Origin of the sequence: Myxococcus sp. CA039A, from assembly GCF_013336645.1 — a bacterium.
GTDB lineage: Bacteria > Myxococcota > Myxococcia > Myxococcales > Myxococcaceae > Myxococcus > Myxococcus llanfairpwllgwyngyllgogerychwyrndrobwllllantysiliogogogochensis.
In genome coordinates this window covers 1-115,343 of sequence record NZ_JABUMQ010000001.1, presented here as the reverse complement: position 1 = coordinate 115,343, position 115,343 = coordinate 1, and the positions used below count along the sequence as shown (strand labels likewise).

Here is a 115,343-nt window from a genome sequence, read left to right as displayed (position 1 = left end):
GGTGGAGCCATTCACGGGGCCGGTGATGACGGGCGCGGCGGGCGGCCCGCTGTTGATGATGATGTCCACCGGCGGAGCCGTCTCCGTGGCGCCCACCTCGGTGGAGGTGAGGACCACCGAGTGCGGACCCTCGGGGATGTTGCCCAAATCACACGTCCAGTGGCCGTTGTTGTCGACGACGGCGGTGCACGCCGGGGTGGGGCTGCCGTCGACGTAGACGTTGATGGTGGAGCCCGGCGAGCCGGTGCCACCGATGACAGGGTTCGACACGCCGCCCGGAGTCGGGTCCGTCAGCACGGGGATGAGCTGGCAGATGGACAGCGAGTCCACGCGGTAGGCCACCGCGGTCTCCGAGTTGTTGTTCAAGGCGCAGTCGGTGTCGACGAGCGCCAGGCGCACGTCACCCGAGGCCGCGTCGAAGTCGCGGCGCAGCGGGAAGCCCAGCTCCATCGCGGCGTCACGGGTGGTGGACGGGGGGCCCCCCGCCGGGACGAAGCCGAGCGAGAAGCGCTGCTCGCCCGTGCCCGACGTGTGGTTGAAGCCGAAGATGCCCGGGTACCAGTTGGTGCCACCGGAGTAGCTCACTGCTCCGGAGACGTAGCCGACGCGGTAGCGGCCCGGCACGGTGAGCGGTGCCTGGATGGCGCCCGCGGCCAGCTCCGGTTCGTCGATGCTGGACACCTGGGTGCACTGGCTGCTGCCCTGCCGGGTGAAGAACACCCGCACCTCGGTGTTCTTGCAGCCGTGGGCCGCCTCGATGGTGCAGGTGGCCGAGCAGCCGTCGTTGGCCTCCGTGTTGCCGTCGTCACAGGCCTCCGAGCCGGCCTTGATGCCGTCGCCGCACGTCACGGCGCAGACGGAGGGGTTGCCGGTGCAACCGTGGCCCGCCTCGATGGCGCAGGTGGCCGAGCAACCGTCGTTGTTGGCGGTGTTGCCGTCGTCGCACAGCTCCCCGTTGTCGAGCATCGCGTTGCCGCACACGTTGGCGGTGACGCAGACGTCCGTGTGGGGATTGCAGGTGCCGCTCTCGCAGACGCCGGAGGCGGCGCAGGGCTGGCCGTTCTCCCAGAGGCAGCGCGGCGAGCAGGTGTCACCGCTGTTCAGGTTTCCGTCGTCACACACCTCGGAGCCGGCCACGACGCCGTCGCCGCAGGTGGTGGCGCAGCTGGAGGGCAAGCCGCTGCAGTTGTAGCCCGGCTCCTGGGCGCAGATGCCGGAGCAGCCGTCGCCGCTCAGCTTGTTGCCGTCGTCGCACGTCTCGCCCGAGTTGATGGTGCCATTGCCGCAGGTGTTGAAGCAGGCGTTGCCGGGGGGCGGGCAGCTGTAGCCGGAATCCACGGCGCACGCGGTGCAGCCGTCGCCGTCCGTCATGTTGCCGTCGTCACACGCCTCGCTGCCGGCGGTGATGCCGTCGCCGCAGAGCGTGACGCAGTCGGAGGGCGTGTTGGAGCAGGAGTAGCCTGGCTCCACGCCGCAGCCCTGCGAGCAGCCATCACCGGCGGTGGTGTTGTTGTCGTCGCACGTCTCGTTGGCGTCCACCGTGCCGTTGCCGCACGTCGGGGCACACACCGAAGGCCCGTTGGAGGGCCTGCTGCACGAGTAGCCCGACTCCACGCGGCACTCGGTGGCGCAGCCGTCGCCCGGGTTCAGGTTTCCGTCGTCGCACTGCTCACCCGGATTCACCGTGCCGTTGCCACACGTCTTCGCGCAGGGCTGGCCCACGGTCGGACAGGAGTAGCCCAGCTCCAGGGTGCAGGCGTTGGAGCAGCCGTCGCCCAGGTTCGTGTTGCCGTCGTCGCACAGCTCGCCGGAGTCCAGTCGCGAGTTGCCGCACAGCGGAGCGCAGCTGGACGGCTGGCCCACGCACTCGTAGCCGCTCTCGATGCGGCAGGAGTTGGAGCAGCCGTCGCCGGACAGGCCATTGCCGTCATCGCACAGCTCGCCCGGGTTGATGGTGCCATTGCCGCAGGTGGCGACACACGCCTGTCCCGGAGTGGGGCATGCGTGGCCGGCTTCGATACGGCAGGACGCGTTGCAGCCGTCGCCGACGGTAGTGTTGCCGTCGTCGCACTGCTCGCCCGAGTTGAGCAGGCCGTTGCCACACGTCGCCGCGCAGGAGCTGGGCGCGCCGGCGCAGCCGTAGCCAGGCTCGATGCCGCAGCTGGCGCTGCAGCCGTCGTTGTTGACGGTGTTGGCGTCGTCGCACTCCTCACGCAGGGACACCGCGCCGTCGCCGCAGCGGTCGTCGTAGGCGTCCACGAAGAGGTAGCGGAACGCGTTGGGCGTCGACTGCGCGTTCTCGTTGCACAGCTCGATGCGGTTGAGGCCGATGCGCCAGGCCGCCGTCGTGCCGAACTCCCGGATGATGTTCTTCTGCCAGGAGTTGCCCGCGGGCTCGCTCACGGTGGTGGGCGTGAAGGGCGAGCCGTTGACGGCCGCGCTGTCGAACTCGTTGTCGTTGAACGTGGCCAGCCGCATGCGGAACTGGGCGATGTTCGTCGTCGAGGGGATGATGAAGTCCTGGTAGACGCACACGGGCGCGCCCAGGGGGGCCGCCATGAAGCGGGCCGTGGTGATTTCCTGCGGCCAGTCCTGGGCGTTGCGCACGCCCGTGGCGGCACCCGTCGTGCCACCCCGGTAGAACCAGTGCGGGTCCGCGCCGGACTCCAGGCGGCGGTTGTTCTGGTCCACGCCGGTGTTGAAGAAGGCGAGGCCCGCCCTCACACAACGGCTGGGTGTTCCCGCGCAGGCGAAGCCGGGCTCCACTTCGCACATGCGGCTGCAGCCGTCGCCCTCGGTGCGATTGCCGTCGTCGCAGATCTCCTGGTCGAAGTTGGGCCACTGGCGGTTGTTGAAGACGCCGTTGCCGCACAGCGACAGGTCGCACGTGGCGGTGCAGCCGTTGGCGCCAGCGGCGGTGTCGCCGTCGTCGCAGGCCTCGCCCGGGTTGACGACGGTGTTGCCGCACAGGCTCGCCAGCGAGCAGGCGCGTCCGGGGACATGACAGAGATAGCCGGCCTCGACGGTGCCGGTGGCGGAACAGCCGTCACCGCTCATTGTGTTGCCGTCGTCACACTCCTCGCCGGGCTGGATGCGTCCGTCGCCGACGACCTCGGCGGCCTGGCTGACCAGGACGGACTCCTCGACGGGAGGGGGTGGGGTGTTCTGCTCGCAGCCGGTGAGGGCGGTGAAGAGCGCGAGCGCGAGCGCGGTGGAGAGCCCCGAGCGCGAGGACTTCACGGGCTCGGAACAAAGGGGGTCAGGGACACGTGTGTTCATGGAATGTCTGCCTCACTTCTCGATGGTGTCGGTGGGAGCGCCCTGCTTCGTCTCGACGCCCTCGGCGTCACCGACGATGCGGAACTCCACGCGGCGGTTCTTGGCGCGGCCGGGCTTGGTGGTGTTCTCGGCGATGGGCTTCGCGGGGCCGAAGCCCTGCGACTCCAGCCGCTCGCGGCTGAGGCCCTTGCCCACCAGATACTTCACCACCGCCTCGGCGCGGCGCTGGGACAGGTCCAGGTTGTAGTCGGCCTTGCCCGTGTTGTCGGTGTGGCCCTCGACGCGCAGCTTCTCGATTTCAGGGTGCGACGAGAGGATGGACGCGACGCCGTCGAGCAGCTTGTGGCTGCGCGCGCTGATGACGTCCTGGTTGTTCTCGAAGAAGACGGCCTCGAGGATGCGAATCTGGCCCTCTCCAATCTGCGCCAGCTGCTTCTGCTTGCAGCCGTGGTTCTTCTCCGTGCCCGGCTCGTCGGGGCAGTTGTCCAGGCGGTCCACGAGGCCATCGCCGTCGCGGTCCTTGTCCGGGCAGCCGCGGTTCTCCTTCGGGCCCACCTCGTTCATGCAGGCGTCGCGCGCGTCGGCCACGCCGTCCTTGTCGTTGTCCGGGTCCGGGCAGCCGTTGGTGTCCTCGAAGCCGTCCAGGTCCTCCGCCTCGCGCGGGCAGGTATCCTTGGAGTCGGCCAGGCCGTCGCCGTCCGTGTCCGGGTCATCCGGGCAGCCGTCGGAGTCCGCGAAGCCGTTGACGTTCTCCGCCTTCGCCGGGCAGCGGTCCGCCAGGTTGAGCAGGCCGTCCTTGTCGTCGTCCTCGTCCGCGCAGCCGTTGAGCTGGGCGAGGCCCGGCGCCGTCGGGCAGCGGTCCGCGAGGTTCTTCACGCCATCGCCATCCGCGTCCAGGTCGGGACAGCGGGCCGCGTCGTGGGGCTGGCCCGCGACACATGACGCCACCGGCGTGTTGCCAGGGCCGAAGTTGACGCCCGCCAGCACGCGGAACTCCGGCGTGCCGGGCGTCTGGCCGAAGCCCGGGCCGCCCATGACGTAGAACTCGGTGCCGTTGCTCGTCGGCGCGCGCAGACCCAGCAGCACCTCCAGGGACTCCGGCGCGTCCGCGAAGGGCAGCGTGCCACGCACGACGAGCTCCTCGCGCAGGCCAAACAGGTGGGCGGTGAGGTTCACACCGCCGTTCATCTCCACGCCCATCTCGTCGCGAAGCGGGTCCGCGCCGGGGGAGAGGGCGTACGTCTTGGTCCGCACCAGCGCGCCCACGTCGGCGCCCACGCGCCAGGTGTCGCCCAGCTTCTTGCCCAGGCCCAGGCGCGGGGTGAAGACGAAGCCGTCGTCCTTCGTGAGCACTTCCTCACTGCCCAGGGGCAGCGCCGCGCCCAGGTGCAGGCCCACGTCCAGCGGTCCACCGCGCGACTCGGACAACAGGCCCGCGCGCACCTGCAGCCAGGGCGTGCCCAACGAGCTGGTGTCCGGCGTGTCGAAGCCGAGCGTGCTCGTGTCCGGCCCCCACTGCGCGACGATGGGCACCTGCGCGCCCACTTCCAACCAGTCCGTCACAGCATAGGCGCCACTGAAGTGCACCGTCATGCGGTCCGAGATGATGGTGCCCTGCCGCTGGTCGTTGCGCAGCAGCACCAACGGCTCGTTCTCGTAATGCGCCGTGAGGGCGATGCGGAACGTGCCGTCCGGCAACAGGTCGCCGGTGGACAGCACGAGGCTGTCCTTCGCGCCCGGGTTGAGCTGCAATCGCTCCAGCTCGATGCTTGGGATTCGCTGGGCCTGTGCTTGAGCGGAAAACGCCCAGAGAACGGCCAGTCCTCCGAGCAGGGGATGACGACTTCTTGAATTCAAGGGTTCCTCCACGTCCGCGCTGCTCACCGGGAGCGCGCGCGGCCTTCAGCCACCAAATGTGTGTGAGTGCACATTTGCACGCCCCGGGCCAGGGCGTCGTGGGCGGTAGGCAGGAGGACGAGAGCCCCTGCTGACGTGTCAGGGCACGTCCGGACGCCAATGCGCGTGCCGTTGACGTGTCAGGTCAGCCAGAGGCGGGTGGAAGCAGACCCTCCCGAACTCCTCGAAAAGAGTCCGGGAGGGAGGGGCGCATTTCTAGCGCAGTGGCAGGTCCAGCCAGGACGGGCCACTGAACGCCAGCGAGGCGCCGGTGGTGTTGGCGTCGAAGTAGAGCGGGTCCTCGGTGTCGACGACGAGCGCGAGCCGGTGCCAGGCCGGGACGTCGTACGCCGTGGCGGGGAACACCAGGTTCAAGTCGAGCGGCGCGCCGGGCGTGGCGCCCGTCCAGCTCAGGGGGACGTGGGTGATGAGGCCTCCGAAGTCGCCGGCCAGGTCATAGAGGTAGGCGACCACGGTGCCCGACGCCGTCGTCGGGGTGATGCGCAGCCGCAGCGTGGCCGTGCCGCGAATGGCGACAGCGTTCGTGGAGAGCCCGGAGGTCCAGACGCCCGCGTTGAGGCGGTTGACGCCCGGCAGCCAGACCACGGGAGGAATCCCCGTCAGCGCCTGGAGCCCGTTGGTGAGCAGCGCGACGCCCGCGTCGGCGTGGGTGTCGAAGCCGCCAAAAATGGTCCGGGATGGGTTCGTGGACGAGCCGCCCAGCGTGCCGGTGCCATCGAGCAGGCGGATGGCGCCGAGCGCGTGACGTTGGGTGCCCGAGGACACGTCGGCCCAGGACGTGTAGCCCTCCACGTCGCCGTCATAGGTGCGCAGCACCACGGGGGCCTCGTTGCCGATGCCGGTGTTGATGCCGGCCACGTACTGGTCCATCCAGCGCGTCACGCTGGTCCACACATGGTTCTCCAGGCCGAGCAGGCCCGTGGCCTCGACGACGGCGTGGTCCCCGGGGGCGAGCTCCAGGCGCTTGGGGCCGGTGAGCTGGCCGAAGAACGCGGAGAGCTGGTTGGGCGGAAACAGGCTGTCGCCATACGCGTTGGCGATGAGGATGGCGGGCGCGTTCGCGTTGATGCGGTCCACGTAGGTGGCGGCCGAGCGCACGCGGCCCCAGCTCTTGATGCCCTCGATGTCGCGGTTGGCGAAGTAGTTGTCGATGGTGGTGCGCAGCTCGGGGCTGGGACGGCCCAACAGGCGCGAGGCGATATCCAGCAGGGCCACCGCCTGGGGCCTGCGCGTGTCCCCGCCGTACAGCGAGGCCACCAGGTCCGTCCAACCAGAGAGCGCGGCGACGGCCTTCACGCGCGGGTCGAAGCCGGAGGCGATGAGCGAGATGCCGGCGCCGTACGACACGCCCGCAAGGCCGATGCGCGCGCTGTTCGTGGGCGTATTCGCCACCAGCCAGTCGATGACGCGCGAGGTGTCCGCGATGTCCGCGGGTCCGCCCGTGTCGATGCCACCACCAGAGGCCCAGAAGCCCCGGGGCGTGTACGAGAGGGCCACGTAGCCCTTCTGCGCCAGCGCCTTGGCCTGGGCCAGGTACTCCAAATCATTGAGGCCCCAGCTCGCGATGAAGACGACGGCGGGATGGGGGCCGGGCGTCGTCGGCGCGATGAAGTTGGCCTTCAGCACCACGCCATTGCCGACCGGGATGTCGACGAACTGGAAGCCCGTGGTCGGCACCGCCGCGAGCACCACGCGCGCGACAGGGGAGGGATTGGGAACGGATGCGGCCCCGGCGAAGGGGACGAGCAACGCCAGGAGGAGGGACGGCAGTCGGAGCAACCGGGGGGCAAGACGCTGCGCCATGGAGCACCTCACGGGACTGCTGGCTAGAGGGGGAGCGTCCACCGTAACGGTAGATTGATTCGTCAATCAAGGTATGTCTAGGAAGACTTGTTAAGCAGATTTCATCGTCCCGGGAGGGAGTAGCGGCCTTCCTTGTGGAGTTCGCGGGTGATGCCGTGGAGGAGGTCCTGTGCGCGAATCTGTTGGGGCGTGCGGACGACGGCCTTGAGGCAGGCGTGGCGGAGCACGTTGATGATGGCGCCACCGGACAGCTCGTGCTCGCGCGCGAGTCGGGGCAGGTCCACGTCGGGCGCGAGGGGGAAGGGCTTGTCGCGGAAGCACGCCTCCCAGAGCCGCAGGCGCTGCGCGGGGCCGGGCATGGGGAAGTGAATCATGGACTGGAAGCGGCGCGCGAAGGCCTCGTCGAAGTGCGAGCGCTGGTTGCTGGCGAGCAGGGCGATGCCTGGGAAGTCCTCGATGCGCTGGAGCAGATAGGAGATCTGCTGGTTTGCGGCCTGGTCATTGGCGTTGCGCGACTCGGTGCGCTTGCCGAAGAGGGAGTCGGCCTCGTCGAAGAAGAGAATCCAGCGCTGGAGCTGGGCGTGGTCGAAGAGGCTGGCGAGGTTCTTCTCCGTCTCTCCGATGTACTTGGACACGACCTTGGAGAGGTCGACTCGGAAGACGGGCAGGCCCGTGGCCTTGCCCAGGAGCGTGGCGGTGAGCGTCTTGCCGGTGCCGGGTGGGCCGTGGAAGAGGCTGCGGTAGCCGGGCTTGAGCTGTTTGCGCAGGCCCCAGGTGTCCATCAGCGTCCGCTGGTGGCGCGCCCAGGTGATGATGTCCTCCAGCTCCTCTCGCAGGGGGCCATCGAGCACGAGGTCGTCCCAGGTCTGGAGCGTGGTGAGGCGCTGGGCGGGGAACTCGGGGCCGAAGGGAGGTTGGTAGGTACCTCCGGTGGTGAGGCGCTCCAGGTACTCCGGCGTGAGCTGGAGGGCGGCGGACAGGGGCGGCTCGTCCGGGTGACGGCGCTCCAGGCGCAGCACGCGTCGCGCGAGGAGTGGGTGCTCGGGATGGAAGAGGCGGTGATGGGAGAGCCGCGCCGAGAGGTCTTCTCCCGCGAGGAGGAACAACGCGGTCTCACCCGTGGGGAGGAAGCCGCCGTGGGAGCTGCCCACCAGTCCGCCGAACTCGGTGAAGCGGCGGTCCAGCGCCTGGTTGCGGATGAAGAGCGGGTCCAGGACCGCGGGCTGGATGTGAGGCAGGTACGCGAGGATGAGGAGCAGTCGCTCCGGAGGAGGGAGCTCCAACTCGCGGACGACGTCCGCATAGGGTGCGGAGAGCTCCGGCAGGCGCGGGGGGGAGAGGGCGTCCTGAAGGGACTCGTGTGGAGCGTCTCCGGCGTGCTGCTTGAGGCGGAGGTCCAGCAGTTGGCTGAACCAGGCGACCTCGGCGCGGATGCACGCGGCGTTCGCATCGAGAGAGGGGGCGTCCATGTCGCTACCAGGAGACATAGAGGGGCTGAGGCATCCACGGATGGGTGAGGATGGAGATGCTCCAGGGGACCTGGTCGACGAGCACGTCGAGCGTCTTGCGTTGGACCTGGAGCTTCCAGCGGTCGTCGAGCTGCTCCAGTCGTCCCTCGCGTTGGAGGAAGGTCTCTCGCAGGCCGGCGACGGAGGTGTTGGCGATGGTGGTCCAGTTGGCGATGAGCGCCTTGAGGAGTCGGTCACAGAGGGACTGCTCGCGCTCGGTCAGGTCGATTCCGCTGGGGACGGGGGTGGGGACGGAGAGGCCGCAGAAAATCTTGTTGAGGACGAGGAGCGGCTCGGGCGCGGAGGTGCGGCCGTCGACGAGGTACTGGAGCAGGTGTACCGCGCGCGTGGCGGGCTCCGGGTCCAGGTGGGTCTTTCCCGCGTCGTCGACGCGTGACAGGCCCAGCTCCCGGAAGAGGTGAGGGATGAAGGGACTGACGAGGACGAGTCCGGCGTTGTCGATGTAGATGGGTGTGCCGCCGTGTTTCTCCTCGCTGAGTCGGAAGGCTGTCCGACGAGAGTCCTTCGAGGGATTCGCGGGCCGCGAGCGAGAGGTGTTGGAGAGTCGCGAGTCGGGGCGGGTGGTGGTGGTCCACGTGGTGACGAGGGCGTCTCGTCGCTGACGGAGCAAGGCGGCGAGGCGCGGGACGGCTTCGTTTTGAGCCAGCTCGATGGCGCGCTCCAGCAGTCGCTCGGCGGTGTTGCGTGGGTCGCGATGGCCGGGCTGGGCGGTGTGGAGGCGCGCGGAGAAGTGCTCGAAGAAGGCGGAGACGAGTTGTTCCAGGGTGAGGCTTCCGCCGGGCCGTTCGCCGAGCAACTCCAGGACGAAGCGCCAGAAGGCGGACCGCTCCGTCAGCGCGGGAGTGCCGGGTGGGGCGACTTCCTGCCAGGCGGCGACGAGTACCTCGGTGGCGGAGAGGAGCGCCGCGTGGACGTGCGGTGCGAGTATGGCGCTGAAGCGTGAGAGGACGGAGTCCGGCAGGTTGCGGGCCCAGTGTTCCTGAAGCCGCTTCCGGTGGGCGTGTCGTCGGACGAAGCCGTGAAGCACTTCCGGCGATTCATCGAGGAGGGACTGGAGCAGGCGCAGCAGGGCATCGTCCGAGAGCCCCGCGTAACGGTCCGCGCTCTCCGCGAGCAGGAACGAGAAGAGGGCCTCGCGTGCGTCGTGACCCTGGAGGTTCGTGGGCCGCGAGGGACGAGGATGTGCTTTGGCGTCGAGCGGCGCCACTTCGTCGGGGTTCGGGCTGTCGCGGCGGTCAAGTGGTTCGGGCGCTGAGTTGCCGTCCTGTGTGCGCGAGGTGTCGTGCGGGGCGGTGAGGGATTCGCGGCCCGGCGCGGAGGAGGACTCCGATGGTGGCTCACGCGTAAGAGGCGAGGGAGAACGTTGAGGTACGCCGGCTTCGTGTGATGCAGCGGAGGACCGCGATATCGGGAGGGGGGTGTCTGATGTGAGGCTGGAGTCTTCGCGCGGTGCGCTGGCGCCGGTCGCATCCAGTCTGCGGCTGGAGCTTTCGCGCGGAGCGCTGGCGGTGGTCGCATCGGGTATGCGGCTGGAGGCTTCGCGCGGAGCGCTGGCGGTAGTCGCATCCGATATGAGCCCGGAACCTTCACGCGGTGCACTGGAGCCGGCCGCGTCCAGTCTGCGGCTGGAGCTGTCACGCGGTGCACTGGTGTTGGTCGCATCCGGTATGAGGCTGGAGGTTTCGCGCGGTGAGTTGGTGTTGGTCGCGCCCAGTCTGCGGCTGGCACCGTCACGCGGTGAGCTGGTGTTGGTCGCGTCCAGTCTGCCGCTGGAGTCGTCACGCGGTGAGCTGGTGTTGGTCGCGTCCAGTCTGCCGCTGGAGTCGTCACGCGGTGCGCTGGTGTTGGTCGAGTCCAGTCTGCGGCTGGAGCCGTCACGCGGTGCGCTGGTCTCATCCGGTATGAGGCCGGAGTCTTCACGCGGTGCGCTGGCGTTGGTCGCGCCCAGTCTGAGGCTGGAGCCGTCACGCGGTGCGCTGGTCTCATCCGGTATGAGGCCGGAGTCTTCACGCGGTGCGCTGGTGTTGGTTGCATCCGGTATGAGGCCGGAGCCTTCACGCGGTGCGCTGGCGTTCGCCGCGTCCGCTATGCGGCTGGAGGGCGGGGCGAAACGTTGAGATGCACCGGCTTCGGGTGAGGCAGTGGGGGTCAGCGAACTCGGGATGGGTGCATCGGATATAGAGCTGGAGCCTTCACGCAGTATTCTGGCGTTGGCTGCATCTGGTGTCGCCGGTCGCTGACTGCGCGCATCCTCAACGGAGTGACGGTGCTCCGCGCCTTGGGATGGAGCCGGGATGAAGCCATCGGTGCGAGTATCCGGCTGTGTGCTCGTGCGGCTCGGGACAGCTTCGCGCGATGGATGGAGACTCGTAGGTGGCGGCTGGGCCATTCCTGCGTCAGCTGCCTTCGGAATGGTGGACGCTGAAGCGACCTCAGAGTCACGTGGACGTCCGAGACTCGCGGATGGTGGCTGGGCAGTGCCTGTGTCTGATTCCGTTGGGAGCGGGGCGACTGAGTCGGCCTCGGTTGTGCGTGGGTGCCCGAGAGTCGTGGCGGGTAGCTCGTAAGGAAATGCGCCCGCTATTGGGGACAGGAGCGTGGAGGTTGCCTCGGGCGCTGGTGAACCCTCGAGTCTCGTAGGTGGGAACTCGGTTCGGGTTGCACCCTCCGACAGAGGAACGAGCACCGAATCTGCTGCGAGCACTCGCGGATGCCCGAGGTGCGCGAGCAACGGATCGACAGGAGCCGCCTTCGCCTGCTCCGGTGGAGTGACCGTTGCTGTTGATTCGTTCGTTGGTGGAGGCTCTCGACTCGCAGGTTCCGACTCGACAAGTACAGCGGAAGTCGTCGGCGAAGCCGTAGTTGCCTCATGTGCGCGCGGAGGCTTGAGGCCCTTGGTCGGTGGCTCAGCCACCTCATACGTGTGCCGTGGAGCAATCTGCTCCGCCTCCGCTTCATGCGTGGACGGCGGCTTGAGGTCCACGGTCGACGGCGCAGCCACCGCGTCCACATGCCGTGGAGACCCAAGGCTCGCGGTTGAAAACGGAGCCGGGGTTTTACCCGCCCTCACTGGAGGCGCGGACTCACCTCTCTCTTCGACGCGTTGGGCAGTTCCCAGGGTCGCGGGCGATGAATCAGCTTGGACCTCATCTCCTGTCTCGGAGATGAGCCTGCCTGGCGATGGCCTGTCGATTCCCTCCGCCTCGGGGGCTGACGCTGCCAACCCAGATGTGCGCCCACGAAGAGCGCCCTCGAGAGACCTCTCTGCTTGAGCGACGTTCCCCTCCTCAATCGGCAGAAGTGGCTCATCGACATCAGTCGCTCGCGCATGCCGGGCGCCTCCAGCGGAGAACGCCAGCGGCTCATCCTCGTCGAACGTGGGTGGTGGCGCCGAGCGACCCTCGCTGCCCACGGTCATCGACCGCGTGGAGTCAGTCTCTCTTCCCGGTCCTCGTGAGCTCCGTTGGACCTCGGGCGAAGTCACCTCATCGGCCGAGTCATCACCCGTCGTCTCCTGACGAGCGCGAACCACGCCCGTGTCTGGCCGCTGCTCATCCCTGGCGGTCTCGGACAGCGCCTCGGTGGAAACACGCTCACGTGACACGGATGCAGTGCGTTCAACCACTCGACGCACGTCCCCGGCACGAGCCGCGTCCACGTCATCGGGTTGCGACGCCTTCACAGCACCCGGCGTTCGTGGACCGAGCTCTTCAATCGCCCGGCGGAACGCCTGAACCTGTTTCGCGGGAAGTTGCCCCGCTGCCTCCCAGGCAACAGCGGTCCGGAGCAGGAAGCCATGAACCTCGTCAGGCAGCACCGACCCGAACAGCCTCGTCAGCAACCGACTGAATGACCCCTGTGACAGCGGAGCGGTCTCACCCAACAGCAACAGTTCGTGAAACACCTCCTGTCGCACCCCCTCCCTGCCGCGTGGAAGGACTCTCTCCGGCAATGCATTCAGCGCGTGCAGGAGCGCACTCATCGTTCCCGACTCGCGGGGCCGCAACAGGTCCATCGCCCGTTCGAGCAGCTCTGGCTCGCTCTGCTCGACCAGCTCCGTCCGCAGCGCCTCCACATCGCGCAACGCGAGCAGGAAGTGTCGAGTGTCCTCCGGAAACGACGCCAGGAGCGCTGCCAGCAACTCCGCCACCGTCGGTCCCGTCCGAGTCCCGAAGCGCAGTCGACTCACCAGCGCCGACTTGAGCGCATGTGCCTCCCAGCGAGAGAGGTCCGACTCGGGGGCGCTCCGTGTCTCCGCGAACGCCCCCGCACGAGGCGCCGCCAGCTCCTCCAGGTCCACCGGCCTCCCATCGAGGAGCGCCGATATCAACCGCGCGAAGAACAGCGGCTTGTCCTCCGCCCGAGCCACGAACACCGGCAACGCCGAACGCAGGGGACTCCCTTCATCCCCCGAGCGCGGCATCAGTCGCACGAGCAGCTTCGCCAGTATCTCCTCCGGAATCCTCCGCACCGCGCGCACCAGCCGCGTCAGAGAACCTCCCGGCTGTTCCCACGCAAGCGCCCGTCGCTGAAGCGAGCGAGGCAGCTCCGGAAGCGTCGCCACGACCCGCTCCGCGGTCAGCTCCGGCATGCGCACGAGCGTTCCCCACGGCAACACCCCATGCTGAAGGTAGTAGCGAAGCGCCTCCGTCAGCTCGTAGCGAGCCGACGCCGTCTCCGGCACCGTCAGCTCCTCCACCACGTCGTGCTCCGCCACCTCCACGACGTCCTTCACGGGCGGAGGCAGCTCACGCACCAGCTCCCCGATGACGAAGGACAGCGAGGCCAGCACCGGGTGCCGCTTGCGCACCTGGTCCAGTCCGATGCCCAGCGTGGTGAGCAGCTCCGGATACTCCAGGCCCTGGCTCTCGGCGACACCCTCCAGGAGCTGCTTCAGCGCGCTCTTGCGGTTGAACTGCGACCCCGCTTCCTTCACCAGATACGTCAGCGTCAGCGACCACAGCAGCCGCGACAAGCCACGCTCACTCAAGGGCAACACGGGCTCGACACGATGGAGCGCCTGGAGGCTGATGATGTAGTCGATGAGGAGCGCCGCGTGCTTCGGCTCCAGGAGCGTGATGAGTCGCTCCAGGGAGCGCTGGTCCAACTGGAGCACCAGTCTGTCAATCACCCGCCCCATCGAGGCGTGCCTGCCCACCAGGACCACCAGGGCCTCGGGGTCGCTCCGCGCCACCTCCGCGAAGAGCGCACCGAACGAGAACCCCGCGCCCCGGGGCGCCCAGTACGGCAGCGTGCCGTGCAACAGGTAATGCTCCAGCAGCTCCAGCCGCACCTCCGCCTCGGTCCGAGGCTGCTCTCCCTCGGCCGGAGCCACGCGCCGAGCATGCACGGCCTGCTCCACGACCTCGCGAAGTCGCGCGGTGAGCCGCTCCTCCACCACCTGCTCGAAGTTGTCGAGCGGCACCGTCCCCAGGTCCACATCCAACCGGTCGATGCGCAGGTGCAGGCCCGGGACATCCACCGAGTCGAAAACCTGCTCGATGATGGCCAGCAGGCGCTTGCGATTGAAGTCGCTCAGCCGAGGCTGAAGCACGAGCGCCTGGGCCTCCGACTCCAGCTCCACGCGCAACGTCTGCTTCCGGATGTGGTGCCGCGAGCCCGTCATGCGGGAGCCGCCTCGGACTCACGGGTCGCCGCTTCCAGGAAGTCCCTCAGCCGCGCCGACGCCGTGGCCAGCCCCGCCGAGTCCTCCTGGCGGAGCGCGTTCCTCCACGCCCAATAGAGCCGCTCGAAGCCGGCCATGCGCGCCGGGCCGAGGAACAGACAGTCCGCCACCACCAACGCGGGCGCGTTGCTCCGGATGACCTCGCGTGCGAAGGCCTGGAACTCCGTGTTGCGCCACTGTTGGGTCGCCGTGGAGATGACGGCCGTCACCGTGAAGCCGTAGGCGAACGCGTCCTCCCCGTCACGGCGAGCGGACCGCAGCAGCACATGCTCCACGATGTAGAGCTGCGAGCGTTGGCGATTGAGCGAGCCCACCTGTTCGGCCAGCGCATGGGCACGGGCCACCGCGCTCCCGGTATCCGGGAACTTCCCCGCCAGGTGCCACGCGGCCTCGGAGGGCGCCTTGCAGACCAGCGCCACGGAGGACTCCCCGGGCAACGTCCCCACGCGGAAGTTCTCCAGCGAGCTCGCCGCTCCCAGGAACGGGCCGCTCACCGCCTGGGCACGCAGCGGTGAGGCCACCGGGCTCTCGGGAGCGGGCAGGGACAGGACGGGAGCGAAGCGCTCCTCGATGGTGTCCGCATACCGTGCGAGCGCGCGACCCTCGGGCGCGGGCCCTCCCGAATCGGAGAGGTCGAGTCCGTGCTCGTCCAGCGTGTCGATGAGCGGCCGTGCATCCGCCTCATTCATTCCAAGCTGGATGCGGCTCTTGATGGCCATGCCCGCGACATTCCCGGGGCCCGGCCTCTCCAGGGAGTCGATGCCACGTCCGCGTCCATGCGTGCTCTGGACCAGGCGCTGGAGCAGCGCGAGCTTCGCTTCCATCAAACGCTCCGCCTGCACCGCCGCCGGGCGTCCTTCCCAGGCCACGTTCGCCACCGAGTCGTCGTCGAGCTCCTCCCCGCAGAGCGCGAGCAGCACGTCGAGGAACCGATTGCGTCGCTCGATGACGGGGTCCTGGCTTGCGACCAGCTCCTCGAGGCCGAGCGCATAGCCCGGCGTGCCTTCGCCAGGGACTTCCCGCTTGAGCAGCGGCTCCACGTCGGGAACCGAGTCCGCGAGTGACTGGGAGAAGTACGTCTGTCTCAGCTCCGTGTCGCTCGAGAACAAGTCCCGGACGTGAGCGAGCTGCGCGAAGAAGTCGGTGAGGAGCTGCTCGAAGACGAGCAGGTAGCCCTTGAACTGCCGCGCCTGTCCCTGTCGCGCCAGGGGAGCGCCCTCGGAGAGTCCCGCCGGGCCGATGCCGTAGACCATCGGGTACTGCGTCTGGATGGAGGTGTAGCCGCGGAAGTCCTGGCGCTGACCTTTCGGCATGGCGAGGTACTCCTCGTACTGGGGCGCCAGGGGGTAGGTTCGGCGCTGCTCGGCCCACAGGCGGTCCAGCTCGCGGCGCACGCGCGCGGGTTGGGGCTTCACCTCGACGCCGTTGCGGAACAGGCGGATGGAGAAGCCGCCCCGCTTCGCGTCAACACCCGCGTCCACGATGAGCACCTGGTTCGGTGCCACGGGAAGCGAGCCGTCCGGGCCCACCGTCACCTTCTCGTCCGCGCGCAGGCTCACGTTGCGGACGCTGGTGACGCCTGGCGTCTGGACCATCGCCCGGGTCAGGTCCTGGATGGCGATGGACGTCGCCTGGGGCTGGAGCTCCGGGTCGGCGATGAAGCCGTAGCGGAGCAGCGGCCCCTCGAAGATTTCGTCAGGCGTGCGGCCCGCGTCGAGCAGCGACTTCAACGATTCGCGACGAGGCTCCGGCGCGAGGAAGTTCCCGATGCGGAAGAACAGGCCGGCGAGGATGACCTCGGGCGTGCGGCTCTCGTCGATGCTCGCCTCGGCGGAGACGGTGGCCTCCACGTGCTCCAGCAGGGTGACTGTCCGGAGGTCCTCGCACAGTCCCCGGTGTCGGTTGTAGACGCGACGAACGGCGCTGATGATGGAATCGGGTGAGCGCTCATCGGTGGCGCAGTCGTCCCGGCCCGGCGCGTAGATGGCGACGTCATAGAGTCCCTGCACCGCGTCGGACGTGGCGGGCGTGAGCCAGACGTTGCCGACGGCGGGCACCCGGTCGATGAGGAGCTTGCGATAGTCGCGCTCCGTCAGCGGGTTGCACGGAAGGATGTCGAGCGCGGGGAAGAGCCCCTGTCGCTCCGGCTCGATGAGGCCCGTCACCGGGTCCAGCAGCATGTCCGCGAGGGGGAACGAAGCCCGATAGGACAGCTCCGTGAGCGCGTAGCAGAGCTGCTCCAGCGTGGTGACGCCCGGGTCGTGCTCGTTGTAGTCCGTCCAGATTTTCCCGGAGAGCTCCTGGACGAGCGTGGTGCCTTCTTCCTTGAGGGCCACGTAGTTCATGCCCACGTTCGCGGGCGGCTCGGCGCTGACGGTGACGGGCTCTGTCATGAAGGACTCCAGGAGGCTCAGTAGCCCTCGGCCAACGGCTCGGCGGTGGGCGCACCGGCGGCTTGCAGCTCGTGCCGCGTGGCGGAGGTGAGGAAGTACCAGTCGGACTCCAGCGTCTCGGGCGGAGGCGTGTGCCCGAGCTCCAGCGACAGCAGCGCCGCGACATAGGGCCGCGTCTGGATGAACTCCGAGATGTCCGCCTCGGAGCCGTACCGTCCCTGCCGCGTGGCGCGGGACGCGTCGTAGAACCACGGCGACAGATACTCCACGAGCTCGCGGTCCAACCGGTCGATGCTCGCACCGACGTCCTCACCCACGCGGAAGTCCAACAGGGCCTTCACGGTGACGTGTACGTAGATGGGGTTGACGACGCGAACCTGGGCGAAGGGGCTTGTGCGCTCCTGGAGATAGCCCTCGATGCGCTCCAGCATGTCCGAGGTGACCTGGGGCACGGTGGGGTCCGCCGACGTCGTCCCATCGCGTCCGGGCACCACGACGACGAGCACCGCGCCGGGCACACCGGACTGGCGCGGCGTATGGGCGGGCAGGGCCTTCACCTTCCAGATGGACGGGAATCGCTCCAGCACCAGGCGCTCGTAATCCCACGCGAGCACGGCGCGCTCCTTGTGGCGCAGCCGCTCGGAGGCGCGGGCCTCGAAGGTGCGAGGCGTCTCGGGCGGACGGCCGCCGAAGGACGGCATCGGCTGGGAGATGCTCCCGATGTCAGGCAGCTCCTGCACCGAGAGGGTGATGCTCCCGGCCGGCACGGGCGTGTCCACGTCCACGCCGGGCTCCTGCCGCGTGGACAGCAGGGCGTGCGGCGTGATGTCGAGCGTGCGAGGAAACAACTCCGCGTCGTCCGCCACGGAGGCCCGCATCCACTGAATCGCCGCCTCCTCCCCCGCCGGCATCAGGTGGCTGCCCTGCGAGCTGAAAGCCGGAAGGCTCAGCGCGAGGATGCCCGTGCCCTGGAAACCTCCGGTCGAATCGAAGAGGACCTGCGACGGCGCGAGCGCCTTCCAGCCCCCCGCCGTGAGCAAGTCCCACCGCACGACGGGCGGCTCACCTGTGCCGGTGAAGGTGCCGCTCAACTGGAACAGCAGCGTGAGCGTCTGCGCCGTGTCCAGCCCCGTGAAGCCCAGGTACAGGTTGGCGGGCGCCTTGAAACGCGGCAGCAGCGAGATGGGACGCCGCGCGTCGGACGACACCTGCTGGAATCCCACGAATGGCAGCAGGTGGAAGAAGCGCGCGTCGTCCAACGTGCAGCGGGCCGAGTAGTGGACGCTCAGCTTCTGGAGCTGGGGCTGCCAGGGAGGATTGGGGTACTTCAGGTCCTTCGGAGGCTGCATGCACTCGGTGAGGCACTTCTCGATGCACTCCAGATACTCCTTGCCCGTCTTGCCCGCACACTTCCCCCGGCACTTCGCGCGACAGCCGAGCGGGTCCGGAATCTCGCCCAGCACCGCGCTGAGCACGTTGACGGTGTAGAGCGAATCACCGAAGGCATAGGACGGCGCGGCCAGCCGCAGCTCCAACGCGCTGGTGGCGGGGTCGTAGTAGTCGGGCGGCGCGCTGGGGCTGATGTCGAACTGCTCCAGTTGCGTGTCCTGGCACAGCTCGCCCAGCGCGGCGGGCGTGGGATTGGCGCAGTCCTCCTTCGTCCGGAAGAGGTAGCCGCGCACCGCGTCCCACGGCTCCACGCCTCCCTGCGGGGACACGGGCGAGAGCGGCGATGCGAGCGGTTGCAGCGTCCAGGAGCCTGGCTGGAGCACGCGCAGGTCCGCGAGGAAGCTCTGGTTGTCGAAGAGGTCGGTCGAGGTCTTGCCGTCCGGTCCCACCACATAGTCACGGTAGTAGCCGTGAAACCCATCCGAGTTGGAGGGCAGGTTGAACCAGTCCAGGGAGAGGCGCAGGGTGTCGGGCCGCTTGACGAAGAGTTCGGTGTGCCGGATTCGCACGTAGGACCCGACGACGGGTGACGCGCCGAACAGCGGCCAGGGCGTGCTCGGGTCCACTTCCCCCTGCGTGTTCTCCACGCTCACGCCCGACAAGTCGGAGACCCGGACGTGCAGCTCCAGCGTGGAGAAGTCCACCGCGTCCAGCAGCGACACGGGGTGCACTTCGACGCCGGACCTCAACGTGACGGGCTCGGACTTCAGGAGCGCCCGGAGCATGGGCAGGTCCGCGGCGGGGGCGGCGCCATTGGGCACCACGGCGGGCGCGGAGGGCGTCAGCTCGAACCAGAGGCCAAAGCCGCGCACCAACGGCTGCGTCCCGTCCACCGGGTGAGGTGGCGGGAGGATGGCCTCGTAGCGCTCCACCGTGAGCCAGCCCTCGGCGGTGGAGACCTGGAGCGTGAAGGACTCGCGCAGCACCTGGAGGAGCACGCTCTGCGCGTCCAGGCCCGTCACCGAGGCGAGCGCCGTCAGCAGCGTGCTCAGTCGCTTCGCGGAGGCCGGACCGAGGGGGACCTCCAGCGTCACCACGCGACTGCCGCCCGTCAGCAACAGGTAGCGAGAGGCGAGCGCGAAGCCGAGCGTCGCGGGCACGGTGACGGTGGTGGACGTCACGCCCGTGCTCACCGCGCCGAAGGTGGCCCAGCCAGGGAGCCGCTCGTCGGAGGTCGACTCCGCGTCGGTCTGCTCCGGCTCCAGCGGCATCCGCGACGTGAGCACCTGCTGGACGACGGTGAGCGCGTCCTCCTCGCTGGCGAGTGGCGACGTCGGCAGCAGGGGCCCGCGCAGCACGCGCAGCGCCAGTCGCTGGGCGACAGTGGCGGGCGTGACGCCCACCGAGGTGTCCGAGGCGAAGAGGATGTCCTGCCCATCCGGACGCTTGCCCGCGGGAAAGAGGGTGCCCCGAGGGACGAGTGCTTCGCGCACCTCCTCGTCCTCGGCCAGGGTGAAGGTGAGGTACGCGCTGTCGGGGAGCGCGGCGCGGTGGCTCAGGCGCAGGACGTCGCGGTGATAGAAGCCGGCGTACCGGCCCGACACCGTGTTGACGGTGTCCTGCGCGGTGCGGAAGAGCTGCACGAAGGACAGATAGAGCGCCAGGTGCGGCGGATGGTTTCCCGTCGCGAGCGCCGCGGGCAGCAGGGTGGCCGTGAGGCCCTGGAGTCGGGACAGCGCATCGAGGAACGGGTCGAGCAACGGCTCCAGCTTCGCCGCCGCCGCGCGAGCCCGCGCTTCCTTCGTGGCGCCCTTGTAGCTGGCGCCGTCCGAGGCGAGCTCCTCCAGCCCCCAGATGGGCAGCATGCCGGCCGTGTCCAGCCGCACCTGCCGCCCGAGCGCCTGGGGCAGCCCCGCGCCCTTCGCCGCGCTCACCAGCGCGCGCAGCGCCGCGGACAGCGGGCCCTCCACGGCGCTGACCAGGCCCTGTCCAAGCAGCCGGGACAGCTCGCCCTGCGCGCCCAGGCCCGTGCCTCGCAACCAGAGGTCGAAGCGCCGGGCCAGTCCGAGGATGAGCTGGAAGGCGTCCGACAGCGTGGTGAAGGCCCGCTCGAAGCTGCGCGCCGAGTCCACCTCCCGCGCGGTGATGAGGAAGCGGTCCTCCACCGCGCTCGCATCCAGCGCGTCGATGGAGGCGAGCACCATCACCGGGTCCGCGAGGAAGAACTCCGACCAGTCTCCGTCTCGCGTGTTCTTCAGGTCATAGAAGTAGATGAGCGCGCCGAAGCGGGGCGCGAAGTCGAGCAGCTCCGAGCGCGTGCGCCCGTCCACCGGCGCATACCCCGCTTCCAGGGCCCGCAGCCAGCGGCCCATCTGGCTGGGCGCGTCGTTGATGGCGACCTTCGTGTCGGGCGGGGCCATGGGCTAGGGCCCCTGCACCGGGATGCTGCCCTCCTGGAGATAGAAGGGGTAGACGAGGTTGCTGCGCGTGTTCGTCTGCGTGACGATGTACGAGACGGTGATGGTCAACAATCCATCCGCCGTCGCATCCCGCTGCACCGTCACCGCGTCCACCGCGATGCGCGACTCCCAGTAGAGGATGGCCTGCTGGACGTAGTCCTGAATCTGCCGCGTCAGCGTGGTGTTGATGCTGCGGAAGACCATCTGCCGCAGCTCGCAGCCGTAGTTCGGGAGCATGACGCGCTCCCCCAGCGAGGTGGACAGGAGCACCCAGAGGCTCTCGCGGATGTCCTGGTCATCGCTGACCATGAGCACGCCGCCGGAGCGCCGGGAGAAGGTGGGCGGGAAGCTCCACCCGGTACCGAGGAACGAGGGGGCCTTGGTCTCCATGGCGCCTCAGCCTCCAATCATCACCGTGGGAAACCCCACGAGGATGGTGCCGCCGTGGGCCGTCTTGTCCCCGAGCCGCGCGGCGGGCAGGCCCATCACCTTCACCGTCGTGGAACCCTTCATGACGGCGTCCGGTGGCCCCACGCAGATGGCGATGTCGCCGACCTTCGCGGCGGGCAGCCCGCCAATCAGCACCGTGGGTGCGCCGGGGCCGGCGATGGGGCCTCCGACGTGAGGCACCTGCACGGGGCCCACGGGGGTTGTCATCGGGCACTGATGGAAGTCCGTGACGCGGGCGGCGGGAGGCATGGGGCGCACCTTTCGGGGACAGCGCTCAGTTGATTTTCACCAGCGAGCCGCGGACGGTGAGGATTCCACCGGACTTCACCTCGGTCTGGGTATTGCCGCTGGCGGAGAAGCTCACGGACGCCTTGTTCGCCACCTGCTTGCCGCTCACGGAGACGTTGCCCGTGGCTTCCAGCGTCAGGTTGGCGCCCGCCTTCACCGCGACGTTTCCCTTCGCGGTGATTTTCACGTCCTTGCCGCTGTCCAAGGCGATACCGCCCTTGGACAGGGACACGGTGTTGCCGTTGCTGTCTTGAATGGAGATGGCGCCGGACGAGTCGTCCAGCTTCACGATGTGATTGCCGGGCGTCTTGATGACGATGACCTTCTTCTCGTCATCGAACGACAGCTCCAGTTTGGAGCGCGTGACGACCGCCTTGCGCGTGTTCTTCTCGTCGGGCGCGGACGCCGGCGCGTGCTGCTTGCTGTACACGGAGCCGAGGATGACGGCGTGGCGCGGGTCCTCGTTCATGAAGCCCACCACCACCTCGTCGCCGACCTCCGGGTAGAACAGCGCCCCCACGCCGCTGGACGCATAGAATGTCGCCAGCCGCGCCCACACGCCCTTGCTCGGCTCCTGGAGCAGCGGCAGGCCCACCTGCACGCGCAGCTCGCCGCCGGGGTCCTTGGCCACCTGCTGCACCACGCCCGTCTGCAGCCCTTTTATCGGCGGGAGCTGTCCGGCCGCGTCCGGCGCCGCGATGTCGGGGTTCTCCACGGTGAACCAGCGCGGCGACAGGCCGAAGTCCGCCGCCGTCATCCAACGCCCGTCCTCGATGTGGTGGTGCACGGCGCTGATGAAGGCGACGCCGTTGAAGCGCGGCCCCACGCCCCCCAGCTCCAGCATCTTCCCCACCTGCGCCAGCGCGCTGCCGTGGAAGCGCACCGAGCCGCGAATCTTCGCCAGCTTCGACAGGAGCAGCTCCGCGGAGGCCCAGTCCTGGAGGTCCGCGGACTGCAGCTCCGCGCCCGTCTGGAGCGCGAACTTCTTCGCGCCGAACACCTTCGCCAGGTCCGCGGAGGTGACGTTGCCCTGCTCCTTCACGGAGACACTGCGCGGTCCGGACTCGATGAGCTTCTGCGCGCCCGCGTCCCAGGTGTAGCCCTTGATGGAGGACGCGTCGAGCTGGGTGGTGGCGTCCATCTCCACCTGGAGGTCCAGGATGGAGCGGCCATAGGTGAGGTTCAGCACGGGCGCCTGGGAGGTGTTGGGCGGCGCCACCGTCACCTCTCCGCCGTCCGCCATGACGACCAGGCCGTTGAGCTGCGCCCGCGTCACCATCAAATCCCAGTCGGTGGCGTAGTACTGGACGATTTCCTCGTGCACGCCCGCCGTGGCCGTCACGTCGCTGGCCAGCCCGTTGCGCGACAGCAGCGTCTGGATGAGCGCGCTGTCCTTCACCTTCTCGAAGAAGCCGCTCTTGCGCTCCAGCGTCATCTTCATCGCCTCGTCGGTCAGCTCCACCACGAGCTTGGAGCCGGAGGACTGGTCAATCTCCAGGCCCTGGCTGGACACGATGCCCTTGAAGATGCGCGTGTTCACGCCGTCGTAGCCGGCGGAGATGACCACCTTGGCCCCGGGAATGAAGATGTCCTGGCTGCTGATGGGGAACAGGCCCGTGGACGCGCTGCCGTCGAACAGCACCAGCTTCGCGCGCGGCAGCTTGTTGACGCCCAGCCACGTGTCCACGCTGAGGACCTGGTACGTCTTGGGGATGACCTCACCGTTCGACTCGATGGTGAACGTCGCCAGCGCCCCTTCGTTCTTCTCCGGATAGGGCGTGGTCATGCCTGGCTCCCCTGCAGCGGCGGGAACATCAGCTGCGAGCCCACGGTGAGCCGCCGGAAGTCCGACAGCCCGTTGACCTTCGCCACCTCCAGATACAGCGTGCTGGAGCCGTAGATGCGGAAGCACATCAACGGCAGCGTGTCTCCCGCCTGCACCGTGCGCACGTGCGTCAGGTCCGGCGAGTTCATCCGCGCCTTGAGCGCCAGCTCCACCTCGTCGTTGTAGCCAAGGAAGGTCCCCTTGGCCCGCGCGCGCAGCGGCGTGCCGTCCGGCTTGAACAGCGTGTACGTCATGCTCAGCTTGGACAACCGGCACTTGAACAGGAACGTGCCCCAGGACAGCTTCAGGTAGTTGGGGCTGTGGATGTTCCCGTTGTAGGTGAAGACCAGGTTCTTGAACTTGGACACCTGCTCGGCGATGCCGTCGTCGGTGAAGGGCATCAGTCCTGGCAGCGGACTGGGGACGACTCCGGTGCCGTCGAACACCAGCTCCAGCTCCACCGTGTCCGCGGGAATCCGGTTGAAGTCCGGCGAGCCACCGGGGCTGCCCTGGGTCTGGTTGTCGTTGTACTTGACGCAGTAGGTCTGCGAGTACGACGCCGGATTGATGTAAACGGTGTAGCTGCCGACCTCCGACGTGAAGTCGGACTTCTGGTAGGCGATGACGTTCATCTTCTCGAGGCTGCCGGAGAACCCCATCGCTACCGCTCCTGTCGCGCCTTCAAGACCTGGAGGACGCGGCGCACGCAGTCCTCCACCAGCTTCTGGTGCGCCTGCTTCTCGTCGTCGCAGCCGCAGTCGCCCACGGGCGTGCTGGGCGTCTCCGGAATCGCCTCGCCGGAGCCGCCCCGCACGCTCATCTGGATGCCGACCTCGTTGACTTCCAGGGCCATGGCGCGCCTCACATCAGCCGGGACGTGAGCTGGGCCAGCTTGACGGCGACAGAGGCCGGGCTGCCCAGATTCACGCGCTCGAAGTAGTTGTAGGACAGCTCCAGCGACTCCGTGAGGATGCGGTTCTCCTGGGAACTCATCGGGGACACCTCCCAGCGCAGCGGCCAGGCGTTGATGAAGCCCCACGCCACCAGCGGCAGGCCATCCTCGTTGAGCAGCAACACGAGGATGTTCTGCGGCAGGAGCGGCAATGACAGCCCCGAGCCCACGCTCTGTCCGAACCACTCCGCCAGGAACGAGTCCCGCGTCACCACGCCCCGCTTGAGCACCAGGTTTGAGTACCTGGCGGCCTTGGGCAGCTTGTGCGTGAAGCGATTCTCGCCCCCCTCGGTGACGTCCTCCGTGTCCCAGCGGGCCTCGATGCCGGAAATCTCCTGGAAGGAGGCGTCCAAATCGCTCGCCGCCGCGAGCAGGGTCGCGGAGCCGAGGACGGAGACGCTGAAGTAGAACGCGCCTGGCGGATAGTAGGGTTCGGACATGGCGATGGCTGTGATTACGGCGCGGCGACGACGAGCGTTTCGAAGGCGACCTCGAGCGACTCCACGGCGACCTCGTTGCCTTCCGACTTGAGGTCCGTGCCGGAGAGCTTCGTGGGCCACGCGTTGTTCAGCGTCCACGTCATCTTCGGTGCGCCCTGCTCATCCAGCAGACTGATGATGACCGTCCGCCGGGCAATCGTGTTCATCTTGATTTCGTTGTACCAATCCCAGAAGCGGGCATCGTTGATGAAGATGCCCTTGCGCATCTTCACGTTGCCGACCTTGCCCAGTCCCGGCATCTTGATGGGAAAGAAGCTGGGGTTGTTGCCGTGCCGGTACTCGATGACCTGCGTCTCCGTCTCCAGGCCATCCACTTCCTGGAAGCTGACGGACGTGTCGTCCCCCAACTGGACGGAGAAATAGAATTTCGGCAACGGCCAGATATCGTTTTGGACTTCTCCTGCCATGGCGGCTCCTCGGTGAATTCGTGAAGGGTGGAATCAGTCGTCGAAGTCCGGCGGGCGCTACGCGCTGGCGCCTTCCATCTTCTGCTTGAAGGTCAGCTCGATGAACTCCGCGGGGCGGATCATCTGCAGGGTGACCTGGACGACCATGTAGCCCTCCAACACGTCCTGGGCCGTCATGGTGCTGCCGAGGCCGCACTCCACGCTGAACGCATCCGACGCGGTGGCGCCCAACAGGCCTCCCTGGGACCACAGCCCCTGGAGGAAGCTGGACACCATGGACGTGACGGAGGCCCAGGTGTTGCCGTCGTTGGCGGCGAAGACGAAGCGGTCCAACGCGGCCTTGATGGACTGCTCGGCGTACGTGAGGGTGCGGCGCACCTGGATGTAGCGCCAGTCATTGCTGTTGCCGTCCAGCGTGCGCGCGCCCCAGACGACGGAGCCCCGGCCCACGAACTCGCGCACGGCGTTGACGGCCTTGCCATCCACCGGGACGTTGAGGTCCGCCTGCTGCTCGTTGTTGAGCTTGAACGTGGTGCTGGTGACACCGGTGAGGCTGACGTTGGCCGGCGCGTTCCACACGCCCCGGTTGGCGTCGTTCCAGGTGTAGATGCCCGCCATGGCGCCGCTGGACGGAAGCACGTCGTCCTTGCGGGAGATGATGCGCAGCATGTCCGTCAGGAGCGGCAGCGCGGCGGTGAGGTTCTGGTTCAGGACCTGGATGTCTTCGGGCGCCGTCACCGTGCCAATCTTGGCGATGTCCGCGTCCACCGCCGTCTTGCGCGAGGGCGCGTTGGTGTAGAGGTTGGCGCTCTCCGCCAGCAGGATGGTCTTGAGCGTCGCGTCCGTCTGGATGTTGGTGTAGTCGAAGTCGCTCAGCTCCTGCACCGTGGTGTGCAGGAAGGGGAAGTACGTCATCCCGTAGTTGAGGAACTTGCTGCCCAGCACGCCCCGGTAGTCGGAGATGACGGTGGGCAGGGTCGTCTGCGTGACGGTGGCGGAGCCATACACGTCCAGCACGGCCACGCGGTCCTGCAGCGCGCCGCACTGGGCGAGCATGGCGGTGGCCACCGTCCCGTAGTCCGCCAGCGCCGTCAGATTCACCGCGTCCGGCACCACGAGCATGGTGGGGCCCACCTGCTCGGCGATGATGTCCAGGCCGCCGACGAGCGTGGGCGCATCCAGCGTGCTCGTGTAGTCGCCGACGGAGACGATGTACGCGGTGCCACCGCCGTTGGCGTAGAACAGACGCAGGCTGTTGAAGAGGACGTACTTGGTGCCCGCCTTGGGGACCAGGTCGTAGTACTTCCAGCCAGGCGTGGCGCCGGCGCTGTCATACACCTTGAAGTCGTAGTCACCCGACTTCTGCTTGGTGGTGTCGGTGACCTCGGTGAGGTCGAACGTCGGATCCGGCGCCCCGCCGAAAATCTGCTGGTAGTCGGCCAGCGAGTTGATGAGGACGGGCTTGTTGGGAATGGGCTTGCCGCTGAGCGTCGCCGTCTTGGTGTAGCCGATGAACGCGGGCACCGCCGTCTGGATGCCGACGACGGAGGGCGGGAAGGCGTCCAACTCGGTGACATAGACGCCGGGGGTTTTACGGGCTGTCCTGATGGGCATCGGGTCCTCTCTTCGCTTCGTGGGTGGGGCTTCGGGGTTCAGAGGTTCAGGTAGATGTCCGAGTAATCCCGCCGATCGAGGGGGGAGGGCCGTGGCCCCTGGGGCATGCCGGAAGGTCTGGTGCCGCGCGGGACACCGGGGAGCGGGCCCACCCGGGGCAGCACCAGCGCGGGCGAGGCCACGGGCACGTTGGACATCAGCGTGCTTTCGAAGAGGCCCTGTTCGCGCGTCCCCTGGAGTTCGAAGACGTAGTCGGGGACCTCCTGCAGCGGCAGGTCCTGGTCCGCGATGAAGCGGTAGGTCACTCCCGCGCCGGGGACCTGGACGGGCACCGGGCCGGAGAAGGTGACGGGCTGGGACGAGCCGACGTCGAGCAGTCGCAGCGCGTCGTAGCGGACGCCCTGGGGCGGCACGACGAAGTAGCACCAGCGGGTCTTCCGCCGCTCGAAGCGCAGCTCGGCGCGCAGCGGGACGACGCGGGTCTGCTCCGCGCCCAGGTGCAAATCACACAGGGGATACAGGCCCGTGTCGTCGGGGTTCGGCTTGGCCAGCACCAGGTCGAGGAAGGCCAGCGGCGTCGGGTACGCCTGGGTGTAGAGGACCTTGCTCTCGATGAGTATCCCGCCGTCGAGGTCGAGCTGGCGGACGGTGTAGAGGCCCTCGGGCAGGGCCGCGAGGTCCAGGTAGGCGAAGTCGCCCACGCGTTGCTCGGGAATGCCGGGCCCGCGCGCCACGCGCACCTGCTGACAGGAGATGGCGGAGGGCGCCTGCTTCCCCAAGAGCAGCGTGACCGGGATGCTGCACGGCTTGCAGAGGACCTCCTCCCCCGAGATGTCGAGCAGGACGATTTCGGCGGTCTCCGGGAGCAGCGGCACCTGCATCTGCACCTGGGCCACGCGCTGTCGGCTGGCGGCGGTGACCTGCTCGCCCGGGTTGAGCAGGATGGGCAAGGTCCTGGTGGCCGTGCAGTGGAGTTCCTGGTCCGTGGGCTCCGGCGGCTGTCCGGCGAAGTGGGCCTGGCGGTTGCTGAAGTAGAGGTTGTCCGAGGCGGGCTGGAAGTCGCTGGGCAGGTCGGTGAAGTTGACGAAGAAGGGCGTGTCGGGAATCAGCACGAAGGACAGCCACGTCCACTGGCCCGCCTTCTCGCGTCGCTCCATCGCCTTGAGCAACTGCGCGCGGCGGTTGAAGTCGTAGAGGACGGAGAAGGCCGTGCCCTCGTCGCGGAAGAGCAGGCCCAGGTCCCTGAGCGTCGCCGCCGTCGCCGCCGTGGGCCGGCAGACCAGGGCCGGACAGCGCCCCTCGGAGCGGTTGAAGTAGGTGTGCCGCAGGTCCACCGACAGCAGTCGCTCGAAGGTGTAGCGGCGCGGCGGCACGTCGTAGTCGTCGAGCGACGCGTTCGTGGCCAGGGCCCTGGCGAGGCGGGGCAGGTCGCCCTGCCGCAGCCGCAGGGGGCCATCCAGGGAGCGCTCGTTGGCGCGTCGGAAGCGCCTCATGGCTGCATCCCCTGGGGCCGGCCGGGCGCTTCGACACCCTTGGCCGCGGACACCTGGCCCTGCATGGCCTCGCCCCGGTAGGGAATCATCCGGACCTTGTAGAAGACGGAGGGGAGGTACTTCACACCCGCCAGCCCCATCAGGTGGTTGAGGCCCAGGAGGTCCAGGTCGACGAACTCGAACGTGAGCTTGTCGATGTCCGGGTCCAGCCCCGGCAGGCTCTGCTGGGTGAACCAGGGTGTCTGCTGGAAGAAGCTGATGACGTGGGAGATGGCCTCCAGCCCCACGGGGTACGCCTGGTCCTCGAAGTTGGCGTACAGCAGGACGAAGAGGTCGATGAAAAGCGGTGGCGCGATGAGGCCGTACGCGTCCGGCGACACGGGCACGTTGCGGTTGTAGGTGCTGACGATGGTCTCGTGCCGGATGTTCGCCAGGAACATCACCACCGCGTCTCGCGCGGGCGCCGCGGGACGCCCTTCGCTGTCCGTCAGGTTGGAGAGGACGACCCACGGCTCCTGCCGGGGCGCCGCCTCCGCGTTCCGGATGAACTCATCCAGACGCCTGCGGACCAGCTCCAAGGTGCCTCCCAACTTGCCCAAGACGAGACTCCTCCAGCACGCCCGCCGGGCGTGTCTGTGATTGATGAGAGTGGTGAGACCCGGAGGGCCGCCGGGGTTTTCGCGAGCGAAGATCCAACCGCCGACCGTTCGCCACAGCCGCTGAATGGTTCACGCGAAGATTGATTCGCGAGATGGTCAAACAGTAACAGGGAAAGCCAGTGTGTCAATGGGGGTGGGTTTGTCTGACTTGGTGAGGAGGATGTCTGTTGAAACCCCGTGCGTCTGTATTTGATGTCACGCGAAGGGGCGGATTCCGGCGGTGCGCTTCGCGGGCGTCAGCGCACGTAGGACGTCCTGCCCCCGAGGCGCGCGGAGCATGGACGTGGAATCAGGGGACTGACCTGGAGGGTTCGCGGGAGGGGCCGTCCCGGACAGCGGGCCTCGGGTGGGGAGGCCGCGCGTCGACGGGAAAGGGCCCACGGCGCCGCGCGGGCCGGATTTTCGGCCTCGCGCGCATTTCCGGAGGAGGAGGTCGGGTGGACCCCCGGCGAGCAGGCCAGGGACGTAGGGCCTGGAAACGAATGAGTCCGCCCTTCTTTCGAAAGGCGGACTCGATGTGAGTCAGCGACCCCGTGAGGGCGTCGGTGCGGGTCAGGCGAGGGCGGCGGCGTCCAGGCCCGCGTCGGCCATCAGGAGGGCCAGCTCCGCCTTGAGCTTGTCCTTGGCGCGAATCTCGAGCTGACGGGCGCGCTCGCGGGAGAAGCCGAAGTGCTCGCCCAGCTCGCTGAGCGTCATCTCCGCGTCACCCATCACCCGGTTCTCGATGATGAAGCGCTCGCGCGGGTCCAGGCGGCGCAGGGCGCGCTGCACGAGGTCGCGGGTGAGGCCCGCCTGCTGGCGGTCGGCCACCTCGTCCTCGTGGGACGCGGCGGAGGACTCGACGAAGTCCAGGTGGGTGGCGTCGCCGTCCTCGCCCACGGGCGCGTCGAGCGACAAGTCCCGGCCGCCCATGCGCTGCTCCATCTCGCGCACCTCGGAGGCCTTCACGTTCAGCCTGCGGGCAATCTCCTCCGCGTTGACGACGCTCGCGTCGCCGGCGCCCATGCGCTCCAGCTCGCGGCGGGTGCGCGCCAGGCTGAAGAACAGCCGGCGCTGCGCCTGCGTCGTGCCCAGCTTCACCAGGCTCCAGTTGCGCAGGATGCAGTTCTGGATGTACGCGCGAATCCACCACACCGCGTAGGAGATGAGGCGGATGCCCTTGTCCGGGTCGAACTTCTGCACGGCCTTCATCAGGCCGATGTTCGCCTCCTGGATGAGGTCCGACATCTTCAGGCCGTAGGAGCGGTACTCGTAGGCCACCTTCACCACGAAGCGCAGGTTGGCCGTGACGAGCTGGTGGCCGGCCATCAGGTCTCCCCCGCGAAAGCGGCGCGACAGCTCCTGCTCCTTCGGCTGCGTCAGCAGCGGGTACTGGTTGATCTCCGAGAGGTACGTGGAGAGGGAATCCGGGGAGGAGAAGTGGGAGGTTTCCTGCATGGCGTCTCTCGGGGAAGGGGGCCGGTGGGAGCCGCGCGTCGGCGGCACGGGACGGGTCCTTCGCAATGCATGTGCCACGGCCCTTCCCAAGCGTTCCCAAGTGAATGCGCGGGTTTGCATCAAGGGGGGAGGGTGCTTAAGGGCGGCACCCTTTCGTTTTTACAGGGGGGTATTTCGAAGACTCTTCCGACTGTCTTCCGGCCGACAGTGGGAGCGGGTGGGGCACGTGGCGGCATCCAGGCGAGCGAGGTGGCGGTTGTGCGACGTGCGTCCCTGTCTCGCCCCGTCATCGCCACCTTGGGGGGATGGAGAACCTGTTCCAGCTCTTCGCGGTGTCTGCGGTGGTGATGGGGGTGTCGCAGACCATCGCCCGCGAGCGCATCTTCGCGCCGCTGCGCGAGCGGCTGGGTGGCAAGGACACGTGGTGGGGATATCTGGCGTCGTGTCCCTACTGCCTGTCGCACTACGTGGCCTTCGTGCTGGTGCCGCTCACGGGGACGTACGCCATCGACGTGGTGGTGGGTGGTTGGCCTGGGTGGGCGTTGGAGTGGTTGCTGTCCTCGCTGCTCGTCACCGTCATCGCCGCCTTCTTCCGGGTCATCTTCTGGTTCGTGGATGAGAGCCAGGGGCTGGTGCGGCGGCGGCAGCGGACGGAAGAGGAGGAGACCGCGACGAAGCGGCTGGTGAGGAAGCAGGTGGAGCAGCAGGTCTCCGAGGAGCCCCACGAGCCGCTTCCTCCGTCACGGCACTGAGGGGCGGCGCGGGACTACCCGTGCCCCTGGCATCATGAGAAGAACGCTCCCCTCCGAGATTCCTCGAACGTGCCGGTATCCGCGAATTTCGATACGTCGTCCCGATGATTGTCGGACGTGAAGACGCCCATTCAGGGTCCCATGCCAGCACCATCGTGCTCGTCACTTGGGTGAGCACAGCCGCTGAAAGGAGGCGCTCAGTGGCATCTCCTTTTGCTGGAGGGGTCAACACAGCGGTCCACGGTCTCAGGCGATGGAGAACCACAGGAGATGTTGACCACGCTGCTCGCGTTCGACTCCCCATTCCCCGCCGCGAAGAAGATCTCGCCATCCGCTAACTGATACTTCTTCTTTGTCGACGAGCCGGAGAGCGGAGACAGCCCTCATGGAGTCAGGACGATGCGCTCGTTCGTGTGCGTTGCTTCGGTCCACGCTCGCTCCACGTCGGAGAGAGGCATCGCCTTCACATCGAGGTGAAACGTACCGCGCGCAATCTCTTTCACGAGCGCCGGCAGTTCCTTGACGATATCGCGACCTGGCACCGACCCAAGCCCACTGCCGATCAGCTGGAGACGCGAAGCACGCAAAAGGGCTGCCGGAATGGCGGCGGTCTGCCCTGCAACCGAGCCAATTTCAACCCATGCAAGCGGTCGCTCTCGGTCCGCACGTGCTCTGACAACCATGTCCATGGCCTGTGGCGTACTTTCCCCCCAGATGAAGTCGAGCACGACATCGACCTCGCGTGCGAGGGACCCCAGTCGAGCATCCCCCAGCGCCACAACCTCCGTCGCACCGAGTCCGGGCAGCTTCGCGAGCTTCTTCTCATCACGACCTGTCGCGATGATCTGCCGCGCCCCCAGGTGCCGGGCTATCTGCACGGCCATGCTTCCAGCATTCCCCGTGGCTCCCAGGATGAGGACCTTCTGCCCCTTCTTGAAGGGCACTCGACATCGCAGCGCGAGCCATGCCCCCATGGCGGGGTTCATCGCCGCCGCGACGGTCATCGCATCGATATCGCGCGGGAGCACGATGCTGTGGTCGACCTCTATCACCACCTTCTCGGCCATCGAGCCTGTCTGCGTGCCGTCGACCACGAAGTAGCGCAGCTTGCCGTCAGCACCGCGCCCAACGCCGTCGACACCCGGGATGAGCGGGAGGACGCTGGTACTCGTGTAGTGCGAGCCCTCGGCCCTCGCGCGGGTGAGATGATGCAGACCGACAGCGAGCACGTCGACGAGCAACTCGTCACGGCCCTTGGGAACGGGGTCAGCGAAGTCTTCGTAGCGCGGTGGGTGCTCGAACGAGGTGATGACGGCGGCTTTCATGAATTCCCCTCCACTGGAGTAGATTCGTAGTGCGAACTAAATTTGATTCGTAATACGAACTACGTCAAGATGAATCCCCAATGAAGAAGCCAACACAATCCTCCGTGCCCAACGAGGGGCTGGTGGACGCCCTCGTACGCGCCGCCTTCGTCACGACCTCCGTGCTCAACAGGCTCGGCGCCGAAAACGACCTGTCCCTCACCCTGCTTCGAGTCTGCGGAATACTCCGGGACCGGCGCCTCCGCATGGTCGCGCTCGCCGACTATCTGGGCCTTGAGAAGTCGACGATGACGGGACTCATCGACCGGGCTGAGAAGAGAGGGCTCGTAGCGCGCTCGCCAAGCGCGGAAGACGGCAGGGCCATCGACGTCTTTCTAACGAACCAGGGCGCGGAGCTCGTCGAGCGCCTGTATTCACAAGTCCAACAGGCGCTCGCACCACTCACGGAGCGGCTCAACACCGCGGACCAGCAGCGCCTCCAAGCTCTGCTTCTGCGGATGCTCGACGCTCCGGACAGCTGAGGCGTAGCCCTTGAGGTCGGAGGCGACCAGGGAGTCGTTCAGGCAATTCAGGTGCTCGCATGCAAGGAGTTCGTCGGAGCTCTTCGACAGACAGAACTTCTCGTTGCAGGCAATGCGGTGCGCGGTCCTCCTTCCCTCGTTGTCGATGGGGCCCTCCACCTGCGGGGGATTCGCTTCCGGGGCGGCGGCCCCGGGGACCTTGGGACCTGGCCGTGAGGACGGCCTCCATGCGCTCAGGGGGCTTCGAGAATGTGCAACCCAGAATTCAGGGATTGCCCTGCCCAGGCACGCAAGTGCAGACTCCCGTCGCTCTCGATTCACAAGGTGATGCGGATGCGGCCCGGTGTCGTTGTGGGTGGTATCTCGCATTCCCATGTGGATTCGGGCGCCGGGGCTTGCGCGTCGTGGCGATGCCTCGCGAATCCATGGGCCGTGTGATGGCTGTGTGACATTGACGCATTGAATGACGACGACGGGGGTATTGGCATGCGAATGCAATTCGATGTGCGCCTGGTTTGTGCCGCATTCCTGGTGGCGACGACGCTGTCGGCCTGTGGCGCTGAGTCGCCGGGCGGCGACGGCCTCACTTTGGAGAGCCGCGAAGCGGAGCTGTCGTGTCAGGTGACGCAGCAGTGCACGAACACCACGGTGTCCTGCGGCTCCGCGAGCGGTGTCTGTACCTCCGGGGTGGACAACGGAGGATGGGTGGAGTGCGATGGCACGCGGACCTACTGTCCCTCGGTCACCGCTTGCACGTGTCAGCCCGAGCGACGCGTGGTCGCAGGGTACGGAGTCCACCCGCGGTGCGCTGGGGCCTATCTCTCGGCGAGCCGGGATGCCCGCGAGAACGCGGCGGCTCAGTGCCCCCGGGGCGTCTGCAACGCCGTGGAGGAAAGGGGCGAGTGCTTCGCGACGCCGGAGGAGGCCAACGCGGACGTGACGCTGACCTTCTCCTGCATGGGACCTCCGAACTGCCAGTGAGAGGCGCCGCTTGAGGGAGGGTGATGCCCGAACGCCTGAGGGCCTCGGGCGTCACCCTCCGCTGGCTTCTGGGCACGCGGGCAGTGCCACCAGCGGATGGGGTTTCATCGAAGGCCTGAGGGAAAACGCGCGGCAGCGTCGTCTCCTCCGGAATGGCACCCATGCCCCTTCATGGTGGCCTTCCAGGAGGTTCCACATGGCGATGTCCCTTCGGGTCCTGCTGTCCACCGGGTTGCTGTTGATGTCCGTGTGTCTCTCTGGCTGTGAGGACTCACCCGACCCGGACTCCTCCGACTCCGGGTCGCCTGATGCGGGGCTCCCCGACGCGGGACCCGTGGTCTGGGATGGCACCTATACCGAGCTCGAAGAGCGCGGAGACATCCTGGACACGGGACCCTTCGCGCCGTGCACCTTCGATACCCGGGACGCGGGTGCCACGACGTGCGAGGAGCTGTCCCGCTTCGACCTCTCCCAGTGCAATCTCGGCTCGCTGTCCGAGGTGGAGGCCGGGTCCATCTACTTGTACCCGCTCCGGGACGCACGGCCCGTTCCGGACGGGGGCAACGCCGTCATCGAGGTGGGGGGCGTCCACTTCACGGAGGATGGCGGCAACATGTTCTATGTGCCCTTGCCACTGAGGGACACGGGACCTGGGCGCTTCTTCGTGCGTGGCTTCGCTCCTGCTTCGACGGCCGCCATCACCCTGGCGGGCTGCGAGCAGAAGGAGACCGACATCATCACCGGGTGCTTCGCCTACTGCTACCGGGCGCGGCTCATCCGGTCGGGAACCTTCGAGGCGCATCGGGTCTCCAGGTGGGGAGGAGAGCCCGAGTCCTCCGGTGGCCTGGAGTTGCTCTCCGAGGGTTACACTCCCCTGGGCCACCCCCTGGACCTCTACGTCACCAAGGGGCACGCCTACGTCGTCTCGATTCCCAAGCAGGTCCGCACGGGCGGCCTTTCCATCTTCGACGTCAGCAACCCGCGCGCGCCCGTCCTCAAGAAGACCCTCTCCCTCCCCGGGGACAACACCTGGAACGGGGTCTGGGCCAAGGGTGATGCCCTGTATATCGCCAGCAACACCTCGGGGACGCTCGTCTACGACATCTCCCAGCCCGCCGAGCCCCTGTTCATCCGTGGCCTCACCACGGGAGGCACGGGGACACATACGGTGCTTGTTGATGGAGACCGGCTCTACTCGATGGCGCCTGGCACCGGCACCTTCGTGCATGACATCTCGGAGCCGCTGTCGCCGCGTCTGCTGACGGTCATCGCGCTGCCCGACGCGGCCCTCCTGGGCGGTCCCCACGACACCTTCGTGTACGAGAACCGCCTGTATGTCAGTGATGCCTTCCGCGGCTACTTCGTCGTGGACGTCACCGACCTGGACCATGTCCGCGAGCTGGGTGGGTACGTCCGTCCGGACTTCACCTTCGCGCACCACAGCGCGGTGGGTACCTTCGCCGGGCGGACCATCGCCTTCGAGGGCGGAGAGTTCCAGTACGCCCATCTGCGCGTGCTCGACGTCACCCGTCCGGAGCGCATCGTGAAGATTGGCGAGTTCCGCACCCACCGGCCCTTCACCTCCATCCACAACCTCCTCCTGCGCGACAATCTCCTCTACATCGCCTGGTACCAGGACGGCGTGCGTGTGCTGGATGTGTCCAATCCCACGCGCCCCCGGCAGGTGGCCCACTACAACACCTTCCGCGAGGCGGACCCCTACCGCACCGAGAGCCCCTTCGAGGGGCTGCTCGGCATTCGCGTGCCCGGCGACGGGTATGTGTACGCGGCGGACTCCTCGCGCGGCCTGCTCATCTTCAACGAACTCGCCCAGCCGTAGCCCTCGTCCACGCGGACTCCGGGAGCTGGGCGTAAGGGGGACGCCCGCTTCTGGAGTTCGTATTCTCAGGCCCTAGCCATCGGCCCGGGAGAAATCCATGACCCAGTTCGTCTCCCACGTGTTCCCGCCGTCCGAGGAGAACGCCTGCTCCCAGCGCGGCTTCGCCGTGGTGACGCGCGACCAGGTGTAGCGGACGCGGATGGGCTGACCCTCGAAGGTGTCCACGCCCTCGAAGATGCCAACGTCGTCCGTGAACGAGCCGACCACGGGCGGCTCAAGGGCGCCGCGGCGGTTGTCCACCCAGTAGATGGACCACTGCTTCGTTTCCGGATTGAAGAACTGGAACGCGGAGCCGATGAAGCCGCTCCAGTAGTCGGTGCGGTACTCGTCCTCGATTCCCATTCCGCCCAGAAGCGGGCGGGCCACGCTCGTGGCCTTGAACTCGACCCACTCGGTGGAGCCCTTGAGCCGCTCGCGCAGGCGTCGATTGTGGATGTCCCACCGGCCGACCCAGAAATCGAAGGCACGTGCTCCGTCCCGGGCCGGCACGACGTCCTTCTGCACCACTGCTTGCTCCTTGTTCACGTTCACTCCTGTGTCATTCCCCGAAGGGGGAGGGCGAGGCGCACGGTAGGAGGCATATAGGGTGGAATCGGCCCTCATTCGGACAAGGCGGGTCCGAATGGCGGTGGGGCGGCGCTCCAGAGTCACCGCAACAGGTCCTCGAGCGACAACGCTCCCTGGGTGACCTCCACCTGGGCCCCAGCCAGGGACCGATAGAGAGGGGGCAGCACTCGCCGCGGCATCAATCGCGGTCTGACCGTGCGCAGTCGTTCCAGCACCCAGGGCCATCCAGGTGACTCGCGCTCCGCATCCGCCTTCCGTGCGAGCACTCGGAGTTCCTCGAGGTCGAGGGGCGTCAATGGCGCGCGATGACAGAAGTCATCCAGGCGCCGCGCCAGCTCCAGCACCGCCGCGCCCGCGGGCGGAGGTCCGTCTCCCAGCACCCAGCGTGCGATGGGAAGCACCTCCGCTGACGTGATGGGAACAGGCGCATGGAGCCGGGAGAGCTCGCTCGCGAGCTTCGTGCGCGCCCCCGCCATGGCGCTCTCCAACGCCAGCCGGGTCGCGGTGGCTGGCGTCTGCTGGAGCAGCAGCTCCGCCCGTGACAGCGCGCCAACGCACTCCCCGGTGAGCCCCACCTTCAGCGCACGCAGCTCCGAGAGGGCTCCGCGAAGTCCCGGCAGCATGGCGACGAGGACCTTCGCATCACTTCCGGTCGCGACCGCCGCCGCCTCCGCGACGGTGACCGGCGTATCCTCCCCCATCACCGGGCCCAGGACCCGGATGAGCTCGTCCGCGATGCGCGGGTCGACCTCCGCCTCCACCTCGACCGCGGCTTCGAGGAGCGTGGCGAGGCCGCGCAACGCGGCGGGCCCGGCGCCTTGAGGGAGCGCCCGGAGCGCCCGCAGCAGTTCTTGTCTCTCCGCTTCGGCCAATAGACCTCCCACGCTCGACACCCTCCGCGCACCCGCGTCCTTCCGTGGGTGCGCGGCCTTCGCCATCAGGACTTCACGCCTCCTTGGGGCCGTGCACCATGCCGTTGGCCTGCGGCGGCTTCGAAGGCCGCTGCGGCACCTGCGGCGTGGCCCCGCTCTGGAGCACCCGCGCCATCAGCGCACCCAGCAGCCCCTGCCCTCCCGCTCCCTCCTGACCCAACGCGATTTCCGGGACGAGCTTGACCCCGTGCTGCGCAAGCACCGTGGCCAACTGCACCGCGGTGAACGCCTGGGCACCGAGCGCCGTCACGCCGGTCCGATACGCCTCCGCCTTCGCCTCGCCCACGAGCCGCGTCGCCTCGGCCTCCGCGCCGCCGTGCAGTCGCTTCGCCGTCGCCTCCGCCTCCGCTCGCTGCCTCATGCCGTGGGCCTCCGCCTCCGCGCGCTGCCTCATGCCGTGGGCCTCCGCCTCCGCTTGCAGCCGCGTGCGGGCGGCCTCGCCCTTGGCCGTCTCCTCCACGGCGAGCGCACCCTTCTCGCTGATGGCGACCATCTGCTCGCTGCGCACCACCTCGCCCTGCATGTTCGCCACCGACGTCGCGCGCTCCAACTCGCGGCGCCGGACCTGCGCCTCGCGCTGCACCTCGTAGGTGCGCTGGAGCTCCTCGGCGATCTTCCGGTCCGTCTGCGTCTTCATCAGCTCCGCGGGCGGCTGGATGTCGCCGATGAGCGTATCGATGCACTCGACGTCATACGCGCCCAACGCGCCGCGGATGGCCTCATACGCTTCTCGCTGGCGGTCCGTGCGCGCGGACAGGAACTCCAGCACCGACACCTGCTGCGCGGAGTTGCGGAAGTAGTTGGCCACCGTGGGCTGAAGTACATGGTCGACCAGATTCTGCATGGAGCCCACGCGGGAAATCACGCGCGGCGCCTGCTTCATGCTGATGTGGATGATCTGCGACACATCGAGCGTGAAGCTGAACCCATCCATCGAGCGCACGGTGATGGGGCTGAGCTTCTCGTCGTACTTGTGCTGCTCGGTCCGCTGGGCCCAGTTGAGGACGATGTTCGTCGTGGGCACCAACTCCACCTTCATCACCCGCGTGTTGAGCGGGTGCTTGCCGGGCAGCAGCGGCTCAATCCACACACCCTTGCGCCCGCGCTCGACGAGGTCTCCATGGGTGAATTCGTCTCCCGACACGTCCAGGTGCTCGCGTCCCACGTAGCTGACCACGACGCCCACGTAGCCGATGGGGACCTCCGTCATCGGCGTCTGCTCCACCCGCACGAACCACGGGTTGAGGTTCCACGAGCCCGACAGCAGCACCTGCTCTTGCAGGCCTCGGCAGCCCCCCTCGTCCAGGAAGCGCTGCGCGCTCTGGAACGAGTCATGTCCGTCCACCGGCGCGCCCGCCAGGTCCCCTGCCGGAATGGGGCGGCCGTCCAACGTCGTCACGATGCCCACCTTGTCCAGGCCCATGTTGAAGACCTCCAGGTCCTCGGCGGACATGTCGAACTCCTCCGCGTTCTCCGGGGTGATGACGGTGAACAGCGCGGGGTTGATGCGATAGGTGCCCGCGGTGAGGAAGGCGAGCTGGCGGCCCTTCTGCCCGCCATCGTCGAGGAACGCACGCGCGTCCTGGAAGTCGTCGCAGCCCACCTCGCGACCGAGGATGTTTCCGGCCGGAATCGGCGCGCCGCCGTTCGCGACGACGAGCGCGATGTGTCCCTGCCGCACCACGACCACCGGGACGTGCGTCACCTTGAAGCGCCAGAACGGGTAGCCGAAGTGCCACCCCGGTGGGAGCAGTTGCGCCTGGTAGCCGGCCTCGCCCTCCAGCGCGACCAGCCTTCCGGGCGGCAGCGGCGCGCCGTATTTCTTGATGACCAACCCCGACTCGTTCTCGCCGATCACCTGCAAGCCGCTGAGCACGAGCACCAGCCCGATACCCAGCAGCAGCGCGACCCCGACCAGAACCACGTTGTATTCCATGAGGCCCTTCTCCCACGGCCCGCGGGAATGCGGGTGCCCCCCTCAGTGCATGCGCCCTGCCAGGGCCAAGTGGCTGGAACTCCTGGAGTCGCGTGACCGACACCTGATTCAAATCATGCCCCTTCCATGTTTGAATCGTGGAATGCGAAAACTCCTCTGGAAAGGTCCTGCTCCAGGACGAGCCCTGCTCCAGCATTTGAATGATGCGGGCTGGCGACTCGGAGGAGCCGAGCCCCGGGTGACGGTGGTGTGCTCCGCGCAGCCTCGGCTCGCGAGCGCGCCGAAGACGGGGCGGTGGTTGTGGCTGTGTGAAAGGGCCGTCCCCGTCGACGCGCTCCGGCTCGCGGTGGAGCAGGGGGCCATGGACGTGTTCTGGAAGGGAACGAGCGGCTGGGAGGCGCGGCTGCTGCGGCGGCTGGAGGAGAGCCTCATCGAGGCTCCGGCGCCGAAGGTGCCCGGGACGCTCATCGCGCACAGCGCGGCGGCGAAGGCGCTGCTCGCCCAGCTCGCCCAGGCCGCTCGCACCTCGATGCCGGTGTTGCTCACCGGAGAGACGGGGACGGGCAAGGAGGTCGCCGCACGGCTCATCCACGAGTGGTCCGAGCGGCGCTCGCACACGTTCGTGCCCATCAACTGCGCGGCCATCCCCAATGAACTCATGGAGGGCGAGCTCTTCGGTTACGCGAAGGGCGCCTTCTCCGGCGCGGTCCATGGGTATGACGGACTGGTGTCCGCGGCCGAGGGCGGCACGGTGCTGCTGGACGAGATTGACGACACGCCGCATGCGCTCCAGTCGAAGCTGTTGCGCGTGTTGGAGGACCGGGTCATCTCGCGACTGGGAGAGAACGCGTGGCGCAAGGTGGACTTCCGCATCCTCGCGGCGACCAACCGGGACCTGCGACAACTCATCGAGCGCGGCCTGTTCGGCGAGGACCTCTACGAGCGCCTCGCCACGGTGCAGATTCACCTGCCCCCCTTGCGCGAGCGGCAGGAGGACGTGGCGCCACTCGTGCTGCACTGGATGGAGCGCTACTACGCCGTCGAGGAGCCGGCGCCGGACAGTCCGCGCGTCCGGAGCGCGACACCCGAGACGCTCGACGTGCTGCGCGCCTATCCGTGGCCCGGCAACGTCCGCGAACTGCGCAACGTCATCTACGGCGCGCTGGTGGCCAAGCGCGCCGGGGACGAACTGCTCGTGTCGGATCTGCCGCGGCGGTTGTGGCAGCGCGAGCGCGCGAGCAGCTCCGCGCTGGTGTCCGAGCACGAGGTCGAGCGCCGGGTGACGCTGGGGACGATGAACCTGCGCGCCGAAATCGAGCGACTGGAGCGCATGGCCCTCAAAGCCGCGTTGCGGCGCGCCAGCGGCAATGCCTCGGAGGCCGCGCGCCTGTTGGGTGAAGTCGGCCGTGGCACGGCGAAGGACCCCGGGGGCACGGTGCGCACGATGATGAAACGGCTCGGCGTGACGGTTCGCGGCGGCAAGTGAGCCTCGAGGTCGGATGCCCCGCCCCGACAGCCAGACCGCGCCGAACTGGCCGAACGGCGACCCTCACTCGAATCGAGGTGTTCGCCGTGGCTGGTGGGCCCTGTGCGTCGGGGACCTGTCCGCTCGACATGAGGCTATAGCTTCTTGCCCTCTTGGATCTCCTTGTCGATCTTCTCAATCGTCGTTCTGAGGTCCTTGATGGATTCATGGGCCAGGGGTTGGATGTATTGAAGGTAGAAGTTGCTGTCGTGCTTGAATGGAGCGGGTACGCGCGTGTTCTGCATGGTGCCGTGGTCGCGCTTCAGTTCATCGGCGACAAGCACCAGATTCTCCTTCTTCTGCTCCGGGTACTCTCCCTGTTTCCAGTTGAAGTAACCCGGCTTCTGGTAGACGCGAAACGGACCTGAGTTCTTGTTGCTGCCAATCTCGAAGAACTCCCATTTGGTGCTGTCCGTTGTCTTCACGTCCGTACCCTTCCGCTTGCGTTTCAAATTATTGAACGCGAGTTGGTGCTTGCTCGTGATGGAGCCGAAAACCGCCTCTGCATTGGTTTGCTGGTCGAAGGTGGCGTTTTCCAGGCCGCTCGCGCTCAGGTCGAAGATTTGGCCGTACTCGTTTGAAACTTCAAGGTTGAGGCTGCCCAGGCACTGGTTCTCCACATCAAAAGCACCCGTTCGGGAGAAGCTGATGAAGGTTTCGGTGAATGGCTTTGACGGATAATCATGGACCCATTGGCTGGGGCCGATTTTCAGGTCGAGCACGATGCCCACGCGAGTGCCTGCGATAAATGACTTGGTCAGGTCTCCGATGGCGTAGCTGGTGTAGCCGACGCCGATGTCACCAATCCACCGACGCAGGAGTGCCCGGGTGGTTGGCATGACCGTGGTCGCGGCTTCGAGAGCGTCCGTGAGGGAAACCACGGAGAGGGTCTCCTCGGTGACCTTGGGGGACTCGAGCGCGGAACGGGCATCCTCGTGGAAGATCGCGCTCACGGCGGCATTCCCCTGCGGGGCAGGGTGCTTGTAGATGGTGACCGTCCAGCCACACGATATCCAACTGAGGATGTTGAACGCCGACTGGCAGCTGATCAGTCCGTTCCCAATCCAGACACAGTTGATCTTCTTTTGATCCGTGGGAAGCGCTGCCAGGCTCGTCATGATGAACTCCATCGCGGGGAAAATCTGCTGGGAGCATCTCGTGACGAGGTAGCCGAATCAAGGTTGCGCGCGTGTCGAAGCCAGCTCAGGCGCCGCCGGGCTGGCGAAACATGTGAATGGTCAGGTCGACGTTCGGGAACCGCCACTCGGTCATGACTCCCGCTGTGAAGACGGAGGCAGGGGCTTCAGGTCACCCCTCGGCCTGTATGACATCGCCACGTCACATCTCGCGTAGCGCGCCCCGAACAGCCGCATGATCTCCGCGTCGTGCACGAAGCCAAGCTTCTCGTAGAGGTGGATGGCTGGAGCGCACTTCTTGTTGGTCAACAGGTAGACCTTGTCGAACCCCAGGCTGGAGGCCCGCTGCAGGGTCTTCGCGAGCAGGAACTCGCCGACCTTCAGGCCCCGGGCGCTCTTCAAGACACCCATCTTGGTCAACTCGACCCAACCGTCCTTGGACACCATCAGGGCACACGTCCCGACCACGCCCAGCCGTGGTGTCTCGGCGAACAGCACCACGCCCCCCTTGTCGAGGATCAGCTCCCGCGGCTTCGACAGGAGGGCGATGTCGTTCGCCTCGAGGGTGAACATGTCCTGAATCCATTCGGCGTTGATTCGATGGAAGGCCTCGGCTAGGTCGTCGGAGAAGTCGCGCGCCCACATCGCGGGCGGACCGGCGGCTTCGCTCCGGCTCAGCAACGAGGACTCCGCCAGCCGTGCCTCCACCCTGGTCAGGCCCTGCATGAAGTCGCCCGACAACCCCTCGACCAGTGAAGCCGCGGCGGGCTCGATGCGCGGCAACAACTGCGTCTGGACGCGGACCATCAGGGCCTCGCCCTTTTCTGTCAGCGCCAGTCGCTTCGCGCGCTGGTCGTCCGGCGAGCGCCGCACTTCAACGAAGTCTTCCAGGGTTCCGAGCGCGCGAGTCACCGTGGGTTGGGCTACCCGCAACCGTTCGGCCAGTTCTCCCACCGTCATCGGGCCGTGCAGGCGGAGCGTCATCAACATCGACATCTGGGCTGGCTGGACTGGCAGGTCCAACGAGCGGGCCACTTCAGCCGCGTCGGCCTGCATCCGCTCGGCGAGTCGCTTGAGACGGCTGCCCAGAAAGCCCACGCCAAGTCCCGCAAGAAGATCCACTTCCATGTCGCACCTCCATATTCATAGCGCGCTATATATCTAGCTATGAATCGGGTGGAGCGCAATGGACTTTCCGGCGGGGCGACGTGCACCTCGTCGTCCAGCGGCACCGAATGTCCGTGTCGAGGCCCCGTCGCGTGGACCGCCAACGCCCCGCGGAAAACGTCCACCGCGCGCCCAGCCTGATGCGGATGCACCTCAGGCCCTGTGCGTCACCCGTCCATCGCTCACGGTGACGGAGGGCCGCCTTCCGCGCGCAGCTGCGAGAGGACCCGCTCGAGGACCTGTCGCTGCAGGTGGTTCTTGGGAACGGACGCTTGTTCCAGCTCGCTCAACGCCTGCGTCAGCAGCGCTTCCGCCTGGGCACGCTTGCCGCTCGCGCTGAGGATTCGCGCCTGTCCCGCGAGGACCGTCCCTCGCGAGGCCCCCTTGGCGAGTGACAACGCGCGCTCACTGGCGGCGAGGGCCCGCTCATGCTGTCCCGCCATCAGATGCAGCGTGGCGAGCCGCGCGGGCGGGTTGTAGTCCTCCGGCAGCTCCCGCTCACTGCGCTCCAATCGCGAGAGGGCTGCCTCCGGGCGAGCCAGCAGCGCGACCGCCATCACCCGATGCGAGTCGAGCGCGGCCCGCTCCTCGGCGCTGCGCGCGCGTGTGGCCTGCTCCTCCAGGAAACGCCACCACGTCTCCGCCAGCTCGCGCATGCTCGCCTCGTCTCCCGACGCCTCGTGGGCCTCGCAGCCCACCTCGTAGAGCGAGGAGCGCAGCGCTGGCGTCAGCGTGCCTTCGGGCGCCTCACGGGCCCGAGCCGCCTCCTGGGCGAGTTGTTCGCGCAGCGCTCGAGCCTCATCCGTCTTCGCATCCAGCGCGCAGCCCATGCCCACGTACAGCACCCGGGTGCGGTCATCCACGCGGGGCAGGTGCCCAAGCTCCTGGGCCGCCACGCGCATGCAGGAGACCGCGTCGCCCATGGCGGTGAGCGACTTGAGCCACGAAACCACGGCGCTGGCCCGGCGCGAGTCCTCGGGCGTCCAGTGCGCCACGGCCTGCTGGTAGGCCGCCGCTGCCTCCGCGTGGTGGCCGGTGAGCGCGAGCCCGTCCGCCCTGGACAGCTCCTCCCCGCCCGCGCGCCCCCGCTGGAAGGCCTGCTCTCCCTGCGCGAGCAACCCGAGCAACTGGGGCACGGACACTCCGCCCAGCGAGCGCACGAGGACCGCGCCCTGTTCCGGCTCCAGGATGAGCACGGTGGGCCACGTATCCACCGGATAGCGCTGGAGGAAGGCCTCATTGGCCGGGGCATCCGTGTCGATGGCGAGCCAGACGAAGCGGCCCTCCTGTTCCCCCAGGGCGGGTGAGGTCAGCACCGTCGAGCGCATCGAACGACACGACTGGCACCAGGGCGCCCAGGTCTCCACGAAGAGGGGCCGCTGCTTCTCCCGCGCCTCCCGAAGCGCCCTTTCCCAATCATTCTCGATGAATGCGGGCCCTGATTTGGAATTGGCGCGCTGCGTCGAAGGACTGCTGGAGGCGCAGCCCCAGAGCAGGAGCAGGACACCGAGGACAGGTCTCATCGTCATGGTTTCTCCAGGGATGTCGCAGGGATGTCGCCCCAGACATTCCCGAAACCGGCCGGGTTCCCACCTGCGACGCAACTTCGTGCGGGCTCTGTGAGAAAATGATGGAAACGCCCAGCACCCCCATGGGCGGGAGCCCTTCATGAGCCCCATCGACCGCAACCGTCCCGCTGCCACGCCTGTCGCCTCGACGCAGACCTCGCGCGCGTCCCTGAAGAACCCGCTGGGCGGACTGGTGGAGGCCGCGAAGAACGGGCTGAAGGAAGTCCCGCGCTTCCTGGAGCAGGGCAAGGATGTCTTCGAGGCCACGCACCTGAGCGAGGTCAAGAAGCTGTTCGGCGGGGACTCGAAGCCGGACCGGACGCAGGACGGCAAGCTCATGGGCGCCAAGGGGCAGACCTTCGCGCCGGGCACGCCGCTCAAGGACATCCCCGGCGTCACCCCGCGGGACAACCCGAACCCTTCGAAGACCATCCTCTACGTCAACGGCATCATGACGCCGGCGGCCAACCAGCTCGGCGAGATGAAGGCCATCGCGGAGAAGGCGGATGCGCGCGTCATCGGCATCCACAACGCGACGCAGGGAATCGTCGCGGACCTGGCCCAGTGCGTGGGTGACAAGCTGGACAAGGGCAAGAACCCCGCCGTGGACACGCTGGCGGACACCCTCTACGGCGAGCTGAAGGCGGGACGCGACGTCCACCTGATGGGCTACAGCCAGGGCGGCCTCATCACCGCTCGCGCGCTGTTCGACGTCGAGCGCCGGCTGCGCATCGAGGACGGCATGTCCCCCGCGCAGGTCGAGAAGGCGATGGGCAAGCTGAGCGTGGAGACCTTCGGCGCCGCGTCCACCAAGTACCCGGACGGACCGAAGTACGTGCACTACGTCAACAACGCGGACGCGGTGCCCACGCTCACCGGCCTGGGCGGCAGCTTCGACCCCGTCGCGTTCGCGAAGGACGCCGGCAAGGGCGCCGTGGTGCACCGCTTCACCGATGGCAACCTCAACCTCATCGGCAACCACATGCTGGACACGATGTACATGAAGCACCGCGTGCCCTTCGAAGAGGCCCGCGCCGGCAACTTCTAGTGTCCTGACGTCCTGACGGCAGGAAGAGGGTCAGCGCCACGCCGGGCACGGCCCTGCTCCGGTGGAATCCCAGTAGGGACCCGGCGCTAACCCTCTGTTTCAAGGTTTTGAACGACGCGCTGCAGGAGCTCACGCAGGAGTGCCTTCTCCTTCTGCGTGAAGCCCGCGGTCGCCTCGTCCTCTCCGCGCATCAGCGCCGCTTTCGCTTCGGGAAGCCGGGCGCGGGCCTGGGGAGTCAGCGAGGTGAGGCTTGCTCGCTTGTCCTCCGGGTTGGGCTCGCGCAGGACCACGCCGTCGCGCTCCATGCGCGCGAGCATCTCCGCCATCGTCGGCTGCTCGACGCGCGCCCGCTCCGCGAGCGTCTTCTGCGACAGCGTCCCTCCATCCTCGAGCGCCGTCAGGACCGGGAGCTGGCTCATGCCGAGGCCCAGCGGACGCAAGCGTGACTCATGCAGCCGCATGAGCAGCCGTGATGCGCGGTTGATCCAATAAGCCGACGTGGATTCCGGGTTCCAGGCGCGAGCCTTGCGTTCGTGTTGCATAGGGCCCTTTGTAATATTAATTAGGGGCCTATGCAAACTGGAAAGCGCATTGGAATCGTGGGCGGAGGACCGGGCGGGCTGACGCTCGCGCGGATTCTGGCGACTCGGGGCATTGGCTCCACGGTGTTCGAGCTGGATGAGCACCGGCTGTCACGTCCGCAGGGTGGCTCGCTGGACTTGCACGAGGACTCGGCCCTGGTCGCTCTGCGCCATGCAGGGCTCGAGGCGGGGTTCAAGGCGCTCGCGCGCTATGACGACCAGGGCGACGCGCTCTATGACCATCTGGGGACGCTGCGCTTCCAGTTGGGGGGAGACCCAAGTGGTGGCCGGCCCGAGATTGACCGCGAGCAACTGCGCACGCTCCTGCTCGACAGCCTTCCTCCCGAGACGATTCGGTGGGGAAGCAAGGTGCGCGCGGTGGAACCCCTGTCGGATGGGCGCTATCGCGTTGCGAATGAGCACGGCTCGCTCGGTGAGTTCGACCTCGTGGTGGGCGCGGATGGCGCGTGGTCCAAGGTGCGGCCGCTCGTGTCGAGCGAGGAGCCTCGCTACACCGGTGTGATGTTCGTCGAGCTGAGTATCGACGACGTGGACGCGCGGCATCCGGACGTCGCGGCGCTCATTCCTCGCGGCAAGGTTTCCGTGGTCGGCGACTGCCTGGGTCTCATCGCGCAGCGCAGCAGCAACGCGCATGTCCGCGTCTACTTGATGTTCCGCGTGGCCGAGGACTGGCTCCGACACGGCGAGGTGGATCTGTCCTCTCCCGAGCGTGCCCGCGCGGCGCTCAAGGCGCGGTTCACCGGGTGGGCACCTTTACTGCTCCGGTTCATCGATGTGAGCAATGAGACCATCGTCCCGCGTCCCATCATCGCGCTCCCGGTGGGGCATCGGTGGACGCACCGGCCGGGCGTGACGCTGCTGGGGGACGCGGCGCATGTCATGCCGCCATTCTCCGGGGAGGGCGTGAACATGGCCATGCTGGATGCGGCGGAGCTGGCACTGGGGCTCACCGAGGACTCCGACTGGAGTCGCACGGTGGCGGCCTATGAAGCGCGCATGTTCACGCGGGCCGCGGAGGCGGCGGCGGGCGCGATGGAAGGACTCGACTTCGTGTCGGAGCACGCGCTGGCGCACACGCTCGAGCACTTCGAGGCGATTCAGCGGATGGCGGGTGCGCCGCATCCCTGAGCGTGAACACGACAGGGCCGTGAGCTTCAGCGTGCGAGCTGGAGGCGGACCACTGCCTTGTCCTCGACGGAGCCCGACAGGGTGAGCCGCAGCTCCCAGGCGCCGGGCATGAAGAGGTCCAGCTCCGATACCTCGAAGTCGCTCGTGCCCTGAAGCGTGATTCGCGCGGGGCTGTCGAGCCCGTGCCCCATGGTGGGCATCCACGGTTGGAGGGCCAGCACCATGCTTGGGATGGACTTGCCCGTGGCGACTTCGGTGACTCGGATGCGCAGGCGTTGAGGGCCTCGGCGAAGGGGGACTGCGTCGGCGAGTACTTCGATTCGCAGGCGCCCCGAGGTGCTCGTCACGGACGTCACGGGTGTCGCCAGGACGACGGGCTTCTCCGTGGCTGGGGATATCGACGTCGGGGTCGGTGTGGCGCTCAACAGCAGGCACAGCAACATCGCGCTCTTCATTCACCCTCCAGGGCGGGACCTGATGCGCGGGAGCTTGTAGCGACGTGTGCTTCGCCATGGCGCGCGGCAAGTTGCCACAGCGTGTTCGCGGTCCGTTTGCGCGAGGGTGTGGACATGAGTCCTTCCTCTTCGCGTCCGTCGCGAGGTGCCACCCGGCTGCGTTCGTGGGCCTGGTGGTGCCTGGGCGTCTCGAGTCTCGCCGTGTTGCTCTCGCTCTGTGTCGCCATGCTGTCGGTGGCGAGGCTGGTGCTGTCGGAGGAGTCCTGGCTCCCCGCCGACACAGAGTGGGTTCCCAACCCCGTGCCCCTCCATGGACAGCTTCCCCGGTTCGAGCTTCGGGACATGGACGGAGCGCTGTTTGGAACACGCCAGCTTCGGGGACGGGCTTATGTCCTTCAATTCCTCCCAGAGGAGCGCGCGTCCAGCCACCAGCACCTCGTGACGCGGCTGTCCCGGGTGGAGCGCGGACTGGAGGCCGAGCGCATTCCCTTCCGGTTCGTCGTGGTGGCACGCCCTTCTTTCGCTCGGGTCGAAGGACTGGCGCGCGTCGAAGGCGCAGCGGGCGGGAGCGACCGGACGTCCTGGCATGTGCTGGCGGCGGACACTTCGTGGGAGGCGGAGGTGCTGGCGATGCTGAGCGCGGGCGCGCTCGTGAAGGGTGACTCGTCGCAGAGGTGGTCCACGTTGCTGGTGGACCAGGCAGGTGGGCTTCGGGGCGTCTACGACCTGACCGAATCCCCGCGTGTGGTGGAGGCGCTGGTGGCGGACGCGCGACAGGTCTCCGAGAGCGGCCCGGTGCCGGCCCTCGCGGGGCTGCCCATGGACCACCCTCATGTGCTTGGCGTGGGCTGCGTGGGCGAGCGGGGGAGGAACTGACATGGCCGCGCCTGTCTTGGAACACCGCCGTCGTCGCTGGGTGGGGTTGCTCGTCGTGGGAGTGCTGGCGCTCGTCGCGGCGCTCGCGCTCCCGTTGCTGCGCGAGTCACGCGCTCGACTGCGGGCGCGGGGGCTGCCCGGGTTCGGGGCCCTGCCGACCTTTCGCCTGACGGACCAGACGGGACGCCCGTTCTCCGACGCGGACCTGCGCGGTGCGGTCGTCGTCGCGGACTTCATCTTCACGCGCTGCCCCACGGTGTGTCCGCTGCTCACGGCGAAGATGGCCCGCCTCCAGCGTCAGGCGCGCGAGGCGGGGCTGTCGTCGGTGCGCTTCGTCTCGTTCAGCGTGGACCCGCGCTACGACACACCGGAGCGGCTCGCCGCGTACGCGAACACACGTCATCTGGACACGAGCAACTGGTCCCTGCTGACGGGGCCGCTGGAGGACGTGGAGGCCACGGTGCTGGAGGGCTTCCGCGTGATGATGGGGCGGGACGCGGACGCGGGTGACGACGACTTCCTCAGCATCTTCCACGGCGAGCACTTCGTCCTCGTGGACGCGGACGGGCGCATTCGTGGGTACTACCGCGTGGTGGATGACTCCGACGGACTGGAGTCGCTTCAGCGCGACCTGGAGGCGCTGGTTCACGCGGCGGATTGATGAAGACCCGCCGCGGGGAGATGGGTCACCTGTCCGGGCTCGGCCCCGCGTTTCGGAGCGAGCCCGGCGAGGGTGTCCGTGCTCAGCGGCCCGGGGGCTTGAGGTCCGCGGGCAGTCCCGGGCCCGTGGGAGGCCGCTCCAGGCCCGTGGGTTGCGTCAGGCCCTGCGTGGGCAGCACTCCTGAATCCGGCGTGATGGCCGAGGGCGTCTTCGAGCCGCTGTCCGAGCACGCGCAGAGCGCGCACGCGGCAGCCAATGCAAGCAGATGGCGAGTCATGGTGTGTCCTCCCGCCTCAGTACTTGACCCAGATTTCCGTGCCCGGATGAATCTCCGTCAGTTCGTCCGTGTCCGTGTCGGACTCGATGAGGCCCTTCGTCACGGGGTTGGGACTGAACGCGCGATTGCCTGCCCAGACAATCTGCGCGTCGCTGAACACCGCGAAGTCGTGAACGTGCTCCTCCACGGTGTACTTGTTCCAGCCCGGCGTGCGCTTGGGGTAGACGAACAGCGCGGGCGCGGGCTCCGCCTGCGGCGTGGTGCCGGCGTCACCCCCGTGGTCATGCCCCCCCGACGTGCCCACCCACTCCACAATCGTCTCGGCGCCCTGGGCATCCCGGCACGTCTGCGTGGTGGGGAAGTACACGGTGGTGAAGGGTGCATCCGGCAGGCGGGCACGCAGCACCAGCCGGTGCGCATGTGTATCGGCGGGCAACACCTCCGTGGTGGAGCCCCGCGTCCACGTGACGGACGTCACGTTGTTGTTCGCGTCCTTCTCCACCACGGCCTTGCCGAAGGTGGAGTCCAGCGGCCGCACGGAGGTGACGCCCGCGGGGATGGCGACCTTGATGCGGTAGGTGTCCGCGCCGCTGCACCCGTGCCCCACGGTGAACTGCGCCTCGTAGGACGTGCCAGCGATTGCGGGGCCGGGGCCGGAGACGGCGATGTGGGCGTGGGCGGCGGTGCCGACCAGCAGGCTCGAGAATGCGAGCAACGTCTTGAGAGTGGGCTTCAAGCGGGGCCTCCAGGAGGGAATGACTGCGCCAGCACCTCGGCGTAGCAGACCGCTTGGAGCGCACCGATGCGGCCATTTGCCGCAGCACGGCAGGGCAGGCCCGTCCATTGCGCCAGACAATCATCCGGAAGCCGGAGGGTGGGCCGCGACAATTCGCCGCACCCCAGCGTTCACCACACGGCGTGTTCCCTCAGCAGGGCCCCCAGGGGCCGCGCGCCGCTGCGGTGGGCGTCGAAGAGCTTCGCGGCGAGCTGCCGCGTCGGGTGTGCCCAGCCCATGCGCTCGTGTCCCTCATGCAGCACCGGTGCGCAGTGGATGAGCGCCGCGCGCAGCTCCTCCTCGGAGGCGAACACGGGATGCTCCAGCGGCAGCGGGCTCTGCGTGGCGAGGAAGACCTGCCGTCCGCCCAGCTCGCGCAGGCCCGCCTCCACCCAGCGCGGGTGCAAGCCATTGGCGGGCTCGTCCAGGATGGCGAAGTCCTCGTTGACGTCCAGGTAGTACAAGAGCGACAGCAGCCGCTTCTGGCCGAAGCCCAGCTCCGCCTGCGGCAGCTCGCGCCCGTCGCGTCGGACGAAGTGGAACGCGAAGCCGCCGAACCCCACGCGCCCTCCGTTGTCGAACGAGCGCTTCTCCAGCACCTCCACGCGCAGCCGTCCCGACTCCAGGCCCGCCAGGCTCACGAAGCGCGAGAGGAAGGAGCGCTCCAGCGCGTCGTGGCGAAGCTCCAGGGCGTCGAGGAGCGGCTCCTGCTCCACGCGCTCCTTCAGCCACCCGGGCATCCAGCCGGGCAGGGCCATCAAGCCCAGCGGAAACACCTCTCCGTCGCGCGCCTCCATGGCGTAGCGGATGGTGCCCAGGCGCTCGAACATCCCGAGCGCTTCATCGAAGCGCTGCGGCGCCAGCAGGAAGGTCCGCCTCAAGAGCTCCTTGAGACGCTCCTTCATGCCCGCGTCGATGTACTGCGCCGTCATGAACAGCAGCGTCCACACCGAGCGGTCCAGGAGCGACCAGTGCATGGTGCGCGTCCACGCGGCCACGCCGTCCACCTTGCAGTCGATGCCCTCCGCGTCCGCGCGCATCACCAGCCGCGCCGAGGGCGAGGACAAGTGCAACTCCACCTCGATGAGTGGCTGGAGCCCGGAGTCGGTGGTGGGCGTGCGCAGGGGCAACAGCCCCGCGCCCTGCCGCGCGGTGGGCTCCGTGCGCTCGGGCACGCGCGTGTCGTTGCGCGCGTAGACGTGCAGCTTCATGCCGGGGAAGGCGAGCTCGTACTCCAACGCGAAGCGCTCATGGATGAGGCTGGCGAAGTCGGAGGCGAGGACGATGGAGACCAGCTCCAGCAGCGTCGTCCGCCCGGTCCCATTCTCGCCGAGCACCAGGTTGAGTGCCGGGCCGGGCGTCAGCTCGGTGCCGGGAGCCACGCTCCGGAAGTGGTGGACGGTGAGCCGGGTCAGCTTCATGCGGAATCCTCGCCCGGCAGCTTCGTCTTCCCGGGGTACGACGGGAATACCTCGGTCACTGGAGTGTCTGGTGGCTCGCCCGAATCGTTTGGTGAGCGGGGGGCTCGTCTATACACTCCGCCCGCCTTCGCACCCCTCAGGTTCTGTTCAGAAAGGATGATGTGAGGACGATGAAGAACGTTGCCCTCGGATGTCTGCTCTCCGCGCTCGTGGTGTTGGTCGCCGCGCCCGCCTCCGCCCAACTCGAGCTGCCCGCTCCCAGCCCCTCCGCCAAGGTGGCGCAGGACGTGGGTGTCACCTCGGTTTCCATCGACTATTCCAGCCCGGGTGTGAAGGGCCGGAAGGTCTGGGGTGACCTCGTTCCCTGGGACAAGCCCTGGCGCTCGGGCGCCAACTCGGCCACGAAAATCACCTTCAGCCACGACGTGACGTTCGGCGGCAAGGCCGTCCCCGCCGGCACCTACTCCATCGTCACCCTGCCCTCGCAGAAGGGCTGGAAGGTGATGCTGAACAAGGAGCTGGGGCTGTTCTCCTCGGCGGCGCAGTACTCGCCCGCCAACGACGTGGCCACCGTCGCCGCGACGACCGCGGCCATTCCCAGCCGTGAGCGGCTGACGTACGTCTTCAGCAACACCACCGAGGACAGCACCTCGCTGGACCTCGAGTGGGAGAAGCTGCGCGTCTCCGTCCCCATCAAGGTGGACACGGCCACGCTGGCCAAGGCCAACATCGAGAAGGCGGGGCAGACGAGCGCGAGCGAGCAGGCCCAGGCGGCGCGCTACGTGGCGGACTCCACCAAGGACTACGTCGCGGCGCTGAAGCTCGCGGACGCGTCCGTGGCCCTCGACTCCAACTGGTACAACCAGTGGATTCGCGCGGACATCCTCGCGCGCAGCGGCAAGTTCGCCGAGGCCCGCAAGGCCGCCCAGATTTCGTGGGACCTGGGCGAGAAGGACCCGAATTTCTTCTACAAGAACCAGGTCTCCAAGGCCCTGGCGGACTGGAAGAACAAGTAGTCGTCCCGGCGCGAGTGGGGCCCCTTCAGCGTCGGGGGGCTCCGCTCACGAGCCGGCGGTAGAGCGCCTCATACCGGTCGATGGCCGGCTTCATCCTGAAGCGCTCGACGACGTCGGCACGCGCTCGGACGGAGAACTCCTTCCAGCGCGCCGCGTCACGCAGCAGGCCGAGCACGTGGCCCGCCATGGCGCGCACATCGCCCAGCGGAGCCAGGAGCCCCGTGTCGCCGTGGCGGACGACTTCTGGAATTCCTCCAACGTCGCTCGCGACCACGGGGACGCCGCAGCTGAGCGCCTCCAGCGCGGCGAGGCCGAAGCTCTCCTGTTCGCTGGGGAGCAGGAAGACGTCGGACGCGGCGAGCACTTCCATGAAGCGGTCCTGCTTGCCCGGGAAGGCCACGCGATGGGCGAGGCCCAACTCGCGCAGCATCCGCTCCGCCGGGGCGCGCTCCGGTCCGTCACCCACCATCACCAACCGACAGGGCAACTGGCGGTGGACCTCCGCGAAGACGGCCACCACGTCGGTGATGCGCTTGACGGGACGGAAGTTGGAGACGTGGATGAGGACGGGCTCGTGCTCGCCCAGGTCCGGGAAGAGGGCTCGCAGGTGCGCGCGCTCCCGCGAGGGGGCATAGCGCTCCGTGTCCACGAAGTTGGCGATGACCTCGATGGGGAAGCTCTCCGGCAGCCCGAAGCCGCTCCACGTCGCGTCGCGGAGGAAGGCGGACGGCGTCGTCACCGCGTCGCTGCGCAGGATGGAGAAGCGCGTCATCGGCAGGTAGCTGGGATGCACGCCCACCAGCGTGGTGTCCGTCCCGTGCAGGGTGGTGACGATGCGCGGCGCCCGCTCTCCCAGCACCTCGCGCGCCATCCACGCCGCCGTGGCATGCGGCACCGCGTAGTGGACGTGCAGCACGTCCAGCCGCTCCGTGTTGGCCACCTCAATCATCTTGGAGGCCAGCGCGATGGGGTACGTGCCGGAGCGCTGGAGCGCGGGGTAGTCGCTCTCCGTCACCTCGTGGAACGTCACGCCCCGGGGCAGGCTGTCCAGCCGCGCGGGCGGCTCCCGGGCGATGAAGTGGACGCGGTGACCTCGCTCGGCCATGCCCAGGCCGATGCCGGTGGCGACCATGCCGCTGCCGCCGAAGGTCGAAAAGCAGGTGATGGCGATGGAGAGGGGAGGACTCATCGGCGGTGAGGGAAGAACAGGGGCTTCTCGAAGCTATTCCGGCGGAAGTGTTCCACCGGGTCGATGAGCCCCAACGTCTCCCGGACGACATACGGCTCGCCGTGGGCGACACCCACCTGGGCGCCATAGAACCTGTCCCGCGCCTCCAGTGAGGAGAGCGACAGCGGCGAGCCCACCAGCGTGGCGGGCGCGTCAGGGCGGGGTTCCACCTGACTCGCGTAGCAGCGCACGGCCGCCGTCTTGCTCGCGTAGACGGCGGACACGTCCACGACGAAGCTCGGCTCCGCCAGGTGGCGCAGGGGGTAGTAGAGCACCTGCCGAGGGGTGAACGGGGCGCCGGGCGGCTCGGTCTCGAACTTGCGCACGCCGGCGAAGAACAGCGCGCGAGTCACCAGCGCGCTGGCGGCCTCATGGTCCGGGTGGCGCTCCTCCTCCCACGGGACGATGACCAGCTCCGGCCGCAAGCGACGCAGCGCTTCCACCACGCGGGCCACGGCGGACTCGCGGATGCGCTCGGACTCAGGGGCCTCGAAGCCAGCCCACGGGCTGAGCCAGCCATCGGGAAGGCCCAGGTTCTCCCGCACGGACAGGCCCAGCACGCGCGAGGCGGCCTCCGTCTCCGCGGCCCGGCTCTCCAGCGTCCCGCGCGAGCTCTTCTCGCCGCGAGACAAATCGATGATGCCGGTGCGGTGGCCCAGGCTCGAAAGCTTCGCCATCAGCCCGCCGCAGAACAGCTCCACGTCGTCGGGATGTGGACCGAAGGCGAGGGCCTCCAGCCCATACGTCGCGCCGCTCGTGCTCATGGCGTCAGGTCCCGCAGGTCACCGGAGAAGGGGACACACGCGTCGAGCACCTGGCGGGTGAAGGCCCGGGAGCCGAAGCGACAGGCGTAGTAGGCCATGCCGTGGATGCGCTCCTGAGGTGCCCCGTCCGGGACGAGCATGGCGCGCAGCCGGTCCACGCGCTCGGTGGTGACCTCGTCGCGCAGCGCGAGCGCCCGGCCATAGCGGGCCGCGAGGCGGGACACGGCGGCACGCACGGTGCCCCGCGTGCGCTTGAGCGCGTCGAGCAGCTGAGGGTCCAGCTTGAGCATCGACTCGCCCAGACGGTCCAGCTCCGAGGCGAAGGCACCGAAGAGCCGCGCCTCCAGCGTGCCCGCGGGCTCGTAGGGCTCCGCCGCGTCGCGTGTGGCGAGCCTCGTCAGCAGCGCGTCGCGGGGCTCGCCCACCTCGTCCGGCGTGAGGCCCAACTTGTGGAGAAGTCTGCGGGCTCGGTCGTCCAGCACGCGGAAGCGGGCGCGCGGCACCACGAGTGGCATGGGCAGTCCCGCGTGCTCGTAGAGAGGTGAGAGCTGCGCGAAGTAGGAGACCTCACCGGGGCCACCGACATAGGCCGCCGTGGGCAGCCACGTGTCCTGGAGGAGCGGCCGCAAGAGCGCGGAGGTGGTGAAGCGCAGCGGCTCGCGCTCCAGCCAGTGCAGCAACTCCCCCGTCGTCACGGTGGCGCCACGGGGATGGCCCACCAGGCTCCAGGTGTCAGCGCCCGCGGGGTCCAGCCGGTAGCGCGCGCCCTCGATGCCGTCAGGTGAATAGAAGCCGAGCGGCGAGCCGGGCCGGATGTGGACCTGCTCGGAGAAGCCCGCCTGCGTCAGCGCTTCCACGCGACGCGAGAGCGCGGTGGAGATGGCGGAGGCGTCCTGAATCGCGAGCCGGTGGATGGGCGCGGCGAAGGGCGCGAGGCGCGCGTCCCTCGGGTCGATGAAGACCAGGCCCTCATCGGCGAAGAGTGCGGCGAGCACCTGGGTGAACGCCTCCGCGAGTGTCGCGTCGGGCTGGTAGGCGCGCGCGAGCAGCTCCAGGTGCTCGGAGGCCTGGGGCTCTGCTCCCAGCTCTCCGCGCAGCGCCTCGAGGGCCTGGGTGACACCCGCGCCGAGCTTGCGGTGGGCGACGGGCGCACGCGAGGCGGCGGCCTCGGGCACGTCCAACGCCACGCGCTTCGCGGAGCCCCGGGGGCTCGCGATGAAGCAGTGGTCCACTTCCGGCAGGTCGTGGTCCTCGGTTTGAAGCCAGAAGACGGGAACACAGGGCCGCCCGGTTTCTTCCCGAAGCGCGCGCGCGGCCGTGATTGCGGCGGCGGCCTTGTAGAGCGTGAAGAGCGGGCCGAGGAACAACCCCATCTGCTGGCCCGTCACCACGGCGATGGTGCCAGGGCGGGCAAGCTCCTCCAGATGACGCTCTCTCGCGGGGCTCGGCGAGAGGCGTGCGTTCTGGGCGACCACGACGTCGAGCAGGGCCGACGACATGGGGCGCAAGGCGGATGCGGCCGCGGCCTCCGCGCGCGCGGCGCGATGGCGGAAGCGGTCGGGCAGGAAGGCGAGCGCGCGTGGGTCTCCCTTGAGCCACGCGGTGGGAAAGGAAGGCGTCACGGTGCGCGGTGATAACAGGTCATTCCCTTGCCGGCACGGAGAAGGACCGTGACGCGCACGCGATGTGAGGCCGTGGCTGGACGCGTCATGGTGATGAAGGTCAGGCGCGCGTGGGTGGAGACCTTGTTGTAGGGTCCGCCGCGGATGCGAACCCTGCTCTTCTTTGGCATGACGCTGGCCATGAGTCTTGGAATTGGGACTTCGGCCTTCGCCCAGGCACCTCGGCAACCCCACGCGGGGGAAATCGCTGCGGGACTCCGACGGCTCGGTGTGACGGGCAGCGTGCTCTACGTCGCGGCCCACCCTGACGACGAGAACACGCGCTTTCTCGCCTGGCTGGTCGGTGAACGCGGACTGCGCGCGGGCTACCTGTCGCTCACGCGTGGCGACGGCGGACAGAACCTCATCGGCACCGAGCAGGACGAGCTGCTCGGACTCATCCGCACGTACGAGCTGCTGGCCGCGCGCCGCGTGGACGGCGCCGAGCAGTACTTCACCCGCGCGAGGGACTTCGGCTACACGAAGTCCGCCGACGAGGCGCTGCGCATCTGGGGACACGACGCGGTGCTGGCCGACGTGGTGCTCGCCATCCGTCGCTTCCAGCCGGACCTCATCGTCACGCGCTTCAACACGAAGCCGCCCAACCACGGACACCACACCGCGTCCGCGCTGCTCGCCGCCGAGGCCTTCACCGCCGCCGCCGACCCCAAGCGCTTCCCCGAGCAACTGGACCTGGTGAAGCCGTGGAAGGCGGACCGGCTGCTGAACAACGTCTCGACGTGGAGCCTCAAGCCAGACGCGGACATGTCCGGCTACCTCAAGGTGGACGTGGGCGGGTACGACGCGCTGCTCGGTCGCTCCTGGGGAGAAATCTCCGCGGAGAGCCGCAGCCAGCACAAGAGCCAGGGCTTCGGTGTCCCAGCTGAGCGCGGTCCGCTGCTGGAGTACTTCACGCCGCTCGACGGCACGCGTCCGAAGGCGGACGTGTTCGAGGGCCTGGACCTGTCCTGGCGCCGATGGAAGGGCACGGAGGCCGTGGCCCGCGCGGTGGATGACGCGGTGAAGGGCTTCGATGCGCGTGCTCCTTCCCGCACCGTGCCCGCGCTCTTGCGCGTGCATGAGGCATTGTCCGCGCTGCCTGATGACCATCCGTGGAAGGCGCTCAAGCTGCGCGAGACGGAGGCTCTCATCGCCGCGTGCGCGGGGTTGTTCCTGGAGGCACGCGCTCCGGAGGCCGCCGGTGTGCCGGGCGCTCCGGTGACGCTGAGCCTGTTCGCGCTGAACCGCTCGCCCGCCGCGCTTCGACTCGTGAGCGTAACGCTGCCGGGCGGAGAGAGCGTGCCCGTGAATGCGGCGCTCGCGGAGCACACGCCCTTCAAGCTGGAGAAGAAGGTGACGCTGCCGGAGGACGCGGCCGTCACCACGCCGTACTGGCTGCGCAAGCCCATCTCTGGAGGACTCTTCACGCTCGAGGACTCGGACCGCGCGCTGACGGGGTTGCCCGAGGGCGGCCCCTCGCTGGCGGTGACGTTTGTGTACGAGGTCGGCGGCCGGCGCATCACCGTGACGCGGCCGGTGGTGCATGTGTGGACGGACCCGGTGCGCGGCGAGCTGTACCGCGCGTTCGAGGTGGTGCCCGCCGTCACCGCGACGCTGGAGCGCGACCGGGTGATGTTCCCCAACGGCGCGGCGCAGGCCATCTCCGTGGTGCTGGGCGCGGGGCGCGCGGAGGCCTCGGGCAAGGTGCGCCTGGAGCTGCCCCAGGGCTGGCGCTCGGAGCCGGTGGAGCATGCGTTCCAGCTCACCTCGCGCGGTGACGAGCGCACGGTCCAGTTCCGGGTGACGCCGCCCAAGGGCGCCACCGAGAAGGCGCGCCTGCGCGTCGTCGTGGACAGCGGAGGCCGCGCGGAGTCATGGCGCGTGCGCAACGTGGCCCACGAGCACCTGCCGCCCCTGGCGGTCCGCCAGCCCTCCGAGGCGACGCTGATTCCCTTCGCGCTCGCGACGAAGGTGAAGCGCCTGGGCTACATCCCCGGGCCTGGTGACCGCGTGGCGGAGAGTCTGGCGGCGGTGGGGTACGAGGTGACGGTGCTCCCCGAGGAGCGGCTGGCTTCCGAGAAGCTGGAGCGCTTCGACGCCATCCTCGTCGGTGTGCGCGCGTTCAACGCGAACCCCCGCCTCGCCGTGCACCGTGAGCGGCTGCTCGACTACGTGAAGCAGGGCGGACGACTGGTGGTGCAGTACAACACCAACAGCCGCGTGGGCCCGCTGGCCGCCTTCGTCGGGCCGTACCCGCTGGAGATTGGCCGCGAGCGCGTGACGGACGAGACGGCGGTGATGATGCCCGTGTCCAAGGACGAGCCGCTGTTGCGCGCACCCAACCGGCTCACGGCCGCGGACTTCGACGGCTGGGTCCAGGAGCGCGGCCTCTACTTCGCGTCGAAGTGGGATGACCACTACCGCCCCGTGTTCGAACTGAACGACGCGGGCGAAGCGCCCCTGCGCGGCTCGCTGCTCATCACCCGTCATGGCAAGGGCGTGTTCGTCTACACGGGCCTGGCCTTCTTCCGTCAGCTTCCCGCCGGAGTCCCCGGCGCCTACCGCCTCCTGGCGAACGTCCTCGCGCAATGAGCTCCCCCGTGAATCCGTCTCCCTCCCAGACACCGCCCGAAAAGAGGCCGGAGCTGGATGACGCGCCGCCGCTCCTGGGCTCGTGGCGCAACGTCTATCTGCTGGTGTTCGGCGCCTTCGTCCTGTTCCTCGCGCTGTCGTCGCTGCTCACCTGGGTGTACTCGTGACCTTGCTTGATTGGGTGGTGCTCGTCGGAACGACGGCGTTCATCGTCATCTGGGGGATGTGGAAGTCCCGGGGCGCGAAGAACACCGAGGACTACCTGCGCGGCGCGCGCGAGCTGAAGTGGCCCACGATTGGTCTCGCGGTGATGGCCACGCAGGCCAGCGCCATCACCTTCCTCTCCGTTCCGGGCCAAGCGTACGAAGACGGCATGCGCTTCGTGCAGTTCTACTTCGGACTGCCGTTCGCGATGATTCTCATCAGCGCGGTCTTCGTTCCCATCTACTACCGGCTGAACGTCATCACCGCGTACCAGTATCTGGAATCTCGCTTCGACTTGAAGACGCGCCTGTTGGGTGCCTTCCTGTTCCTGGTGCAGCGGGGCCTCGCCGCGGGCATCACCATCTATGCCCCGGCCATCATCCTCTCCACCATCCTCGGCTGGCCGCTGGAGCCCACCGTCGTCGCGATGGGCGCGCTGGTCATCCTCTACACGGTGACGGGCGGCTCCAGCGCCGTCAGCCAGACGCAGAAGCAGCAGATGGTGGTGATGATGGGCGGCATGGTGGTGGCCGCGCTGGTCATCCTCTGGCGGCTGCCCAAGCACGTGTCGTTCGGCGACGCCGTGGACGTCGCGGGCGCGTTCGGCCGGATGAACGTGGTGAGCTTCGACTTCAACGTCCAGGACCGCTACAACTTCTGGTCCGGCATCACCGGTGGCTTCTTCCTGGCGCTGTCGTACTTCGGCACGGACCAGTCGCAGGTGGGCCGCTACCTGACGGGGCGCTCCATCTCCGAGAGCCGGCTGGGACTGCTGTTCAACGGCGTCCTCAAGCTGCCGATGCAGTTCCTCATCCTCTTCGTCGGCATCCTCGTCTTCGTCTTCTACCAGTTCAGCACGCCGCCCCTGCTCTTCAACGACACGCTGGGCGAGCGCATGCGCGCGACGACGCAGGCGGGGGAGTACGCGGCGCTGGAGGCGAAGTGGGAGCAGGTGCAGTCCAGCAAGCGCGCGGAGGTGGAGCGCTACCTCGCGGCGGGTGACGCGGGTGATGCCGCCACGCAGGCGGGAGTCCGGGAGGCCCTGCGCGCTTCCTCGGGCGAGGCCAGCGCGGTTCGCAAGGAGGCCAAGGCCCTGGTGTCGCGCGCGCTGCCCGGCGCGGAGACCAAGGACTCCGACTACATCTTCATCAGCTTCGTGAAGCGCTGGCTGCCCAGCGGGCTGTTCGGGCTGCTCATCGCCGTCATCCTGTCAGCGGCCATGAGCTCCATCGCCAGTGAGCTGAACGCGCTGGGGGCCACCACGACGGTGGACTTCTACCGGCGCGTGTTCCGCCCGGAGGCGTCGGACCGGCACGTCCTCATCGCCTCCAAGCTGTTCACCGTGTTCTGGGGCCTGGTGGCCGTGGGCTTCGCGAGCTTCGCGTCGCTGCTCGACAACCTCATCCAGGCGGTGAACATCCTGGGCTCCATCTTCTACGGCACGGTGCTGGGCATCTTCCTGGTCGCCTTCTTCCTCAAGCACGTGCGAGGACACGCGGTCTTCACCGCGGCCGTCATCTCCCAGGCCACGGTGATTGGCCTCTTCATGCTCAGCGACATCGGCTACCTCTGGTTCAACGTCATCGGCTGCGCGCTCGTCGTCGCGCTGAGCCTGGCGCTCCAGGTCGTCATGCCTCGCGAGCCGCAGGTCGCGCCGGCCGCCGAGGTGTAGGTCGCGGGCTTGGGCCCCCATGAGGGGCCCGCCCTGGAGCGATGACCTCTCCGGCGTCGTCGACGAGGCCCGGAGTGGGGTCCAACTGGTGGAGGCGCCTCGCGCGGGATGTCCGAGCGAGGCCCCTGCGCGCCGACGCCCGGGCTAGCGAGGACCCACGAGGTACATGCAGGTTCCCGACGAGGGGGGCGGGGTGACCTGTGAGAACCACGGCGGGCAGCCCGAGCCCATGCTGCCCACGGTCATGGACGTGCCCAGGCTCATCCCCGCCATCCGCCAGATGACGACCTGCCCCGAGCTCGGGTTGTGCCAGGCGATGTCTGGGATTCCATCGCGCGTGTAGTCCGCGGTGGCGCCGACATAGAAGGCCAGGGACATGACGGGCAGGGGAAAGGAGCCGATGATGGCGGTGTTGTTCATTCGCCAGATGTCATTCTGGCCCGAGGTGCGGTGGCGCCAGAGCAGGTCCGTCCTCCCATCTCCGTCGAAGTCCGCCGCGCCCACGATGTACCAGGGGAGCGCGCGAGGAAGCGGCGTGGAGATGCCGATGGGCGTGGGCCCGGACATGTACTGGTAGAAGAACTGCCCCGTGGAGCGGTTGTGCAGCACCAGGTCCGTCTGCCCGTCCATGTTGAAGTCTCCGGACGCGGCGACGTACCAGCTCGACGACGGGAGGACGCCCGAGATGGGCGCCATGCCGAGCACGCTGAAGGAGCTGTTGAGGAAGCGGATGGCCGTGCCGGCCGACGCGGGCGTGTGGAAGACGAGGTCCGGGTCCGACGTCGGTCCGCCGAAATCGGAGGCGGCCTGAACCACGAGCGACGGCGACACGGCGGGCATCACCGCCGTGGCGGCCAGGGAGGGGCCGGCCATGATCCAGGTGAGCATGTTGCCCGTGGACTGGTTCCTCCACAGCAGGTCGGAGTTCGGGTCGCCATTGAAGCTCACGACATCGCCGAGGATGGCCTGGGACTGGGTGCCCTCCGGCGCGACGCCTTCGTCGAGCGTTCCCTCCGGCTCGCCACAGCCCAGGACACCTCCAGCAAGACACAACGTCAGCACGGTCTTCTTCATGTTCAGCTCCCCCACGGGTGACTGCTCTTCGGAAACGGCGTGACTACACGGCCACGGCCTCGGTAATGCTGAGCGCCGCCGGCGGGGTCGGCGATGCGCTGCGCGGAATGCACGGTGGGTGAAGTCATGGCGCGCATCTTGTCCCATGCTCCTGACGCGAAGCCAATACATGCACATACCCTCCGTTTTAGTTTGGAGTGTCTCAATGCGTCAGTCGCCATCGCCGGGAGAACTCCTCGCGGTTGCGCTACCGCCGTGAAATGTGTCGGCACTGCGTACTCCCTTGCACACCTTGCATGGCGCCGACGTCACAGCTGGATGTCGCCGCGACGATTCCGGCCGCGAACAGGGTCAGCCTGTTGATGGGTCTGGGCGATGGCTCGCTCGCGGAGAGGCAAGACGTCGTCCTGGAGGCGATGCCCAGGGGGCTCGTCGCGGGGAAATTCAACGCCGATGACAGACTCGAGTTGATGGTGAGCCAGGACGGAAGTGCTCCCCTCAAGCTCCTGACGATGACCTGTCTTCCCTGACGCAGCGGCCGTCCACGACTCTTGAACGCCGCCCGCGAGTGGCCCCGTTTGGGGGAACGAACGACGCGTAACGTCTTCGTTTCGAATCTGCTTGCCGCGATTTCGCGTGCGCTGATATGTAACGAGTCGTTGACATATGAGTCCTCGCTCCGCCCACGCCCACCTGCCCACGTCTTCGGGGCCGTCCACGACGCTCGACGCGGTGTTCTTCGCGCTCGCCGACAGCACCCGGCGGGCGCTGCTGGCCCGCCTGCGGGGCTCCGAAGCGACCGCGGGGAGCCTCGCCACGGGCTTCGCGATGACCCGGCCCGCGGTGTCGCGCCACCTGCGCGTGCTGCGCCAGGCGGAGATGGTCCGCGAGGAGCGCCGGGGACGCGAGCGCGTCTACACGCTGGAGCCGCTGCGCCTGCGGCTCATCAGCGATTGGCTCGATGACTACCGCGTGTTCTGGCCCGCGCGGCTCCATGACCTGAAGCAATTCATCGAGTCGATGCCCGACGACGACGCTCCAGGCCCACCCCAGGTCCCGGTGCGTCGCGCCCCACGTTCCCCGAAGAGGAGGCCCCGATGAGCCCGTCGTTCGAGCACGAGTTCACCTTCAAGCTGCCGGCTCCACCCGAGCGGGTCTACCGCGCACTGACCGACCCGGCCGAGCTGCGTCACTGGTTCGCCGAGCACGCCGAGGTCGAGCCGCGCGTCGGTGGGGCCTACCGCTTCTGGGGCAAGGCCACCCTCGGCGCGCCCCGCGAGCCTGGCCGCGACCAGGTCCTGACGGCGCTCGAGCCCGGCCGCGAGCTCAGGTTCAGCTGGACGATTCAAGGCGTCCCGACCGAGGTGAACTACACGCTCCAGTCAGGGGAGGGCCCGGACGCGTGTTCACTGGTGATTCGCCACGCCGTGCGAGGGCAGCTGCCGTTTCGCCAGCCGCGTCACGTGATTGACGACTTGTGGCGCATCCACACCGGGAACCTCAAGGACCACCTTCGCGAGGGCATCCAGCTCACGCTGCCCGACTTCAGCAGCAATACCCCCGAGGTGCGCGCGTCGATTGAAATCGCCGCGCCGCCCGCGAAGGTGTACCGCGCCCTGCTCGTCCCCGAGCTGATGAACCGCTGGCTCTTTGGCGCCGCCCGCGTCGACGCGGAGCGCGGTGAGATTTCCTACGGATGGAACTACACCTGCGAGGGCAGGTCCGTGGCGGGCGGCCCCACCCGCATCCTCGAGAAGGTCGAGAACGAGCGCCTGGTCACCGATTGGACCGACTGGCGGGGTGAGCCGGACAAGCCGATGACGCGCGTGACGTGGCTGCTGGAGCCCCTCGCGGAAGGGCGCCACACGCGCGTCACCGTCATCCACGACCGCTTCGAGCTGCCGGTCGACCGCAGCGACTACCAGCAGGGCTGGGCCGGGTTCCTGCGCCACCTCGGCAAGGTGGCCACCGACGCGAGCTGAGTCCGTCGGCGAACCTCGAACGCCGCCCGCGCGCGGGCACCTCCCACGGGCGGGCGGCGGATGGATGGAAGACAGCGGGCCTCAGAGCTCCGTGCAGTTGAGCGCTATCTTCCGATGCTCCAGCGCCTGCCGGATGCCGCTGTAGACGACCCCGTTCGACGCGAGCCCCACGTGTTCGACGAGGTTGTCCTTGCAGAAGTCCTGCACCGTCACGTTGCACTGCAGCGCCTCGCCCGAAGGGCTCGTCCGGTCACAGTTGTCCATCTTCCCGTTCGAGTTCGCCTTGGTGAACACGTCATGCAGGGTGTTGATGTTGGTGTAGTAGACGGGGTCGTTCGGCGGGCGCGTGTTGATCTCCGCGATGAACGCCGAGCCCGCCTTCATCTGCTTGCAGGGCAGCGGGTCCGCCGCGGTGCCGGTGCAGTTGAACAACAGGCGCGCCACCAGGGCGAGCAGCGGGTCGTCGTCGGTGCCCTTGTGGGGCGTGCCCAGGCTGATGATGCTCTCCACCGACGCATTGCCGAAGTCACGCACGTACGCGCGGGCCACCGCGCCACCCTGGCTGTGGCCAATCAGATGGACCTTGCTCGCGCCCGTCTGGAGTAGCACGTCCGCCACCTTGAACTTGAGCTGTCGCGCGCTCTCGTGAAGGTCAATCAAGCCGCCGCTGGGCAGTTCGAAGAAGAAGCGCTGGTAGCCATCCCTGTCCAACCGGCTCTCCAGCGTCCAGTACAGGATTTCGCTCGCCAGGGTGCCGCCGACGATGACGACCGGATTCTTGCGCGCCGTCGGAGTGGGCGAGGGAGTCGGCGTCGGCGCGGGAAGCGGTGTGGTGGCGGGGACGGTGGTGATGCCGCAGCTCAGCACGCTGGCCTGTGCGCTGCCCGGGTTGCTGATGAGCGGCGGGTCCGCGCCCCAGCAGGACCAGGCGCCGTCCGCCTGGGGACCGTGCTGCACCATGAACTGCGCATGCGCGGAGCCATTGCCGGCATAGGAGAGGTCGCAGCCACCACTGATGACCTTGCCCGTGGCGGCGGCGAGGGCGCGGGGATAGGCCACGCCCGTGGTCTTCACGCCCTGGCTCACCGCGCAGCGCAGCGCGGGCTTCGGTGTGAGGAGGGCCGCCTGCGCGGGGTCCACCGCGAGCTGACACGCGACGAGTGACGCGGTGACGGTGGCATCCTGTGGATGGTTCGGCGGGTCCGCGGCCTGGCAGCGCCAGCCCTTGCCATTCGCCGTGGGCTTGGAGACGACGACGTTCTCCGCGTGGATGGAGCCATTCATCGCGTGGGAGGAGTCACAGCCGCCGGAGACGACGACATAGCCCTCGGTGGCGAGCTGTGGGGTAAGGGACACCTCCGCGAGCGGGTTGCGCGAGGGGCCCGTCTTCGAGCTGAGCGTCTTGCACTGCAAGCGCAGGCTGCTGACGTTGGGCGCGCTGGCCTTGCAGAAGGTGACGGAGGCCTTGGCCCACGCGGGATTGATGACGAGCGCGGGGTCGGCGCCCTTGCACCGCCAGCCGAAGTCCCCGTCGGGAGCGTTCTGCACCATGACCTCGGCGTGCGCGGAGTCGTAGCCGAAGCGCGACACCTCGCACCCGCCGCCCACGCGAACGTAGCCCTGTTGCTGTCTGGCGAGCGGCACGGAGGCCACGGCCTTCGGATTGGCGCCGAGGCCGGTGGCGGGAGCGCGCTCTTGAATCGTCTGACAGTCGAAGGTCACCTGCGCCGAGGCCGTCGTGCCCACGAGCAGGAGCGCGGCGAGGAGGACTCCACGTGGGCCATGTGCGGGGCTCATCGCGTCGCCTCCGGGGTGGAGGTGCGAAGGTCCTCGGAATAATGGCGACGGCAAAGCCGCCTCACAGAGCGCGCCAGCGCGTGCGTGGCGGTGTGAAGCGGAATGAAGTGGGGCTGCGTCATGGAGTCACTCTCCCTGCGGCGGCGAGCCAGGGCCACGCCGCACGCGGGGCGGTGATCTGCAAGCGCTGGACCCGTGACAGGGATGGACTTGTCCAAGAGCAGGGCGGAGCGATGTTCCTCACGCCAACAATCGAAGACAGTCAAAACGGACGCGTCACGGACACGTCAGCGAAGCCGCGTGACACGTCAGCCCGGAATGGACAGCCATGACTCGGGACAGGCCGGCTCCTGGTCTGCCTGGACCCATCCCGGGACACTCCGGACACGCCCCGTGTTGCCGAGAGCGGGCTCCACCTGCGAGCCCGCTCCCGTGGCGAAACCTCAGCCGCCCAGCTCGACGTTCTCGAGCACTCCGAGCGCATCCGGAATCAGGAGCGCCGCGGAGAAGTAGGTGCTGACGAGATAGGACGAAATGGCCTTCTCGCTGATGTCCATGCGGCGCACGGACAGGCCCGGCTCGACTTCGTCCTGGAGCCCCGTGCGGTGCAGGCCGATGACGCCCTGGTCCGACTCACCGGTGCGCATCACGATGATGGAGCTGGTGCGCTGCTCGGTGATGGGAATCTTGTCGCACGGCAGGATGGGAACGCCGCGCCACGCCATCGCCTTGGTGCCCTGCACGTCCACCACCGTCGGGTACAGCCCGCGACGGGTGCACTCCCGGCCAAACGCGGCGATGGTGCGCGGGTGGGCCAGGAAGAAGCGTGACTTGCGGCGCCGGCTGAGCAGCTCGTCCATGTCGTCCGGCGTCGGAGGGCCGGAGCGCGTGTGGATGCGCTGCTTCAGGTCGGCGTTGTGCAGAAGGCCGAAGTCACGGTTGTTGATGAGCTCGTGCTCCTGCCGCTCCTTCAGCGCCTCAATCGTCAGCCGGAGCTGCTGCTCCGTCTGGTTCATCGGCCCGTTGAACAGGTCCGCGACACGGGTGTGCACGCGGAGCACCGTCTGCGCCACGCTCAGCTCGTACTCGCGCGGAGCCAGCTCGTAGTCCACGTAGCCGCCGTGCAGTGACGGCTCACCGGAGTGACCCGCGGCCATCGGAATCGCCGCCTGCCCCATCTTGTCCTGGGGCTTCTTCAGGCGCTCCTTGTACCGCGCGACGTGCGCCTGCAGGGCAGGGGACTGCTTGATGAGGTCCTCGAACACCTGCTGGGGCAGCGCCAGCACCGTGCAGGCCGTGGTCGCCTTGACGCTGAAGCTCCACTGGTCGTTCGACTCCACCACCGCCTGGTCACCGAAGTGGTCGCCGTCCGCGAGCACGTCCAGCACCAGCTCGTCCCCGTACTTGCCCTTGCCCAGCTTCTTCGCCTTGCCGTGGGCCAACAGGAACACGTGCTCGGCGGGAGTCCCCGCCTCGACGATGGACTCGCCGGCCTTGTACTCCTTCTGGACGAAGCGGCTCGCCAGGGCCTGGAACACCGCGCTGTCACCCTCGAAGCCGCGCAGCAGCGGCAGCTTGTGCAGCTCCTGGGCGGGCACTTCCACCCGGGCGCCCACGTTGCCGAAGTTGAGCCGGTCGTCTCCCACCGAGTAGCTCAGGCGACGGTTGACGCGGTACGTGCCGCCCGTCACCTCCACCCACGGCAGCATGCGCAACAGCCACCGGGGGGTGATGCCCTGCATCTGCGGTACGGTCTTGGTCGTCGTCGCGAGCTGCCGAGCACCCGCCGTGCTCAAGCTCGTCAACTGCGAGTCCATTCCGCCGCCTGGATTGTTTGGGTTCGTCATGGCGTCGGGCTTTCGTTACTCCGAGCGGCCAATCTCGACGCTCTCCAAGATGCCCAGCGCGTCCGGGATGAGGACGGCGGCGGAGAAGTACGCGCTGACCAGGTAGTTGATGATGGCCTTCTCGTTGATGCCCATGAAGCGGACAGAGAGGCTGGGCTCGATTTCGTCCGGGATGCCGGCCTGGTGCAGACCGACGACGCCCTGGTTCTTCTCACCCGCGCGCATCAGCAGGATGGAGCTGGTGCGGGAGTCGGAGACGGGAATCTTGTTGCACGGGAAGATGGGGATGCCGCGCCAGGCGGGCACCATGTTGCCGTTGAGCTCCACGCTCGTGGGGTAGATGCCCCGGCGGTTGCACTCCTGGCCGAAGGCGGCGATGGCGCGCGGGTGCGCCAGGAAGAACGACGGGTCCTTCCACACGGTGGAGAGCAGCTCGTCCATGTCGTCCGGCGTCGGAGGGCCGGAGCGGGTGTGGATGCGCTGCTTCAGGTCGGCGTTGTGCAGCAGGCCGAAGTCGCGGTTGTTGATGAGCTCGTGCTCCTTGCGCTCCTTCAGGGCCTCCACCGTCAGACGCAGCTGCTGCTCCGTCTGGTTCATCGGCTCGTTGAAGAGGTCCGCGACGCGGCTGTGAATCTGGAGCACCGTCTGCGCGACGCTCAGCTCGTACTCGCGCGGGGACGTCTCGTAGTCCACGTACGTGCCCGGCAGCACCGGCTCGCCCGTGTGGCCCGCGGCCAGCTCGATGGCGGCCTGGCCCGACGTGTCCTGCTTCTTCTTCGAGCGCGCCTTGAACTGCTCGATGTGCTTCTGGAGCGAGGGCGCCTGGGCGACCACCGCCTCGAACGCGGACTGCTGGAGCATCAGCACGGTGCACGCCGTGACGGCCTTCGCCGTGAAGGTCCAGAAGTCCTGCGACTCCAGCAGCGCCTGGAAGCTGTAGTGGTCGCCGTCGGCGAGCACGCCAATCACCGTCTCGTCGCCGTACTTGCCGGCGCCAATCTGGTTCACCTTGCCGTGGGCGATGAGGCAGATGGAGTCCGCCTCCTGGCCCTTGGCGGTGATGACCTCGCCCGCCTTGAACTCCTTCTGCTCGAAGCGGTTGGCCAGGGCCTGCAGCACTTCCACGTCGTCGAACCCGCGCAGCAGGGGCAGCTCACACAGCTCCTGGGGGATGACCTGGACCTTGGCGCCGGCCGTGGTGAACGTCACGCGGCCATCGCCCACCGCGTACGTCATGCGGCGATTGACGCGGTACACGCCACCGGACACCTGCACCCACGGCAGCAGCTTGAGCAGCCACCGGGAGGAGATGCCCTGCATCTGCGGAACGGACTTGGTCGTCGTCGCGAGCTGCCGCGCCGCCGCCGTCCCGAGGCTCAACAGCTGGTTCTCTGCTTCGTTGCCGGGCTTCATCGAGTTCGCCATGAGGGCACCTTGTCTTTCAGAGGTGGGGAGACTGGGAAAAGGTTGGGATTACGAATGAGTCAGGACTGGCGGAGGGCGCTGAACATCGAGGCGATTCGGGCCGCGGAGGTGCCCAGCCCCGTGGGACCGTGCACGTGAGGCATGGGCTTGCGGCTGCCCTTCAGCTCGAACTCCTTGTACCGGTCCACCGTCTGGTGCCAGATGAGCACGCCGGCCATCCAGTTCTGGAGCTTCACGACGTACAGGTTGAGCTTCTCCTGAGCCCGCGCGTCCAGGTTGAAGTTGCGGATGAGTGACGGCAGCTCGGTGGCGACGGTGTGCTGGAACTGCTCCATCCGCGCGGTCATCAAGTCATTGACGACCTCCACTGCCTGGGTGGGCGCCAGGTCCAGGAAGCGCTGGACGACGAGGACGCCGTTGTTCAGCTCGCCCTCGTACTCAATCTCCTTCTGATAGGAGAAGACGTCGTTGGTGAGGCAGGCGTAGTCGGCCGCCGAGTTCTCCAGCGAGCGGATGGGCCGGGTGTGGAAGATCTCCGCCGGAATCGCGTCGCCGTGGGCCAGCCGCGACAGGCTCATGGTCAGGTCCGAGCCGAACGTCTTGCGGCGCATCTCCACATAGTCGACCGGGTCCGGGACGCGGTTCTGTATCTGATTGGCCAGCTCCCACAGCCAGCTCTCCGTCATGTCCTGGATGGCCTTGCGGAACAGGTTACGCGCGTTCGGCGTCAGGTTGGCCGCGGTGCGCGCCCACAGGTCGGCGAGGCCCCGCTCCACCGGGTTCGTCGCGACCGCCGTGCTGGTGGCCGGGTCATCCGGCATGAACGCCGTCAGCCGGGCGTTGAAGAGCTTCGCCCCGGCCATGTCCTTGGTGTAGCCGTAGAAGGCCGGGAAGTAGTCGTCCGCGTAGGTGCCCCAGACGAGCCAGCCCGCGGTCAGGTTCAGCTCGGCGACGGAGGCGTCCGGATGGATGAGCGCGCCGCACAGCGCCACGTCCGCGACGTCGAACTTGTGGTCATCCCAGATGTACACGCCGGGCAGACCGGGCAGCGCGTCCAGCATGCCCATGCGCCGCGCCCACGCCTTGGAGTCCTTGCGCGAGCCGTCCAGGTGGGGGCTGAGCCCCGTGGTGTACGGCATGTAGAACTTCGGTGGCACCAGGTGGCCCACCGGCTGGTAGGGCACATGGGCAAAGCTCTTGAATCGCTTGAGGCCCAGCGCGCCGGGCGACAGGGGGATGCGCAGCGCGGACGTGCGCAGGCCCGGGAAGGGGAGGTTCAGCTCGGCGCCGGGGCCCGAGACGGGCTTCATGTAGCGGCTGGAGCGCAGGTGCCACTCGTGGCCGCCGGACTGCCAGTCCTGGAGCCCTCGGATGTAGACGAGGACATTGGCCTGCTCCACCGGGTTGAGGCCTTGCTCCGCGAAGAGCGAGGGCAGCTCCGTCACCGCCGTGTTCTCGAACTGCTGGAGCCGCGACGTGAGCACGTCGTTGACCAGGTTGGCCGCCGCCTGCGGGTCGATGTCCAGGAAGCGCTCCATGACGAGCACGCCGTTGGACAGCTCGCCTTCCTCCAGAATCTCCCGCTCGTAGGAGAACAAGTCGTTGCGCAGGTGGACCGCGTCCGCGAACGAGTGCTTCAGCACGAGCATCGCCCGGCTGGCGGCGATGCGGTCCGGGACTTCCGCGAACACGGCGTGCTCCACCAGGTCCGCGGACCAGGGCGCCCCGCCCACCTTGCGGCGCATCTCGATGTACTCAATCGGGTTGGAGACCCGGTGCTCACTGATGTTGTCCAGCTCCCACGTGGACTCGTCCAGGAGCGCCTTGGTGCTCTCGAAGAAGCGCTTGCGCCACTCCACCGACTTGGTGGGCACCGTGCGCATCCACAAGTCGGCCAGGCCCGCCTCCACCGGGTTGGTGGGCTTGGGCATGGGCGTGGACAGGTCCACCGGCATGAACTGGGGAAGCCGGTCCAGGTACGCCTTGGAGCCCTCGCGGTCCTGCGGACGCTTGTAGATTTCGAGGAAGTGGTCGTCGAAGTAGAAGACCCAGACGTACCAGTCCGTGATGAGGTCCAGCTCCGGGCTCGGCGCCTCCGGATGGGTGTAGGCGCACAAGAGCGCGTAGTCCATCGCGTCGAACTTCTTCTCGCTCCAGATTTCCGGAGCGCTGCCGTCCTTGGGCGCGCCGATGATTCCCAATTCGCGCGCCCACGCCTTGGAGTGCACCCGGGCTGCTTCGAGGTTTGGATTCAGGCGCGCGGGCCAGGGGACATAGAACTCTGGCAATACAAAAGGATGTTTGTCTCGCGCCTTGGCCATGGGTGCCCCTCGTTGTGACCGGCGCCTTGTAGAGTGTTCAAAAAGATGAATCCACGGATTACTCAACCAAAAGATAAAATCGATGGAACACTGTTAATTCTGAGTCTTCAGGCAGGGTGGGTCCGCACCCGGTGGGGTGATAATGATTGGCTCGTTTTCTCAAGGAGGGAGAGAAATTGAACGACAGTCGTTGATGGGGGAATGAAGTGTTCGTGGAATTGTTGCTTGTGATTGCGCTCGCGCCGGCTTGGCTCGGGCGAAGGGGCCGGGCTAGCGTCACGGCCATGCTCCTCGTCACGCAGGGCCGTGAGCCGCGCAGGCAGTTGCTCCTCAAGCCCGCACCCGGGTCGAAGCAGGTCGTCTCCGCCATCCACGCCTCGTCCGTCACGGTGGAGACGGGCGGCACGACGCGGCGCGCGCCGCCAGCGCCCTCCACGCGGATGACCTTCATCATCCACGTCCAGTCGGTCTCCCCGGAGGGGGACACGCGCTATGACTTCACGCTCGACGCGGTGGACCTGCTCGTCCACCCCGGCACGTCCGAGCAGCACGTGGACGAAGTCCGCAAGAGCCTGGCGTTCCTCCCGGGCCTCACCGGTGCCGGCCTGTCCGGACGGCGGGGCAACACCCTGGACCTGAAGCTGCCCGCCCACCTGGAGCCCCAGCGCCGCAGGGAGCTGCAAGACCTGGCCAAGGCGCTCCAGTTCGTGGGCAACCCCTTCCCCCAGGAAGCCATTGGCCTGGGCGCGCGGTGGGATCAGCCGCTGTATGGCAGCGGCCCCGTGGGGACGCAGGGCACCGGCAGCTTCGAACTCTTTTCATTGGAGGGAAGCCGGGCGGGGACGCGCTTCCTCATCCAGCAGACGTCGAAGAACCAGCCCGTGCCGGCCGAATACCAGACGCGCTCGGACAGCTCCGAGCGGATGATGATCCGCTCACAGACCAGGGGGGAGACCGTCTTCCGCTTGGACAGACTCTGGCCCGCGAGCAGTGAGATGGAAATGCGCGTCCAGGCAGACCTGTCCTCGGAGAAGGAAGACCCGCCCCGCCGACTCAAGGTCATCACCGACGTGAAGGTGCGCCTGGAGGAGAAGGACCGCTGAAGGGGACGTGGGACGTCTTGCTTTGGCGACCCGCCTTCCTGCCTCACACAACTCCTCGCATCGAATCTCGGATAATCTCTTTCGAGTGACGAGTGGACCCGCATTGCGGGCTGGACTCGTGTAGGTCCATGTCCGCCGTGGCGGACTTTCGCGGAGTCGGGGGCATGCGAGTCAACGAGGGCGGTTCCACTCGAGCCACGGGTACAGGGGATTCAGGCGCTTCGAGCGCGGCGGCGGAAGCCGAGCGTGCCGCTCGCGCGGCGCAGCTCGCGGCGGAAGCAGCGGCCCGTGCGGCGGCGGAAGCGGCCCGGGCCCAAGCCGCGCAGGCAGCCCAGGCGCAGGCCCGCGCGGAAGCCGCGGCCAAACAGGCGCAGGAAGCGCTGAGGCAGGCGCAGGCGGCGCTCGCGGAGGCGAAGAAGAAGAACGCGCCCAAGGCCGAGCTGACCCGCGCGGAGCAGGCCGTGAAGCAGGCCACCACGTTCGCCCAGCAGGCCGCGACGTCGGCCCGCAATGCGGGCAACCGGGCCACCAACGCCAGCTCCTTCGTTCCGGCCAATACCACCCAGGTTCCGGCGCAACGGCAGACGCCCGCGGGCCCTCCGGGCGTCACGCCGGGCTACACCCGCGAGCAGGCGGCCAAGGACGCCACGGAGCTGTACCGCGCGACGAAGGGCGGCCTCACCGGCTGGGGCACGGACGAGGCCGCCATCTTCAAGACGTTGGACAAGCGCACGCCGGGGGACATCGCGCTCATCCGCCAGTCCTTCCGGGAGCACTACAAGGAACACCTGGACCTGGTCCTGCGCGACGAGCTGAGCGGTGACGAGCTCACCCGCGTCAACAACATCCTGTCCGGCAACAAGGGCAACGCGGGCGCGGCGGCCATCCAGGAGCAGACGGGCTTCTTCGGGGACAAGGACGCCATCGTCAACACGCTGCGCGACGCCACGCCCGCGGAGCGTCAGTCCATTGCCCGCTCCTTCCAGCAGATGTACGGCAAGGACCATCCGAACATCCGGGCCTCCACGCCCGAGGAGTTCATGAAGCAGGCGCTGAGCCCGCGCCTGGATGACGCCCAGCGCACGCAGCTCAACAGCCTGCTGGACACCACCCGCGCCACCACGCCGGAGCAGGTGACGCAACTGGAGGCGGGCGCGGCGCGCTCCAAGGTGCATGACGCGCTCCAGGGCTTCTTCGGCGCGGACAGCGACAAGGTCTTCGACACGCTGAAGAACCTGCCCCCGGAGCAGAAGAAGGTCCTGCTCGCGGACGCGGCGCTCCAGGCGGAGCTTCAGAAGAAGCTGTCGAAGGAGGAGTACACCCGCGCCCGAGGGCTGATGGAGGACAACCCGGCCGCCGCCAGCGCCGCGCAAATCAACAGCGCGACGCAGGGCTGGTTCGGCGCGGACGAGAGCGCCATCCTCGACGTGCTGAAGAACACCAAGCCGGAGGACATGTCCGCCCTCAAGGCGGAGTTCCAGAAGCAGACGGGCCGCTCGCTGGAGTCCGAGGTCCGGGGCTGGGGCGGCGCGGACACGCAGGTGGGCCTGCGATACCTCAACCCTCCCGCGGCCGATGACAAGCTCGGCCAGGCGCAGGCGGCGGCCGAGCAGCTCCACCGGGCCATGGACGGCGTGGGCACGGACGAGGCGGCGCTGCGCGAGGTGCTGGGCAACAAGTCCAAGGCGCAAATCAATGACATCACCGCCGCGTACCGCGACCTCTACAAGCGGGACCTGCGCTCGGACCTGACGTCGGAGCTGGGCGGGCGCGACAAGTTCGAGATTGTCGACCAGATGTATGACCTGGGGGCCATCGACCCCAAGGCGCCGGATGCGGCGAAGCAGCAAGTGGACCGCCTGCGGGCGCAGCAGCAGTTCGAGCAGAGCGGCGGTCTGGGCATCATCGACACCATCCAGAACGTCACCAAGGGCGAGTCGGACTCGGAGCGCCTGGAGCGCAACCTGACGGCGGCGGAGACGGCCATCGCCACGGGCGACACGTCCGCGGCGCAGCGGCGCACCACGTACGCCACGGACGACGTGAAGGACCTGCAGGAGACGAAGGACAGCACCGCGGACATGGCGGCCACGGCGGCCGTCGCGGTGGTGACGACGGCGGCGGTGGTGGCCACCGGTGGCGCGGCGACGCCGCTGGCCATCGCGGGCTACGCGGCGCTGGGCGCCACGACGCGCGTGGCGACGCAGGCGTACTTCAAGGGCGACTCGCTGGGCATGGACGGGGTCGCCCAGCAGGCGGTGGTGGGCGCCGTGGAGGGCGGCACCGCCGTCATCCCCCTGCCCAAGGGCCTGGGCGGCGCGGGCGCCACGGCGGCCACGGAGACCGTCGAACAGGTCGCGAAGCAGACGGTGGGCCAGCGGCTGCGCAGCACGGCCATCCAGGGCGCGTGGGAGGGCGGCGTCGGCGGTGCGCTGGGCGGCGCGACAGACCAGTCCCTCCAGAGCGAGACGTGGAAGAACGGCCTGCTGCCGGGCCTCCAGCAGGTGGGCCAGCGCGCGGTGGTGGACGGCACGGTGGGCACCGTGTTCGGCGCCGGCGGCGGCGTGGCCATGGACGGCGTGATGCAGGGCGCCGCCCGCCTGACGGCTCCGCGCGAGGTGCCGGTGCTGACGAACCCGGCGCTGGACGGCGGCACCGTGCACGTGCGCTACGGCGACGGGCGGGTGCGAATCGAGGCGGGGCCGGACGCCACGCCCGCGCAAATCCAGGCGCACATGGAGACGGCCCGCACACTCCAGAAGTACGAGGGGCCGCTGGGTCAGGTCCGTCAGCTCAAGGACCGGGTGAATCAGGCGCTCACGGGGCAGCCGGGCTACGGCACCCAGGGCTTCGAGTCCCAGCTCGAGGTGAAGAAGCTCAACGCCATCATCAAGGACCTGGAGGGAGTGCAGCAGCGCATCGACACGCGGCTGCAGAAGCTCAACGGCGGCGGCGAGGTGCCCACGGCGGCGCAGCGCGAGGTGATGGAGCGCGAAATCGCGGACCTGCGCGCGCAGCTCGACACCCACGCCGCGCAGGTGGGCTCACTGGCCCCGGCGCGCGGCTACGTCGCGGCGGAGCAGCTCAGCAAGGGGAAGACGGAGGCGCTCAATCGCGGCTATCCCACGACGGAGGCCGAGGGGCTGCCGAAGGACCACTTCTGGGTGGAGAACGAGAACGGCCAGCTCTACCTGCAGCGCAACTCGGTGGAGAGCGGGCCCCGGAAGCTGTACGAGCCGTCCGGCAAGGAGGCCGAGGGCATCTTCGGGGAGTTCACCGATGCGCCCACCGGCTACATCGAGCCCAAGTTCCCCGCCAACGTCACGCGCCAGGAGGCGTTCGACGCCCTGGGCGGCAACAACCCGAAGTCGCCGTTCGGCGCCTGGGTGAAGTCGCTGGAGGCCGAGGGGCTCATCAAGGACAAGCAGGAGCTGGTCAATCTGCTGCGCGAGTCGCCCGGGGGCCTGTCGTTCGGCACCGTGCGCCACGAGCTGAAGGACAAGTACACCGACCAGCTCCTCACGCGGATGACGGACCCGGCCCGCCTGCGCGCCACGCCCGCCTACGCGGAGGCGCTCAAGGTCACCCAGAGTCCCGAGCAGGCGCTGGTGGCCGCAAGCCACACGGAGATGCTGCGCATCACCCGGGAGCTGGGGCCCGCGGACAAGGGCGCGCTCGCCCAGCGCTGGTACCAGTCCACCTTCGAGAGCACCCGCCACGGCGCCACGGAGGTCACCGTCAGCAAGCAGGCCGCGGCCGACCTCGGCGTCAGCTTCACGGCCAACCGCCGCATCGACGTGCTGGAGCCGGGCACGGTGCGCGAGCTGAAGAACGTCTCCACGAAGTTCGGTGAGCGCGAGCAGGAGCAGTTGATGGACCTGGTCAAGCTCTACGGCAAGACGCTCGACGGGACGGACACGCCCATCGAGCAGGTGGTGGAGACCTTCGTGGACCCCCGGGGCGTGGTGGCCAACTCCAAGTTCCTGCACGACATGTTCGACGGCTCCGGCGGCCAGTACCTCAAGGTGGAGGTCTTCAAGGCCGACGGGACGTCGCTGATGATTGATGCCAACAACCGGGGTATCCTCAACCAGAGTCAGGCGGAGCTCGAGAAGACCCTCGGCATCACGAGGTAGCGGGGGCCAGGAGGTCGCGGGGTGACGGAGACGGAGATGAAGCTGGGGCTGTCGGGTCCTGACCTGCCAGTCCTGGTGCGGGCCATGGTCAGCCGACTCCTTCCGAAGACGTCCCCGAGCGCGCTCTCGGTGGACTTCACGGACCAGTCGCCCGGCGCGGACTGGCTGGAGACGCGCATGCTGAATGCCCGGCGGCGCGCGAAGGCCGTCTGGGCGGGCGACTCCTGGAACTTCCTCCTCGTCGAGTCCCCCGTGGCCCTCGTCGCGGGGTCGCATGAGAGGGACGCGCGGCAGGTGCTCGCGGAGCTGGCGCCGCTGCCCTTCTTCCTGGCGTCGTTCGCCAGCCTGTTTTCGGACTGGAAGGTCGACGGCAAGGCGTACGCCGCGCCCATCCTGGATGACCTGCACTACCCGCACGGCTGGGGCTGTGCGTTCCGCGGCCAGGGCCACGCGCGGCTGGTGTCGCGCCGGTGGCTGGAGTTCGGACCGTGGCGCCTGTTGAAGGGGCCGGACGACGTCTCCCTGGTCCAGTTCCATGACCTGGAGGCGGACTCCGCCACGGCGCTCGCGGAGGCGAAGCCGGGCCATGCGCGCATGGGAGCCAACGCGGAGGGCGGCATCATCCGGTCCGGGTACAAGCGCAAACACACGTTCGACGGCTTCTATGAGCCGAAGGACAAGCTACTGCGCATGGTCATCCACGGCCGCGACGTGTCCGCCAGCGAGATGCTGGACGCGTGCTCGCTGCGTCTGGACGGCGCGGTGGGGCCCGGGCAGCCGCTGACGCGCGTGGCGTATGTCTTCATGGAGCCGGAGCGGGCGCGCGCGCACCTGCACGAGCTGTGGCTGCGTGAGCTGGAGTGCTGGACGATTGAAATGGGCAAGGAGGTCCGGCTGGACAAGGACTACCGCCCGACACCGGTGAAGCCCGACTGGGTGAAGGTCGTGGAGGCCCGGGAAGCGGGCGCGACGAAGCGCTGAGCCCGGCGTTCCGCATTCCGGGCTTGCGTGGCGGCTTCGGGCTGGGAAACATGTTTCGCATGACCCAGCAAGCGGTGTCTCCCGCCGTGTCCGGTGTGTATGTGGTTCATCGCCAGGACGGTTTCGTCATCTCCGACGACTCCGCCCGCCTCGACGTGGACGTGGTGCATGGCTACCTGACGCGCTCGTACTGGAGCCCGGGTATTTCGCGCGCGCTGGTGGAGAAGGGGATTCGTCACTCGATGGTCTTCGGCCTGTATGGCGCGGACGGCGCGCAGGTGGGCTACGCGCGCGTCGTCACGGACCGGATGTCGTTCGCCTATCTCTGTGACGTGTTCATCCTGGAGACGCAGCAGGGCAATGGCCTGGGCAAGTGGCTGATGGAGGTCGTCTTCGCCCATCCGGACCTCCAGGGGCTGCGGCGCTTCCTGCTGGCCACTCGGGACGCCCACGGACTGTATGCCCAGTATGGCTTCACGCCCCTGAAGAGCCCGGACCGGTTCATGGAGCGGCATGACCCGGACGTGTACAGCCGGACGTAGCGGGATTCGGTTGGCCCATGGTTCGCATTCGCCCCGGAGGGCTCCGTAGACTGGGGCCCTTGCGGGAGGTGCGGCGTGGAGCGTGTCCGGTCTCAGTCAGGGCTTCGTGAAGAGGACGCGGGCGCGGCGTGTGTGGTGTGTGACGCCATGCTGGAAGGTGCTCGTTGCGCCCATTGCGGCGCGGCCGTGGCGCCGGGCGGATATCGCGTCCTGCGGCTCGTCTCGCAGTCTCCGCATGGTCGCGTGTACCTGGCGGTGGATGGGCAGGGGGCGCGTGTCGCTCTGAAGGAGCTGCTGTTCGCGTTGGTGCCCGGGGTGGAGCAACTCGACGCCTTCGAGCGGGAGGCCACGGTGCTGCGCTCGCTGGAGCACCCGGACATCCCGCGCTTCGTCGCGAGCTTCAAGGAGGGCAGCGGGGTGGGGACGCGCCTCTATCTCGCGCAGGAGCTGCTCGAAGGGGAGACGCTGCTCGAGCGCATCTCTCGCCGCCGGCTGGACGAGGCGGAGGCGTGGACGCTGGCGGAGCAGGTGCTTCATACGCTCTCGGCGCTGCATCGGCGCACGCCCGCGCTGGTGCACCGTGACGTGAAGCCGGCGAATCTCATCCTCCGGCCGGATGGACGCGCGGCGCTGGTGGACTTCGGCGCGGCCCGTCACCTGTCGCGCGATGTGACACATGGGTCCACGCTGGTGGGGACGTTCGGGTACATGCCGCCCGAGCAGCTCGGTGGCACGGTGGAGCCCTCCTGCGACCTCTACGCGCTGGGCGCGACGCTGGTCCATGGGCTCAGTGGACGCGAGCCCGCGGACCTCGTCGACGAGGGACTGGTGCTGTCGTTCGAGCAGCACCTCCAGGTCTCCGAGCCGCTCCGCGTCTTCTTGAGCAGGCTGCTCGCGCCGAAGCGCTCGGCGCGGTTCTCCTCGGCGGTGGAGGCGCTCTCCGCGCTGCGGGCGTCGGTCGAGGCACTGACGGTCGAGCCCTCCACGCCAGTCGTTTCGGCCTCCTCGGACGAGGGAGCGAAGGCGTCAGGTGAAGGGCGGGAGCGGAGCGGTGCGCATCCGCCCGTGGAGTCCACCGTCGAAGCCTCGGCGGCCGTGGCCGTACCCGTCACTGTCGAGAAGGCCGAGGAGCGTGCTCAGCCCCCACTCGAGGTGGTCACCGCTCATGAGGAGACAGAGGTCACTCGCGGGTCCTCGCAATGGAGCAACCCGCGTTGGGTCTTCGCCATACTGGCCTTGACGGCCTTGCTGGTGGGCCTGATTCGGCTCATGCCGCACCGAGGAGGCAGTGAGGTGATGGTCGTCGACTTTCCGGACTGGGGCAGCCCGTCCTACAACCCACCGCAATCCCAGCCGGCAAGCCCCGCAGGCCATGAGAAGCGCCGCTGGTTCGAGCTGCCCTGGTCAAGTGGCTCGCCGTCAAGTGGCTCGCCTTCGTACTGACGCCGCGGGCCCGGCGCACCTCACCCCGACGCCCTCCCTCCTGAGTCATTTTCGTCTCGGGTGAGCGGTCAGCCAGCCGCGCGTGGGTGGTGACTCGCGGCTCCTCGCGCACGGGACGCGCGGTCCTCGGTACACAGCCCCCCTGTTTCAGTTTCACCCGGCCGCCGTGCTTACATCGCGCCGCGCTGGCCCCGTGCTTGCTCTCTCGCTGAGCTGGCTCCCGCCGCCGCACGACACCCCATGTCCTCAAACGAATCCGAACCCACCCCGCCGAGACCTCGGCTCGCTCGCCGCATCTTCGGTGAGCTTCGCTGGACGCCTCCCACCTGGGCCGCCGTGCTGGGCCACGCCCTCGCCCGTTTCGCGCGCGCCGTGTTCGGCTGGGTCCGCCGCAATCCCAAGCGCATCGCGCTGTCGGTCGTCGCCCTGGGGCTGCTCGTCGTCGCGGCGGATGCCGGCTATCGCTGGTATCAGAGCCGGCCTCAGCCGGTGCGCTACTCGCTCAGCGCCACGTCTCCCTCGTTGACGCCTCTCGACGACGGCACGCCTCGGTGGGACTCGGTGCACGTGCGGTTCACCGGCTCGGTGGCCCCGCTGGAAGCCATCGGCAAGCCGGTGACGGCGGGCATCACCCTCAAGCCCGAGCATCCTGGAACGTGGCGCTGGTCGAATGACCGGACGCTCTCCTTCGTTCCGGGTGCCGACTGGGGCGTGGGGCAGGAGTATCGCGTCACGCTGGACCGCTCGCTCTTCCCCGAGCACATCCTGCTCGAGTCCTACGAGACGCTGTTCCGCTCGGAGCCCTTCACCGCGTCCATCAACAGCATGGAGTTCTACGAGGACCCGCGCAATCCGAAGGAGAAGCGCGTGGTGGCCACGGTGGCCTTCTCGCATCCGGTGGACCCGGCTTCGCTCGTGCGCAACCTCTCGCTGCGCTTCGACGTGCCCAAGGAAGGGCTGCTGGGCTCACGTCCCCAAGAGCACAAGTTCAACGTCACCTACGACAAGCTGAAGGGACAGGCCTACCTCCAGTCGGACCTCATCCCCATCCCCGACAAGGAGGCCACCATGGTGTTGCGGATGGCGTCCGGCGTCCAGGCCGCGCGAGGCGGCAAGGGGACCGAAGGGATACAGGAGCGGCAGGTCACCATCCCCGGCATGTTCAGCTACTTCCGCGTGTCGGGCACCAACGTGTCGCTCGTGCGCAATGACCGCTACGAGCCCGAGCAGGTGCTCATCGTCAATCTGACGACGGGCGTCACCGAGGAGGAGCTGCGAAAGAACCTCCAGGTCTGGGTGCTGCCCAAGGACAGGCCGGCCACCGCGGACGAGGCCGCGCGCACCAACCATTCCTGGAGCGATGCGCGGCTCATCGGCGACGAGCTGCTCGCGAAGGCGGAGAAGCTGGCGCTGGACCCGGTGCCCGCGGACAAGGAGCACGCCACGCTGCACAGCTTCCGCATCCGCGCGGACGTAGGCCGCTACCTCTACATCCGGCTCAAGAAGGGCACCCGCTCCGCCGGCGGCTACGTGCTGGCCGAGGAGTTCAACAGCACCGAGTCCGTGCCGCGCTTCCCCGAGGAGGTGAGCATCCTCCACGAGGGCGCGCTGCTCAGCCTCGCGGGTGAGAAGAAGGTCACCGTCCTCTCACGCGACGTCCAGGCGTTGCGCTTCCAGTTGGGCCGCGTGCTGCCGGACCAGCTCAACCACCTGGTGAGTCAGACAGAGGGCCGCTTCGCGCACCCCAGCTTCAGCAACTACCGCTTCGACGAGCAGAACATCACCGAGAGCTTCTCCGTGGTGCGCCCGCTGGAAGGCGTGGGCCGGGGCAAGGCGCAGTACGCCGCGTTCGATTTGACGGAGTACCTCACCCCCGCGAACAACCCTTCGGCCCGGCGGGGCCTGTTCTTCTTCAAGGTGCAGAGCTGGGACGCCGCGCACAATCGGACGACGGGCAAGGAGGACTCACGGCTCCTGCTGGTGACGGACCTGGGTCTGGTGGTGAAGGACAGCGCGGATGGCTCGCATGACCTCTTCGTGCAGTCGCTCGGCGCGGGGCTCCCCGCCGAAGGCGTCACGGTGAGCGTGCTGGGCAAGAACGGCCTGCCGGTGCTCAGCGCGACCACCGATGCGGACGGCCACGTGGCCTTCCCCAAGCTGACCGACTTCACGCGCGAGCAGACGCCCATCGCCTATCTGGCGCGCAAGGGCGAGGACTTCGCCTTCCTGCCCTTCAATCGCTCGGACCGGCAGCTCAACTTCAGCCGCTTCGACGTGGGCGGCATGACGAGCGGCACCACGCCGGAGCGCCTGACGGCCTTCCTCTTCTCGGACCGGGGCCTGTACCGACCCGGCGACACCTTCCACGTCGCCATGGTGGTGAAGCCCTCCGATTGGAGCCAGCCGCCCACGGGCGTGCCGCTGGAGGCCTCCGTCACGGACCCTCGCGGCCTGGAGGTGCACAAGCAGAAGCTCTCCCTCTCCGCCACCGGACTGGAGTCGCTCCAGTACACGACGGAGGAGACGTCTCCCACGGGCCACTACGCGGTGAACCTGTACGTGGTGAAGGACGGGCTGCGAGGCAGCCTGCTCGGCTCGACGCAGGTGCGCGTGGAGGAGTTCCTCCCGGACCGGATGCGCATCACCACGCGCTTCGAAACCGACCGGCTCGAAGGCTGGGTGCCGCCCCAGGGGCTCAAGGGCCGGGTGACACTGAAGAACCTCTTCGGCATCGCCGCGGCGGACCGGCGCGTGTCCGCGGAGCTGTCCTTCAGCCCTGCGTATCCCGGCTTCCGTCAGTACCCGGGCTACACCTTCCATGACCCGATGATGGCGACGCGCAGCTTCAGCGAGCGCCTGGAGGACTCCACGACCAACGATGAGGGCGAGGTGGAGCTGGAGCTGGGCCTGGAGAAGTTCGAGAAGGCGACGTGGCGCGTGTCGCTGCTCGCGGAGGGCTATGAGGCCGAGGGCGGGCGAGGCGTGTCCTCGGAGGCCTCCGTGCTGGTGTCGCCCCTGCCGTACCTCATCGGCTTCAAGCCGGATGGCGGGTTGACGTATCTGAGCCAGGGTTCGGCGCGCTCGGTGGACTTCATCGCGGTGGACCCGACGCTGAAGAAGAAGGCCGTGCAGGGGCTCAAGGCGGAGCTCGTCGAGCGGCGCTGGGTGTCCGTCCTCACGCAGCAGCCCAATGGCACGTACGCCTACCAGTCCGCGCGGCGCGACACCGTGCTGCGCACGCGGGAGCTGACCATCGGCGAGGCCGGCTTCAAGTACGCGCTGTCCACGGAGCAGCCGGGTGACTTCGTGGTGGTGGTGAAGGACGGGGAGGGCACGGAGCTCAGCCGCGTGGACTACACGGTGGCGGGGCACGCCAACCTCACGCGCACGCTGGAGAAGAACGCGGAGCTGGAGGTGAAGCTCTCCCGTCAGGACTACGCGCCGGGGGATGAAATCGAGCTGAACATCAAGGCGCCGTACACCGGCGCGGGCCTCATCACCCTGGAGCGCGAGCGCGTCCACGCCTGGGTCTGGTTCAAGGCGGACGCCACCAGCACCGTGCAGAAGATTCGCCTCCCGCCGGGCCTGGAGGGCAACGGGTACGTCAACGTCACCTTCGTGCGCGCCATGGACTCGCAGGAAATCTTCATGAGTCCGCTGAGCTACGGCGTGGTGCCGTTCTCCGTGAGCAAGGACAGCCGCGTCCTGCAGGTGACGCTGACCAGCGCGGAGAAGGGGCGTCCGGGAGAGCCCTACCGCATCCGCTACAAGGGCAACCGGCCGGGCCGCGCCGTCGTGTACGCGGTGGACGAGGGCATCCTCCAGGTGGCGAGCTATTCGACGCCGGACCCGCTGGCGCACTTCTTCAAGAAGCGCGCGCTGGAGGTGCGCACGGGTCAGATTCTGGACCTGCTCTTGCCAGAGTTCTCCGTGTCGAAGGCCGTGTCCTCCATGGGTGGCGACGACGAGGGCATGGCGGCCATCGGCAAGAACCTCAACCCCTTCAAGCGCAAGCGGGACAAGCCGGTGGCGTACTGGTCCGGCGTCGTCGACATCGACGAGACGGAGCGCGAGCTCGTCTACCCCGTGCCGGACAGCTTCAACGGGGAGCTGCGGGTGATGGCGGTCGCCGTGGGCCAGGAGTCCGTGGGCGCTTCCACGCGCCGCGCCGTCATCCGGGGCCCCTTCGTCATCACCCCCAGCGTGCCCACCTTCGTCGCCCCCGGGGACGAGTTCAACGTGGGCGTGGCGGTGGCCAACAGCGTGGAGGGCGCCGGCAAGGGGAGCGAGGTGACGCTGGAGCTGAAGACCTCCGAGCACCTGGAGGTGCTGGACGAGGCCCGGCGCACGCTGAAAATCGATGAGGGCCGCGAAGGGAGCACCACGTTCCGGGTGCGCGCGAAGTCCGTCCTCGGCTCGGGGACGCTGACCTTCACCTCGTCGCTGGGCAAGGAGAAGGGGCGGCAGTCCGTGGACCTGAGCGTCCGTCCGGCCGTGCCCTACCTGACGTCCGTGAAGGGCGGCTACATGAAGGACGGCGAGGCGGACCTCGCGGTGCCCCGGAAGATGCACGGCGCCTTCCGCACGCTGGAGGTGAGCGCGTCCCCCATGCCGCTGGGCCTGGCGCGCGGCCTGTCCGCGTACCTGGAGAAGTATCCCTACGGTTGCACCGAGCAGCTCGTCAGCCGCGCCTTCCCGGCGGTGACGTTGAAGGGACGCCGCGAGCTCTTGGGCCAGGGGCCGCAGGTGGCCGATGCCAGCTTCGCCGCCGCGCTCCACACGCTGCGCACCCGGCAGAACGACGAGGGCGCCTTCGGCTTGTGGGCCGCCAACTCGTATGCGCCCGTGCTGCCGAGCATCTACGCGCTGCACTTCCTCACCGAGGCGAAGGAGCGCGGCTTCGCGGTACCCGCCGACATGATGAACCGGGGCCTCACGTGGCTGGGCACGCTGGCGGAGCGCGAGCCGCAGGACCTCACCCAGGCGCGCAACGTGGCCTATGCGCAGTACGTGCTCACCCGCAACGGCAAGGTGCAGGGCTCGGCGGTGAATGTCCTGCGCGAGTGGCTGGATGCGAACGCCGCGGAGGCGTGGCCGGTGGACTTGACGGCGGCGTATGTCGGCGCGACGTACAAGCTGCTCAAGCAGGAGAAGGAAGCCACACGCGCGATGAAGAAGGTGCTCATCGGCGCGCCCCAGGAGAACGACTACGCGGCGCTCTACGACGGGCTCGTCTACGACGCGCAGGTGCTCTACCTGATATCGCGCCACTTCCCCGAGCGGCTCCCCAGCATCACCGGGGCGATGCTGGTGTCGCTGGCGAAGCCGCTCGGAGAGGAGCGCTTCAACACGCTGTCCTCCGCGTACGCCATCCTCGGCCTGGAGGCCTACGCGAAGGCGCTGGGTGAGCAGGGCACTCCGTCGCGCGCGGGCGTGGCCCTGCTGGAGAAGGTGGCGGACACCTTGCGTCCGCTGACGGTGCCAGAGGGACTCTTCCCCAAGGTCGCCTTCTCCGAGCAGGCCACCTCCGTCCGGGTGAAGAGCGGGGCGAGCGCGCCGCTGTTCTTCCAGGTGACGCAGGCGGGCTACGACGCGCAGGTGCCCACGGCGCCCATCATCGAGAAGCTGGAGGTGCAGCGCGAGCTGAGGAGCCTGGACGGCAAGGTGGTGACGGACGTCCCGCTGGGCGGCGAGGTGGAGGTGCACCTCAAGCTTCGCGGGCTGCAGGGCAACACGTCGCACATCGCCATCACCGACCTGCTGCCAGGAGGCTTCGAGGTGGTGCTGGAGCGGCCCGCGCCTCCCGAGCCCGAACCCGAGGCCGAGCCCGAGTCGGAGTCGGAGGGCGACTCCGAATATGGCGAGGGTGACAGCTCCTCCGAAGGGGACGAGTCCTACGAGGGTGGCGGGTCCGAGGACGAGTCGCAGGACAACTCCTACCGGGAGCCGGAGCCCGCGCCCGTGGCCGGTGGGTGGCTGCCGCCGGTGGGCAGCGATCGCTCCAGCTTCAGCCCCGAGTATGTGGACGTGCGCGAGGACCGAGTGGTGCTCTACGGCACGGCGGGCACCACCGTCACGGAGTTCATCTACCGCATCAAGGCAACCAACGCGGGCCGCTTCGTGATGCCTCCGGCCTTCGCCGAGGGCATGTATGACCGGAGCGTCAAAGCTCGCTCGGTGGCGTCGCAGGTGACGGTGACGGCGCCGTGATTCGACGGGGGTGGCGCAAGCTGCTGGGGGTGGTGCTGGGGCTCGCGGCGCTGTACGTCGCGGTGCCCCGGCCGCCGCTGCGCGAGGGGCTGGGCTTCTCGCAGGCGGTGTTCGACCACGAAGGCCGGCTCTTGCGCCTCACCCTGTCGCCCGACGAGAAGTACCGGCTGTGGGTGCCGCTGGAGCGCATCCCCGCGACGCTCGTGGAGGCCACGCTGCTCCACGAGGACCAGCACTTCCGCTCGCACCCGGGCATCAACCCCGTGGCCCTGGGGCGCGCGGTGTGGAGCACGTACCTGACGGGCGGGCGGCGCATGGGCGGCTCCACGCTCACCATGCAGCTGGCGCGCATCCGCTATGGCATCGAGTCGCGCACGCCCGGCGGCAAGGTCATGCAGATGCTGCGGGCACTTCAGTTGGAATGCACCTGGTCCAAGGACGAACTGCTGGAGGCGTACCTCAACCTGGCGCCCTATGGCCGCAACGTGGAGGGCGTGGGCGCGGCCAGCCTCGTGTACTTCGGCCGGGACGTGGCCCGGCTGACCCTGGGCGAGTCGCTCACCCTGGCTGTCATTCCGCAGAGCCCCGCGCGCAGGGACCCGGGTCGGGACTCGGGAGCGCTGACGGCCGCGCGGCTGCGCCTCTTCGAGCGCTGGCGGGTGGAGCACCCCGAGGACACGGAGCGCCGGCCGCTGTTGGCCCAGCCGCTCCCGGTGCACCAGCCGGAGGACCTGCCCTTCCTCGCTCCGCACTTCGTGGGCAGCGTGCTGCGGCGGGCCCCCGTGGGCACGAGCCTGACGAGCACGTTGGATTTGCCCCTGCAACGGTTGCTGGAGCGCCACGTCCGGCAGTACGTGGAGCGCCGGCGCGACATGGGCATCCGCAACGCGGTGGCGATGCTGGTGGACTGGCGGTCGATGGAGGTGCGCGCGGCGGTGGGCTCGGCGGACTTCTTCGACGCGCGCATCGAGGGGCAGGTGGATGGCACGCACGCGAAGCGCTCGCCGGGCTCCGCGCTCAAGCCGTTCATCTACGGGCTGGCCTTCGACGAGGGCCTGCTGCACCCACGCACCATGTTGAAGGACTCGCCGCTGGGCTTCCGGGGGTATGACCCGGAGAACTTCGACGGGGAGTTCGCGGGACCGCTCCCGGCGGTGGAGGCGCTGGTGCGCAGCCGCAACGTTCCGGCGGTGGCGCTGACGAAGCAGCTGCGCGCCCCGGGCCTGCATGGCTTCTTGCGCAAGGCGGGCGTGACGGGCCTGCGCGACGAGCAGCACTACGGCCTCTCCCTGGCGCTGGGCTCCGCCGAAGTCACCATGGCGGAGCTGGTGGAGCTGTACGCGATGCTGGGCCACGGCGGCCACCTGCGCCCGCTGCGCTGGACGGTGGACGCTCCCGTGGAAGAGGGCGTGAAGCTGCTGAGCCCGGAGGCCAGCTTCCTGGTGCTGGAGTCCCTGGCCACGGCGAATCGGCCCTCACAGTCCTTTCGCTCGGAGTGGACGCGCGACACGGTGCCCGTGGCGTGGAAGACGGGGACGTCCACCGGGTTCCGGGACGCGTGGAGCGTGGGCGTGGTGGGGCCCTACGTCGTGGCGGTGTGGGTGGGGAACTTCGACGGGCAGCCCAACCCGGCCTTCGTGGGACAGACGGCCGCCGCGCCGCTGATGTTCGAGCTGGTGGACTCGGTGCGCTCGCGCGACGCGGATGTGCGCCGCGTGCTCCAGACGCCTCCGGAGGGCGTGAGCCGCGTGCGCGTGTGCGCGCTGTCCGGGGGGCTGCCGGGGCCGCACTGCTCGCGCAAGGTGGACACGTGGTTCATCCCGGGCACCTCGCCCATCCACACCTGTGACGTACACCGCGAGGTGTGGGTGGACGCTCGCTCGGGGCTGAGGGCGTGTGGACCGGGGCCCTCCACCCGCGCGGAGGTGTTCGAGTTCTGGCCGTCGGACCTGCTGCGGCTGTTCCAGAAGGCGGGCCTGCCCCGGCGCGTGCCGCCTCCGGAGGGCGAGGACTGTGGCCTGGAGCGCAGCGCCAGCACGGGCACCGCGCCGCGCATCACCACGCCCGAGGAAGGCGTGGACTACAACCTGCGGGCGTCGTCGGAGTCCTCGCGCGCAGTGCCGCTGTCGGCCGTGACGGACGCGGACGTGCGGCGGGTGTTCTGGTTCGTGGATGAGCAGCTGGTGGGCACGGCCTCGCGGGGTGAGCCACTTCAGTGGGACGCGAAACCAGGGACGTACGTGGTACGGGCGGTGGATGACCGGGGCCGCTCGGACGCGAGGACGTTGCGGGTTCGCGTCGTGCGCTGACCCAACGGGCGCGGGCCGGGCTATCCTCGGCGGGACGAGGAGTGGCCATGGCGAACGGACAGAGGCGGGGCGGTGGGCCCGGCCGGAGCGAGGAGACGCGCATCGCGCCCGAGGAGGATGAGGACGCGACGCGGGACATCCCGTCGTCCTACCGCCCGGAGGAGACGCGTCTGGCGCCCCCGGAGCCGCCCCATCCCGAGACGCGCATCGGCCCCCTCGACGCGCAGGAAGAAATCATCACCGACGTGCGCAAGGGCCAGGCCGCGGAGGCTCGCGGTGGCCGTACTACGGGAGCGCGCCCCTCCGAGCCACGCGCGGGTGGTCGAGGCCAGGAAGTCATCCAGACGGAAGCGCGAGGGGCGGGCCGAGGCCAGGAAGCCATCCTCACGGAGGCACGTGCGGGAAGCCGGGCGCAGGCGGGCGGTGCGTCGGAGGCGCGGGGTGGCCGAGGCCAGGAGGCCATCCTCACCGAAGCGCGAGGAACCGGCAGGGGCGCGGCAAGTGGCGCGTCGGACGCACGGGGCGGTGGCCGAGGCCAGGAGGCCATCCTCACCGAAGCGCGAGGCGCCGGGCGGAGCGCCACGGGCGCGCGCGGACGGGGACCCGAGGTCTCCGCTGCGGACGACGACGAGGACACCTCTGCCACGGGCGTGCATGGCGGCAGCGACGAGGAATATCAGCTCTTCACCACGGGCGAGGGTCGGGGCGACGATGCGCTGCCGCCCTTCGCCACCGAGATTCGAGGAAGTGGATCCCCGGCGGCTCCCGCCACGGAGCTGCGCCCACCCGCGCCTCCGATGCTCAGGGCCTCGCCGTCAAAGCCTCCCCCCGCCGCGAAGGCAACGGGCTGGCTGTCGAAGGGGGGCGAAAAGCCGCCCTCACAGGGCCTCACGGCGGGCGTGGTGCGCCTCAGTCCGCTGGAACCCGCCGCTGGCAAGGTGGTCGCCGCCGCGGAGGAGGGCCCCGCGCTGCGGACGATGTTCGCCAACCACTCCGCCCTGCTCGCGGAGCAGCTGCGCGACGCCCTGGCGAAGAAGATGTATGGGCGCGGGCCGCACCGCGTGCTGCGCATCGACGACCCCGAGGGCCCGAGCACCGCGGGCGGCAAGCTGGCCCGCCAGTCCATCTCCCTGGTTCCGCGCAAGGGCTCCGGCCCGTCCGTCGTGTGCGGCTGGGTGGACGTGTCGAAGCGCGAGGCCCAGCTGCGCAGCTTCGAGGGCGTGGCGAAGCGCTACGAGTCCCACCACGGCGAGCCCCTGGAGCTTGCGCCCGAGGAGTACGAGCGCTTCCTCCATGACGTGGAGGACGTGCTCGTCAAGGCGGTCATGAAGGTCCGCCTCATCGTCCCCGAGGAGCAGGCCAGCGCGGGACAGGCGGCGATGGCCGTGAAGGCCCAGTCGCGAGGTGGCGTCCCCATGATTCTGGTGTTGCTCCTCATGGGGGCGGCCTTCGCGCTGGGCCTCTTCGTGGGACGCACGCCCGGCTGACGCTACGCCGGGGGCGGCGCCTCGCGCACCCAGTGCCGGTGCGCGGCGATGGCCTTGGCGAACATCTGCCCGAAGCCTCGCGTCTCGTTCCTGGCGCTGCGCACGACGCCCATCGAGTCATCCAGCCCCTTGGCCATGGGCTGCGACAAACCCGCCGCGTCCAGCAGCGTGGTGGCCGCGCCGGACAGCGCCAGCGCCTTGCAGTGGACGTAGGCCTCGCGCACGAAGTCCACCGCGAGCGGCAGCTTCTTCAGCGCCGTCACGCTCTTGTCTCCGCCGGGGACATAGACGGCGTCGAAGAGCACGGACGACGTGTTCTGGAACGTCTTCACCGGCGTCTCCTTGCTCCCGTCCGCGCTGGAGACCGGGGCGAGCGTGGGGCCCACGATTTCGACCAGGGCGCCCAGCCCCTCCAGCGTCTTGCGCACCTGGGACAGCTCCTTGCCCGCGAAGCCATCCGCGACGAGCACCGCCACCTTGCGCGTCTTGATGGAGTCGTGCGGCGTGTTCTCCATGCTGAGCGCCGGGGACGCCTTCAGCCTGGGCGCGGGCTTGCCCGCCGACGCGTCCGAGGCCTTGGGTGGCTTCGGTGGGGCGACACCCACCGCGCGAGCCACCCGCTCGGCCATCTGCCGGTCGATGTTCACCAGAATCTGGTTCACCACGCGCTCGCGAATCTCCGCGCGCTCCACCTTGCTCACCTCGAACTCGAGCGCGGAGACAAGGTGCTCGCGCTCCGGCTTCGACAGGCTGTTGAAGAAGAGCGTGGCCTGGCTGAAGTGGTCCCCGAAGCTGCCGCTGCGCGCGCGAATCTTGTGCCCCTCCACGCGCTCCTGCCGGTGGACGAACGCCGACTTGGGGTCGGCCAGCATCGGGCAGCCGCCGCCCAGGGAGTTGGGGTGGTAGTTGGCCCGGCTGGTGTTGATGGTCTGCCGGCCGAAGCCATCCTGCTGGTGGTTGTTCACCGGGCAGACGGGCTTGTTGATGGGCAGCTCCGCGAAGTTGGGACCGCCCAGGCGCGTCAACTGCGTGTCCAGGTAGGAGAAGATTCGCGCCTGGAGCAGCGGGTCATTGGTGAAGTCGATGCCCGGGACGATGTTGGCCACGCAGAAGGCCACCTGCTCCGTCTCCGCGAAGAAGTTGTCCGGGTTTCGGTCCAGCACCAGCTTGCCGACCTTCTGCACGGGCACCAGCTCCTCGGGCAGGAGCTTCGTCGCGTCCAGCAGGTCAAAGCCATACTTCAGCTCGTCGCCTTCCGGAACCAGTTGGATGCCCAGCTCGTACTCGGGGAAGTTCCCCTGCTCAATCGCATCCCACAAGTCTCGGCGGTGGAAATCCGGGTCCTTGCCGGACACCTTCTGCGCCTCGTCCCAGACGAGCGAGTGCGTGCCCAGCACGGGTTTCCAATGGAACTTCACCAGCGTGGCCTTGCCCTTGGCGTTGACCAGCCGGTAGGTGTGGACGCCAAAGCCTTCCATGTGCCGGAAGCTGCGCGGAATGGCCCGGTCCGACATGAGCCACATCACCATGTGCGCCGTCTCCGGCACCAACGAGACGAAGTCCCACAGCGAGTCGTGCGCCGAAGACGCCTGCGGAATCTCGTTGTGCGGCTCCGGCTTTACCGAATGGACGAAGTCGGGGAACTTGATGCCGTCCTGGATGAAGAAGACGGGCATGTTGTTGCCCACCAGGTCGTAGTTGCCCTCGGGCGTGTAGAACTTGGTGGCGAAGCCGCGCACGTCGCGCACGGTGTCCGCCGAGCCGCGTGAGCCTCCCACGGTGGAGAAGCGCACGAAGACGGGCGTGCGCAGGCTGGGGTCGGTGAGGAAGCGCGCCTGGGTGTAGCGCTCCAGGGATTCGTAGACCTGGAAGTAGCCATGGGCGCCCGCGCCGCGCGCGTGGACGGCGCGCTCGGGGATTCGCTCGTGGTCGAAGCGGGTCATCTTCTCGCGGAAGTGGAAGTCCTCCAGGAGCGTGGGGCCGCGCAGGCCCGCCTTCAGCGAGTTGTCCGTGTCCGAGATGCGGATGCCCTGGTCCGTCGTCAGCACCGTGTCTTCCTGGCGTGCGCGGTATGCCTCCAGTTGCTCGTTCTTGCTGGGGGGCGGAGGGTTCGGCTTCGACGGAGTCTTGCGCGGCGGCATGAGGGCTCCCAGGGGAAGGAAACGCGCCGGGAACTGGCGCGCTCGCGGTCTACGCCCGCCGTCGTGTGCCAGGGAAAGAGAGGCTCCATCGAAGGGCGCGAGCGTTCACCACCCGCCAGGTCGGGTCCTCGGAGGTGTCAGCGGTCGACACTGCATGCGGCCCACGCGAGGACGCCCCCGCGCGTGGACCCGAGGGGACCACGACACAGGGGCGTCGGGAAGACGGCGTCGTGCTGGGAGGCGACTACGGCGTGGGCTGCGCGACGACCGGCTGCGTGCCCGCGGCGGCGGCGGCGAGCTCGGCGGCGGCCTTCTCCGCCTCCGCCTTCGCGGCGGCCACGCGCGCGGCCTCGGCCTCGGCGCGCTTCTTCGTCTCCGCCTCCACCACCGTCTTGAGATTCGCGAAGCCCGACTCGAAGTCCTTGCCCACCATCGCGTCCATGTCCATGACCATGCACATCGCCTTGGCGATGAAGCCGTTGGTGCCCGTCATGCTCCAGACGACCTCGGTGCCGCCCTCCACGGGCTTGAAGGCGAAGGTGGTGATGCTGGTGGCGGCGAAGGGCTTGATGAACTCCAGCTTGATGCGGGCCAGTTCGTTGGGCTTGCTCTCCTCGATGGTCATCCGACCCTCGCCCACGTCGTCATTGCCCGTCCACCCATAGACGGCGCCAACGCCCGACGCCGCGCCGGAGTGCGTCCGCGTCATGTTCGGGTCCAACCGCTCCCACGGAGACCACGCGGCCCACAGGTGGAAGTCATTCACCTGCGCGAAGGCGATGTCCGGGCTCGCCGGCAGCGTCGCCGTGCGCTGCACGGTGAACTCCGAGGGACGCGTGGCGATGATGCCCGCCAGGATGAGCAGCAGGGCGGCGAGGCCAATGAGAATCTTCTTGAGCATGGGGCGTGGGGTCCTTGTTCGGGGGCGGCCAGCAGGGCGCCTGACCGGTGGCGCGTCATAGAGGCTGCGGGCCATCCGACACAAGGCACCCCATGTCAAAGGCAGGACCTCCCAGGTTTCATCGGAGGTGAAATGAAACGGGGCCCGACGCGCATGCACTGCGTCGGGCCCCGCACGATGACGCGCCTTGTGGGGGCGCGAGTGACTCAGTTGTAGGTGGCGGTGTAGGTGCCGGCCAGGGCGCCGTCGACGAAGGCGAAGTCCACGCCCTTGATGGTGCGCGTCACCGTCGTCACGGCGGAGCCCGCGCGGGTGACGGACAGCAGCGTGCGGCCCGTCGTGGTGCGGGTGGGGACCATGAGGGACAGGTTGCGCGCGGGGCTCGTCACGTTGAAGGTGAGCACCGTGCCGGTGAAGGCCAGGGAGGACACCTGGGTGGCCTCGCGGGCATCGAGCCACTCCAGCAGCTGCTTCGCGGTGATGACCGGAACGCCGTCACGCTTCGCGGACGCGATGATGGCGGCCGAGCCGGAGGAGCCGGCCGACGGCTGCGAGTCGACGTGCATGTTGGCGTTGAAGGCGCCGTAGTAGCCCTTGGTGCCCAGCGCGTTGGCCAGCAGCGTGTCGATGTGCAGCGGATAGGACTGACCGGACTCGTCCGTCATCTGCGTGGCGAGCTGGTAGACGTCCAGCGGGGTGCCGTCCAGGTCCGCGAAGCGCATGGCCAGGCCGGAGCCGGTGAACATGCCCGGGCGGTCCTGCACCCAGTATTCCGGCCAGTAGTAGTAGTTGGTGTCCATGCGGATGCCGTGCAGGCGCGACACCTTGGGCTGGGTGGACCAGTCGCTGAACGCGATGCAGTGCGTGCGATTGGTGACGGGCGCGGGGACGGCGGGGAAGGCGGACGCGAAGCTCGCCAGCTGCGGGGTGAAGAAGTTCGGGTTCAGGGTGTTGGCCGTGTAGTCCGCGCAGCCGGTGTTGATGTGCAGTGCGTACTCGAAGCCCTGCGCCACGTAGCCGTTGGCCTGGGTGGCGCTCAGTCCGCCCACGTAGTCGTAGATGGTGCCGCGGATGCACTCCCAGTCGTCCACGCTGCACCCGGACGTGCTGTCGGCGAGGTACTGGTTCCAGCGCTGGGTGGAGGCGCCGCCCGGGTGTCCGTCGCCCGTCATCACCACGACGGCCTTCTTGGAGCGAGGGAAGTACCAGAGGCGCGGCAGCGGCGTGGTGCTCGTCTGGTGCAGCACGTTGGCGAGCAGGCGCTGCTGCTCGTCCGCCTGGGGAATCTGGACCTTGCCCAGGTTTACCCAGTCCAGCTGCGGGTCGAAGGACGCGTTGCCGTAGAACATGTCGCTGGCGCGCGCGCCCGGACCAATGGAGGAGCCGTCCCGGTTCTGTCCCTGCCAGGCGGGGTTGCCCTGGCGGGTGTAGATGACGGACTTCGCCAGGTCATACATGAAGGCGGTGGCGGTGCCGGTGCCCACGGTGCGCTGGCTGACGGCGGTGTACGCCGTCGCGTTGGTGGCATCCGCGTACAGCGTGGCGACGGTGCGCGTGCCAGCCACCACGGTCCGCAGGTCGGCGAGGCCGTGGTACTGCATCGTCTCCGCGGTGATGCCCGTGCCCGGCGCCTGGGTGGCGTTGACCAGGATGTAGCCATTGGCCTGCGTGCCTTGAGAGGCATTGAGGCCAAGCAGGGACTGGAGGTTCGCCGCGGGCCGCAGGGCGACGAGGCTGCCACCGGCGGTGACCCAGTTGGTGACGAGCGTCACCTGGGCCGCGCTCAGCGTCTGCTCGCCGAGCACGAGTACCTTGTAGTCATTGAGGGAGACGGAGACGCCGATGTTGCCGGCATCGGTGGTGGCGAAGGCGGCGATGCCCTCGGCCTCCAGGATTTCGCGCAGGTAGTCGGTGAAGGGGTTGCCGGGGGAGGTGGCCACGAGCACCGGGCCCGCGCCGTGGACGCCCGGACGGGGCGGCGGCCCGTTGGACTCGAAGACGACGTCCACCCAGTAGTTGGAGTTCTGGTAGCTGCCGTTGGGGAACGTGGACGTGGAGCCATAGACGAAGACGCCGTTGCCGCCGGCCGTCGTGGCGCCGGGCAGGGCGTGCAGCGGAGGGGCGTCCACGCCGGCGGTGAGGCCGTTGTTGTCGAACGAGTAGCCACCGAGCGGCGCGAAGTACGACGCCACGTAGGTGGTGCCGGCGGTGATGGCGACGGGGGAGGAGAACGTCACCTCCTGCCAGCCCGCGGCCGTCTCGTTGATGAAGGTGGCGGAGGCCAGGGGCGCGCCGGCGGCGCTCCACAGGTTGCCCACGTGGGTGCCGTTGTTGCCGCTGCCCTTGTAGAAGCGCACGCCCTTCACCTGTCCGTCCACGTCCGCGCGGAACTTCACGCCCACTTCGATGGCGGCGGTGTCATTGGCGGTGGCGGTGCCGGGGGTGGCCGTGGCGGCGAAGAGGCGGAAGGTGTTGCCCGGGGGCTGCGTCGGGGGCTGAGCGCCGGTGGCCTGGAAGACGACGTCCACCCAGTAGTTGGAGTTGCCGAAGCTGTTGACGGGGAAGGAGCCCGCGGCGCCGTAGGTGTAGACGCCGTTGCCGCCGCTGGTGCCGCTCGCGAGCGCGTGCAGAGGAGGGGAGTCCACGGCCGACGCCAGGCCTCCGCTGGTGAAGCCGTAGGCTCCGCCGGGCGCGTGGTACGAGGCGATGTAGGTGGTGCTGGCGGCGATGGCGACGGGCGTGGAGAACGTCACCTGCTGCCAGCCCGTGGCCGTCTCGGCGGTGAAGGTGGCGAAGGCCAGGCGCTGCCCGTTGGCGCTCCAGAGGCTGCCCACGTGGGTGCCGGTGTTGGCGGCGCCCTTGTAGAAGCGGATGCCGAGGATGTCTCCCTCGATGTCTGACTGGAACTTCACGCCGAGCTCCACGGCGGCGAAGTCATTGGTGACGGAGGGGACGGCGGGCGCGGAGGCGGGGGCGAACAGGGTGTACGTCGTCTGGGCGCGCGCGGCGGTGGGGAGCGCGAGCAGGACGGTCGCGAGCAGCGCCAGCGCGTGGACGCGTGGCTGTCGCGAGACCCGGGTGGGTTGTGGCTTCGAGGGTGTCATTCGGACTTCTCCTTGGGGGGGCACGACGAGACAGGGGGCCGCAGAGGCCGCGGCATCTTGCTGGTTGTCCCTGACACCGACAATGCCGTGAGCGATGGGCTCACATGTTATTTCCGTCTTACGCGATTTTTATATGCGCGCGCCACGGCGCGTGAGTCCGCGCTGGGATTTGTCACTGAATCAAGACAGGCGCCCGAGCCGCTCGCCTGAATACCGAGGGGGCGCCAGCGCGTTCCCACGAGACGCCGCTTCGTTCCGTGAGGACGCGGCTTCGCGCGAGCCTCATGCGCTGTCGCCCCGGAGGCTCGACTTCCCTCTTATTCAGTGTCCTGGCGTCCGACTTGCAATCGTCTGACACATGAGTGGCTACCATTGTCGCAACTGTGGTCGGAACACCAGCAGGCACAATCCCGTCCTCCAGTGTTCCGGGTGCAAGGAGGCGATGTCGGCGTACTGCGCGAACTGTGAGAGCAGTTATACGTCGAGCAATATCGGCACGAAGTGCGGGTGCGGAGAGCCGCTCGTCGAGGATCCTGATTACAGGACGCGCATCGAGCGCGAGGCGAAACGGATAGATGCGGAGGACGATGGGGGGCCACCACCGCCCCCCGTCGGGCCCAGGCGTGCCGGTCCGCCTCCCCTCGTGCTGCCCATTCCCTTCGCCTCGCCGAAACCTCCGGGTCCTTCAGGTCCTTCGGGTCCTCCCCCCTCCGTGCTGGCGAGGCCCGGGCTCAGCCTCATTCCCAATATCATCCACGGGACCTGGGCCGGCGGAGGCTCTATCGCGGCGACGAAGACCCTCAAGGGAATCACGAGCTGGCTGGAGAAGACCCAGGCCACGCCAGACCATCAGGTGTGGATCTGGTGGGATGACGCGCACGTCTTCAACATGCACGTGCGCAAGATTCTCAAGAAATACCCCAAGGCGCGCGCGCAATACGATCTCAGTGCCGCGCACGACCCCCTGCACGTGCGTGGGACGGTCCGCCCTGGGCGTGACCTGCACAACCTGCGAGTCCTCTCGAAAGGGATGGCTCCGGACGAGAAGCTCGCCCTGGCCAGGGACCTCATCGACGAAGCGGCCGATGACCTGGAGCCCCTGCGTGCGCTGGAGCGCGCGCACCCCGGGCGATTCAGACTCTGCAACCTCCGCTCACACGAGTTCCTGACGGGCATGCACTTCCTCAACATGGATGCCTATGACCAGGAGCTGACCCTGCGCGGAATGTTCGCGGCCTCGGCGTCCGACATCCTCCGCTACGAGGTGCTCTACAACTACGGCGGGGTCTACATGGATGTCGACATCGACCTGCTCTCCGCGTTCGGAAGACTCGAGGTCGATCCCGCGTGCGCCCTGGTGGGAATCACCCCGGACCGCGAGGGCGCGGCGTCCGCCGCCAGGTGGCCCGGCCGCGAGCGGATCGCCACGACCCCGGCCTACGCCGGCAAGAGCCTCTATCTCAGCAACTGCATCGTGGCGGCGGCTCCCCGCAGTCTGCTCATCGATGCCATGCGACAGACCATTCGTCTGGCCTATCGAATCATTGGGGGGAGGGCCCCACGGGAGGCGTTCGCGCTCGATCCCGACCATCGGCTCGCGGGCTATTGGATGGACCACACCACGGGCTCCACGCTCGACCTGACCGGGCCCAACATGGTGCGAGACCTCCTCTGGCTGTGTGCCAATCACACTCCCTGGGAGCAGTTGCCGGACGAGTGCATCTCCCGTCTCTGCGCCTCCCTGGAGCCATCCAAGGCACCGGGACCGAAAGCGTCGGCCTCGTCGTCGGGCGCTTCCGCCAGCGCATCCTCTCCTTTTGATCGTGTGGCCGAGGTCTGGCGGGACGACGTGCGCGAACACGTCCCGTTCTGGCAATGGGTCGCGGCGAATGCGACCTTCCCCATGGCCCATGTCGAATGCGTGACGGCCGCCGCGCGCGTGAGTGATTGTGATGTGGCGAATCTCCAGGTGGTGTCCGCGAGGGTACTCAAGGCCCCGGAGCGTGAGCCCTTCCACTTCCTGCACTTCCCGGGCATCCCCAGGGGGGGCGCGCTCAAGGGCATGCTGAATGACCTTCACACGAATCACAAGATAGACACCCCGTTGCCCTTGACGCTCAAGGTAGACGAGCTGATCGTCTGGGGCTCTGTCCGCTGGAGGGTCGCCGAGGTGGGCAAGCAGAAGGGCCTTGTCGAGGGCAGGAAGCCCGTCACGCTGATACGCCTCTGACCCTTCGGGCAGCTCCAAGGGACCCATGTGGCTCGTCATGGGTCCCGGCCTCCTCAATCCCCCGCGGCTAGTGGCCGGACTGCGCGCCGACGGTGCGGCCATTCAGCGGCTGCACGGGGCGGTTGTTCGGGTTGATGTGCGGCAGGCGCTCGAACGCGCCAATCTGCGCGTCGGACATCTGGATGGGGTGCTTCATCACGAACCACTGGAGTCCCTCGCTGCAGGGGGGCGTGGTGAGCGAACCCGCGTACTGGAAGAACGCCCGGTTGGAGGGCAGGAGCGCGGTGGCGTTGACGAGCGCACCGGCCGGCGCGCTCTCCTCCCCCTCGTGTCGGGGCAGGTGTCGGAAGGCGGTGAACAGCGCCGCGTTCACGAAGCCCTCCTCGATGAGCACGCCCACGACCACCTTCGGAGTTCCCTGGGCGTCGGTGTGCACCAGGTGGACTTCCAGCGGGTAGCTCACGCCATCCTTGGTGTGCTCGCTGGGGGTGTTCATGACGTGAGGCTCACAGGGCGTCGTGCCGTGGTGGGCACCTGCGGATTCATCTATTGCCCTGGAATTCCCCCGTCTGGATAGTCATCCGGATGTGTTGAAATGAGTCGTAATGAAACAGAATGGTGACGCGGAGTCGATAGGCCCCTTCAGGAAATGTCTCGCATTTCTCAGGGGTCGCAATGAAACGAGAAAGGGTCGCGGACACACAGGGGAGTGTCCGCGACCCAGGCACTTTCAGTTGCGGTGGTGTGTGTGCGATTAGTGCTGGAAGAACGCCGGGGCGAACGCGTCGGTGGGCGCGTTGTCCACGAAGTTCTTGTCGTCGAGCTTCACGGGCGTCGTGGTGTCCGAGGTCTCGTTGAGGACCAGGTCCCTCACGAAGGCGGTGAACTCCACGCCCGCGTCAGTCCCCGCATCCGCGCCCGCGTCCGTCCCCGCATCCGCGCCTGCGTCGGGGTGAGGCGGAAACGGGGAGCGGTCATCGTCGTCGTCGCTGCATCCCGTGTAGGCCAGCGCGGCCCCCAGGAGCAGCACACAGCTCATTGCTCGGAGCGTGCTCATGGGCTCACGTCCCGTCGCCGTTGGCACCCGCCTGCGGCGTGGTGAGATAGGGGAAGACGGCGTCGAACTGCGAGGCATCCTGGAGCACGGCGTCATGGAACGGGAGGTTGCGCGAGGGGGCCTGCGTGTCGTTCGCGAGCAGGTAGCCCATGGACACGCGCAGCGCCACGTCCACCACGTCATCGCCGGGCCGGCGACCATTGGGGAAGCCCGCCGGGTCACACCCTGGATTGGCCAGGGTGAGCTGACCATTGACGAAGCAGGCGGCGGCGCCCAGGTTGTTCTGGTTCGCCGTCGCCGTGGCGGGCAGGGCAGTGTTGAGGCGCTGCATCTCCGCGGTGGAGCCGTTCGCGTTGACGCTGGTCACGCCCGTGAGGAAGGCGGCCACCAGGTCCGCGCGAGGGAAGACGGTGGGAGCCTTCACGCCCTCTTCGCCGAAGAGCTTCTCCAGGATGGCGGGCAGCGTGGGGTGGGTGACGTAGTCGGCGAACTGGGCGTCGTCCTTCGGCTCGCTGGCGTTGAAGCGGTCCTTGTCCTTGATTCCGATGACCACCTCGTTGACCAGCGGCATGCCGAGGCGGCTCACCTGCGTCCACGCGCCACCCTCACGCGAGGGCGCGGTGTACGATGCGGTGGGGTTGATGGCGCGGGCCTGACGGACGCTGGCCGCCGTCCATCCGCCGATGACGTCCTGGGTGCCCGCCTTGAGGCAGGAGATGGGGACCTCGAGCGCCAGCGTGGTGATGTTCTTCTTCGCCAGCGGGTTGGGGACGGCGTTGCGTGCGTTCGGGTTGGTGATGACCGAGGCGGGCGCGTTCACCAGGTCGAACACGGGGCCCAGGTTCACCGCGAAGGGCTCGCGACGCTGGCCCACGAACAGTTTCGCGGTGCCCGTGCAACCCGGGATGTTGACGTTGTGGATGTGCTGGCGGGCGTAGGTCTCGTACGTGGCGGCGTTGCCCAGGGACTTGGTGCCCACGTAGTCCGCCGGCTTCGGGAAGAGGGCGGTGTGGCCGGCGGTGTTCGTCACGTCCTGTCCGGCCGCCGCGCGGCGAGGGCCTCGGACGACCTTGACGGTGTAGTTCTCCTGGACGTTCTGCGCGCTCCGGTCCGCGGTGGTGATGGCGCCCACGTTGGTGAAGGGCACCGACACGCTCTTCGTGCTGCCGTTGTTGCCCACGTTCAGCGTGATGCCATTGGGGCCGTTCAGGTTGTTGGTGAACCGGAACTGGAAGGTGATGTCCTCGATGGCATCCCCGTTGTTGTCGACGAGGATTTCGTAGAGGGCATCCGGGTCCAACGAGAAGTAGTTGGGGCCGCCGTACGCGTCCTGCAGGGGCAGGTAGTTGGCGATGAGCGTGACGAAGTCCCCACGACCCGGCTCATAGCTGCGGAACATGTAGAAATCGGTGGCGTCGACCTTGGGTATCCGGGTGATGAAGGGGGCTTCACGATGACTGGAGGCGTGGGCGGTCGGTACGAGCAGCGCCGCCGCGAGCGCCAGTGCGCTCGCGAGTTGTCGTCTTTGCATGCGTGTCTCCACAACGTTGGGGGCAAATCCCACCGACGGGCCAGGGGCTGCGCCGGACATCCGGTGGTGAATGCAATACGGGGATGCGACGTGATTGGATGGGTCAGAGCGGAAGGACGCTCAGGTCCAGCGCGCGCTCCGCGAACCACACGCAGGCGATGAGGCCGATGGCCGCCGAGCCCCCGACGAGTATCGCGCGGCGATACATGGACGCGCCGCGCAGCAGGAAGGCGACGGGGAGGAAGACGGCGACACAGGCGAGCTGTCCCAGCTCCACGCCCACGTTGAAGCCCAGGAGCGTCGTGGCGAGTCCCCCGGCGGGCAGGCCCAGGTCGGCGAGCACCGACGCGAAGCCGAAGCCATGCAGCAGGCCCAGCGCGAAGGCCACGGCCCAGCGGGTGCCTCGAACCCGAGGAAAGACATTGTTGGCCGCCGCGAGGATGACGCTCACCGCGATGGCGGACTCGACGAGTCGGGAGGGCAGGGACACGAGCCCGAGCGCGGCGACGCTCAACGTGAGTGAGTGGGCCACGGTGAACGCCGACACCACCTTCACGACGTCGCGCAGCGCGGGGCCGAACCTGTCCACGGGCTCCCATCCACCCGTCGCGGAGCGCCTCAGGACGGAGGGCAGCAGCAGCGCCAGCAGGAACAGCAGGTGGTCCAGGCCCGCCCAGATGTGCTCGACCCCGGAGTGGACCATTCCGCCGAAGTGGCTCCAGGCGGACAGCCGCGCGAGGGGAATCTCCACCGCGTGGCGTGACGCGGACAGGATGAGCGTGCCCTGTCCCTGCTCACCCGCGACCTGGACGACGCCCCGGTGCTGCGGGTCGCGGTCGAACAGGAGGGTGTAGTCGAGCGTCAGCATCGAGGGTTCGACGGGGCAGGCCGCGCGGAAGTCGAGCACCGCATAGGCCCCGTCGGAGTGACGCGCGACTCGAAGGTCTCCCTCGGTGGTGGTAGGGCAGGGCGTGCCGGCCGTGCCCAGCGACAGCCGTGACAGGACATGACGGACGATGTCCTCCTGGCGGGTGCGCACCTCGCCCCAGGCGAGCGCGCCGTCTCCGTTGGAGTCGAGCCCCAGCACCGTGTCCAGGTCCCTGAGCGCCACGTCCCACCTGCCGTTGAAGCCGTGCGCGGCGCGTTCGAGGCGCAGGTAGCTGTCGCTGGGCTTGTGGGCCAGGGCGATGGAGGGCAGCAGGACGAGCAGGGCGAGGAAGCGGTTCATGGCGCGGTCTTCTTGGGCCGTGCGGCCAGGGCGAGGAGGCTCGGCGCTTCGCGGGAGCTGTTCATGGCGCGGCTTTCTTCAGCCGCTCGGCCAGCGCGAGCAGTCCCGGGTCCTCGCAGGAGGAGGCATCGAGGAAGGTGAGGGCGGGGCGCGCCGCCGCGGGTGCTCCGGCGGCAAGCGCGGACTCGAGGAGCACGCGCACGTCCCAGGGCTCTCGCTGCGCCTCCCAGTTGGCCTGGGCGAGCGACAGCGCCTTGCGCGCGTCCTTCTCCACGTGCAGCGCGAAGCGGGCCTCTTCGCGTGCGTGCAGCGTGTCACCGCGCAGGCGGCTGGCCGCATACCGCTCCGCCAGCTCCTGGGCGAGCGCGGGAGCTTCCGCGGAACCCAGGGCCGTCTCCGCCAGCACGCGGCGCAGGAGGTGTCCGTCGTCCGTCGCGTGGTCCTTCATCAGCCGCGACGCATCACCCGGTCGGTTCAGGTCCAGCAACAGGTCCGCGAGCGCCGCGCGGGTGTAGGCGTCATCCGGGTCGGCCGCGAGCGCCTGTGTGTAGAGAAGCTCCGCCCGTGCCGAATCCCCTGCGCGGGCAGCGGCCTCGCCCAGGGTGGACAGCGCCCAGGCCTGCTCCTCGGGACTGCCCATCCCCCCGCGCCGAGACATCGCCTCCGAGAGCCGCGCATAGGCTCGCCGCGAATGTCCGGCGACGCTGTCCACCTGCGCGCGACACACGGCGGCGGTGAGTGCACCCGCGAGCGTGTCCAGCGGCGCGCAGCTCTTCTCCGCCTCCGCATGGTGACCCCGGACACCCAGCACCACGGCGCGCGTCAGCCACGCCTGGGCGTCCCGAGGGTCCTCCCGGACGGCGGCTTCCAAATCTCGCAGGGCCGCGTCGAACTCGTGGCGGCTCTGTCTCAGGGTGGCGCGCAGCAGGCGGACTTCATGGGGAGGCTCGGCCTCGTCCCACCAGGGCGCGAGCGCGGCCTGGGCCCACCCAAGGTGTCGTGGGTCGCCCCGGGCTCGTCCCTCCTTCAACTCCAACCGGGCCAGGCGGACGGCGAGCTCCAACTGCCGGGGCTGGCGGTCCAGCTCCTGTCGCAACGCGGCACGCTCGCGGGCGCGGGCGTCGGTCGCTCGGGCGGGCACCTGCTCCAGGACCTCCGTGTCGTTGTCGGGCGTGAAGGGCGCGGACGCAGCGCCTGTGCCACGATTGCAACCACAGGCCAGTGCGAGCACGACGCCGAGGACGCCGCGAAGGGAGCGTGTGACGGGGGGCATTGCCCATCCGTACGGCCCCGTGAGGCGCGTGGATTTCGCGTCGAATATCGGCGCGGTGTCGGGACGGACCGGAGGATGAGGGGTGAGCCCCCCATCGCCATGACAGGGGCCCGCGCCTCCGCTCGCGGAGTGATGACCCGACCCCTCGCTCCTGTGTCATAAGGGCGGGGTCTTCTGCCTGCCGGAGTCGTGTCCTTGAAACTCTCATCCCTCCTCGCGAAAGACGGCCTCCAGCGACTGCCCGCCCGGGTGCGGCGGCGGCTGGCGTTGGAGGCGCGGCGACTTGTGTCGGTGGGCGTCGCGCACGTGCCGCCGCTGCGCAGTGGACTGGAGCTGCTGAGCTTCGAGCTGTCGCTGCTCCTGGCGCAGGGGAGCAAGGACATGTACGGGGCCAGCTATTACGGCGCCGGACGCAACCCCTTGGACCGCGAGGGCAACAGCGGCTACGAGCACTACCGCCGCGACTCCAGCCACGCCAACAAGGCGGCCTATCTTTTGTGGAATCACTTCGACGTGCGCACCTCGCTGGACGTGGGCTGCGCGCTGGGTTTCACGGTGCAGGCGCTGCGCGAGCTGGGGTGGGACACCAAGGGCAGTGACTTCAGCGACTTCGCCATCCACCACGCCCCGTGGGACGTGAAGCCGCACCTGTCACTCGGAGACCTGTCCCAGCGCCTGCCTTTCGACGACGGACAGTTCGAGCTCGTGTCCGCCTTCGAGACGCTGGAGCACCTGCCTCCCTCCATGGTGCCGCACGCGATTTCGGAGCTGCACCGCGTGACGCGGGGCTTCCTGGTGGTGACGGCGCCGTCCTTCGGCCCCTGTGGCACGGGACCGGATGGCTGGTTCGACGGGAAGGTGCGGCCGGAGCGACTGGAGCATTACCGGTCGCTCGGGCCCGACTACCTGGGCCCGGTGCCGGAAGAGGACCTGGCGCGCGACGAGTGGGGCCGACCGCTGGAAGGGCACGTCACGATTGCGTCGTTCGCATGGTGGCGTCGCCAGTTCGAGTCCGCCGGCTTCGTGCTCGCCCCGGCGCTGGAGCAGCGGATGTACGCGGACATCCAGGCCTTGGGCCTCCAGGGCCTCTGGAACCTGTATGTCCTGCACCGGCCCGGAGTGGCGTTGCCTGCAACGGACCTGCGCACACCGGAGGAGCAGGCGCGGCTCGCCCGGCGGTGGGACGTGCCGCTGAGAGCAGGCTGAGGGCCCGCGCTACTCGAACAGGGACAGCTCGGCGAGAGTGGCCATCGTCGCGCCCGGCATGGGGTCGCCCGCGTGGTTGAAGCCCACCGCGCGCAGCCGCACATGGCGCACCGGCCCCGCGTCCTGCGTCACGGGTGCATCGAGGAAGTGGGGACCCTTGATGAAGGACAGCTGTCCGTCGAAGGGGCTGTCCCACCGAGTCATCTCCTCGAAGCCCCTCCACGGGGGACTGAGTCGCGGCGGTGGGATGTAGCGCTCCGGGACGTTGTGCAGCACCGCCAGCTGGGTCCATTGCTCCGCGTCCTCACTCCCCTCCAGCACGAACCCGGAGAAGTTGCCTCCCTCCGCGCCGCGTACCACCACATGCCGCGGCTTCCGTGGCTCGGGGAGCGTGACGACCAGGGACTCCACCGGCTTGCTTCCGAGGGACACGGGGTCGAGCCGGCCATCCGTCCAGGGACAGCCCGCCGAGGGCGAGGGCTGACACGTGGCGCCTCGGCTGGCGGGCACGAGCCCACCTGGAGCCAGGGGCACCTCCTCCGTGCGCCAGTCCATGCGGAACCACAGCTCCGTGTACTTGCCTCCGAGCGGGAAGAACCAGAACTCCCCCACGGAGACCGCCCGGAGCATGACGGTGGGCTGGGGAAAGTCCTCCAGCACGTAGCGACTCGCGGCCCAGGGCGAGGTGGGAATCAGGGCGCGGAACAGGGGCTGCGCGCCATTCAGCATGAAGAGCATGGCTTCGGGCGTGGTGGGCGGAGCGGGGATGACGGTTTGATTCTCATCGGAGGTCATCGCGTACTCGCCCGTGAGGGGTGGCACGGGCACGGCGGGCGCTGACGCGAAGGTCACGGACGCGCCCTCCGCTCCTGTCGTGACGGCGAGCTGGGAGTCCCAGATGCGCAGGGTGGGGAGCTCCACGTCATCGTGGAAGGTGAAGGATGTGGAGACAGCCGCGCCGGTCTCGTCCCGCCATGATGCGCGAAAGCGATAGGGTTGGAGCCAGGGGTTGGGTGTGTTGACGGACTCCACGTCCCCGTAGCGCATCTCCAGGAAGAAGTCCCCGCTCGGCTCGGTGGTGGACTCCGCGTAGGGCGTGAAGTCCGGCGGCTCATACACGTAGGGGCCCTCTCCCATGGGCACCTCGTGGAGGGTGCGCGCGTACGGCACGACTCCGCCGCTGACGGGCGTGCCGTCGCGCCGCTCGAGCCGGCCGTAGACGAAGACGGGCTCGTCCTGCAGTCGCTCACACCCCGAGGACAGCAGCAGGACGAAGAATCCCAGACATGATGGGTGGCGCATCTCAGTAGCTTCCCTTCAGGCCCAGCATGGGCAGGATGACGGGCAACCCCATGGCCTCGCGCTGGAGTCTTCCAGCCGTCCGTTTGTATTCGTAGGCGAACACCTCCTGCTGGAGGGAGAGGTTGAGGATGTCCAGATAGGCCTCGACGGTGAAGTCCTCGAGCGACCAGGACTTCGCGGCGCGGAAGTCCACGCGGAAGAACGGCGCCAGCCGCTCCACGCGGTCCGCGTCCTGTCGCGCCCAGGCGCGGAAGCCCTCCGGGTTGATGACGGGGCGCTGGGTGACGGAGGAGACTTCACCGGACTCCGGACGGCCGGTGTTGAAATGCACCACCGTGCCTACCGTCCAGTTGTTCGCGAGCTTGTAGCTGAGCGCGGCGTTGAAGACGTGCGCCTGCTCGAAGGCGAAGGGCAGCTCGCCCTCGGTCGTCTCCCGGATGGTGTTGTTGTCGGCATAGCGCGCGAAGCGCCGATGGCGTTTGCTCTGGAGGAAGCTGTAGCTGACCCATCCGAACCAGTCGCGCCCCAGCGGATGCCGCGCCATCAGGTCCAGGCCATACGCGTAGCCTCGCGCCGACGGGTCCTCGCGCTGCTGGCCTCGCCGCTTGCGGTTCTCCAGGACGTCCTGCACGTCGAACTCCACCGTGCGGAACAGCGGGTTGAAGTAGACGTCCACCGTCACCTCCAGTCCCTCGGTGGCCTTCCACTCCGCGCCCACGTCGAACTGCGCGCCCGACTGGACGCCGTTGCGCAGGCCCGACACATCCAGCGCCGGCAGATGGAGCAGCACGGTGGGGGACTGGTGGTACATGCCACCGCCGCCCTTGAGGGTGAGCGATTCGGAGAGCTGGTGGCGCACCGCCAGCCGGGGCTCCACGACGACGTGCTGGATTCCGGGCACCAGGTGGTAGCCGTCCACGCGCACGCCGGGCGACACCACCCACGTATCCGAAGGGCGCCACGTCGCTCCGACGAAGCCACCGACGAAGGTGGCCAGGGCGGAGGGCTGCTTGAGGGGATGGGCGTCATCCGTCGGCCGCCAACCCGGAGTGCGCGCGGAGCCGGTGATGCCGGTGGCCACGCGCCGGTGCTCCACGTCCGTGCCCGCCAGGACGTCCAGCGCCTTGGACAGTCGCCGCGTCCACCCGGCCCGAGCCGCGAAGGTGAGCTGGTCCAGCCCGTACTCTCCCGCGAGCACCTCTTCGGGGCCCCGTGCCGGGTTGCGCACCACGCGCCGGTAGCCCTGCAGGCCCACCTCATCCAGGCCCACGGTGATGCCCAGCTCGCCCTCGCCGCCCGCCACGGGGTGGGTGCCACGCAGGTCCACGCGATGGAAGCGGGAGACGATGGTGGCGCCCAGGCTGTCCTCGTAGGCGGCGGTGGCCTCGCCCGCGTCGTCGGAGCTGCCGAGCGCGAACAGGCGCAGCCGTCCCTCGCCAAGCTTCTGCTCCACCCGGGCCTGGTAATCCCAGAAGGCCGCGTGGATGGGATTGTCTTCGTGACTCTTGAAGAGGGCGTACGCCAGGGGGATGAGCAGCCCGGTGTAGCTGTAGCGTCCCGCCACGGTGACGGAGGTGCCGGTGCGGTCGAAGGGCACCTCGATGAAGCCGCCCGCGTTGATGAGGTCCGCGTAGGCGGCGAAGTGTGGCTTGTCTTCACGTGGCCGGCTCAGCCGCCCTTCCACCGCGCCGCCCAGCAGGCGCCCGTACTGCACCGGCGGCGCGCCGGGATGGAAGTCGATGGTGTCGATGAAGTCCGGATGCACCACCGCGGGCCCGAGCAGCAGGTGGTACAGCATGGGGACGCGCACGCCGTCCAGGTAGTAGCCGGTGGCGCCGGGCTGCCCTCCGCGCACCACGGGGTAACCCAGGCCCGAGGCGACGCTGCCCACCCCCGGCATCAGCATGATGACGCGGAAGGGGTCGCCCTGCGTGCCCGGCACCTCGCGCAGCTCCTGCTCGTGCAGGGTGATGCGATTGACCTCCGTGCGGGGGCGGTCATCTCTCACCACCGTCTCGTAGGGATTCACGCGGGTGGGCTGGAGCCGGTAGACGACGTCGAGCGACTGGCCCGACTCGAGCGACTCCTCGAACGTCCCGGGCTGGTGGGACGGGGCGCGGACGAGGAGCCGGTGGGCGCCCGGAGCCAGCTCCAGCGCGAAGCGGCCATCCACGTCCGTGACGGCAATGGGCTCCTCGCCGCCGTCCAGGAACAGGGCCGCGTCCGCCAGCAACTGGCGGGTGCCCAGGGCACGGACCTCACCGCGCAGTCGCGACTGGGTGAAGCGCAGGGCCGCCGGGGGCTCGAAGTGGTAGCCATATGGCAGGCGCACCGACACGGTTCTCCCGCCCAGGCTCGCCGGCGTGAAGCGCAGCCCCCGCGCGGCGCGGACGGCGGCCTCCGTGAGGGGGGCCAGCGTGGCCGCCTCCTGCACCGTCACGTCGACGACGAGGCCCTGCTCGTCAATCTGGAGGATGAGCTTCACCTCGTCCGGGGCGCCCTCCAGGCCCTCGGGCCAGGTGACGGGGGATTCCTTCACCAGCTGAGGCGTCAGGAGCGCGAGGCTGCCTCCATCCGTCTCCAGCTTCAGCCGCGCGGCATCGTCGGCGGAGACCGCCGTCCCCGCGTCCGTGGCCTGGACGTCGACCTCCACCGCGCGGGGCTCACTGGTGGCGGCAGGAGCGGCTTGTCCCCGAGCGGGGGCTGGAAGACAGACAGCCCAGAGCAGGGACAGGACGAGGAAGGGTCGGGGGGAGCCCATGGTTCCACGTATACGTGGGCACCTTCTGGCTCTGGCTCAGGCGACCGCCGATGGCGGCCCATACACAGACAAGCGAAACTGTCTACCCATGGGGGCGGGCTTGGCCCGGCCCCCGGGCTCCGCTCAGCACTCCGGCAGGCCGACGCTGAGGTTCGCGACCTCGAGCACGTTGACGGCGAGCCCTCCGCGCGCGGTCTCCTTGTACTTGTCCTTCATGTCGCGGCCGGTGTCGCGCATCGTCCGGATGACCTTGTCCAGGCTGACGAAGTGGCGTCCGTCGCCGGAGAGCGCCATGCGCGAGGCGTTGATGGCCTTCACGGACGCCATGGCGTTGCGCTCGATGCAGGGCACCTGCACCAGGCCACCAATGGGGTCGCAGGTGAGGCCCAGGTTGTGCTCCATCGCGATTTCGGCGGCGTTCTCCACCTGGAGCGGCGTGCCCCCGAGCACCTCGGTGAGCGCGCCGGCGGCCATGGAGCACGCGCTGCCCACCTCGCCCTGGCAGCCGACCTCGGCGCCGCTGATGGAGGCGTTCTCCTTGTAGAGCACGCCGATGGCGCCGGCCGTGAGGAGGAAGCGCACCACGCCGTCCTCGTTCGCGCCGGGCCAGAAGCGCCAGTAGTAGTGCAGCACGGCGGGGATGATGCCGGCCGCGCCGTTGGTGGGCGCGGTGACGACGCGGCCTCCGGCGGCGTTCTCCTCGTTGACGGCGAGCGCGTAGAGGTTCACCCAGTCGAGCACGGTGAGCGGGTTGGTGAGGCCGGCCTCGGGGCGACTGAGCAGGCGCTGGTACATGGCCGCCGCGCGGCGCTCGACCTTGAGGCCGCCCGGGAGGATGCCGCTGGACGCGCAGCCCCGGCGCACGCACGCCTGCATGACGTCCCAGATGCGCAAGAGTCCGGAGCGGATGTCCTGCTCGGAGCGCAGCGTCTTCTCGTTCGCCATCATCAGGGCGCTGATGGGCATGCGCTCCCGCTCGCACAGCTCCAGCAGCGTCGCCGCGGACTGGAAGGGGAAGGGCAGGGGCGTGGTGTCCTTGCGCAGCGGGTCCTGGCCGGTGGCCGCGGACTCATCGACGACGAAGCCGCCGCCCACGGAGTAGTAGACGCACGCGTCCAGCTCCACGCCGTCCGCGCCGGACGCGGAGAAGCGCATCCCGTTGGGGTGGAAGGGGAGGCTGCGGCGGCGGTGCATCACCAGGTGCTCGCCGTCCTTGAAGACGATGTCCCGCTGGCCGAGCACGCTGATGCGGCCCTCGGTGCGCCAGCGCGTGACGATGGCGGGAATGGCCTCCACGTCCACGGCCTCCGGCGTGTCCCCGCGCAGGCCGAGCACCACCGCCTTGTCGCTGCCGTGGCCCTTGCCCGTGGCGCCGAGCGAGCCGAACAGCTCCACCTTCAGGCGCGTGAGCTTCTCCAGGTGGCCATGCTCCGCCAGTCGCAGCACGAACGTGCGCGCGGCTCGCATGGGCCCCACCGTGTGGGAGCTCGAGGGACCGATACCAATCTTGAAGAGGTCGAAAACGCTGACGGCCATCGCGGGCGCAACATGCCACGTTTCCACTTTTGTCCCAGCGCCTCGGGGCGTGACGTTCCTGCTCCATGTGAAGGGCAGGACTTCTTTGCGTGCCAAGGAGCTGAAGCTCGGTGAGGTGCCGAGCGAGCACGTCGGGTGGAATGCGCGAGCCGTGCCGCGGGACGCCAACGAGAACGCACTGCGTCGTGAGTGCCAGGGTGTTCTTCTCTTCGGAGACTGGAATGCGTGGGGCGAAGGCTCGCGAGTCGGGTTGAAGGTGGGAGCGCCTGGTGCGGGGTGAAGGGGTGGCGGCTCAGGCGACGGCGCGCTCGGGGCGGCGCGAGGTGGGGCTGTCGTGGCGCTCCCCTTCGGCGAGGGCGAGCGACTTGCGGTACTCGGCGGCCTCGGCGATGCGGGTCAGCTCGAATTCGCCGTGGTGTTCGCGCACGGCCTTGGCCACCTCGTCGAGCGTGACGCGGAAGAACTCCTTGCGCTCGTTGATGCGGTTGACGCGGCGGTGGGAGAAGGTGCGGTGCAGCGCGGCTTCGAGCGACGGTGCGTCGGGTGTGCGGATGATGGCGTGGACGTCGAACTCGAAGGGGACGGAGGCATCGCCCAGTTCGTCGATGCGGTCCTGGGGCACGAGTCGTCTCGTCATGCCGACCTTGTAGATGTCCTCTCCGAAGGAGCCGATGTTGGAGATGACGTAGACGTGGCCGGTGCGCGTGAGCTGGGCCTGGGAGATGGCGCGTTGGCGCTCCTGGTCCTCGGCGACGCGGCGCTCCAATTCGGCGATGCGTTCGAGGAGCTTGGATTGCTCGGCGCCTTTGCTGCGTTCCAGCTCCCCGCGGGCCTTGCGCAGGGCTTCTTCGTCACGCTGGGCCTCGCGCTCGGCCTCCAGCTTGGCGCGTTCGAGTTCTCGCTGCGCGGTCTCTTCCTCGCGCATCTGCTCGCGGATGCGGCGTTGTTCTTCCTTCTCCTCCTGGCGCTTCTCTTCGTATTCGTGGGCGAGGCGCAGCTCCTCCAGCTTCAGCTCGACGTAGTCGGTGGAGATGAAGCACTGCTGAATCTCGGTGAGGCCGCTGATGGCCTCGGCGGACTTCTGGATGCGGGCCTCCATGGCCTTGATGTTCTTGTACGTCACCTTGGCCACGCAGGCGTCCGCCTCGCCGTTGAAGGCGCGGAGCATCAGCTTGAGGGTGCGCTCCGTTTGCTTCTTGCCCTCGGCCTTGCTGCCGTTGACCGTCCATTCAATCTTGCAGGAGGCGGCTTGCTTGTTCTTGAGCATGGCCTTCTGTCGTTCGCGGAGGGTGTCGAGGCGGTGTTCGTACTTCTCCGAGGAGGAGAGGTTGTAGATGGGTTTGTAGAACCCGTAGGAGCGGAGGATGGTCTCTTCTTCGAGGGGGCGGAGCTCGGCGCGCAGCTTGACGATGAGGGGTTCGAGGCGGGCCTGTTCCTCGCGGGCTTGATTGCGTCGGGCCTCGACTTCCCGGACGGCCACGTCGGCCTGTTCCCTGGCGCGAGCGAGTTCCGTGCGGCCTTGCTCGCGAGCACGGGTGAGTTCGGTCTGGGCTTGTTCGCGGGCCTGGGTGAGTTCCGAGGCGACGCGGGTTCGTTCGAGGCGGATGGCATGGTCCGTCGACGCCCTGACCTGCTCCAGGTCTGCCTTCGCGCCCCGGATGGCGGCGTCCGCGAGGTCGCGCTCCCGGGCCAGCTCGGAGGCGACGCGGTTGCGCTCGGTGGCGAGCATGTGTTCGGACTCGGCCTTGGTGCGTTCCAGGGAGGAGAGGACACGCTGTCGCTCGGCCTCCACGTCGAGCACGGGCTTGAATCGGGCCCGGACGGCTCGGAGCTGGAGGGCGGTACGGACCAGGAGTCCCGTCAACAGCAGGCTCGAAATCGCCAGGGCCAGGACGGCAGGCTGCATGGAAGTCTCCCCCGTGAAGTGTCCCCGCCGTCGGACGGCGGCGCGGAGGAGGACCACTGTGCGCCTGGGGAGGTTTGCCGGGGTATCACCCCCAGGGGGTATTGTATCGTCCCCGCGTCACCTGTTGCCGAGAGGGCGCCATGTCTCGTTGCGTAGATCGGCTCACAGGCTCGACTGAAAGGACGTAGCGATGCGATTCCGCGCCTGCACCGCACTCCTGCTCGTCCTCTCGGCGTGCGCTACGTCGGAACCAAACTTGGGAGAGCGAGGGCCCCCGAACTCCAGGCGCGCCAACCTCCAAAGAGCGGCGGCGCTACCGTGGAGTGACGGGGGACGGTGCGCAGTCCGTGAGGCTTCCCAGTCTTGGCCCGTGTTGGCGGAGCGGTGCTATCACGCCCTGGACCATGAGCGGATCCGGTTCAACGACCTGAGCGGGAGGTGCGCCGTCGCCTCAGCGGGAACGGTTGTCCTGGGAGTTGGCCTCTGTGTCTTGGCTGCTCCTGAGATCGTTGTGGGCGCGGTCGTCGTCGTCGGCGTTGTGGTGGTGGGCGTCGCCATCAAGGAAGCGCTGGATGCCTATGAGTTGAGGAGAGGGAGTGGTTCCGAAGAAATAGAGTCCGTGCCTCGGTCGATGCCTGCCCCGCAGGAACTCTCCGCGAAGCGAAAGCCCAAGCCTGGGCCATCAGGACAGGACTGGTTCCCTCCGGGGACGACCGAGCCCCGAGGCCCGGAGCGACGGCACAAGTGCGAGCCTGTCCCAGTGCCGCACCGAGGCGGAGATGAGGCGCACAATAAGTGTGCTGACAAGGTCCCGAACAACAGCTTCCCTGGCTGGGATGTAGTCGTCAACGGCAAGCAGTTTGATGCGTTGCAGCGGGCCACGCGCACTCTATGGGAAGTAAAGACTGATGATTTTGACGTGCACTCGCCTCATTCGCAGAGGTTCTTTGCCCGGGTCAAACTGCCGGAGATAAAGCGCGAGCAAATGCTCGCGGAGGCATGTGGGTACAGATTTGTCGTGGGGGTTCGGAGCGCTGTTCACAAGACCGCGCTTCTTGAACTGGATCCAGACCTCGAAATCGTTGTCATGGATTGGTGTTAAGGTGATGGCTTTGCGGAAAACTCTCAACCTCAACGTGTATGCGCCCGCGCTTGTTGATGGCGATAAACGGCCGCTTGCCATCGTTCATGCGATGGAGCGCGCTGTGCCCGGATTGCGGCTCGCGTGGACACTTTCTGAAAAAGGGGGATTCGTTGAATTGCCGCGCCGCGATGAATGGATTGCGACGGAAAGGACCGACGGTGGGTTTCCATTCCTTTGCAACGATGACGAAAGCCGGCCTGTGACGCTTGCCGGGTGGGAGAATCCAAGCGGCCTTGCTGTAGGCAGTCCGCCACGCCTCGACGTTCATGCGACTCTGCCGCTCGATGCAGGCGGCATCGCGGCGGCACCTGATGTGCTGGAGGCGATAGGCGAGAGAACTCGAGCGGTCTGGGGGCAGGTATCGCCGTCGGGTTATAATGAGGTCGTGTCGCAGCAGTTTCGTGGTCCGGAAGAGGATCCATCTGCGACGTCCCACGGACTCCCCGGCCTTCTTCGCCCACGGTACAATCGTGCGGCCGAGATTCCACATTATCTTGGGTGGTTGAATTACTGGTCTTCCGCCACCGCCGACGCCATCGGCTTTCCGGACTCAGCCCGGGATGCGAACCTGATCTCACGAGCGCGGCGCACGGAATCGGGCGGTTGGGTCGTGCGGCTCACTGATGCGCCGCTCGACCTTGGCAATCCTGTTCATCTGGAAGCGCTCCTGCGTGTTTATGGTCGCTTTCCGGAGATCGGCGGTCGCTCAGCGCAGTGACTCCTCAGAGGAGAGGCTGGGGCACCCCACATAATGCCTTCGTCCCTTGTGCTCTAATGAGGGGATGAATCGCTCGGACTGTTTGGGAGTTCATGACATGAATGATGAGGAAGTCCTGGCGGTTCTCCGTACGGAGGGAGAGGGCCTCTCGGCGGTGGAGTTGGCCAAGTTGTTGGAACGACTCACGGGTCGGCTCTCTCACGGGATGATTGTGACCTATTTCAAGAGGGCGTTTCCCGCCATCCCGTTGCGCGTCCTCTTGGAGGCAGGCGTCTGGTGGCGTGTGAGCGCTGGGAGTGGCTCTTCTGATGAGCAGTTCAACGAAATGCTAGGCCCCTGGTTGGGACGGTGAGTGCTCCTGAGTCTGGTATGAAGAGCGTCATTCAGCCAGAAGATTGGGAGACAGCGCTCAGTCAGTGTGGCCGCCGCGTCAAATGGTTGGAAATACGAGACTGAACGCTCTTCTCGAGCATGGTTATGACGTTCAATCACTTCCGCGACAGGTGAAGGTCAGGGGTGATTTGAAGGGTAGAGATTTATTATGTTCAGAGGTGATCTGTGATGAGTGGTGCGGACGAGTGCAGGAGGTTGATTGCTGGAATGTCGACGGGTGAGAAAATTAAATTCTACCTCTCGTACAGCCATCGGATAACCATTACTGCTCGGGGGTTTTATGGCGACCTTGACTCTCTGAGGCTCAGTGGCTGCAATGAGACCTTGCACCGATTGACTGGCCACTTGCTCCGGCTCCAGTCTGGCGGTGTTGATTCGGCGACTGAGGAGTCGTTCGCCGATATGATTGTTGCGGGTGCTGAGTCGCGTGGGTGGTTGCCAACGCTCAGGTTGTCATTCGCAGTCGTCCATTCGAACCCAGGGCGCAGTTGACGTGAGCTGAGGGGGCTGATCTTCAATAGAGGATGAAAGTTGGACTCCCCACTCTGGAGAACCTGCGGCGGCCATTGTCCGGGCCTTATATGAGGAAGGCCTGGCATAAGGGCGGATTGCCCACCTGTTGGGCACTGGTGCGGTAATAGTCACGATGAGTTCCGCGCGAGTTATGCTGTTGCTGTCGAAGTGCCGAACCTGTCCTTCCGGGAGCGTCAAGCTCTTATGCGAGATGCCGTAGGCGAGCGGAGGAAGCGAATTGATCTATCAAGTCGAATGCATTGATGCGGTACTTCTTCAGCAACGGCTATGCGGATCCACCGACTTGGTGGACACCCCCGAAGAGGTTCAAGCAGCCGGGCGAGGAGTAGCGGCGTAGTTGCCTGCTGGCGTCCTTTTTGAGAGGCCTTTTATGGCGAAAGATCCGGCTGGCTCATTTTCCCCGAATGGGCGGCACACTGTTGTCCGAGAGCCCACGGGAGAGGAGTCTCTTGGGTGCCCGTTGTTTCGCCTTCGGCTGGATGGTGCTGTGCTGGAGTCGAGGCGCGGCATTGGTAGGTGGCTCTTCGGTGAGGAGGTGGTTTGGTCCGCTGACTCTCGCTACATCGCAGCCCAACGATGGGATCACCCAGGCCGTGGCCCACAGACATCGATCTTGCTGCTTGACCTTGAGCAGAGGCTCTGGCGAGTCATCGGGCCGAGCTATAGCGCAGTAGTGAAGCCAGTCTTGTTTCATGGTACTGAACTCGACTTTGAGACCTTGGACTTGCGCACCGGTGATACGGCCAGAGGGCGCGCTGAGTGCTCGCCTGGTTTGACTAAACCGGAGTTCGTGATTCTCGATCAGGCCGGAGGGCGGGCGGGCCTGAAGTGAGCGGGAAGAGGGAGCAGGGGCACCTCTCGTTCGGCTCTGTGTGCGCAGAAGACCTGAGAGCGAGAAGGCCCTGCCCGAGGGCAAAGGTAGGCAGTGGCTGAAGAGGAAGCAGCGCCAGG

79 protein-coding genes and 1 pseudogene (1 of these 80 running past the window's edge) are annotated in these 115,343 nt (G+C 68.1%); 29 read left to right on the top strand and 51 right to left on the bottom strand.

The features are described from left to right. The 18 genes from HR086_RS00395 to HR086_RS00310 all read right to left on the bottom strand — a co-directional run. Window positions 1–3,240, bottom strand: the 5' portion of a protein-coding gene (locus HR086_RS00395) for a DUF4215 domain-containing protein (RefSeq protein WP_373564240.1). Its footprint begins 861 nt before the window's first position; 3,240 of the gene's 4,101 nt are visible here — the first part of the coding sequence; its start codon is at window positions 3,238–3,240; its stop codon lies beyond the left edge, outside the window. A 51-nt stretch (window positions 3,241–3,291) separates the two neighbouring features. Further along, window positions 3,292–5,136, bottom strand: a complete 1,845-nt coding sequence (locus tag HR086_RS00390) for an OmpA family protein (RefSeq protein WP_217441634.1) — start codon at window positions 5,134–5,136, stop codon at window positions 3,292–3,294. 255 nt (window positions 5,137–5,391) lie between these two features. Further along, complete coding sequence (locus HR086_RS00385) at window positions 5,392–6,999, bottom strand: CocE/NonD family hydrolase (protein WP_141644319.1); 1,608 nt, start codon at window positions 6,997–6,999, stop codon at window positions 5,392–5,394. 101 nt (window positions 7,000–7,100) lie between these two features. Next, a complete protein-coding gene (locus tag HR086_RS00380) occupies window positions 7,101–8,468 on the bottom strand; it encodes an ATP-binding protein (protein ID WP_174464513.1) in 1,368 nt (455 codons plus the stop codon). Window positions 8,469–8,472: 4 nt separating this feature from the next. Next, window positions 8,473–14,154, bottom strand: a complete 5,682-nt coding sequence (locus HR086_RS00375; RefSeq protein WP_174464512.1) for a contractile injection system tape measure protein — start codon at window positions 14,152–14,154, stop codon at window positions 8,473–8,475. Continuing rightward, window positions 14,151–16,607, bottom strand: a complete 2,457-nt coding sequence (locus HR086_RS00370) for a hypothetical protein (protein WP_174464511.1) — start codon at window positions 16,605–16,607, stop codon at window positions 14,151–14,153. The genes HR086_RS00375 and HR086_RS00370 overlap by 4 nt, the downstream gene beginning before the upstream one ends. 17 nt (window positions 16,608–16,624) lie before the next feature. Continuing rightward, window positions 16,625–20,416 carry a hypothetical protein gene (locus tag HR086_RS00365; protein ID WP_174464510.1) on the bottom strand — a complete coding sequence of 1,264 codons (3,792 nt, stop codon included), beginning with the start codon at window positions 20,414–20,416 and terminating at the stop codon, window positions 16,625–16,627. Between the two features lie 3 nt (window positions 20,417–20,419). After that, window positions 20,420–20,845: a GPW/gp25 family protein gene (locus HR086_RS00360; RefSeq protein WP_174463998.1), complete on the bottom strand. Its 426-nt coding sequence runs from the start codon at window positions 20,843–20,845 to the stop codon at window positions 20,420–20,422. A gap of 6 nt (window positions 20,846–20,851) precedes the next feature. Continuing rightward, entirely contained in the window at window positions 20,852–21,154 is a 303-nt protein-coding gene (locus HR086_RS00355) for a PAAR domain-containing protein (protein ID WP_141644325.1), read from the bottom strand. A gap of 25 nt (window positions 21,155–21,179) precedes the next feature. Then, a complete protein-coding gene (gene vgrG, locus HR086_RS00350; RefSeq protein ID WP_174464509.1) occupies window positions 21,180–22,979 on the bottom strand; it encodes a type VI secretion system tip protein VgrG in 1,800 nt (599 codons plus the stop codon). Then, on the bottom strand, window positions 22,976–23,677 hold the full coding sequence (locus tag HR086_RS00345; RefSeq protein ID WP_174457739.1) for a LysM peptidoglycan-binding domain-containing protein: 702 nt from the start codon (window positions 23,675–23,677) through the stop codon (window positions 22,976–22,978). Before HR086_RS00345 ends, vgrG begins: the two co-directional genes overlap by 4 nt. Before the next feature lie 2 nt (window positions 23,678–23,679). Next, window positions 23,680–23,871, bottom strand: coding sequence for a DUF5908 family protein (locus HR086_RS00340; RefSeq protein ID WP_141644328.1), 192 nt, complete (start codon window positions 23,869–23,871; stop codon window positions 23,680–23,682). An 8-nt stretch (window positions 23,872–23,879) separates the two neighbouring features. Next, a complete protein-coding gene (locus HR086_RS00335; RefSeq protein WP_174457738.1) occupies window positions 23,880–24,410 on the bottom strand; it encodes a phage tail protein in 531 nt (176 codons plus the stop codon). Window positions 24,411–24,424: 14 nt separating this feature from the next. Next, window positions 24,425–24,844, bottom strand: a complete 420-nt coding sequence (locus HR086_RS00330; RefSeq protein ID WP_254626114.1) for a phage tail protein — start codon at window positions 24,842–24,844, stop codon at window positions 24,425–24,427. Between the two features lie 90 nt (window positions 24,845–24,934). Then, a complete protein-coding gene (locus HR086_RS00325; protein ID WP_174457737.1) occupies window positions 24,935–26,491 on the bottom strand; it encodes a phage tail sheath C-terminal domain-containing protein in 1,557 nt (518 codons plus the stop codon). Window positions 26,492–26,529: 38 nt separating this feature from the next. Beyond that, window positions 26,530–27,984 carry a hypothetical protein gene (locus HR086_RS00320; RefSeq protein ID WP_174464508.1) on the bottom strand — a complete coding sequence of 485 codons (1,455 nt, stop codon included), beginning with the start codon at window positions 27,982–27,984 and terminating at the stop codon, window positions 26,530–26,532. Continuing rightward, window positions 27,981–28,583, bottom strand: coding sequence for a DUF4255 domain-containing protein (locus tag HR086_RS00315; RefSeq protein WP_174457735.1), 603 nt, complete (start codon window positions 28,581–28,583; stop codon window positions 27,981–27,983). Before HR086_RS00315 ends, HR086_RS00320 begins: the two co-directional genes overlap by 4 nt. A gap of 612 nt (window positions 28,584–29,195) precedes the next feature. Next, complete coding sequence (locus tag HR086_RS00310; protein WP_141644334.1) at window positions 29,196–30,080, bottom strand: RNA polymerase factor sigma-32; 885 nt, start codon at window positions 30,078–30,080, stop codon at window positions 29,196–29,198. A 305-nt stretch (window positions 30,081–30,385) separates the two neighbouring features. On the opposite strand from HR086_RS00310, the gene HR086_RS00305 reads away from it, so the two are divergent. Continuing rightward, the gene (locus HR086_RS00305) at window positions 30,386–30,832 is read left to right on the top strand and encodes a hypothetical protein (protein WP_174457733.1); all 447 of its coding nucleotides are present in this window, start codon (window positions 30,386–30,388) and stop codon (window positions 30,830–30,832) included. 130 nt (window positions 30,833–30,962) lie between these two features. Here HR086_RS00305 and HR086_RS49650 read toward each other — a convergent pair. Further along, a pseudogene (locus tag HR086_RS49650) lies at window positions 30,963–31,136 on the bottom strand (Imm52 family immunity protein); the annotation flags it as partial. Between the two features lie 79 nt (window positions 31,137–31,215). Beyond that, on the bottom strand, window positions 31,216–32,157 hold the full coding sequence (locus tag HR086_RS00300; RefSeq protein WP_174464002.1) for a zinc-binding dehydrogenase: 942 nt from the start codon (window positions 32,155–32,157) through the stop codon (window positions 31,216–31,218). A gap of 80 nt (window positions 32,158–32,237) precedes the next feature. Between HR086_RS00300 and HR086_RS00295 the strand changes: the two genes are divergently transcribed. From HR086_RS00295 to HR086_RS00285, 3 genes are all read left to right on the top strand, one after another. Then, window positions 32,238–32,678, top strand: a complete 441-nt coding sequence (locus HR086_RS00295; protein ID WP_174457731.1) for a MarR family winged helix-turn-helix transcriptional regulator — start codon at window positions 32,238–32,240, stop codon at window positions 32,676–32,678. Between the two features lie 486 nt (window positions 32,679–33,164). Continuing rightward, window positions 33,165–33,659, top strand: a complete 495-nt coding sequence (locus HR086_RS00290; RefSeq protein ID WP_141641432.1) for a hypothetical protein — start codon at window positions 33,165–33,167, stop codon at window positions 33,657–33,659. A 196-nt stretch (window positions 33,660–33,855) separates the two neighbouring features. Beyond that, complete coding sequence (locus HR086_RS00285) at window positions 33,856–35,499, top strand: LVIVD repeat-containing protein (RefSeq protein WP_174464507.1); 1,644 nt, start codon at window positions 33,856–33,858, stop codon at window positions 35,497–35,499. Window positions 35,500–35,571: 72 nt separating this feature from the next. Here the strand turns inward: HR086_RS00285 and HR086_RS00280 are convergent, their stop codons facing one another. The 3 genes from HR086_RS00280 to HR086_RS00270 form a co-directional block, all read right to left on the bottom strand. Next, window positions 35,572–36,084: a hypothetical protein gene (locus HR086_RS00280; protein ID WP_217441633.1), complete on the bottom strand. Its 513-nt coding sequence runs from the start codon at window positions 36,082–36,084 to the stop codon at window positions 35,572–35,574. Between the two features lie 122 nt (window positions 36,085–36,206). Then, window positions 36,207–37,064: a hypothetical protein gene (locus HR086_RS00275; RefSeq protein WP_174464506.1), complete on the bottom strand. Its 858-nt coding sequence runs from the start codon at window positions 37,062–37,064 to the stop codon at window positions 36,207–36,209. 7 nt (window positions 37,065–37,071) lie between these two features. After that, on the bottom strand, window positions 37,072–38,994 hold the full coding sequence (locus HR086_RS00270) for an SPFH domain-containing protein (protein ID WP_174464505.1): 1,923 nt from the start codon (window positions 38,992–38,994) through the stop codon (window positions 37,072–37,074). Window positions 38,995–39,232: 238 nt separating this feature from the next. Here HR086_RS00270 and HR086_RS00265 point away from each other — a divergent pair, with 238 nt between their 5' ends. Then, complete coding sequence (locus tag HR086_RS00265) at window positions 39,233–40,480, top strand: sigma-54 dependent transcriptional regulator (RefSeq protein WP_174464504.1); 1,248 nt, start codon at window positions 39,233–39,235, stop codon at window positions 40,478–40,480. 134 nt (window positions 40,481–40,614) lie between these two features. Here HR086_RS00265 and HR086_RS00260 read toward each other — a convergent pair whose 3' ends face one another. The 3 genes from HR086_RS00260 to HR086_RS00250 all read right to left on the bottom strand — a co-directional run bounded on the left by HR086_RS00260 (window position 40,615) and on the right by HR086_RS00250 (window position 44,351). After that, the gene (locus HR086_RS00260) at window positions 40,615–41,637 is read right to left on the bottom strand and encodes a hypothetical protein (RefSeq protein ID WP_174464006.1); all 1,023 of its coding nucleotides are present in this window, start codon (window positions 41,635–41,637) and stop codon (window positions 40,615–40,617) included. Between the two features lie 150 nt (window positions 41,638–41,787). Further along, window positions 41,788–42,783: a bifunctional helix-turn-helix transcriptional regulator/GNAT family N-acetyltransferase gene (locus HR086_RS00255; RefSeq protein WP_174464503.1), complete on the bottom strand. Its 996-nt coding sequence runs from the start codon at window positions 42,781–42,783 to the stop codon at window positions 41,788–41,790. Between the two features lie 221 nt (window positions 42,784–43,004). Then, entirely contained in the window at window positions 43,005–44,351 is a 1,347-nt protein-coding gene (locus HR086_RS00250; RefSeq protein WP_174464502.1) for a thioredoxin family protein, read from the bottom strand. A gap of 139 nt (window positions 44,352–44,490) precedes the next feature. Here HR086_RS00250 and HR086_RS00245 point away from each other — a divergent pair, with 139 nt between their 5' ends. Next, window positions 44,491–45,438 (top strand): hypothetical protein, encoded by a 948-nt coding sequence (locus HR086_RS00245; protein WP_141641425.1) that lies wholly within the window; start codon window positions 44,491–44,493, stop codon window positions 45,436–45,438. Window positions 45,439–45,524: 86 nt separating this feature from the next. Here the strand turns inward: HR086_RS00245 and HR086_RS00240 are convergent, their stop codons facing one another. After that, on the bottom strand, window positions 45,525–45,980 hold the full coding sequence (locus tag HR086_RS00240) for a MarR family winged helix-turn-helix transcriptional regulator (RefSeq protein WP_174464008.1): 456 nt from the start codon (window positions 45,978–45,980) through the stop codon (window positions 45,525–45,527). Window positions 45,981–46,010: 30 nt separating this feature from the next. Here HR086_RS00240 and HR086_RS00235 point away from each other — a divergent pair, with 30 nt between their 5' ends. Continuing rightward, window positions 46,011–47,168, top strand: coding sequence for an NAD(P)/FAD-dependent oxidoreductase (locus HR086_RS00235; RefSeq protein WP_174464501.1), 1,158 nt, complete (start codon window positions 46,011–46,013; stop codon window positions 47,166–47,168). Window positions 47,169–47,194: 26 nt separating this feature from the next. On the opposite strand, the gene HR086_RS00230 is transcribed toward HR086_RS00235, so the two are convergent. After that, window positions 47,195–47,623 (bottom strand): hypothetical protein, encoded by a 429-nt coding sequence (locus HR086_RS00230; protein WP_174464500.1) that lies wholly within the window; start codon window positions 47,621–47,623, stop codon window positions 47,195–47,197. Between the two features lie 114 nt (window positions 47,624–47,737). Between HR086_RS00230 and HR086_RS00225 the strand changes: the two genes are divergently transcribed. Both HR086_RS00225 and HR086_RS00220 read left to right on the top strand, forming a co-directional pair. Next, window positions 47,738–48,499 carry a hypothetical protein gene (locus HR086_RS00225; RefSeq protein WP_174464499.1) on the top strand — a complete coding sequence of 254 codons (762 nt, stop codon included), beginning with the start codon at window positions 47,738–47,740 and terminating at the stop codon, window positions 48,497–48,499. Between the two features lies 1 nt (window position 48,500). Continuing rightward, on the top strand, window positions 48,501–49,160 hold the full coding sequence (locus tag HR086_RS00220) for an SCO family protein (protein ID WP_141641420.1): 660 nt from the start codon (window positions 48,501–48,503) through the stop codon (window positions 49,158–49,160). 82 nt (window positions 49,161–49,242) lie between these two features. On the opposite strand, the gene HR086_RS00215 is transcribed toward HR086_RS00220, so the two are convergent. The 3 genes from HR086_RS00215 to HR086_RS00205 form a co-directional block, all read right to left on the bottom strand. Further along, on the bottom strand, window positions 49,243–49,437 hold the full coding sequence (locus tag HR086_RS00215; RefSeq protein WP_141641419.1) for a hypothetical protein: 195 nt from the start codon (window positions 49,435–49,437) through the stop codon (window positions 49,243–49,245). Between the two features lie 16 nt (window positions 49,438–49,453). Beyond that, on the bottom strand, window positions 49,454–50,173 hold the full coding sequence (locus HR086_RS00210; RefSeq protein WP_174464498.1) for a DUF1775 domain-containing protein: 720 nt from the start codon (window positions 50,171–50,173) through the stop codon (window positions 49,454–49,456). Window positions 50,174–50,343: 170 nt separating this feature from the next. Then, entirely contained in the window at window positions 50,344–51,633 is a 1,290-nt protein-coding gene (locus tag HR086_RS00205; RefSeq protein ID WP_174464497.1) for an AAA family ATPase, read from the bottom strand. Between the two features lie 170 nt (window positions 51,634–51,803). Between HR086_RS00205 and HR086_RS00200 the strand changes: the two genes are divergently transcribed. Continuing rightward, window positions 51,804–52,649, top strand: coding sequence for a DUF2911 domain-containing protein (locus tag HR086_RS00200; RefSeq protein ID WP_174457719.1), 846 nt, complete (start codon window positions 51,804–51,806; stop codon window positions 52,647–52,649). 25 nt (window positions 52,650–52,674) lie between these two features. Here HR086_RS00200 and bshA read toward each other — a convergent pair whose 3' ends face one another. The 3 genes from bshA to bshC are packed head-to-tail and all read right to left on the bottom strand — an operon-like array spanning window position 52,675 to window position 56,263. Continuing rightward, window positions 52,675–53,838, bottom strand: coding sequence for an N-acetyl-alpha-D-glucosaminyl L-malate synthase BshA (bshA, locus tag HR086_RS00195; protein ID WP_174464496.1), 1,164 nt, complete (start codon window positions 53,836–53,838; stop codon window positions 52,675–52,677). Beyond that, window positions 53,835–54,641: a bacillithiol biosynthesis deacetylase BshB1 gene (gene bshB1 / locus HR086_RS00190; protein ID WP_174457717.1), complete on the bottom strand. Its 807-nt coding sequence runs from the start codon at window positions 54,639–54,641 to the stop codon at window positions 53,835–53,837. Before bshB1 ends, bshA begins: the two co-directional genes overlap by 4 nt. After that, complete coding sequence (gene bshC / locus HR086_RS00185) at window positions 54,638–56,263, bottom strand: bacillithiol biosynthesis cysteine-adding enzyme BshC (protein ID WP_174464495.1); 1,626 nt, start codon at window positions 56,261–56,263, stop codon at window positions 54,638–54,640. Before bshC ends, bshB1 begins: the two co-directional genes overlap by 4 nt. Before the next feature lie 144 nt (window positions 56,264–56,407). Between bshC and HR086_RS00180 the strand changes: the two genes are divergently transcribed. Genes HR086_RS00180 through HR086_RS00170 form a run of 3 tightly spaced genes read left to right on the top strand, consistent with a single transcriptional unit; the run spans window position 56,408 to window position 60,770 of the window. Continuing rightward, complete coding sequence (locus HR086_RS00180) at window positions 56,408–58,894, top strand: PIG-L family deacetylase (RefSeq protein WP_174464494.1); 2,487 nt, start codon at window positions 56,408–56,410, stop codon at window positions 58,892–58,894. 8 nt (window positions 58,895–58,902) lie between these two features. Then, on the top strand, window positions 58,903–59,061 hold the full coding sequence (locus HR086_RS00175) for a hypothetical protein (protein ID WP_174457688.1): 159 nt from the start codon (window positions 58,903–58,905) through the stop codon (window positions 59,059–59,061). Continuing rightward, the gene (locus tag HR086_RS00170) at window positions 59,058–60,770 is read left to right on the top strand and encodes a sodium:solute symporter (protein WP_174464015.1); all 1,713 of its coding nucleotides are present in this window, start codon (window positions 59,058–59,060) and stop codon (window positions 60,768–60,770) included. Before HR086_RS00175 ends, HR086_RS00170 begins: the two co-directional genes overlap by 4 nt. Before the next feature lie 144 nt (window positions 60,771–60,914). Here HR086_RS00170 and HR086_RS00165 read toward each other — a convergent pair whose 3' ends face one another. Next, the gene (locus HR086_RS00165) at window positions 60,915–61,844 is read right to left on the bottom strand and encodes a VCBS repeat-containing protein (protein WP_174464493.1); all 930 of its coding nucleotides are present in this window, start codon (window positions 61,842–61,844) and stop codon (window positions 60,915–60,917) included. Window positions 61,845–62,140: 296 nt separating this feature from the next. Between HR086_RS00165 and HR086_RS47915 the strand changes: the two genes are divergently transcribed. The 3 genes from HR086_RS47915 (at window position 62,141) to HR086_RS00150 (ending at window position 63,826) form a co-directional block, all read left to right on the top strand. After that, the gene (locus tag HR086_RS47915; protein WP_217440880.1) at window positions 62,141–62,374 is read left to right on the top strand and encodes a hypothetical protein; all 234 of its coding nucleotides are present in this window, start codon (window positions 62,141–62,143) and stop codon (window positions 62,372–62,374) included. 136 nt (window positions 62,375–62,510) lie between these two features. Beyond that, window positions 62,511–62,945 (top strand): helix-turn-helix transcriptional regulator, encoded by a 435-nt coding sequence (locus HR086_RS00155; protein ID WP_174464017.1) that lies wholly within the window; start codon window positions 62,511–62,513, stop codon window positions 62,943–62,945. Continuing rightward, window positions 62,942–63,826, top strand: coding sequence for an SRPBCC domain-containing protein (locus HR086_RS00150; RefSeq protein ID WP_174464018.1), 885 nt, complete (start codon window positions 62,942–62,944; stop codon window positions 63,824–63,826). The genes HR086_RS00155 and HR086_RS00150 overlap by 4 nt, the downstream gene beginning before the upstream one ends. 81 nt (window positions 63,827–63,907) lie before the next feature. Here the strand turns inward: HR086_RS00150 and HR086_RS00145 are convergent, their stop codons facing one another. The 4 genes from HR086_RS00145 to HR086_RS00130 form a co-directional block, all read right to left on the bottom strand. Continuing rightward, window positions 63,908–65,623 (bottom strand): alpha/beta fold hydrolase, encoded by a 1,716-nt coding sequence (locus HR086_RS00145; protein WP_174464019.1) that lies wholly within the window; start codon window positions 65,621–65,623, stop codon window positions 63,908–63,910. 443 nt (window positions 65,624–66,066) lie between these two features. Beyond that, window positions 66,067–67,470 (bottom strand): family 2B encapsulin nanocompartment shell protein, encoded by a 1,404-nt coding sequence (locus tag HR086_RS00140; protein ID WP_141641406.1) that lies wholly within the window; start codon window positions 67,468–67,470, stop codon window positions 66,067–66,069. A gap of 15 nt (window positions 67,471–67,485) precedes the next feature. After that, a complete protein-coding gene (locus HR086_RS00135) occupies window positions 67,486–68,895 on the bottom strand; it encodes a family 2B encapsulin nanocompartment shell protein (RefSeq protein WP_141641405.1) in 1,410 nt (469 codons plus the stop codon). A 59-nt stretch (window positions 68,896–68,954) separates the two neighbouring features. Beyond that, on the bottom strand, window positions 68,955–71,216 hold the full coding sequence (locus tag HR086_RS00130) for a family 2 encapsulin nanocompartment cargo protein terpene cyclase (RefSeq protein WP_174464020.1): 2,262 nt from the start codon (window positions 71,214–71,216) through the stop codon (window positions 68,955–68,957). Window positions 71,217–71,500: 284 nt separating this feature from the next. Here HR086_RS00130 and HR086_RS00125 point away from each other — a divergent pair, with 284 nt between their 5' ends. From HR086_RS00125 to HR086_RS48160, 8 genes are all read left to right on the top strand, one after another. Then, window positions 71,501–72,319 carry a hypothetical protein gene (locus HR086_RS00125; RefSeq protein ID WP_174464021.1) on the top strand — a complete coding sequence of 273 codons (819 nt, stop codon included), beginning with the start codon at window positions 71,501–71,503 and terminating at the stop codon, window positions 72,317–72,319. A 164-nt stretch (window positions 72,320–72,483) separates the two neighbouring features. Beyond that, window positions 72,484–76,455: an annexin gene (locus HR086_RS00120; RefSeq protein ID WP_174464022.1), complete on the top strand. Its 3,972-nt coding sequence runs from the start codon at window positions 72,484–72,486 to the stop codon at window positions 76,453–76,455. A 21-nt stretch (window positions 76,456–76,476) separates the two neighbouring features. Further along, window positions 76,477–77,436 carry a hypothetical protein gene (locus HR086_RS00115; RefSeq protein WP_174457705.1) on the top strand — a complete coding sequence of 320 codons (960 nt, stop codon included), beginning with the start codon at window positions 76,477–76,479 and terminating at the stop codon, window positions 77,434–77,436. 59 nt (window positions 77,437–77,495) lie between these two features. Then, window positions 77,496–77,978, top strand: a complete 483-nt coding sequence (locus tag HR086_RS00110; RefSeq protein WP_174464023.1) for a GNAT family N-acetyltransferase — start codon at window positions 77,496–77,498, stop codon at window positions 77,976–77,978. A 75-nt stretch (window positions 77,979–78,053) separates the two neighbouring features. Next, window positions 78,054–79,421, top strand: a complete 1,368-nt coding sequence (locus HR086_RS00105; RefSeq protein ID WP_174464024.1) for a serine/threonine-protein kinase — start codon at window positions 78,054–78,056, stop codon at window positions 79,419–79,421. A gap of 240 nt (window positions 79,422–79,661) precedes the next feature. Then, window positions 79,662–85,631: an alpha-2-macroglobulin gene (locus HR086_RS00100; RefSeq protein ID WP_174464492.1), complete on the top strand. Its 5,970-nt coding sequence runs from the start codon at window positions 79,662–79,664 to the stop codon at window positions 85,629–85,631. Next, entirely contained in the window at window positions 85,628–87,940 is a 2,313-nt protein-coding gene (gene pbpC, locus HR086_RS00095) for a penicillin-binding protein 1C (RefSeq protein ID WP_217441632.1), read from the top strand. The genes HR086_RS00100 and pbpC overlap by 4 nt, the downstream gene beginning before the upstream one ends. A 47-nt stretch (window positions 87,941–87,987) precedes the next feature. Further along, window positions 87,988–89,427, top strand: a complete 1,440-nt coding sequence (locus HR086_RS48160; protein ID WP_254626113.1) for a hypothetical protein — start codon at window positions 87,988–87,990, stop codon at window positions 89,425–89,427. A gap of 2 nt (window positions 89,428–89,429) precedes the next feature. On the opposite strand, the gene HR086_RS00085 is transcribed toward HR086_RS48160, so the two are convergent. The 3 genes from HR086_RS00085 to HR086_RS00075 all read right to left on the bottom strand — a co-directional run bounded on the left by HR086_RS00085 (window position 89,430) and on the right by HR086_RS00075 (window position 95,573). Further along, the gene (locus HR086_RS00085) at window positions 89,430–91,568 is read right to left on the bottom strand and encodes a catalase (RefSeq protein ID WP_174464026.1); all 2,139 of its coding nucleotides are present in this window, start codon (window positions 91,566–91,568) and stop codon (window positions 89,430–89,432) included. A gap of 244 nt (window positions 91,569–91,812) precedes the next feature. After that, a complete protein-coding gene (locus HR086_RS00080; protein WP_174464027.1) occupies window positions 91,813–92,469 on the bottom strand; it encodes an SRPBCC family protein in 657 nt (218 codons plus the stop codon). Window positions 92,470–92,675: 206 nt separating this feature from the next. Beyond that, window positions 92,676–95,573 carry a DUF4082 domain-containing protein gene (locus HR086_RS00075; protein WP_174464491.1) on the bottom strand — a complete coding sequence of 966 codons (2,898 nt, stop codon included), beginning with the start codon at window positions 95,571–95,573 and terminating at the stop codon, window positions 92,676–92,678. Window positions 95,574–96,285: 712 nt separating this feature from the next. On the opposite strand from HR086_RS00075, the gene HR086_RS00070 reads away from it, so the two are divergent. Continuing rightward, window positions 96,286–97,803 (top strand): TcdA/TcdB catalytic glycosyltransferase domain-containing protein, encoded by a 1,518-nt coding sequence (locus HR086_RS00070; RefSeq protein ID WP_174457699.1) that lies wholly within the window; start codon window positions 96,286–96,288, stop codon window positions 97,801–97,803. Between the two features lie 67 nt (window positions 97,804–97,870). Here the strand turns inward: HR086_RS00070 and HR086_RS00065 are convergent, their stop codons facing one another. From HR086_RS00065 to HR086_RS00045, 5 genes are all read right to left on the bottom strand, one after another. Next, on the bottom strand, window positions 97,871–98,299 hold the full coding sequence (locus HR086_RS00065; protein ID WP_254614820.1) for a carbonic anhydrase family protein: 429 nt from the start codon (window positions 98,297–98,299) through the stop codon (window positions 97,871–97,873). A gap of 258 nt (window positions 98,300–98,557) precedes the next feature. Further along, on the bottom strand, window positions 98,558–98,860 hold the full coding sequence (locus HR086_RS00060; protein WP_174464483.1) for a hypothetical protein: 303 nt from the start codon (window positions 98,858–98,860) through the stop codon (window positions 98,558–98,560). Window positions 98,861–98,864: 4 nt separating this feature from the next. After that, entirely contained in the window at window positions 98,865–100,391 is a 1,527-nt protein-coding gene (locus HR086_RS00055) for a DUF4331 domain-containing protein (RefSeq protein WP_174464490.1), read from the bottom strand. A 103-nt stretch (window positions 100,392–100,494) separates the two neighbouring features. After that, window positions 100,495–101,619, bottom strand: coding sequence for a HupE/UreJ family protein (locus HR086_RS00050; protein WP_174464489.1), 1,125 nt, complete (start codon window positions 101,617–101,619; stop codon window positions 100,495–100,497). Window positions 101,620–101,680: 61 nt separating this feature from the next. After that, on the bottom strand, window positions 101,681–102,892 hold the full coding sequence (locus HR086_RS00045) for a tetratricopeptide repeat protein (RefSeq protein WP_174464488.1): 1,212 nt from the start codon (window positions 102,890–102,892) through the stop codon (window positions 101,681–101,683). Window positions 102,893–103,087: 195 nt separating this feature from the next. On the opposite strand from HR086_RS00045, the gene HR086_RS00040 reads away from it, so the two are divergent. Then, window positions 103,088–104,098 carry a class I SAM-dependent methyltransferase gene (locus HR086_RS00040; RefSeq protein ID WP_174464487.1) on the top strand — a complete coding sequence of 337 codons (1,011 nt, stop codon included), beginning with the start codon at window positions 103,088–103,090 and terminating at the stop codon, window positions 104,096–104,098. Between the two features lie 9 nt (window positions 104,099–104,107). Here HR086_RS00040 and HR086_RS00035 read toward each other — a convergent pair whose 3' ends face one another. The 4 genes from HR086_RS00035 to HR086_RS00020 form a co-directional block, all read right to left on the bottom strand. Further along, window positions 104,108–105,400, bottom strand: a complete 1,293-nt coding sequence (locus tag HR086_RS00035; protein ID WP_174464486.1) for a hypothetical protein — start codon at window positions 105,398–105,400, stop codon at window positions 104,108–104,110. Between the two features lies 1 nt (window position 105,401). After that, window positions 105,402–108,161 carry a TonB-dependent receptor domain-containing protein gene (locus HR086_RS00030; protein ID WP_174464034.1) on the bottom strand — a complete coding sequence of 920 codons (2,760 nt, stop codon included), beginning with the start codon at window positions 108,159–108,161 and terminating at the stop codon, window positions 105,402–105,404. Window positions 108,162–108,284: 123 nt separating this feature from the next. Further along, window positions 108,285–109,697: an L-serine ammonia-lyase gene (locus HR086_RS00025; RefSeq protein ID WP_141641385.1), complete on the bottom strand. Its 1,413-nt coding sequence runs from the start codon at window positions 109,695–109,697 to the stop codon at window positions 108,285–108,287. Window positions 109,698–109,989: 292 nt separating this feature from the next. Further along, entirely contained in the window at window positions 109,990–111,603 is a 1,614-nt protein-coding gene (locus HR086_RS00020; RefSeq protein WP_174464485.1) for a DUF4041 domain-containing protein, read from the bottom strand. Between the two features lie 490 nt (window positions 111,604–112,093). Between HR086_RS00020 and HR086_RS00015 the strand changes: the two genes are divergently transcribed. From HR086_RS00015 to HR086_RS00005, 3 genes are all read left to right on the top strand, one after another. Further along, the gene (locus HR086_RS00015; protein WP_306663186.1) at window positions 112,094–112,705 is read left to right on the top strand and encodes a DUF6310 domain-containing protein; all 612 of its coding nucleotides are present in this window, start codon (window positions 112,094–112,096) and stop codon (window positions 112,703–112,705) included. Then, window positions 112,659–113,465, top strand: a complete 807-nt coding sequence (locus HR086_RS00010; RefSeq protein WP_306663185.1) for a DUF5953 family protein — start codon at window positions 112,659–112,661, stop codon at window positions 113,463–113,465. Before HR086_RS00015 ends, HR086_RS00010 begins: the two co-directional genes overlap by 47 nt. 97 nt (window positions 113,466–113,562) lie before the next feature. After that, a complete protein-coding gene (locus HR086_RS00005; protein ID WP_174457689.1) occupies window positions 113,563–113,817 on the top strand; it encodes a hypothetical protein in 255 nt (84 codons plus the stop codon). Window positions 113,818–115,343 lie beyond the last annotated feature (1,526 nt).

Coding starts and splice junctions, on each gene's coding strand:
- vgrG (WP_174464509.1), bottom strand. CDS start 22,979: ATGACCACGCCCTATCCGGAGAAGAACGAAGGGGCGCTGGCGACGTTC.
- HR086_RS00100 (WP_174464492.1), top strand. CDS start 79,662: ATGTCCTCAAACGAATCCGAACCCACCCCGCCGAGACCTCGGCTCGCT.
- bshB1 (WP_174457717.1), bottom strand. CDS start 54,641: ATGAGCACGAGCGGCGCGACGTATGGGCTGGAGGCCCTCGCCTTCGGT.
- HR086_RS00305 (WP_174457733.1), top strand. CDS start 30,386: ATGGAGAACCTGTTCCAGCTCTTCGCGGTGTCTGCGGTGGTGATGGGG.
- HR086_RS00075 (WP_174464491.1), bottom strand. CDS start 95,573: ATGACACCCTCGAAGCCACAACCCACCCGGGTCTCGCGACAGCCACGC.
- HR086_RS00140 (WP_141641406.1), bottom strand. CDS start 67,470: ATGACGAACCCAAACAATCCAGGCGGCGGAATGGACTCGCAGTTGACG.
- HR086_RS00135 (WP_141641405.1), bottom strand. CDS start 68,895: ATGGCGAACTCGATGAAGCCCGGCAACGAAGCAGAGAACCAGCTGTTG.
- HR086_RS00035 (WP_174464486.1), bottom strand. CDS start 105,400: ATGCGCCACCCATCATGTCTGGGATTCTTCGTCCTGCTGCTGTCCTCG.
- HR086_RS00295 (WP_174457731.1), top strand. CDS start 32,238: ATGAAGAAGCCAACACAATCCTCCGTGCCCAACGAGGGGCTGGTGGAC.
- HR086_RS00145 (WP_174464019.1), bottom strand. CDS start 65,623: ATGAGCCCCGCACATGGCCCACGTGGAGTCCTCCTCGCCGCGCTCCTG.
- HR086_RS00200 (WP_174457719.1), top strand. CDS start 51,804: ATGAAGAACGTTGCCCTCGGATGTCTGCTCTCCGCGCTCGTGGTGTTG.
- HR086_RS00365 (WP_174464510.1), bottom strand. CDS start 20,416: ATGGCCCCGCCCGACACGAAGGTCGCCATCAACGACGCGCCCAGCCAG.
- HR086_RS00080 (WP_174464027.1), bottom strand. CDS start 92,469: ATGCTCAAGAAGATTCTCATTGGCCTCGCCGCCCTGCTGCTCATCCTG.
- HR086_RS00310 (WP_141644334.1), bottom strand. CDS start 30,080: ATGCAGGAAACCTCCCACTTCTCCTCCCCGGATTCCCTCTCCACGTAC.
- HR086_RS00370 (WP_174464511.1), bottom strand. CDS start 16,607: ATGACAGAGCCCGTCACCGTCAGCGCCGAGCCGCCCGCGAACGTGGGC.
- HR086_RS00245 (WP_141641425.1), top strand. CDS start 44,491: ATGAGCCCCATCGACCGCAACCGTCCCGCTGCCACGCCTGTCGCCTCG.
- HR086_RS00045 (WP_174464488.1), bottom strand. CDS start 102,892: ATGCCCCCCGTCACACGCTCCCTTCGCGGCGTCCTCGGCGTCGTGCTC.
- HR086_RS00240 (WP_174464008.1), bottom strand. CDS start 45,980: ATGCAACACGAACGCAAGGCTCGCGCCTGGAACCCGGAATCCACGTCG.
- HR086_RS48160 (WP_254626113.1), top strand. CDS start 87,988: ATGGCGAACGGACAGAGGCGGGGCGGTGGGCCCGGCCGGAGCGAGGAG.
- HR086_RS00050 (WP_174464489.1), bottom strand. CDS start 101,619: ATGAACCGCTTCCTCGCCCTGCTCGTCCTGCTGCCCTCCATCGCCCTG.
- HR086_RS00270 (WP_174464505.1), bottom strand. CDS start 38,994: ATGGAATACAACGTGGTTCTGGTCGGGGTCGCGCTGCTGCTGGGTATC.
- HR086_RS00150 (WP_174464018.1), top strand. CDS start 62,942: ATGAGCCCGTCGTTCGAGCACGAGTTCACCTTCAAGCTGCCGGCTCCA.
- HR086_RS00215 (WP_141641419.1), bottom strand. CDS start 49,437: ATGACTCGCCATCTGCTTGCATTGGCTGCCGCGTGCGCGCTCTGCGCG.
- HR086_RS00020 (WP_174464485.1), bottom strand. CDS start 111,603: ATGCAGCCTGCCGTCCTGGCCCTGGCGATTTCGAGCCTGCTGTTGACG.
- HR086_RS00125 (WP_174464021.1), top strand. CDS start 71,501: ATGCTCCTCGTCACGCAGGGCCGTGAGCCGCGCAGGCAGTTGCTCCTC.
- HR086_RS00120 (WP_174464022.1), top strand. CDS start 72,484: ATGCGAGTCAACGAGGGCGGTTCCACTCGAGCCACGGGTACAGGGGAT.
- HR086_RS00205 (WP_174464497.1), bottom strand. CDS start 51,633: ATGAAGCTGACCCGGCTCACCGTCCACCACTTCCGGAGCGTGGCTCCC.
- HR086_RS00255 (WP_174464503.1), bottom strand. CDS start 42,783: ATGGAAGTGGATCTTCTTGCGGGACTTGGCGTGGGCTTTCTGGGCAGC.
- bshA (WP_174464496.1), bottom strand. CDS start 53,838: ATGAGTCCTCCCCTCTCCATCGCCATCACCTGCTTTTCGACCTTCGGC.
- HR086_RS00275 (WP_174464506.1), bottom strand. CDS start 37,064: ATGGCGAAGGCCGCGCACCCACGGAAGGACGCGGGTGCGCGGAGGGTG.
- HR086_RS00355 (WP_141644325.1), bottom strand. CDS start 21,154: ATGCCTCCCGCCGCCCGCGTCACGGACTTCCATCAGTGCCCGATGACA.
- HR086_RS00345 (WP_174457739.1), bottom strand. CDS start 23,677: ATGGGGTTCTCCGGCAGCCTCGAGAAGATGAACGTCATCGCCTACCAG.
- HR086_RS00005 (WP_174457689.1), top strand. CDS start 113,563: ATGAATGATGAGGAAGTCCTGGCGGTTCTCCGTACGGAGGGAGAGGGC.
- HR086_RS00260 (WP_174464006.1), bottom strand. CDS start 41,637: ATGACGAGCCTGGCAGCGCTTCCCACGGATCAAAAGAAGATCAACTGT.
- HR086_RS00285 (WP_174464507.1), top strand. CDS start 33,856: ATGGCGATGTCCCTTCGGGTCCTGCTGTCCACCGGGTTGCTGTTGATG.
- HR086_RS00320 (WP_174464508.1), bottom strand. CDS start 27,984: ATGAGGCGCTTCCGACGCGCCAACGAGCGCTCCCTGGATGGCCCCCTG.
- HR086_RS00325 (WP_174457737.1), bottom strand. CDS start 26,491: ATGCCCATCAGGACAGCCCGTAAAACCCCCGGCGTCTATGTCACCGAG.
- HR086_RS00055 (WP_174464490.1), bottom strand. CDS start 100,391: ATGCAAAGACGACAACTCGCGAGCGCACTGGCGCTCGCGGCGGCGCTG.
- HR086_RS00360 (WP_174463998.1), bottom strand. CDS start 20,845: ATGGAGACCAAGGCCCCCTCGTTCCTCGGTACCGGGTGGAGCTTCCCG.
- HR086_RS47915 (WP_217440880.1), top strand. CDS start 62,141: ATGGCGCCGACGTCACAGCTGGATGTCGCCGCGACGATTCCGGCCGCG.
- HR086_RS00165 (WP_174464493.1), bottom strand. CDS start 61,844: ATGAAGAAGACCGTGCTGACGTTGTGTCTTGCTGGAGGTGTCCTGGGC.
- HR086_RS00250 (WP_174464502.1), bottom strand. CDS start 44,351: ATGACGATGAGACCTGTCCTCGGTGTCCTGCTCCTGCTCTGGGGCTGC.
- HR086_RS00235 (WP_174464501.1), top strand. CDS start 46,011: ATGCAAACTGGAAAGCGCATTGGAATCGTGGGCGGAGGACCGGGCGGG.
- HR086_RS00290 (WP_141641432.1), top strand. CDS start 33,165: ATGCGAATGCAATTCGATGTGCGCCTGGTTTGTGCCGCATTCCTGGTG.
- HR086_RS00380 (WP_174464513.1), bottom strand. CDS start 8,468: ATGGACGCCCCCTCTCTCGATGCGAACGCCGCGTGCATCCGCGCCGAG.
- HR086_RS00065 (WP_254614820.1), bottom strand. CDS start 98,299: ATGAACACCCCCAGCGAGCACACCAAGGATGGCGTGAGCTACCCGCTG.
- HR086_RS00335 (WP_174457738.1), bottom strand. CDS start 24,410: ATGTCCGAACCCTACTATCCGCCAGGCGCGTTCTACTTCAGCGTCTCC.
- HR086_RS00180 (WP_174464494.1), top strand. CDS start 56,408: ATGCGAACCCTGCTCTTCTTTGGCATGACGCTGGCCATGAGTCTTGGA.
- HR086_RS00340 (WP_141644328.1), bottom strand. CDS start 23,871: ATGGCCCTGGAAGTCAACGAGGTCGGCATCCAGATGAGCGTGCGGGGC.
- HR086_RS00085 (WP_174464026.1), bottom strand. CDS start 91,568: ATGCCGCCGCGCAAGACTCCGTCGAAGCCGAACCCTCCGCCCCCCAGC.
- HR086_RS00230 (WP_174464500.1), bottom strand. CDS start 47,623: ATGAAGAGCGCGATGTTGCTGTGCCTGCTGTTGAGCGCCACACCGACC.
- HR086_RS00060 (WP_174464483.1), bottom strand. CDS start 98,860: ATGAGCACGCTCCGAGCAATGAGCTGTGTGCTGCTCCTGGGGGCCGCG.
- HR086_RS00110 (WP_174464023.1), top strand. CDS start 77,496: ATGACCCAGCAAGCGGTGTCTCCCGCCGTGTCCGGTGTGTATGTGGTT.
- HR086_RS00225 (WP_174464499.1), top strand. CDS start 47,738: ATGAGTCCTTCCTCTTCGCGTCCGTCGCGAGGTGCCACCCGGCTGCGT.
- HR086_RS00025 (WP_141641385.1), bottom strand. CDS start 109,697: ATGGCCGTCAGCGTTTTCGACCTCTTCAAGATTGGTATCGGTCCCTCG.
- HR086_RS00375 (WP_174464512.1), bottom strand. CDS start 14,154: ATGACGGGCTCGCGGCACCACATCCGGAAGCAGACGTTGCGCGTGGAG.
- HR086_RS00130 (WP_174464020.1), bottom strand. CDS start 71,216: ATGGCCAAGGCGCGAGACAAACATCCTTTTGTATTGCCAGAGTTCTAT.
- HR086_RS00385 (WP_141644319.1), bottom strand. CDS start 6,999: ATGGCGCAGCGTCTTGCCCCCCGGTTGCTCCGACTGCCGTCCCTCCTC.
- HR086_RS00220 (WP_141641420.1), top strand. CDS start 48,501: ATGGCCGCGCCTGTCTTGGAACACCGCCGTCGTCGCTGGGTGGGGTTG.
- HR086_RS00155 (WP_174464017.1), top strand. CDS start 62,511: ATGAGTCCTCGCTCCGCCCACGCCCACCTGCCCACGTCTTCGGGGCCG.
- HR086_RS00030 (WP_174464034.1), bottom strand. CDS start 108,161: ATGGGCTCCCCCCGACCCTTCCTCGTCCTGTCCCTGCTCTGGGCTGTC.
- HR086_RS00300 (WP_174464002.1), bottom strand. CDS start 32,157: ATGAAAGCCGCCGTCATCACCTCGTTCGAGCACCCACCGCGCTACGAA.